General features: G+C 57.1%; 86 protein-coding genes and 5 pseudogenes. 49 read left to right on the top strand and 42 right to left on the bottom strand.

Annotation, left to right across the window (positions count from 1 at the left end):
- Positions 1-38: 38 nt before the first annotated feature.
- On the bottom strand, positions 39-1,829 hold the full coding sequence (locus ACY9XZ_RS13675) for an archaea-specific SMC-related protein (protein ID WP_463457574.1): 1,791 nt from the start codon (positions 1,827-1,829) through the stop codon (positions 39-41).
- The gene (rdfA, locus tag ACY9XZ_RS13670) at positions 1,826-2,473 is read right to left on the bottom strand and encodes a rod-determining factor RdfA (protein ID WP_463457573.1); all 648 of its coding nucleotides are present in this window, start codon (positions 2,471-2,473) and stop codon (positions 1,826-1,828) included. The genes ACY9XZ_RS13675 and rdfA (ACY9XZ_RS13670) overlap by 4 nt, the downstream gene beginning before the upstream one ends.
- A gap of 545 nt (positions 2,474-3,018) precedes the next feature.
- Here rdfA (ACY9XZ_RS13670) and ACY9XZ_RS13665 point away from each other — a divergent pair.
- From ACY9XZ_RS13665 to ACY9XZ_RS13640, 6 genes are all read left to right on the top strand, one after another.
- Positions 3,019-6,183, top strand: coding sequence for a GAF domain-containing protein (locus ACY9XZ_RS13665; RefSeq protein WP_463457572.1), 3,165 nt, complete (start codon positions 3,019-3,021; stop codon positions 6,181-6,183).
- 70 nt (positions 6,184-6,253) lie between these two features.
- The gene (locus ACY9XZ_RS13660; RefSeq protein WP_463457571.1) at positions 6,254-6,517 is read left to right on the top strand and encodes a HalOD1 output domain-containing protein; all 264 of its coding nucleotides are present in this window, start codon (positions 6,254-6,256) and stop codon (positions 6,515-6,517) included.
- Between the two features lie 868 nt (positions 6,518-7,385).
- A complete protein-coding gene (locus ACY9XZ_RS13655) occupies positions 7,386-7,928 on the top strand; it encodes a DUF7344 domain-containing protein (protein WP_463457570.1) in 543 nt (180 codons plus the stop codon).
- Positions 7,929-9,130: 1,202 nt separating this feature from the next.
- Complete coding sequence (locus tag ACY9XZ_RS13650; protein ID WP_463457569.1) at positions 9,131-9,331, top strand: hypothetical protein; 201 nt, start codon at positions 9,131-9,133, stop codon at positions 9,329-9,331.
- A gap of 103 nt (positions 9,332-9,434) precedes the next feature.
- Positions 9,435-10,214, top strand: a complete 780-nt coding sequence (aglF, locus tag ACY9XZ_RS13645) for a UTP--glucose-1-phosphate uridylyltransferase AglF (protein ID WP_463457568.1) — start codon at positions 9,435-9,437, stop codon at positions 10,212-10,214.
- A gap of 732 nt (positions 10,215-10,946) precedes the next feature.
- Positions 10,947-11,756 carry a glycosyltransferase family 2 protein gene (locus ACY9XZ_RS13640; protein WP_463457567.1) on the top strand — a complete coding sequence of 270 codons (810 nt, stop codon included), beginning with the start codon at positions 10,947-10,949 and terminating at the stop codon, positions 11,754-11,756.
- A 106-nt stretch (positions 11,757-11,862) separates the two neighbouring features.
- On the opposite strand, the gene ACY9XZ_RS13635 is transcribed toward ACY9XZ_RS13640, so the two are convergent.
- Positions 11,863-12,036, bottom strand: a complete 174-nt coding sequence (locus ACY9XZ_RS13635; RefSeq protein WP_463457566.1) for a hypothetical protein — start codon at positions 12,034-12,036, stop codon at positions 11,863-11,865.
- Positions 12,037-12,550: 514 nt separating this feature from the next.
- Here ACY9XZ_RS13635 and ACY9XZ_RS13630 point away from each other — a divergent pair.
- From ACY9XZ_RS13630 to ACY9XZ_RS13615, 4 genes are all read left to right on the top strand, one after another.
- Positions 12,551-13,687, top strand: a complete 1,137-nt coding sequence (locus ACY9XZ_RS13630; protein WP_463457565.1) for a Gfo/Idh/MocA family protein — start codon at positions 12,551-12,553, stop codon at positions 13,685-13,687.
- A gap of 239 nt (positions 13,688-13,926) precedes the next feature.
- Positions 13,927-15,432 carry a lipopolysaccharide biosynthesis protein gene (locus ACY9XZ_RS13625; protein WP_463457564.1) on the top strand — a complete coding sequence of 502 codons (1,506 nt, stop codon included), beginning with the start codon at positions 13,927-13,929 and terminating at the stop codon, positions 15,430-15,432.
- 1,282 nt (positions 15,433-16,714) lie between these two features.
- Positions 16,715-18,907, top strand: a complete 2,193-nt coding sequence (locus tag ACY9XZ_RS13620; RefSeq protein ID WP_463457563.1) for a carbohydrate-binding domain-containing protein — start codon at positions 16,715-16,717, stop codon at positions 18,905-18,907.
- A gap of 12 nt (positions 18,908-18,919) precedes the next feature.
- The gene (locus ACY9XZ_RS13615) at positions 18,920-20,179 is read left to right on the top strand and encodes a hypothetical protein (protein ID WP_463457562.1); all 1,260 of its coding nucleotides are present in this window, start codon (positions 18,920-18,922) and stop codon (positions 20,177-20,179) included.
- A gap of 182 nt (positions 20,180-20,361) precedes the next feature.
- Here the strand turns inward: ACY9XZ_RS13615 and ACY9XZ_RS13610 are convergent, their stop codons facing one another.
- The 5 genes from ACY9XZ_RS13610 to ACY9XZ_RS13590 all read right to left on the bottom strand — a co-directional run bounded on the left by ACY9XZ_RS13610 (position 20,362) and on the right by ACY9XZ_RS13590 (position 27,316).
- On the bottom strand, positions 20,362-21,654 hold the full coding sequence (locus tag ACY9XZ_RS13610) for a hypothetical protein (RefSeq protein WP_463457561.1): 1,293 nt from the start codon (positions 21,652-21,654) through the stop codon (positions 20,362-20,364).
- A gap of 69 nt (positions 21,655-21,723) precedes the next feature.
- Positions 21,724-22,896 carry a glycosyltransferase gene (locus ACY9XZ_RS13605; protein WP_463457560.1) on the bottom strand — a complete coding sequence of 391 codons (1,173 nt, stop codon included), beginning with the start codon at positions 22,894-22,896 and terminating at the stop codon, positions 21,724-21,726.
- A gap of 202 nt (positions 22,897-23,098) precedes the next feature.
- Positions 23,099-24,055 (bottom strand): glycosyltransferase family 2 protein, encoded by a 957-nt coding sequence (locus tag ACY9XZ_RS13600; protein ID WP_463457559.1) that lies wholly within the window; start codon positions 24,053-24,055, stop codon positions 23,099-23,101.
- Positions 24,056-24,121: 66 nt separating this feature from the next.
- Positions 24,122-25,912, bottom strand: coding sequence for a hypothetical protein (locus ACY9XZ_RS13595; protein ID WP_463457558.1), 1,791 nt, complete (start codon positions 25,910-25,912; stop codon positions 24,122-24,124).
- Positions 25,913-26,116: 204 nt separating this feature from the next.
- Entirely contained in the window at positions 26,117-27,316 is a 1,200-nt protein-coding gene (locus ACY9XZ_RS13590) for a glycosyltransferase family 4 protein (RefSeq protein WP_463458090.1), read from the bottom strand.
- Positions 27,317-27,691: 375 nt separating this feature from the next.
- On the opposite strand from ACY9XZ_RS13590, the gene ACY9XZ_RS13585 reads away from it, so the two are divergent.
- Entirely contained in the window at positions 27,692-28,861 is a 1,170-nt protein-coding gene (locus ACY9XZ_RS13585) for a glycosyltransferase (RefSeq protein ID WP_463457557.1), read from the top strand.
- 30 nt (positions 28,862-28,891) lie between these two features.
- Here the strand turns inward: ACY9XZ_RS13585 and ACY9XZ_RS13580 are convergent, their stop codons facing one another.
- From ACY9XZ_RS13580 to ACY9XZ_RS13565, 4 genes are all read right to left on the bottom strand, one after another.
- Entirely contained in the window at positions 28,892-29,830 is a 939-nt protein-coding gene (locus ACY9XZ_RS13580) for a DUF1616 domain-containing protein (RefSeq protein ID WP_463457556.1), read from the bottom strand.
- 147 nt (positions 29,831-29,977) lie between these two features.
- Positions 29,978-30,811, bottom strand: a complete 834-nt coding sequence (locus ACY9XZ_RS13575) for a glycosyltransferase family 2 protein (protein WP_463457555.1) — start codon at positions 30,809-30,811, stop codon at positions 29,978-29,980.
- A gap of 379 nt (positions 30,812-31,190) precedes the next feature.
- Positions 31,191-33,044, bottom strand: a complete 1,854-nt coding sequence (locus tag ACY9XZ_RS13570) for a hypothetical protein (protein WP_463457554.1) — start codon at positions 33,042-33,044, stop codon at positions 31,191-31,193.
- A gap of 407 nt (positions 33,045-33,451) precedes the next feature.
- On the bottom strand, positions 33,452-33,733 hold the full coding sequence (locus ACY9XZ_RS13565; protein WP_004515801.1) for a winged helix-turn-helix domain-containing protein: 282 nt from the start codon (positions 33,731-33,733) through the stop codon (positions 33,452-33,454).
- A gap of 795 nt (positions 33,734-34,528) precedes the next feature.
- Between ACY9XZ_RS13565 and ACY9XZ_RS13560 the strand changes: the two genes are divergently transcribed.
- Positions 34,529-35,161 (top strand): DUF7344 domain-containing protein, encoded by a 633-nt coding sequence (locus ACY9XZ_RS13560; RefSeq protein WP_463457553.1) that lies wholly within the window; start codon positions 34,529-34,531, stop codon positions 35,159-35,161.
- Positions 35,162-35,221: 60 nt separating this feature from the next.
- Here ACY9XZ_RS13560 and ACY9XZ_RS13555 read toward each other — a convergent pair whose 3' ends face one another.
- A complete protein-coding gene (locus ACY9XZ_RS13555) occupies positions 35,222-36,367 on the bottom strand; it encodes an alpha-D-ribose 1-methylphosphonate 5-triphosphate diphosphatase (protein WP_463457552.1) in 1,146 nt (381 codons plus the stop codon).
- 754 nt (positions 36,368-37,121) lie between these two features.
- Here ACY9XZ_RS13555 and gfo6 point away from each other — a divergent pair.
- Entirely contained in the window at positions 37,122-38,192 is a 1,071-nt protein-coding gene (gene gfo6 / locus ACY9XZ_RS13550; protein WP_463457551.1) for a D-xylose 1-dehydrogenase Gfo6, read from the top strand.
- A gap of 1,007 nt (positions 38,193-39,199) precedes the next feature.
- On the opposite strand, the gene ACY9XZ_RS13545 is transcribed toward gfo6, so the two are convergent.
- Complete coding sequence (locus ACY9XZ_RS13545; RefSeq protein ID WP_463457550.1) at positions 39,200-39,535, bottom strand: winged helix-turn-helix transcriptional regulator; 336 nt, start codon at positions 39,533-39,535, stop codon at positions 39,200-39,202.
- A gap of 137 nt (positions 39,536-39,672) precedes the next feature.
- Between ACY9XZ_RS13545 and ACY9XZ_RS13540 the strand changes: the two genes are divergently transcribed.
- The 5 genes from ACY9XZ_RS13540 to ACY9XZ_RS13520 all read left to right on the top strand — a co-directional run bounded on the left by ACY9XZ_RS13540 (position 39,673) and on the right by ACY9XZ_RS13520 (position 45,004).
- Complete coding sequence (locus tag ACY9XZ_RS13540) at positions 39,673-40,311, top strand: NAD(P)-dependent oxidoreductase (RefSeq protein ID WP_463457549.1); 639 nt, start codon at positions 39,673-39,675, stop codon at positions 40,309-40,311.
- Between the two features lie 107 nt (positions 40,312-40,418).
- Positions 40,419-41,192, top strand: coding sequence for an AzlC family ABC transporter permease (locus ACY9XZ_RS13535; protein WP_463457548.1), 774 nt, complete (start codon positions 40,419-40,421; stop codon positions 41,190-41,192).
- Positions 41,185-41,499: an AzlD family protein gene (locus ACY9XZ_RS13530; protein WP_463457547.1), complete on the top strand. Its 315-nt coding sequence runs from the start codon at positions 41,185-41,187 to the stop codon at positions 41,497-41,499. Before ACY9XZ_RS13535 ends, ACY9XZ_RS13530 begins: the two co-directional genes overlap by 8 nt.
- 169 nt (positions 41,500-41,668) lie before the next feature.
- Positions 41,669-42,883, top strand: a complete 1,215-nt coding sequence (locus tag ACY9XZ_RS13525; protein WP_463457546.1) for an ABC transporter substrate-binding protein — start codon at positions 41,669-41,671, stop codon at positions 42,881-42,883.
- 876 nt (positions 42,884-43,759) lie between these two features.
- Positions 43,760-45,004: a Cdc6/Cdc18 family protein gene (locus tag ACY9XZ_RS13520; protein ID WP_463457545.1), complete on the top strand. Its 1,245-nt coding sequence runs from the start codon at positions 43,760-43,762 to the stop codon at positions 45,002-45,004.
- Between the two features lie 368 nt (positions 45,005-45,372).
- Here the strand turns inward: ACY9XZ_RS13520 and ACY9XZ_RS13515 are convergent, their stop codons facing one another.
- Positions 45,373-45,735, bottom strand: coding sequence for a HalOD1 output domain-containing protein (locus ACY9XZ_RS13515; RefSeq protein ID WP_463457544.1), 363 nt, complete (start codon positions 45,733-45,735; stop codon positions 45,373-45,375).
- Between the two features lie 505 nt (positions 45,736-46,240).
- Between ACY9XZ_RS13515 and ACY9XZ_RS13510 the strand changes: the two genes are divergently transcribed.
- Complete coding sequence (locus tag ACY9XZ_RS13510) at positions 46,241-46,963, top strand: hypothetical protein (RefSeq protein WP_463457543.1); 723 nt, start codon at positions 46,241-46,243, stop codon at positions 46,961-46,963.
- Positions 46,964-47,201: 238 nt separating this feature from the next.
- Here the strand turns inward: ACY9XZ_RS13510 and ACY9XZ_RS13505 are convergent, their stop codons facing one another.
- Positions 47,202-47,858 carry a lactate utilization protein gene (locus tag ACY9XZ_RS13505; protein ID WP_463457542.1) on the bottom strand — a complete coding sequence of 219 codons (657 nt, stop codon included), beginning with the start codon at positions 47,856-47,858 and terminating at the stop codon, positions 47,202-47,204.
- Between the two features lie 724 nt (positions 47,859-48,582).
- Complete coding sequence (locus ACY9XZ_RS13500; RefSeq protein WP_463457541.1) at positions 48,583-49,566, bottom strand: bile acid:sodium symporter family protein; 984 nt, start codon at positions 49,564-49,566, stop codon at positions 48,583-48,585.
- A 415-nt stretch (positions 49,567-49,981) separates the two neighbouring features.
- Here ACY9XZ_RS13500 and ACY9XZ_RS13495 point away from each other — a divergent pair, with 415 nt between their 5' ends.
- From ACY9XZ_RS13495 to ACY9XZ_RS13465, 7 genes and pseudogenes are all read left to right on the top strand, one after another.
- A complete protein-coding gene (locus tag ACY9XZ_RS13495; protein ID WP_463457540.1) occupies positions 49,982-50,923 on the top strand; it encodes a UbiA family prenyltransferase in 942 nt (313 codons plus the stop codon).
- 29 nt (positions 50,924-50,952) lie between these two features.
- Positions 50,953-52,740, top strand: a complete 1,788-nt coding sequence (locus tag ACY9XZ_RS13490; protein WP_463457539.1) for a histidine kinase N-terminal 7TM domain-containing protein — start codon at positions 50,953-50,955, stop codon at positions 52,738-52,740.
- Positions 52,741-52,780: 40 nt separating this feature from the next.
- A pseudogene (locus ACY9XZ_RS13485) lies at positions 52,781-53,177 on the top strand (DUF2270 domain-containing protein); the annotation flags it as partial.
- 195 nt (positions 53,178-53,372) lie between these two features.
- Complete coding sequence (locus ACY9XZ_RS13480) at positions 53,373-53,810, top strand: hypothetical protein (protein WP_463457538.1); 438 nt, start codon at positions 53,373-53,375, stop codon at positions 53,808-53,810.
- A gap of 394 nt (positions 53,811-54,204) precedes the next feature.
- On the top strand, positions 54,205-55,440 hold the full coding sequence (locus ACY9XZ_RS13475; RefSeq protein ID WP_463457537.1) for a tyrosine-type recombinase/integrase: 1,236 nt from the start codon (positions 54,205-54,207) through the stop codon (positions 55,438-55,440).
- A 109-nt stretch (positions 55,441-55,549) separates the two neighbouring features.
- Positions 55,550-56,395: a ParA family protein gene (locus ACY9XZ_RS13470; protein ID WP_463457536.1), complete on the top strand. Its 846-nt coding sequence runs from the start codon at positions 55,550-55,552 to the stop codon at positions 56,393-56,395.
- The gene (locus tag ACY9XZ_RS13465; RefSeq protein WP_463457535.1) at positions 56,392-56,769 is read left to right on the top strand and encodes a hypothetical protein; all 378 of its coding nucleotides are present in this window, start codon (positions 56,392-56,394) and stop codon (positions 56,767-56,769) included. Before ACY9XZ_RS13470 ends, ACY9XZ_RS13465 begins: the two co-directional genes overlap by 4 nt.
- Positions 56,770-57,247: 478 nt before the next feature.
- On the opposite strand, the gene ACY9XZ_RS13460 is transcribed toward ACY9XZ_RS13465, so the two are convergent.
- Positions 57,248-58,285: an NAD(P)-binding protein gene (locus ACY9XZ_RS13460; protein ID WP_463457534.1), complete on the bottom strand. Its 1,038-nt coding sequence runs from the start codon at positions 58,283-58,285 to the stop codon at positions 57,248-57,250.
- 980 nt (positions 58,286-59,265) lie between these two features.
- Here ACY9XZ_RS13460 and ACY9XZ_RS13455 point away from each other — a divergent pair.
- Positions 59,266-59,523: a PAS domain-containing protein gene (locus tag ACY9XZ_RS13455; protein ID WP_463457533.1), complete on the top strand. Its 258-nt coding sequence runs from the start codon at positions 59,266-59,268 to the stop codon at positions 59,521-59,523.
- 176 nt (positions 59,524-59,699) lie between these two features.
- Here the strand turns inward: ACY9XZ_RS13455 and ACY9XZ_RS13450 are convergent, their stop codons facing one another.
- The 5 genes from ACY9XZ_RS13450 to ACY9XZ_RS13430 form a co-directional block, all read right to left on the bottom strand.
- Positions 59,700-61,328, bottom strand: a complete 1,629-nt coding sequence (locus ACY9XZ_RS13450) for a hydantoinase B/oxoprolinase family protein (RefSeq protein ID WP_463457532.1) — start codon at positions 61,326-61,328, stop codon at positions 59,700-59,702.
- Positions 61,325-63,328, bottom strand: a complete 2,004-nt coding sequence (locus ACY9XZ_RS13445; protein ID WP_463457531.1) for a hydantoinase/oxoprolinase family protein — start codon at positions 63,326-63,328, stop codon at positions 61,325-61,327. The genes ACY9XZ_RS13450 and ACY9XZ_RS13445 overlap by 4 nt, the downstream gene beginning before the upstream one ends.
- Positions 63,329-64,537, bottom strand: a complete 1,209-nt coding sequence (locus ACY9XZ_RS13440; RefSeq protein WP_463457530.1) for an Nramp family divalent metal transporter — start codon at positions 64,535-64,537, stop codon at positions 63,329-63,331.
- Between the two features lie 162 nt (positions 64,538-64,699).
- The gene (locus tag ACY9XZ_RS13435; RefSeq protein ID WP_463457529.1) at positions 64,700-65,245 is read right to left on the bottom strand and encodes a ribbon-helix-helix protein, CopG family; all 546 of its coding nucleotides are present in this window, start codon (positions 65,243-65,245) and stop codon (positions 64,700-64,702) included.
- Positions 65,246-65,350: 105 nt separating this feature from the next.
- The gene (locus ACY9XZ_RS13430; RefSeq protein ID WP_463457528.1) at positions 65,351-66,604 is read right to left on the bottom strand and encodes a Glu/Leu/Phe/Val family dehydrogenase; all 1,254 of its coding nucleotides are present in this window, start codon (positions 66,602-66,604) and stop codon (positions 65,351-65,353) included.
- 682 nt (positions 66,605-67,286) lie between these two features.
- Between ACY9XZ_RS13430 and ACY9XZ_RS13425 the strand changes: the two genes are divergently transcribed.
- The 3 genes from ACY9XZ_RS13425 (at position 67,287) to gdhB (ending at position 71,715) form a co-directional block, all read left to right on the top strand.
- Positions 67,287-70,127 carry a bacterio-opsin activator domain-containing protein gene (locus ACY9XZ_RS13425; RefSeq protein ID WP_463457527.1) on the top strand — a complete coding sequence of 947 codons (2,841 nt, stop codon included), beginning with the start codon at positions 67,287-67,289 and terminating at the stop codon, positions 70,125-70,127.
- A gap of 152 nt (positions 70,128-70,279) precedes the next feature.
- Positions 70,280-70,423 (top strand): rubrerythrin-like domain-containing protein, encoded by a 144-nt coding sequence (locus tag ACY9XZ_RS13420; protein ID WP_463457526.1) that lies wholly within the window; start codon positions 70,280-70,282, stop codon positions 70,421-70,423.
- A gap of 2 nt (positions 70,424-70,425) precedes the next feature.
- On the top strand, positions 70,426-71,715 hold the full coding sequence (gene gdhB / locus ACY9XZ_RS13415) for a glutamate dehydrogenase GdhB (protein ID WP_463457525.1): 1,290 nt from the start codon (positions 70,426-70,428) through the stop codon (positions 71,713-71,715).
- A gap of 75 nt (positions 71,716-71,790) precedes the next feature.
- Here gdhB and ACY9XZ_RS13410 read toward each other — a convergent pair whose 3' ends face one another.
- The gene (locus ACY9XZ_RS13410; protein WP_463457524.1) at positions 71,791-75,690 is read right to left on the bottom strand and encodes a PAS domain S-box protein; all 3,900 of its coding nucleotides are present in this window, start codon (positions 75,688-75,690) and stop codon (positions 71,791-71,793) included.
- A gap of 245 nt (positions 75,691-75,935) precedes the next feature.
- Between ACY9XZ_RS13410 and ACY9XZ_RS13405 the strand changes: the two genes are divergently transcribed.
- Complete coding sequence (locus tag ACY9XZ_RS13405) at positions 75,936-77,045, top strand: guanosine monophosphate reductase (protein ID WP_463457523.1); 1,110 nt, start codon at positions 75,936-75,938, stop codon at positions 77,043-77,045.
- Between the two features lie 45 nt (positions 77,046-77,090).
- Here ACY9XZ_RS13405 and ACY9XZ_RS13400 read toward each other — a convergent pair whose 3' ends face one another.
- The 3 genes from ACY9XZ_RS13400 to fdhF all read right to left on the bottom strand — a co-directional run bounded on the left by ACY9XZ_RS13400 (position 77,091) and on the right by fdhF (position 81,423).
- Entirely contained in the window at positions 77,091-77,453 is a 363-nt protein-coding gene (locus ACY9XZ_RS13400; RefSeq protein ID WP_463457522.1) for an SHOCT domain-containing protein, read from the bottom strand.
- A gap of 232 nt (positions 77,454-77,685) precedes the next feature.
- Positions 77,686-78,792 carry a fibronectin type III domain-containing protein gene (locus tag ACY9XZ_RS13395; protein WP_463457521.1) on the bottom strand — a complete coding sequence of 369 codons (1,107 nt, stop codon included), beginning with the start codon at positions 78,790-78,792 and terminating at the stop codon, positions 77,686-77,688.
- 564 nt (positions 78,793-79,356) lie between these two features.
- Positions 79,357-81,423: a formate dehydrogenase subunit alpha gene (gene fdhF / locus ACY9XZ_RS13390; RefSeq protein WP_463457520.1), complete on the bottom strand. Its 2,067-nt coding sequence runs from the start codon at positions 81,421-81,423 to the stop codon at positions 79,357-79,359.
- Between the two features lie 195 nt (positions 81,424-81,618).
- Between fdhF and ACY9XZ_RS13385 the strand changes: the two genes are divergently transcribed.
- The 3 genes from ACY9XZ_RS13385 to ACY9XZ_RS13375 are packed head-to-tail and all read left to right on the top strand — an operon-like array spanning position 81,619 to position 85,063.
- Positions 81,619-83,532: a NosD domain-containing protein gene (locus ACY9XZ_RS13385; RefSeq protein WP_463457519.1), complete on the top strand. Its 1,914-nt coding sequence runs from the start codon at positions 81,619-81,621 to the stop codon at positions 83,530-83,532.
- Positions 83,529-84,254: an ABC transporter ATP-binding protein gene (locus ACY9XZ_RS13380; protein WP_463457518.1), complete on the top strand. Its 726-nt coding sequence runs from the start codon at positions 83,529-83,531 to the stop codon at positions 84,252-84,254. The genes ACY9XZ_RS13385 and ACY9XZ_RS13380 overlap by 4 nt, the downstream gene beginning before the upstream one ends.
- On the top strand, positions 84,251-85,063 hold the full coding sequence (locus tag ACY9XZ_RS13375) for an ABC transporter permease (RefSeq protein ID WP_463457517.1): 813 nt from the start codon (positions 84,251-84,253) through the stop codon (positions 85,061-85,063). The genes ACY9XZ_RS13380 and ACY9XZ_RS13375 overlap by 4 nt, the downstream gene beginning before the upstream one ends.
- A gap of 381 nt (positions 85,064-85,444) precedes the next feature.
- Here ACY9XZ_RS13375 and ACY9XZ_RS13370 read toward each other — a convergent pair whose 3' ends face one another.
- A complete protein-coding gene (locus ACY9XZ_RS13370) occupies positions 85,445-87,922 on the bottom strand; it encodes an efflux RND transporter permease subunit (protein ID WP_463457516.1) in 2,478 nt (825 codons plus the stop codon).
- Positions 87,922-89,862: a COG1361 S-layer family protein gene (locus ACY9XZ_RS13365; protein WP_463457515.1), complete on the bottom strand. Its 1,941-nt coding sequence runs from the start codon at positions 89,860-89,862 to the stop codon at positions 87,922-87,924. The genes ACY9XZ_RS13370 and ACY9XZ_RS13365 overlap by 1 nt, the downstream gene beginning before the upstream one ends.
- A gap of 364 nt (positions 89,863-90,226) precedes the next feature.
- On the opposite strand from ACY9XZ_RS13365, the gene ACY9XZ_RS13360 reads away from it, so the two are divergent.
- The 4 genes and pseudogenes from ACY9XZ_RS13360 to ACY9XZ_RS13345 form a co-directional block, all read left to right on the top strand.
- Entirely contained in the window at positions 90,227-90,574 is a 348-nt protein-coding gene (locus ACY9XZ_RS13360) for a transcriptional regulator (RefSeq protein ID WP_463457514.1), read from the top strand.
- On the top strand, positions 90,574-90,909 hold the full coding sequence (locus tag ACY9XZ_RS13355; protein WP_463457513.1) for a DUF7521 family protein: 336 nt from the start codon (positions 90,574-90,576) through the stop codon (positions 90,907-90,909). The genes ACY9XZ_RS13360 and ACY9XZ_RS13355 overlap by 1 nt, the downstream gene beginning before the upstream one ends.
- A gap of 158 nt (positions 90,910-91,067) precedes the next feature.
- Complete coding sequence (locus ACY9XZ_RS13350) at positions 91,068-91,247, top strand: hypothetical protein (RefSeq protein ID WP_463457512.1); 180 nt, start codon at positions 91,068-91,070, stop codon at positions 91,245-91,247.
- Positions 91,248-91,835: 588 nt separating this feature from the next.
- Positions 91,836-92,033: pseudogene (locus ACY9XZ_RS13345) on the top strand (hypothetical protein); the annotation flags it as partial.
- A 127-nt stretch (positions 92,034-92,160) separates the two neighbouring features.
- Here ACY9XZ_RS13345 and ACY9XZ_RS13340 read toward each other — a convergent pair.
- A complete protein-coding gene (locus ACY9XZ_RS13340; protein ID WP_463457511.1) occupies positions 92,161-93,012 on the bottom strand; it encodes a DUF6544 family protein in 852 nt (283 codons plus the stop codon).
- Between the two features lie 1,097 nt (positions 93,013-94,109).
- On the opposite strand from ACY9XZ_RS13340, the gene ACY9XZ_RS13335 reads away from it, so the two are divergent.
- From ACY9XZ_RS13335 to ACY9XZ_RS13320, 4 genes are all read left to right on the top strand, one after another.
- Positions 94,110-95,138 carry a Cdc6/Cdc18 family protein gene (locus ACY9XZ_RS13335; protein ID WP_463457510.1) on the top strand — a complete coding sequence of 343 codons (1,029 nt, stop codon included), beginning with the start codon at positions 94,110-94,112 and terminating at the stop codon, positions 95,136-95,138.
- 230 nt (positions 95,139-95,368) lie between these two features.
- Positions 95,369-96,307 (top strand): hypothetical protein, encoded by a 939-nt coding sequence (locus tag ACY9XZ_RS13330; protein WP_463457509.1) that lies wholly within the window; start codon positions 95,369-95,371, stop codon positions 96,305-96,307.
- A 3-nt stretch (positions 96,308-96,310) separates the two neighbouring features.
- Positions 96,311-96,631 carry a hypothetical protein gene (locus ACY9XZ_RS13325; RefSeq protein ID WP_463457508.1) on the top strand — a complete coding sequence of 107 codons (321 nt, stop codon included), beginning with the start codon at positions 96,311-96,313 and terminating at the stop codon, positions 96,629-96,631.
- Positions 96,628-97,275, top strand: coding sequence for a ribonuclease H-like domain-containing protein (locus ACY9XZ_RS13320; RefSeq protein WP_463457507.1), 648 nt, complete (start codon positions 96,628-96,630; stop codon positions 97,273-97,275). The genes ACY9XZ_RS13325 and ACY9XZ_RS13320 overlap by 4 nt, the downstream gene beginning before the upstream one ends.
- Positions 97,276-97,372: 97 nt before the next feature.
- Here ACY9XZ_RS13320 and ACY9XZ_RS13315 read toward each other — a convergent pair whose 3' ends face one another.
- Positions 97,373-97,855: a hypothetical protein gene (locus ACY9XZ_RS13315; protein WP_463457506.1), complete on the bottom strand. Its 483-nt coding sequence runs from the start codon at positions 97,853-97,855 to the stop codon at positions 97,373-97,375.
- 2 nt (positions 97,856-97,857) lie between these two features.
- Entirely contained in the window at positions 97,858-98,448 is a 591-nt protein-coding gene (locus ACY9XZ_RS13310) for a DUF7342 family protein (RefSeq protein WP_463457505.1), read from the bottom strand.
- Between the two features lie 238 nt (positions 98,449-98,686).
- Between ACY9XZ_RS13310 and ACY9XZ_RS13305 the strand changes: the two genes are divergently transcribed.
- Positions 98,687-100,837, top strand: coding sequence for a type B DNA-directed DNA polymerase (locus ACY9XZ_RS13305; protein WP_463457504.1), 2,151 nt, complete (start codon positions 98,687-98,689; stop codon positions 100,835-100,837).
- 276 nt (positions 100,838-101,113) lie between these two features.
- Here the strand turns inward: ACY9XZ_RS13305 and ACY9XZ_RS13300 are convergent, their stop codons facing one another.
- The 5 genes from ACY9XZ_RS13300 to arsD all read right to left on the bottom strand — a co-directional run bounded on the left by ACY9XZ_RS13300 (position 101,114) and on the right by arsD (position 104,783).
- Positions 101,114-101,620 carry an arsenate-mycothiol transferase ArsC gene (locus ACY9XZ_RS13300; protein ID WP_463457503.1) on the bottom strand — a complete coding sequence of 169 codons (507 nt, stop codon included), beginning with the start codon at positions 101,618-101,620 and terminating at the stop codon, positions 101,114-101,116.
- A 360-nt stretch (positions 101,621-101,980) separates the two neighbouring features.
- Positions 101,981-102,169, bottom strand: coding sequence for a halo-CC-star protein HcsS (hcsS, locus tag ACY9XZ_RS13295; RefSeq protein ID WP_463457502.1), 189 nt, complete (start codon positions 102,167-102,169; stop codon positions 101,981-101,983).
- Positions 102,160-102,528, bottom strand: a complete 369-nt coding sequence (hcsL, locus tag ACY9XZ_RS13290; RefSeq protein WP_463457501.1) for a halo-CC-star protein HcsL — start codon at positions 102,526-102,528, stop codon at positions 102,160-102,162. Before hcsL ends, hcsS begins: the two co-directional genes overlap by 10 nt.
- Positions 102,525-104,450, bottom strand: coding sequence for an arsenical pump-driving ATPase (arsA, locus tag ACY9XZ_RS13285; protein WP_463457500.1), 1,926 nt, complete (start codon positions 104,448-104,450; stop codon positions 102,525-102,527). The genes hcsL and arsA overlap by 4 nt, the downstream gene beginning before the upstream one ends.
- A 3-nt stretch (positions 104,451-104,453) precedes the next feature.
- Positions 104,454-104,783 carry an arsenite efflux transporter metallochaperone ArsD gene (arsD, locus tag ACY9XZ_RS13280; RefSeq protein ID WP_463457499.1) on the bottom strand — a complete coding sequence of 110 codons (330 nt, stop codon included), beginning with the start codon at positions 104,781-104,783 and terminating at the stop codon, positions 104,454-104,456.
- Between the two features lie 434 nt (positions 104,784-105,217).
- On the opposite strand from arsD, the gene ACY9XZ_RS13275 reads away from it, so the two are divergent.
- From ACY9XZ_RS13275 to ACY9XZ_RS13265, 3 genes and pseudogenes are all read left to right on the top strand, one after another.
- Complete coding sequence (locus ACY9XZ_RS13275; RefSeq protein ID WP_463457498.1) at positions 105,218-105,607, top strand: ArsR/SmtB family transcription factor; 390 nt, start codon at positions 105,218-105,220, stop codon at positions 105,605-105,607.
- Between the two features lie 80 nt (positions 105,608-105,687).
- The gene (locus tag ACY9XZ_RS13270; protein ID WP_463457497.1) at positions 105,688-106,116 is read left to right on the top strand and encodes a low molecular weight phosphatase family protein; all 429 of its coding nucleotides are present in this window, start codon (positions 105,688-105,690) and stop codon (positions 106,114-106,116) included.
- Between the two features lie 633 nt (positions 106,117-106,749).
- Positions 106,750-108,423: pseudogene (locus tag ACY9XZ_RS13265) on the top strand (transposase).
- 493 nt (positions 108,424-108,916) lie between these two features.
- Here ACY9XZ_RS13265 and ACY9XZ_RS13260 read toward each other — a convergent pair.
- Positions 108,917-109,101 (bottom strand): annotated as a pseudogene (locus ACY9XZ_RS13260) (hypothetical protein); the annotation flags it as partial.
- Between ACY9XZ_RS13260 and ACY9XZ_RS13255 the strand changes: the two are divergent.
- Positions 109,087-109,188, top strand: a pseudogene (locus ACY9XZ_RS13255) (transcriptional regulator TrmB); the annotation flags it as partial. The pseudogenes ACY9XZ_RS13260 and ACY9XZ_RS13255 sit on opposite strands and share 15 nt — an antisense overlap.
- Positions 109,185-109,403 carry a hypothetical protein gene (locus ACY9XZ_RS13250; protein ID WP_463457496.1) on the top strand — a complete coding sequence of 73 codons (219 nt, stop codon included), beginning with the start codon at positions 109,185-109,187 and terminating at the stop codon, positions 109,401-109,403. The pseudogene ACY9XZ_RS13255 and the gene ACY9XZ_RS13250, both read left to right, overlap by 4 nt.
- 128 nt (positions 109,404-109,531) lie before the next feature.
- On the opposite strand, the gene ACY9XZ_RS13245 is transcribed toward ACY9XZ_RS13250, so the two are convergent.
- Together ACY9XZ_RS13245 and rdfA (ACY9XZ_RS13240) are read right to left on the bottom strand one after the other, a co-directional pair.
- Positions 109,532-111,478: an archaea-specific SMC-related protein gene (locus ACY9XZ_RS13245; protein ID WP_463457495.1), complete on the bottom strand. Its 1,947-nt coding sequence runs from the start codon at positions 111,476-111,478 to the stop codon at positions 109,532-109,534.
- A 97-nt stretch (positions 111,479-111,575) separates the two neighbouring features.
- Positions 111,576-112,214 (bottom strand): rod-determining factor RdfA, encoded by a 639-nt coding sequence (gene rdfA, locus ACY9XZ_RS13240; RefSeq protein WP_463457494.1) that lies wholly within the window; start codon positions 112,212-112,214, stop codon positions 111,576-111,578.
- 944 nt (positions 112,215-113,158) lie between these two features.
- Here rdfA (ACY9XZ_RS13240) and ACY9XZ_RS13235 point away from each other — a divergent pair.
- Positions 113,159-113,974, top strand: coding sequence for an IclR family transcriptional regulator (locus tag ACY9XZ_RS13235; RefSeq protein WP_463457493.1), 816 nt, complete (start codon positions 113,159-113,161; stop codon positions 113,972-113,974).
- Positions 113,975-113,987: 13 nt separating this feature from the next.
- Here ACY9XZ_RS13235 and ACY9XZ_RS13230 read toward each other — a convergent pair whose 3' ends face one another.
- Together ACY9XZ_RS13230 and ACY9XZ_RS13225 are read right to left on the bottom strand one after the other, a co-directional pair.
- Positions 113,988-115,052 carry a 2,3-butanediol dehydrogenase gene (locus tag ACY9XZ_RS13230; protein ID WP_463457492.1) on the bottom strand — a complete coding sequence of 355 codons (1,065 nt, stop codon included), beginning with the start codon at positions 115,050-115,052 and terminating at the stop codon, positions 113,988-113,990.
- A gap of 81 nt (positions 115,053-115,133) precedes the next feature.
- Positions 115,134-115,343, bottom strand: a 210-nt coding sequence (locus tag ACY9XZ_RS13225) for a VOC family protein (RefSeq protein ID WP_463457491.1), incomplete at its 5' end; no start/stop codon positions are given.

The raw sequence follows: 115,343 nt of genomic DNA, 5'->3' as shown, positions 1-115,343 counted from the left end.
AGGATACCCATCAGTGGGACTCAGGTCCGGACAAGCGATCAGTCGGCCGAGGCTTGCTTCTCGTTCGCGACGGTCCACTGGGTCGGATCGATCTCGTGCCCGTCGAAGGCGGTGTATTCCGGGTAGGCAGTAAACACCAGGTACTCGGTCCCCTGCTGGAGATACTCGATAAGGGTGTGGAGATTATCATCGTCAAGGCCGCCCAAGCCATCAACGAGCAAGAGTGGCACAGCGTCGCCGACATCGAACGACTGGCGGCCGGCCAGCGCTGCCACGAAGCCGATAAGTTCGAGTTCGCCCTCGCTGAGGGCATCTAAACTCGCTTCCTGGCCGTCCCGGGCGACCACGATATCGAAGTCCGCAGTGAGTCGGGCCGTTTCAAATCCCGTCCCGAATCGGGAGAGGATGTCCTGCATCGCTGTGTCGAACGCGTCCCGTGCCTCGCGCTTGATTCGGTCCTTCCGGTTTCGAAGCTCCGCGAGGTCGTCACGCACGGATTCGAGTTCGGTTTCGAGGTCGTCGACGCGGGCCGCTCTCGTTTCGAGTTCCGTCAGTTCGTCGGCGGTGTCTTCGAGTTCGGCCTCGCGGTACTTGATCTCGCTTTCGACGTCCGAAAGCTCCGCCACGGCCTCATCGACGCGGTCGGAGAGCCGATTCACGTCCGCTTGGGCCGATTCGAGCCTGTTTCTGGCTGCTTCGAGGCTCTGTTGCCGGTCAGCCAGTGTCGCCTCGAGATCAGCGATCTCCTCCTCCAGATCCGCCTTACGACGGCGAGCCTGGCTGATTTCTTCGCGCTGCGTTTCCAGTTCCTCGACGGTATCGTGGTAGGTCTCCTTCTGGGCGCGAAGCGCTGTGAGTTCGCTCCCGAGCGCGTCCAGTTGGTCAGCTAGGCCCTCCCGCGTCGTCTCACTACCACACGTCCAACAGGCGACTGTGTCACCGTCGATATCTCGCTCCACGTCGGTGAGAAGTTCCAGGCGGTTCTCGCTGAGTACCATCTCGGTTGCCGAGTACACGGACTGGAGCACCTCGGCGTCTCGCTCTACTTGTGAGAGGCGCTCCCGTGCCTCCGCGAGTTTGTCCTCGACATCATTGTACTCCGGGATTTCGAGGGCGTCGAGAGCCTCCTGGCGTTCCGAGAGGCGCTGTTCGGTCCGCTCGATACTCTGTTCGAGTCGCTCGACGCGGTTGCTGGCCTGGTTCTGTTCAGTTCTGGCCTGACTGAGTTGCCGGCGGACCGACTCCGAACTGTCGTCGCGTCCAGCCTCACCGTCGATTGTCTCGCGTTTGGCCCGCAGGTCTTCGATCTCGTTTTCCAGACGGGTCACCTTCTCCTGAACGCTTGGAAGCCGCTTTTTCGCTTCACGAGCCTGCGACAGTTCCGTTTCGATCCGTTCGCGCTCCCGCTGTAACGTCTCGATCTGCGAATCGATGTTCTGGAAGTCGAGCGGACGCAACAGCACGTCTTCGAGGTTCTCCCCTGCCCGGACGGCGCGACGGACCGGGTTCCGCTCGTCGAGGCAGGCGAACAGTTCAGCGCGGACAACGTCGTACTCGTCGGTGAGGTACGGCTGTCCGCGGCGGGCCACGGTACCGTTCTCACGGGTGAGCGTCACGTCGTAGACACCGGTCGGCGTTTCGAGGTGCACCGCACCGCTTTCCGCCCCTTCAGTCAGTTCAGTGGAGGTGCCAAGGGCCGTTTTGATCGATTCGATGAAACTCGATTTCCCTTGCCAGTTCGAGCCTCGGACGACGTTCAACCCCGGCTTTAATGTGGCTGATCCGTCCAGGATACCAGCGATCCGTTCGATTTCGATGTTCCAGGTCATGAGTTGCGAGATGACAGCTCTGGGTTCCGGTGTTGCTTGCAGACGTACCCACGTTCGAGGGCCACAGCAAACGGAACGCGAGTAGGGCAGTCAGGGCATCCGAGTTGGATCTGGGCCTCTATCTCCGCGGCGTCACCCCCCTCTATATCGCCTTTCTTTGCGAGCGAGGACAGTGCCGTTTCGGCCTTCCGTTCGACGACTGTTTTGGCCGTTTTGACGCTCTCACGCTCCCAGTTAGTCGTCGCCTGCCGAGGCTCCTTTCGACCGTCCAAACAGTCGTTAAGATGGGTTCGCATCGTTCCCCACGACACCATATCATCGTGGAGGGCCTCACCGGGGATACCCGTAGCTTGCAGCCGCTCGATGAGCTCGTTGCGACGTAGCTCGTCGTCCCCACGCAACGTCTCGTAGTCACTGTCTATACGGGTATCGAGTGATTCACGGCCGTGTTCGGTGTAGACTCGTTTGAGGAGCCGTTTGTTGAACCACGCTGTCACTGAGCGATACCCCATTTCGGCTCGGTCATCCGCACCTGTCCAGCGCGCGAGCAGGCCCTCATCGAGGGAGTCGTAGACTGGGTCCGCCGACGCCAATCCGTACTTGTCGATAACCGCGTCTACTTTACAACCCGAGTCAGCAGCCATTGTTCGGTTGTTTCAGCCTGCTCAGTAATAGTTTTTGACGGGCGATAGACACACCGTCTCCCTATGCCCTGAGTTCGAAACTAATGCACACCCTTAGTATGTATTCACAAGAGCGGCAGGACAGATATATGCATTTTTATGTATAAATTTGAATTGACATCATATTGTTGAGATTAAACAGTATGTTATTGATGTCTTATGTTTAAGTGAGACTATTATACTAGTTGTACACACGGAAATATAGCCACGATTAATCGAAATACGCGTTACGATCGCCGCTATGCGTATATTAATCGTTTCACAGTACTGTTTATTGGATATCATAATCTAAAAAATACAATGTAGCAATATATAGTAGTCTGTATGACTATTCCTGTGGGAAACAGTGTACGCCAATGTGTATTTTGAATGTCGTGAGTTGCTCAGTTCTGCAAAAACAAAATATAGTCCCGCATGAGGTACGGGTATTGCTAACAGACTGAATGCCCCGGCAGCGTTGCAGTCAAGTCAAACGTTTATACGGACTGTCGCGTAAGGGGTGTAGTATGCGGAAGTTGGCCGGTGAGACCGGACCGGCACCGACGGGTAGTGAAACGGCAGCCTCGAGGATCAAGGTATTGTTAGTCGATGACTACGGAGAGTTCCGGCGGACGACCGCGGAACTGCTGGAACATGAGAACGACCGTATCGAGGTCATCGAGGCCGCAAGCGTCGATGATGCGCTCAGTTACTTCGATTCCGAATCTATCGACTGTATCGTCAGTGACTACGAGATGCCTGAAGCCGACGGGATTGAATTCGTTAGGACGGTGCGCCAGTCTAACGGCGACCTCCCCTTCATTTTGTTGACAGGTCAGGGGAGCGAGAAACTCGCCAGCGAAGCAGTTTCGGCCGGCGTCACCGACTACTTCGTGAAAGGTGGCGGGCCGGAACAGTACGCGGTACTCACGAACAGAATCGAAAACGCGGTCGAATCACACCGGTTCCGTCGGGAAACGGCGCGACTATCCCGGATTAATTCGCTGTTCCGGGAGATCAATCGCCAAGTACTGCGGGCATCAACAGCCCAAGAGATCAAAGAGGCTGTCTGTGAGATCCTGACTAGTTCTGACGCCTACCAGTTCGCCTGGATCGGGGAAAGAAACGAGTCGGGGGACGTCGTCCCTACAGCGGGCGGTGGTGGCGCACTCGAATACGTCGAAGCGATGCTGACCCGTCATGGCCGCTCAGTTTTCGATGAGGGGCCGTTCGGCCAAGCAATCGAAACCGGCGAGCGCCAAGTAGCGTCCGACATCCGTACTGAGTCGTCGATCCAACCCTGGCGCGAACTCGCTTCGGAGTACGGGTTCCGGTCGATGATCGTGCTCCCCATTCAGTACACGGGCTCGGTACAGAGCGTCATTTCGATATACGCGGACACGCCCTTCGCGTTTGACGAGGCCGAACAGACCGTATTGACAGAGCTCGCGGAAATCGTCGCCGATGGCCTCCACTCAACCGCGACGCGCGCCGAACTCGAGATGCGGGAAGAAGTTCTGCGAACGGTGACCGAAGTGTTCACCGCTCGGGAAGGAGCGCTACAGGAACAGATAGCGGACCTCATGCAGGTCGGGCGCGACGTGCTGGGAACCGAGTACGCGACGCTCTCACATATTAACGGAAGCGAATACGATTTCGAGGTGCTTCAGACACCGGACGAAACGATTTTTTCAGGCGGGACCATTCCAGTGTCGGAAACCCTTTGCGCACAGACCATCGCGAACGAGGAAACGGTCGTATTGACGGACATTGATGCCGAGAGCAGCGATAGCGATGGGGATCTCATGTGGGATGACGAACTCAATCGATATCTCGGAACGCCACTTACTGTCGGGGGAAGTATCTACGGGACGCTTTGCTTCTACGGGTCCGGGACGAGCGAGACCGGGTTCTCGGATTGGGATGTGACGCTCGTCGACCTGCTAAGCAAGTGGATCGGAAACGAACTCCAGACACAGCGGGCGGAGATGGGTTTTACCCAGCTGTACGAAACGGCGACAGATCTCCTGGGCGTGACTTCAGAGGAAGAGGCCGCCCAGATCGTCGTCTCGCGGACGCGTGATATCATCGGCCTCCCTGAAGTTGTACTGTACACGTTTGACAGCGATACGAACGCCTTTCGCCCGCTCGCGGCTACAGAGACTGAAACGCACGACACCATCCCAGCAGACGGGGATAGCCCTGTGAGTTCGGCCTTCTTCACTGAGGAAACCATCGTTTGCGACGAAACCGCTGCCTCGAAGGCGGGCGAGGACGCGGTGAGCGACGGGAAAGCCGTGTTTGTTCCGCTAGGCGATCACGGAGTGCTCCGGGCTGGCGATACGATCGGCGGCGTGTTCGACACCCAGACCCGTCGGATTACCGAACTCCTCGGGGCGACGATTCGGACGGCATTCGATAGGCTGACCTACGAGACGGAGCTCGAGGACAGACAGCGAGACCTAGAGCAACAGACGGTTCAGCTCGAGCAGATGAACCGACTGACAGAACTGAGTCAGAAAATCCACGAACGAGTTCTCAGGGCAGACAGTCGCTCGGAAATCGAGCAGGCAGTGTGTGACCAGCTAGTCGCGTCCGACATCTGCTCGTTCGCCTGGATCGGCGAGTACGAATCCGACACTGATAGAGTCACGCCACGAACCTGGGCAGGGACCGACCGTGGCTTTCTCGAAGAATCCCGTACGCCAACAAACGAGACACCGCCCCCACCAGCGGTCCAGACGGCCCGAACGAACGAGCAGACGCTGAACAACAACATCGCGGACGGGCTCAGGGGGAAAGGATGGCAACGGCGGCTGCTGGAGCGGGGCTTCCAGTCAGTCGCTAGCATTCCGCTCAGTTACCAGCAGCTGTCCTACGGCATTCTGACTGTGTATGCAAAAACGTCAGACGTTTTCGACCTCCCGACACAGTCAGTGCTCGAAGAAGTGAGCGAAACGGTCGGATACGCCATCAACAGCATCGAGACGAAGCAAGGGCTCGTCGCGGACCGTGCCGTCGAGATCCAACTGGAAGCAACTGAGTCTGATGACATCCTCCATCGGATCGCAGGTGTTGTCGATGCAGAGATTACGTTCGAAGGCATCGTTCCGCAGGGAGATAGCAGCTGCATCGTGTTTTTCAGTACTGACGCACCTGCTGAGGACTTGGAAACATGTCCAGATATCCTCCCGCGTATCCAGCGGTTAGAGTGTTTAACCGACACTGAGGACACAAGTCTGTTCGAAGCGACGGTATCGGGGACACAGCTTGCGCTGACTATCGCCGAACAGGGAGGGGCTCCACAGCGAATCCAGTCCGACGGGGAAACGCTGGAACTCCAGCTTGAGGTCCCACAGACTGTCGATATTCGCCAACTCATAGCGGAATTACGGCGTTCGTGTCCGGACATCGAACTTGTGAGTCGCCACAAACGAGAACGGAGTGTCCAAACTCGTGAGTCGTTCCACGCAGAACTGACAGCACAGCTTACCCCCCGCCAGTTCGAGGTGTTACTCGCGGCCTTCTACAGCGGATTCTATCAATCTCCCCGGGACAAGACCGGACAGGAAATCGCTGATACACTCGATATTTCACAACCCACGTTCAGCCACCATCTTCGGGTAGCGGTCCGGAAGCTACTCCAACAGTTGTTTAGCGACGGTGGAACGACACAGCATCTAGATAGATAGCATACACAATTCGAGATTGCTAGTCTGATAGAGTACATGCTGATACGGGAGTACGTTCATACAAAGAACAATGAGTCTGGAGTGGAACGAGACGGAAACCGTCTTTTGGGCAGACCAGTACGAATCACCAAGCGAAGCGATTGTGACCGCCATCGCAGCCAAAGAGCGCGTAACGGAAACCAATCTCCCGCCGTTGTACGATCAGATCGACCCGGACGCCCTTGATACGCTCGTTGCGGGGCAGTCAAGCGACGATATCCAGATCAGTTTCACATACAGCGGGTATACTGTCCGGATTCGAGACAGCGAGGTTATCGAAATCACGCCGACGTAACCGTACAGCAGCTTCCTACTGATTCTTACGTAAACGGATACCCAGGAGCCACCGGTAGGAGAATATTTTACAGAGGCACTGTGTGATAGCAATACAGAGACGATGGGAGCGGACAGCCGACTCCGGAGAGCGATCATCGAACAGTCAACCGCTCACCCCGCCTAATTGACGATATTTGCCGCTACAAACCGAAAAAATGGAACTGTCTCAACACGGATAATAACCACAGAAGATTCTGTCGTACATCTGCCGTTTGTCCGGTAGCTTCCTCGCAAGTATACGCTATCAGTACGCAGACGCCATAGGCCCGGCACGGATTAGTTCATAAATCCACACAGCGGTGATCACGACTCCGACCGTGTTTGCCGGTCGCTATCACTGTCCCATCAGTTGCCAAGCCAGTGAACTCAATGGTAGGTCAGTACCGCTCAGTCCACGGTATATTATTAATAAGATATTATACAGTTCGTGGCTATCGTAATCAGAGACCGATAGAGTTGTGCTAATATATAGTTCGATACTAACATTAAGAGATTCGGGGTAGAGTCTCAGTACGGCGTAAATCTGTACCGATCAAACGACTGCGTACCGTACTGTGTTTTTATTTGCGGATAGATTCTGTTTTGTTGTGGTTGTGTTGTGTAGTATAACAAATCGTTCCAGAGGTGATAGATTCCCGGATTATATACTGACTGTGGCTAGCTACTGCAAAATGGGTATCTGGTACACCCTACAAGTAGCTATTTCTTACTCAAGAATCAGAGGGTAACGGGGGTGTAACAAAAGGTTACCCCGGGTTTCGTGTATATATGTCGCTCTCGCGGCCTGAACACAAACCAACGCAGCAATCGAGGTCATGAGCGAACCGATGGTAGAGGAAGAATCAGAGCTCTCACGCGACCAAATGTTCGATATCCTCAGCAGTTCTAGGCGTCGGTACACCCTATATTATCTACGCCAACAAAAAGAACCAGTCCAACTGACTGATCTAGCTGAGGAGCTGGCTGCGTGGGAGAACGACACAACCGTCGAAGAGCTCTCCTCGCAGGCGCGAAAGCGAGTGTATGTCTCACTGTACCAGACCCATGCTCCGAAACTTCAGGAGGCAGGGCTGATAACGTACGATGCTGATACGGGTGAGATAGCGCTTCGAGAGGATGCACCGGAAGTCGAGCCATTCATCAGCAATAGCGATAGCGAATCGAAGTGGTACCAGTATTATGGGGCCGTTGCCCTGCTAAACGCACTGTTACTCCTGGGAGCCATCGTCGGCGTTCCACTGCTCAGTGCAGTCAGTCCAATAGTTATTGGATTGGTTGTCATTAGTTCATTTCTCGCTCTTTCTATTGTACATGCAGTCTCCAGGCGGCGAAGTAAAAACGACAGGTCCCTCGATATCGGCGAGCCTTGAGCTATGGGACGATCCGAGCGGAAAATCACCCCCCAAGGGATGAGTTATTCGTTGTCGTCGGCCGCGCCGTCGGGCAGTAACTGATCGGGCGACCGCTTGTACATCGGAGTGCTCGCGAATTCGGAAATCCGTTCCATTTCGCTGTCGGAGATATGTTCCGGCATACACCGCTACGTGTAACTGTTACTTTTTAGTAATTGAGTTCATATTTGAGGTAGTCGGCTTCTTCTAAACGCTTGCTATTTTTTTAGGCTTCGAAGTATATCAATGTTGAGTAGGTCTCTCACAGAATGAGAGGCGATGAGGGCTCATAGGCTATTCTGAAGACAATCGCACCATCCCTTCTCGGCCACAAGTTCTGGTGGGCAGTTGCCTTGTGTCGGATCGTATATCTACAGAGAAAGAATGGGGGAAACCAAAACAAGTGCTTAGTGTCACCGTTGCTAATAATTCGGAGTCGAAGAGAGCCGAAGAGAACGGTGTAACCGAAACCGCTCCGGCTCCTGTCAAAGTGGAGAGAGCGATCCGAGTCGACAGCGACTATACAGGGCACGAGCGTCCCTGAGGGGGGTGGTAAGGATTGGGCCGGTGTTGTGGGTGTCGGGTAACTGCCCTCTCCATCGATATCTTTTGCGCAAGGGTGTATTGTTATAGTCGTGTTATTTCGACATAGCCGAGCCTACCACTCCAACGTACCTGTGGGCGGGATATCATATCTATCACCCAAGTGTTGGGCCGGAGCTTAAGAACGTAATGGAGCCATTTGAGCGAGCATTGTCGGTTTGATTGGTCTAACTGCTATTGATGCAACCGTCGACTCTGTGACTGCGTTCGGTATTCATTTACTCCGGACTACTTCCCGATGCAGTATCGCACTCCGGTACAGTCCCACTTAGGATTGCAGTAATTCCATCCTACTATCAGCGAGTGGTCTGTTTTCGTGACGGTATGTAGTGGATGGCCATAAGACAGATTGGTAAGTAATTGTGTAGTAAATGGTATTCAAATGTGCTCATAGGGACGCAATCTTTAATATAGTAATTACACCTTTCCGAGACATGTTCGATATTAGCGCGGTAAGGAGGGGGGCTAAGGATGATCTTAATCTAGAATTAGACCCAAAAGATAGGAGTCAGGGCACACGGCACACACAAGCGGTTGAGATTGCTGAGACTGGGATGTTTGAACGGAGTGGCAGCTGAATGATGACCTCAGAGGAGTGGAAAGACGTACCAACGGATCCGGACTGGGAATCTGACTTGGGCTATGAGATGGAAGAGCTAACCGTTGTCAAATCCTCGACCGATTCCCAGTTGATATTTTTGCCGGAGCACGAGTCGCAACTCGGTGAAGAAGAGTTCATCGTTATTCATTCGGATTCACTTCGAGATTTACGACGATAGCTGAACAACGTTGTTGGCGGAAACGATAGCTGATTCGGTCAATAATAGTGGGTTCCTGTTAGTAGCGTCATTACAATGTGGTATCTGGGGATGCGTGTGAGTGATGAAAGCAGTAGTTCTCGCGGCCGGGAGAGGAACACGACTTCAGCCACTCACTGATGACCTCCCGAAAGCATTAGTTGAGATAGACGGAGAACCACTTCTGACACATTGTCTTGACGAACTGGTTTCGCTGGATGTGGATGAGTTTGTTATTGTCGTTGGCTACCGGAAGGAACAAATTATCGACTACTACGGTAGCTCGTACGAAGGGATCCCCATAACGTACGTCCACCAGCAGGAACCTGCTGGGCTCGCACACGCACTGTTACAGGCTGAGCCCGAAATCCAGGACGACTTTATATTGATGCTGGGAGATAACGTGTTCCGAGGGAACCTCGATGCAGTCGTGCAACGACACCAAGAACAACGGGTCGATTGTGCGTTTTTGGTTGAGGAGGTTCCGGAGGGGCAAGCGTCTAGATACGGCGTTTGCGAGACGAATAAATACGGTGAGATAATCAGTGTCGTCGAGAAGCCGGATAATCCACCGTCAAACTTGGTACTGACTGGCTTATACACGTTTTCGCCGGCGATATTCGAAGCGTGTAGCCTCGTTCAGCCCTCTGACCGCGGTGAGTACGAACTCAGCGATGCCATCGATTTACTGCTGGACAGCGGGAGAGCAATCGACGCCGTTCGTCTCGACGGATGGCGTATCGACGTTGGGTATCCGGAAGATCGGGATGCTGCAGAGCAGCGCCTCTCAGAAGAAACAGCCACAACGACCACCGACGCGGGGAACCGTCACTCAATAGACCTCTCCACTACAGACGATGACTGATGTACCATCGGAACATCTACCAATTACTCAGCTTTGCACGTTAGCGTCAGTTTTGGAGCGATCGGACAGGTGGGTGATTTCGCTCACGAGGTCATCGACACCAGGTTCATCGCTGTTTGACGAACGTGCGATGCTATTTCAGGTCGAATCGCGAGGGTGGTAGCGACCCATTGTATTTTCCTTCGTATTCTTTCAGAGATGTACCTCTTAGTAGCAGGCCCCTTTGGTAGTGGATGGAAAGCCTGACCGGACTTTTATGCGTCGTTGTTTCCCGACTTAGTGGCTGCCGCTGGGAGCGGGCCCCCCTCGCCATCCCTGAACTCGTGCTAGTAGTAGCATAACAAAGCACGGAGATGCATATTGGTAGGTCATGTGCGCTGCTTGGGCTCGACAGTTCATGATGATTTTCATCGTCTGGCTTTCGGCAACATTGGGAGGGATGATAGCGATCGACCTCTGGAACCCACTGTTGTATTACCTGCTCAGCTACGCTGGCTTTCTGTTTGCAGTCGAACTCAGTAACCCGGACGGTGTCCGACCGCGAAACCACAAACGGCTTCGCTGGGTTTCTATGGGCGGGTTTGTGGTGTTCGTCTACGGAGTCGTCTCATGGGTACAGACAGTTATTTCGACCGTGTCAGCGTAAGCTCAACAAATGAATGCGTTGCTTACTCATGCCAGGAACCCTATACTAATATCTTGAAAGGGATATTACCTCTGTAGAAAAATCACATGGTATCGGTCAGCGTTGTAATCGCGACACTGAAGCCGCAGAGCGAGATTGAAGCGATACAGTGTCTCGAAGATCACGCGTTCGACGACTTCGAGGTTATCGTGTGTGATGAAAGTCCAGTAACTAAAGCGCGAAACGAGGGTATTAGACGAGCCTCGGCCGACAAGCTCGTCTTTCTCGATGACGACTCTCGTCCCCGGTCAGGCTATCTCAAAAAAGCGGAAGAAGTCCTCGAAACAGAGGCGGCATACGCCGGTCGAACCATCCATCCAGTCGACGATGTGTTCGGCCGTCATTTCACCAATCACTACGACTGGGGCGATGATCCTTGTTACGTCAATCACTTCTGGGGATGTAACATGGGCGTCCACAGGAGTGTGTTCGAAACCATTGGTGGGTGGGACGAACAGATGGGGTGGGGTCACGAAGAAAAGGAGCTCGCAAGACGAGTCAAAAGTAGGTTTGACATCCGGTACGATCCTGAACTTGTCGTCGAACATCCGTACGCGTCGTCGATTACGGGATACTGGAAGAAACAGTATAAACTCGAGACCAAGAGTCCGTACTACTGGTCGAAGTGTAACATCTCACGGGCGGATCAACTCAAGAGAGTCTTCTGTGATGCGGTGAATCCATTAAATTACGTCAGAAGAACGCCAGTGGCTACCATTACAGAAGCGGGCAGTACCGTTGCGAAGACTGCCGGGCGTATCCGGGGGATTATTGACAAAACCGATCACAGCGAGGATTTAGATGAGATTCGGGAGATTGAGTCACCCTCCGACTCGCCACCGGAACTATCAGACTAACCCGGATTTCGACCAACGCTGTTCCTGATGTAAACAGACTACCAGCACCCGCCGTCGGTTTCAGAGTGGTTTCGTTGGACTCGGACCGAGTGATGGGCCGCAATAGTTACCCGCCAAAGTCCTGTTCACCGTACCCATCCTCGCCGTACCCGCGATAGAAGATTTCCCGCTCTAATACCACTGCAACGCCAAACGAGAGTACCGTCGCAATGATGGTCAGAACGGTCCGTCGGGTCGCCTGCTCCGAAGTCGACGTTTCGGGCTCTTCGTCTGAAGGCATCAGTACAGTGGGGCTGTCCCTCTCGCTACAGTAGCTTCGCTTCGTCGACGACTGTATCGGTCCATCCTTGTCAAGAATCCAGAGACGGAGGGCGTTTTAGTAGATAGGCCATACTGTCGTGAACGCCGCTGCGAATCCCACCGGTGGCTCTGAGCGGGCTGAGACCGGACAGCTATCTGGCGATACCGATGCATCCGGATTTAAACCCTGGCTGGGCCACAAGTGGACCGGTTCTGGAATTAAAGGCGATTGGTTTACCAGAGAGGAGATGCTTGATTCATTCACCAGTTGCCAATATTACAATTCAACAAAAGTGAGTGGTTAGGAGTTATATAACACACTGACGTGCTCTAAAGCTACAATAGATAGCTGCTGAGATCCTCTCTGCAGAGGAAGGGGAAACCACCATTCGCAATGCCCCACCCGTATTGAAACACGAGCAAGCTTGTGGAGACGATCCGGGAGAATCAGTACGAGGTTACTACTATTGAGGCTACTCCCCCACCATCCATCGATGACTTACACTGTCGCAGTCATTGGGACTGGTGCAGATCCGGACGATCCGGATACTGGCGGGTTCGCGATGGCATACAGGCACGCTGGCGCGTACAGGCGGTTAGAGTCATGTGAACTCACCGCCTGTGCCGATGTCGTGCCGGAAAACGCGAAAGCCTTCGGGGAGCGATGGGATCTCCCGGACGGGAACGTCTACACGGACACCGAGAAGATGCTCGACGCTATCGAACCGGACATTGTCAGTGTTTGTGTTCCCCCTCATATCCACGCGCCTGTCGTTATGACATGTGCTGAAAGCGGTGTAATGGACGCGATCCACTGTGAGAAACCGATGGCGACCAGATGGGAAGATTGTCGGAAAATGGCATCCGCCTGTAAGCGAGCCGGTATCCAGCTCACGTTCAACCATCAGCGCCGGTTCGGAAAGCCGTTCCGAAAAGCCAAGTCGCTGCTTGAAAGCGGGAAAATAGGTTCCTTAGAGCGCATCGAACTCGGGGGAAAGAATCTGTTCGATTATGGTTCACATCTGTTTGACCTCTGTGGCTACTTCACTGACCAAGCGATGTCGAAGTGGGTGATGGCGGGAATCGAATACAGCGAGGAGAACGTACAGTTCGGCGCCCACAACGAAAACCAGGCCATCGCTCAGTGGCGATACACGAACGGTGTGAACGGGCTCGCTTCGACGGGAGACGGTGGAATTGTCGAGTGTCATATGCGGTTGCTCGGTTCAGACGGAATTATCGAAATCGGGGGGGAGGTCCCGTTACGGGTTCGGACCGGTAAAAAGTGGCAGACAGTCGATACAGACGGGGAAGACGTACACGGTCCCAACGAGACGGTTTTAGACGCCGCAAAACAGAAGATCAGCGCTCGGCTACCGGGAACCTCTGTCGAAAACGCTCGGCCTGAGACCTATATCGACCGGGCAATAGCGGACACAGTCGACGCACTTGCGACAGCCCGCGAGCCTGAACTTTCGGCTGACAATGCGCTGCAGGCAACGGAGCTTATATTTGGGTGCTGGGAGTCCGCTCGACGGTGTGGGCGGGTCGATTTCCCGCTGGAAATCGACGACAACCCACTGGAGTCGATGGTCGAAAGCGGACAAGTACTCACGGCTGGCAACCAATAAGGCCCGGTTCATGTCGACCAGTTATAGATTGAGAGGGACTGTCAGACCCCACCCTGATAGTTTGGCTGCCTCACAGGTTACACCGCCCATAACAAACAGATGGTATCCGAAGTATGTAGCAACGGAGAGTCTATGCAGGAAACGCTATATAGAGTATTGAGTTGGAAGACCACGCTGGGGTCCGTTAGTAGGCCTAGTATTATAGCTCGTTACACACGCGCTGGGGAGGACGAACGACGATGCTAGACAAGCTGAAGCGGTTGATAAAGCGCCTGCTCCCGGCCAGTGATAACGTTTTGGAACAGGCTGTGAAGAGTGGCGTTTGGGTCGGCGTGATGAACGTCACAGAACGGGGGTTAGAGCTGCTACTGTTAGTTATTGTGGCCTCGCTGTTATCTCCGCGTGCGTTCGGGTTGATGGGGATCGCACTGTTGACACTCTCGTCGCTCAAGAAGTTCTCCGAGTTGGGGATCAAATCCGCTCTGATACAGGCTGAGGAAGACAACGTAGACGACGAACTCAACACTGCTTGGACAATCGAGACGGCCAGGGGAACGGTCATCGCTACCATCCTATTCCTCGGCGCACCATTTATCGCGTCGTTATTTAACGAACCTGCGGCAACAGATCTGTTTCGGGTTATCGCACTTTCTCCGTTCATAGTTGGGTTACGGAATCCTGCCGTCGTCTATTTCCAGAAAAGTCTCGATTTCCACAAGGAGTTCGTCTACAGGGTCAGTGGTGCGGTTGCGTATTTCGTCGTCACTGTGGGCTTGGCCCTGTATGAGCCGACTGTCTATGCATTGGCAATCGGATATCTCGCCGGTGATGCCGCCCGGTTCCTCGTCTCGTACTTGGCGCACGGGTACCGTCCGTGGCCTTCGTTTAATCTCGACGTCGCCAAAAAGCGCTACAGTTTCGGGAAGTGGGTAACGGCCAACTCGATTCTGTATTTCCTCTACAGTAGAGGGGACGACGCGTTTGTCGGTTGGGCACTCATGGCGAGTGCGCTTGGGTTTTACCAGCTCGCCTACCGGCTTTCGAACGCGCCGGCGACCGAAATCACACAGACCATCTCAAGTGTGACGTTTTCCGCGTACTCGAAAGTGCAGAACGACGTCGAAAAGCTTCGGACCGGATACTTCCAGACGCTTAGGATGACCACGCTGGCTTCGTTTCCGGCAGCAATGGGAATCGCAGCGGTCGCCCCCGCGTTCGTCGAGACGTTTTTCACCCCTGAATGGCGGCCGATGATACCAGTAATGCAGTTACTGGCTATCTACGGTCTGTTGCGCTCGATGGGTGCAACGATGGGCCCAGTCTGGAAGGCGGTCGGGCGACCCGATTATATCGCAAAACTCTCGGCCGTACGTGTGATCCTTATCGCAATTTTCATCTATCCGGCCACGATGATGTATGGAATCGAAGGTACCTCAGCCCTCATTACGGGTATCTACATCTTCCCGATGATGCCTATTGACACCTATCTTATCGCCCGAACTGTCGAAGCGTCTCCGGTTCGGGTCATCAGGGAGGTCTCGTATCCCCTCGCGGCAAGTCTCGGGATGGCAGCTGCCGTGACCTATGTGTATCAGACGGTGACTCTCAACGCGCCGTTATTGGAGTTTATCCTGTTGATTCTCGTGGGTATCGGGGTCTATGTGGCCTTGGCCCTGGCCCTCATGTTTAGTTTCGATTGGGAAGTGAAGCAGAACCTCGAGTCAATATTCGATGCGCTAGCGTGATCAGAATGAGACAGACAATCCAGTTCAGTCGAACCACCGAACAGATGGGGAAAGGGAAATGAAGCGACGAACAGTGCTTGGCAGCATCCTCCCGTTACTACAGGGAGGGCGTTGGTTAGACAGACTGTTGCTCGTCAACCAAGGTAAGATCGTCCGAAAGCGGCTCATCGGTATCATCGAAGACAAAACAACTGAAATCGTCGCTATCGATGGCGACGGGACAGCTGTTTTGTCCAAACACGAGGGAGCGCTCGGGCAATCGCCAGGAGACGTATCACCCGAGACTGCGAATTCGCTACGAGACACCTACGATTCTATACGCTTCCACATTACTGTCAATCATCACGATGATACCATCAGTGTATTCGGTCGGACAGGAACGACAGAATACCGGACATCGAGAACACTTTACAGTGACACATCCGTCGGTGACCACCTCTCGTTTCAAACATCACTGCTGGAACAAGACACGATCATCTCGCTGTCGTGTCTCGCCAGTGAGAAAGAGTCCTTACAACGTCGATGCCAAGTCGGAGTGGAAGACCCCACTGCGGACCAATAGTGGCGTACAACTGGGTTGATACGTTTCCATCCCGTCAGTAGGCTCAGGTAATCGGAATCGAGTGGCCGATACTGTACGGGCATCAAAATACGATGCAAACACTGTTTCACGAGGGTACCGATAACTGGAGCGGGGAGTGCCGAACAGCCTTACCAGGAAACCGAGGCAATTCTCGAAGCAAAGAAGCGCATCCTAACAAACGATTGTTACTCCATTACCTCCAGCCACACACTCCGTTTCTCGGGCTGGTCGGACCGAACCATTTCGACCTGGAGTCAGCTCGACTTCGAGTGATACACGGTTCAAAACGGCGGCCGTTCTGAAATCATTGCTGATAATTCAAATATATCAACCACAAATCACCGGGAATAGGAAACCGCCCGCGACAGGTTGGGAGGCTGGAGAGACGGAAGCTGATTAGTTCCCCGTGATCGTCTCGCCTACGTAACAGAAATCAGTGACTCAGCCTTGGTGATTTCGGATGTGCCGTATCTAATGGCGGTAAAAACAGATTGAACAACACTCTATAATGAGGTCTTAATTTCGGTTATATATAGTAATTCAACCATACTGGTTCGATTCGAATTGCTCTATTGTCATTTTCAATTATAAGTTTCGTCTTTATTGTGGTATGCAAAAAACATAGCCTGAGTAGCAAATTAGCTAAACGAGATCCAACTCGTAACAACGAATAAAATAGTAAATAGGGATTACCGGAGTGTGACCAACAAAGAACAGAATCGCTCGCACGACAGTGATGAGGTGTCGCGAGACGATAGTAGTACGACAGGAACGACCATCGTAGATCGCCGCACCTGTATGAAATTAGCAGGTGTTGCCGCCGCCTCCTTGGCAGGTTGCACCGGTAAAGGTAGTCCTACCGCCGGGGAATCTGCAGCACAATTCGGGTACGGTGGTGAACCTGCAGTTACGACGCAACTCAGCGCGGTCGATGTCTCGAAGGTGGCCGAGGACACCAGCCTGTTGAATTCGGTTAGTAGCCTCAGCATCGATTCCCCGCTCTCGACAACACTGTCTCCAGGTTCGTCTGATCTCTTTTCGTTCAAGCCCGACACCGAGGACGTGACGGTCAAATTCATGCCAGGTTCTGACACGGGAGCCACTGCCCTCGGGATATTCAACCCCGACGGTGAGTTACTGTCCCAAGCGTACGCGAGTTCGAACGCCCCGGTATTTCTCCCTGAATCCCTCTCAGCTAGTGGCACACACTACCTGCAGGTCATGGACGTCAGTCGAACCGGTGGCGATTACTCACTGAACATCTCGACGGACAGCACGACGCAGTCCCAGTCACCGTACGAGGGGACCGTCAAATCGATCCCCGGCCGGATTCAGGCGCAGAATTTCGACATCGGTGGGGAAGGCGAGGCGTACCACGATACGTCCGATGGGAACATCTACGGCTCCGCGAACCGTGATTCCGACGTCGATATCCGAGCCACGGAAGACGAGTCCGGAAAGTACAACATCGGCTACTTCCAGGCCGGCGAGTGGCTGGAGTACACAACCGATGTCTCCCCCGGGACCTACGATATCAGAGTCCGGGTTGCATCAGCGCTCTCGGACGGACAGCTCGAACTGTCACTGGGGGACCGGACCCTCGCAACCATCGATATCCCCAACACCGGCGACTGGACCTCGTGGGAGACAGTCACGGTAGAGGACGTCGAGATCGACTCCGAGCAGCAATCGACGCTCCGGGTCGAGGCATTGGATTCCGGCGTAGAGTTCAACTGGCTCGAATTCGTTAGAGTCGAGGCACAGAAACCGTATAACGGGACTCCCGCGACGATTCCGGGGCGCATCGAGGCCCAGAACTACGACGCGGGCGGTGAAGGGATCTCGTACTCCGATACGACGTCCGGCAACGAATACGATCTCGGCTACCGCGACTCCGACGTCGATATCCGACAGACACAGGATGCCTCCGGGGAGTACAACATCGGCTACTTCGATGACGGCGAGTGGCTCGAGTATACGGCCGATGTCTCGCCGGGTCAGTACGATCTCAAGGTTCGTGTCGCAACGACCCGAGACAATAGACAGCTCCGGTTCTCGCTCGGTGACCGAGAGTTAGGCACCGTCGACGTACCGAACACCGGCGGTTGGTCGACGTGGGAGACGGCCACGTTAGAAGACGTCACAATCGAAGCCGACGGACAGCAGATCCTCCGTGTCGAAGCCCTCGGTTCCGGGATCGACTTCAACTGGGCCGAGTTCTCCGCAGTCAGCACCGGTAACCAGCCGTTCAGCGACGTTCCGACGCTTCCTGGCCGAGTCCAGGCACAGGAGTACGACCTGGGCGGAGAGGGGGTGTCGTACCACGATACCACCGTCGGCAACGAATACGATCTCGGCTACCGCGATTCCGACGTCGATATTCGACAGACAAAGGACGCCGCCGGGGAGTACAACATCGGCTACTTCGAAGACGGCGAGTGGCTCGAATACACCGCAGAAGTGCCGGCCGGAACGTACGACATCGATATCCGCGTCGCGACGACGCGAGACAACAGGCAACTACAGTTCAGCCTCGACGGTGAGCAACTCGGGACGGTGGATGTGCCAAACACCGGCGGCTGGACGACGTGGGAGACGGCGACGCTCCCTGACGTAACGGTCCAAGACGGTGGCGAGCACGTCATCCAAGTGAAAGCAGTTGGCTCCGGTATTGATTTCAACTGGTTCGAATTCCGGGACGTGGAGGAAACGCAGACCGAAACCGCGACGCCGACGGAAACGGCGACGCCAACGGAAACCGCGACGCCTACGGAAACCGCGACGCCGACGGAGACTGAGACGGCAACGGAAACTGAGACAGCGACCGAATCAGCTACTGACGACTTCGGCAGCGAAGGCTACGGTATGGGTGGGTACGGGGGTACCCAGTAACACGACAGAACGATGGCAGAACGATACAACACACCCGCAGAGGGCACACTCGATTGGCACGTACCGCTTAATGAAAACTTCGAGAAGCTCGACAGCCACGTCGAGCTTCGGGACGCTGAATCCAACCTCAGCCAGTACGAACCGAAGACGGGATCGAAATTCCTCGCGACCGACACCGGCACGGTGTACATCGGCGACGGTACCAACTGGAACCGGGTCGGGAGCCTCAGTGCGTCCGACGATTCAGTTTCCGAGGCCGACGACGGGTCGCTCATCGCCCCGCCGGGCGAAGTGCAGTCTGTGATCGACCAGGCGTCCAAATCACACACCTGGGCACAGGGGCCGAGCCGGACGGTGAAGCTGGTTTCCGGAGAGAATTACTTCACGTCGGACACCATCGAACTGAAGCGAAACGTCCGACTCGAATGCAACGGCGCTCGGATCGTTCCGGACGGCGACTTCAACGTCATCGAGATGTATCGCGGCACCCAGCTCGTCGACCCGTTCATCGACACGCGCCCGGTCGGCTGGAGCTCCACGCAGGTCGTCGTCGGTGCGCCGGACGCAGACAAGATCGAACCGGCCAACCGCGCCACTGTCGAGGACGCGTACCTCATGGGTGACAAGGGCGAAGGTATCGGTCTGCAGTTCCGCGGCGGTTCGCGACCGTGCTCGATGCAGGTTGCGAGCGGAAACATCTCCGGGTTCGATATCGCGATCGACTGCTACGCCAGCGGGAGCGACACGTCCGGCCAGGGTGACTGGTCCAACGGGAACCGATTCACCGGCACCATCACCGACTTCCGCATCGGAGTCAACCACCGCTCCGAAGGGGCCGAAGTGTCCGGTAACGTGTTCAACCTCATGGTCCAGCCATCGAGCGACGTAAGCGAGTGGCTCTGGTACATGGAAGACGACCCGCGCTCGGAAAGCCAGCGTGGCGACAACTCCTATGTCAAGGGCAGCAATACGATGGTCGTGTACCCGTGGGACACCGCCCTGTTCAAGGAGAACAACCCGTACCACGAGAGCGGTGACCGCCGCGCCCCGATCTGGTATCTCGGCAAAGGGAAAAACTACGCGAACTCGCTGGTCGATCAGTCCGGCACGCTGGGGAACCAGTTCATCGTCAACAACTCCGATTACCCGGACCGGAACGGTATCTTCACCTATCACGGCGGACGGGTGACCGGGACGAGTCAGTTCTCCCACCCGCCGTCCTACCAGCCAAACAGCGACAGCCGCATGTGGCACGACGGGTCGGTCAACTAAGACGGAGTATTGTCGATTAGTTCCGGATTACGCCGACCTCAGGAGTTTGCTACCACCGGAAAATTCTACAGCAATCCGTGTAACTCGCAGTCACTCGACTGCCGTTTCGCTGTGTCAAGAAACACGGACGTTCCGAGTGAGAACGGTAGCGCAGTGTTCGTAGCGTCGCAGTCCGCGAGTGGTTAGGCGTTTCTCGACCCGGAATGCCAGTCCCGGCTGTCGTTCTGCTGATATGCCGGCTCTGTTTCGAACTCCGACGTTCCTGAAACGAAGCTGCCATGAGCCGTGAAGATACCGTTCCGGTCGGGGTTATCCGAGTTGTTCACCAGGTACTGATTTCCGCGGATTCCACTGAAATCAAACAACGAGTTCCCGTACCGTTTCCCACGGCCGAGAAACCAGAACGGTGCGCCACGATCATCGTCGGAATAATACTCATTGTTGGCCTCGTAGGCAGTGACGTCCCACGGGTGTGCGATGACGGTGTTCCCGTTCATGACATAGTTGTTATCACCGCGGGAGTCCCGCGGATCCCGGTCCATTTTCCAGAGCCATTCACTCACGCTACCGGTCTGTGCTTGAACCCTGACTGAGTTCCCGCTCACTTCCGCTCCCTCCGAACGCATGCTGATACCGATACGGAAGTCCTGTAATCGTCCCCAGAACTGGTTCCCGTTGGACCAGTCGCCCTGGCCGCCCGTATTGTCTCCCGCGGCGTAGAAGTCAAGCGCCCGGTCGAATCCGTTGAGCGTCCCGCTCGCGACCTGCATCGAGCACGGGGAAGAGCCGCCCCGGAACTGAATTCCGATACCGCTTGCGGGTTCGCTGAAGAGATACGCGTTTTTGACCCAGCCACGGTTTCTGGTATCTAACTTGTTGACGTCCTCCGGACCCAGTACGATCTGTATCGAACTCCACTGCATCCCCCGCGTGTCGACGAACGGGTCGACGAGCTGCGTATCCCGATCGAGTTCGAAGACGTTGAAGTCGCCAGTCGGAACTACTTTCGCCCCATTGCATTCGAGTCGCACGCCGCGGTGGAGCCGTATCGTATCATCAATCTCGTATTGAGTCCCGGAAACCAGCTTCACCGTCTGAGTGGGGCGTTCTCCGAACTCCGAGCCGGTGGTAGCAGCGTCGATAACCGGCTGGAGCTGCCCGGGCTTTGCGATCAGCGTTCCATCAGTTGTCCGTGTGGCTGTTTGTCCTGACTCACCGAGAGAGACGACCGACGCACTGCCCGCGACACTTCCGAACTCCTGCCACTGCTCACCGTCGCCGATGAAGATACGGCGGGAATCTGTCGCGAGGAATCGTGCCCCGGCTTTCGGTTCGTAATCCTCCAAATTCTCGGCGGCGTCCTTGATTTCGACATCTGTATCGATACGCGCGAAGTTCTCGTTGAGCGGAATGTGCCAATCCTGTGCCCCACGATCCGGACGCTGGTACTTGTGGTTCGCGGTGTCCTCGGCCATGTACAGTACTTCCAATCGGCCTAGTAAAATATGCTGTCGCTACTGCCTCAGCATAAGACTGCCCGGGAGTTATCCGGTGTATTCGCCGCCGTAATCAGTCGCTTCTTTGGCGCCCGCCGACACCCGGCTGTACACAGACTCGAATCCGTCTACCATAGCAGCAACCGTGAATCGCTCTGCGGCCCGAGCGATCGCTGTGGCACCTAAGTCCGCTGCGAAATCGGGATGGTTCGCCAGTCGGATCGTTGCCCAGGCTATCTGCTGTGAGGAACAGACATCGACGAACAGGCCGGAGTGATAGTTCTCAAGGAGATCACTATTGCCGTCGACCGGCGTTGCGACGATGGGGAGCCCGGCCGCCATCGCTTCGATAACCGCTCCAGGAAGCCCTTCAAAGTGTGACGGGAAGACGAAGATATCCATGGCATTGAGCAGCGCCGGGATATCGTCCCGAGTCCCGAGTAGATGGACCGAATCCGTACATCCCATGTTTTCGATACGCTGTTCAAGTTCCCGGCGGTCCGGGCCATCGCCGGCGAATACCAAGTGCGCATCGGGGAGTTCGTCCTCAATCGTAGCCCACGCCTCGAGTAAGTCGAAGTGGCCCTTCCGTTCGAGGAGGCGACCGACCGTCCCGACGACAGTCGCATCAGTGGGAATGTCAAGTTCCTCGTGTAGCGCGGCCGGGGTCGCACAGCGGTAGCTATCGATGTTTCGGCCGTTGTACACCACTGCAACGTCGTCAGGCTTTGCCCCCCGCTCGACGGCGAACTCTCGCCCAGCCGTCGAGTTCGAAACTACCGCGTCCGACAGGGGAAGCGTCACTGTATCTATGAGGCGACGAACGGGCGGCTCCGAGTCCGGAACGGAGCGAATACCAGTGATAACCTTCGCTGAGCAGAAGAGGCTCGCGATTCGGACGATAACGTTGCCATAGAAGAGAAAGGACTGGATGATATCCGGATCTTCGCGCCAGGCAGCGATACAGAACCGAAGCGGCGCGAGGAGGTACGCCACCGGTGTCTCGACGCCCGCAATCGTACCGTTTTCGAACTGGCCAGCATCAGTCAGACACCGTACCGTCACTGCCGAGTCAAGTTCCGATTCAAGGGGGTTTGTCGAGAAGATCGTCCAGATGGTCACGTCATATTCGTCGTGATCGAGACCGTTCACCAGATCGATAAGCGTTCGCTCAGCGCCCCCAATGACCAGTGCACCGATGAAGTACCAGAGTGTCGTCACGGGGACACCACCAATCGCAGTATCGAACAGTCGGGCCACGACACATGTGCGAGTTGGGTTCTGGGGCACCCGGTGGTCATCGATCCGATACTGTCCATGCGGTCGGATACCCGCGTCTCGAATTGCATTGTGAGTCGACTCCTACTGTTTCGGGTGTGTTTCGTCATCAGCGATGGGAACCACATCCGGGCGAGCGCGTCGGTCATTCGGTTATCGTCCCGTTTGAGAGCCCGTGCATCGTCCGGACGAGATATCTCGCGGGTTCATAGCTCAGTCGGCCACCGAGTGCGACGAGAGCGTACACCACTCGGTCAGAGTCAAAGGGATAGTAGTACACGGACTTCAGTAGTTGTTTTCTCGCGTCCCCGTAGAACCGATTCCGCAGAGCGTCCTGACCGAGAATAAACAATAGTGACGCCAGGAACATCCGTTCGTATTTGCGACCGTAGCTTCTGGCGAGTTCGCGGTGTTTTTCGATCAGCAATGGAAAAGAAACGTCCCGTTTTTCGGTGTAGTTGTTGCTGATCCGCTCTTCGTCCTCGGGGCAATGTCGTCGCGTCAGTAACTCCCGGATGACCCGAAACTCCGTGTGCTGAGAGAGCCGAATCAGCCACTCTCGGTCTTGCCAGCTCGGGAACCGCTCGTCCGGCAACCCCGCTGCCGAAATGATGTCTTGCCGGACCATCAGCGTGGAGAACTCACCGAATGATTTCCCGACGAGCAGATCCTCCGCAACGGTACCTTCGCAGGTGAAAATCACCTCACGGGTGTAGGAGCCGTAGTCGTACTCACAGCCAGTGTAGACGACACCGACACCGTCGTCGGTCCGCTGGAACACGTCGACCTGTTTGCTGATCTTTTCAGGTCGCCAGTCGTCATCGTCGTCGAGCAGGGCTATATACTTCCCCTCGGCCTCACGAATCCCCGTGTTTCGAGCCTCGTTTGCGCCGCGGTTTTCCTCGTGGCGAATACAGACGAGATCGAGCCCATCCAGGGATTCCCGGGACAGCGTGTCGTTTGCAGGTTGTGGTGAGTGATCGTCAACGACGATAAGTTCGATATTCGGATACGTTTGTTCTGCCACGCTCCGTGTGGCTCGTCTGAGCTTGTCCGGCCGCTTATACGTCGGTATAACGACACTTACCAGCGGTTGTGGCATGTAGTTGTCCTCGGGATAATCGATACCGGAGTAAAGTTAGTGCCTCACTATGCACTGGCAGTCCGGTCAGGTATCCGGCGAAACCGACCAGCCACTGAACCCACCGTTGGTGTACACCTTGTTCGCAGTCGGATCGTTGTGGAACCGCGCGAGGCTGTCTTCACCGTATCTGAAGAGATACTCCTGTTGTTGGTCCGTAAAATAGGACGCGGTGTGTTGCTCTGTGTCATGTGTTTTCGTCATGACGTAGCTTCGGCCGAATGTATCCGCCGCCGTGACATTCGCACTGAAATAGCCGAGGTTCCGCGGGATGTTGTTGTTGATATTGATGTCCGCCGGATAGTACCTGGGGCTATTTCTGCCGAGGACAAACGCCTGCATCTTGTGAGACGTGTCCATTGCGTGTATCGGGACACCCTGGTCATAGTGGGTTGCCATGTGTCGAGTTCCGTCGTATTCGGCATACGTCATGTGGTTGTTCGGTTCGTACGCCGCCCCCGCGGCCAGAACTGCACTCGTCACCATCAGAATCGCCAGTACGACAGTCACACCGGATCGTTGCTCGCTTGCACTATGTACGAGGGCGAGTGCAACGACGACAGCGGCGAACAGCAGCGAGTACCGGTTCGCTCGGATGATCCCCTTGACGATGAGGTTGCCCAGCAGGAACGTCCCTGCAACGGCGAGCCCGGCGGTGAAATGGGTAGTTCCGAGTCCCCAGTCGTATCGTGGACCGCGCCACAGGAACCAGTAGAGAGTCAACAGGGTGAACACGCCTGCAATGGTGAAGTAGATCGCAGTCGATCCGTACAATGTCATGAATTTTTCGAGGAGCTGGCCCGTCGAAAACTCTACAGATCCCGCTTGCTGTAACTCTCTCGCCGCCGGTGTCGCATCGTCCTGTGAATTGATCACCTGTGCGATCGCCTGTCGCGTCTGGCCGAATTTCGTTAGCCACGCGAACAGCAATGGCAGGAACGCAATCCCCAATCTCGGACTGAGCGTCCGGACATGCGTCAGCGAGAGCCGACCGAACACGCCGGAATACACCGCAGTCAACAGTAAGAGGCCGACCATGAACAAGGTCGTCATAGGGTGCGAATAGATGACGAACACGCCGATGAGCAGGAACAAGACGAAATACTCGTTGTCGTTGCTCCGCCGGTATAGTTCCGCAAGCGTCAGCAGTACCGGGATGACCATAAACGAATTCATGGCCGGGTGGTTCGAGAGGTGGAAGGTCGTGTAAATAAGAGGTGTCCCCGCGGCGAGTCCCGCCGCCAGACTTCCGGATTGCCCGGAAATCGTCCTGACGAGGACCCCGATACCGACAACCTGTATCGTCGTAAACAGCAGCGCTGTTAAGTACGGGATAGCATCGAGTGGAACGCCGAGCATCGTCATCTGGGCCATCAATACGTGTTCCCCCGGGTACCAGATTCCCGGAAGTGACCCAGTCGCCAGTATTCCTTTTATGTCGCCGAAATGTCGCAACGCGTCGGCTGTTCCCTGTCCGTAGAACCGGTAGCCGCGTGCTTTCGGCAGGAAAAAATACAGTGCGTAGTTAGCGACGACGAGACCGAGACCGTGTCGCCAGTACCCCGACCCCGTTACTGCCGCAGCGATCAAAGTCAGCATCCCGCCCCCCAGCACGATGTAGAACAGGTACCAGAACGGCTGTGGTAATGCGTCGACGAGAGACGTTTCGTATCCTGTCACCGGCTGTATCGCGAGGAAGACACCGCTTTCGAGGACGAGAACCCCCGCCAGGATGATTACGAGATACTCCTGTAAATCGCGGTTTGCAAACTGATAGGTGTCGAATACCCCCCTGTCGATGTCAGTCTCGAAGCCCATGTGTTGCTCTTATGAATGTTGGTCACTATCGGTCCGCCGTTGACCCAGTCCTGGACCACTCTTACACAGTCACACTGTTAAGTAATCAGAAACTAACGACCCGACCGGGTGAACTACACGACCGTTCGGCCGGAAGAAACCGGGTGGCTACCCGGTCAGTCCGGGACGGTCTCCTGGCATCGGCCCCCGTTAGTGTCCACACGGTTATTGTATATCTATCTCGTCCTGTGTCACTGGGATCTGTGGACTCGATGGACCCTCGCGGTCCGTCGTCGCCGGTTCGCTACTGTCGGCGACCTGTCCGAGTACGTTCGTCGTCTCCCGAACAGTGTCTTCCCAGTCGTAGCGCGTTGTTACGATTCGGCGGCCGTGTCGCCCTAGATCGGAGAGCAGTTGTTTATTTTCGACTAAGTCGGCAACTGCGGCGGCAAGTCCCCTGATATCTCCGACTTCAACGGTCGCGCCGGTTTGATCGACGATCTTGGCGGTCTGTTCGAGATCGCTGGAGACGACCGGTGTCTCACACGACAGCGCCTCCAGGACGGTTCGCGGAAAACCCTCAGTACGGCTGGGCAGAACAAACAAGTCGGCCGCTCTGAAAACAGCCGGCATCTCGCTGTACGGGACACGGCCGAGAAAAGTAACAGCATCGTTCAGTCCCTCCTCGGCGACAGTGTCTTCCAGTTTGTCACGCATCGGCCCGTCGCCACAGAAGAAGAGCCGAACATCCGGACACCGGTCCTGTATTTCCGCAACCGCCGCCAGTAGATCCTGTGGGCGTTTGCCGTCCACAAGGCGACCAACAAAGACGATTGCGGGACCGTCGGCCGCGTCGATTTTATCATGTTTTGTCCCGATCGGGGAAAATCGCTCAGTATCGACGCCGTTGTTTACTACCGCAATATCCGCATTGACACCCAGTTCTCGCAGTTTAGCCTGTTCAACATCCGTGTAGCAGAACGTTACGTCAGCGGAATCGTATGTCCATTTTCCCACTGTTCGCAGGTGTGCGCGCGAGAACCACAACGGCCCGCGCTGGGAATTCAGTCCGTGACACGTCACCGCAAGTGGAATCCCTTTCAATCGACAGTAGGTCACAGCCACATTCGTCGAAAAAAACAGGTGCGAGTGGGCGTGAACGACGTCGTAGTTTTCATTGTTTCGGAGAATTCCGATCGTGTCCGTAAAGAGTTGATTGCCCAGAATCTCGGCCTTCGGCGGTTGTCGGATGAGCGTGTATCCGTCACGTTCGATAGTCTCCTGCTCGTCCACGCTGTCTGAAGCAGTTAGAACAGTCACATCGTGTCCGTGTGCTGCCTGGTCGCGGCTAAGGGCATGTATGTGATACGGTGCGCCACCGACTGTTTCAGGGAAGATATCCTGAGCCACCCGAAGAATACGCATTTGTTCACCCCGGTCTTGTGGAGAGGTAGGTTTAGTTAATAGTCTGATTTTACAGTAGCGACTTCCTATACCGTCGATTATCATTCTTTATTTGACAGCCAAAACCCACACCCACGGACTCAGCAATGCGTGATAGGAACAGTCACTAGCGGACGTATCAGATGACCCTATGTTTTAGTGCAGTACCGGAATGGCCAGAGTGACATGGTGATAAAGCGCATGAGTAATTGACTGCGGTAGATGACAAGAATCTCATCACCAGCTTCCTCGTATGATTTAGAGCAAAAAACCATTTCGAAGGAAAATCTCGAATTTGTATCCCGACCCACCGTAGGGACAGTATAAACAAACACCCCCACCGTCTGTGTCCGAGTAATGGTAAATACTGGGCCGATAGCGTTCTATATACCGTCACTGACCGTTGGAGGAGCGGAGCGTGTCACGGTTTCCGTTGCGAACGGTCTCGCCGAACGCGGCTACGAGGTGGATCTGGTCGTATCATTCAATGATGGGGCGTTCCGAGACGAGGTCGATGAGCAGGTAACTATCGTCGATCTCAACACACCAAAAATACCGGTGCTCGGGATTGGGGCCAGTGTCCCCTGCCTCTCGAAATATCTCTCCGCACGGTCACCGGCCATCTTGTTCTCACAGATGACCTACGCCAACGATATCTATCTAGTTTCACAACTGGTAGCGAGATCCGATACGGTCTCAATCGGAACCATACACAACACTCTCGGCATGCAGGAAGAGCCAAAAGAGAAACTCGTACAGGCGCTCCAGCGACGACTGGCGGGACAGGCCGATCAGTTCGTCGCTGTCTCCGAAGGCGTCGCTGAGAGCGTCGTGGAGTATGTCGGCGTTGACCGGGAGAAAGTCTCCGTGTTGCACAACCCCATTCCGGTCCATGATGTCCAGCAACAGGCCCGTCAGTCGGTTGACCACCGCTGGCTCGATTCCCCGGAACACGAGGTTGTCTTGGGAGTCGGACGGCTCGAACGGGCAAAGAACTTCAGTTCGTTCCTTCGAGCTTTCGCAAAGCTCCATGCGAATCGGCCGCAGACGAGAGCGATAGTCGTCGGGAAAGGCTCGGAACGCGCGGAACTCGAAGCGCTCGCGGCTGAGTTAGGTATCGAAACCGTTGTCTCGTTCCCCGGATTCGTCGATAACCCATATGGATACATGGGCGGTGCGTCCGTGCTCGCGATGTCGTCGATCCACGAGGGGCTACCGACAGTCCTCATCGAGGCACTCGCCTGTGGGTGCCAGGTCGTTTCCACGGACTGTCCGAGCGGTCCTGCGGAAATACTTCATAACGGCGAATATGGTCACCTCACACCAGTTGGGGACGATTCAGCACTCGCAGATGCTATCGAAGCCACACTGGAGTCACCGCTCCCCCCAGACAAACTCGTCGAACGGGCACACGATTTCGCCCCCGATGCCGTGATAGACGAGTACGAAACGTTCGTTCACCAGTACGTAGAGCCCTCGACCAGGGGATCAGTTGAACCGAATGCCGAGTCACCAGTCGCCTTTTAAGCCGGTGAAGTACCGATTGGGGTGCGTTTTTCACCCGTTCTGGGTTACATCGACCCAGATGTGGGTCTCCCGATAGGCGTTGTCGACAGTCGGCTGCTCTGGAACTCCATCCCGGTACAGCAGATACGTTAATCGGAGTCGTTCACCTTCGAGTACTGGGGTAACAGTGTGACGCTCCTGCCACGTTTCACCGGGAGAAATCGTCTCGCTGTACGTATCGAGACGCGCGTTTTCGATCGGATCGCCCGTCGGTGCTGTTCTGGTGAGTTGGACGACGACAACGTAATTCGTCTGTTGTTGCTCACGGTTTGTGACAGTGAAGTAGAGCTCACTGGCTTCACCAAGCACCATCTCCGCCGGATACCCGTCCGCTTGCAACGTCCCGTCGTTCTCGGTCAAGAGTCCGAACTCGGTGTACGTTTCCCCGCGTTGGGGCTGTGCGGCGACGAAAGTCACACTGATCAGGGCGACCAGGACGGCCGCCGCAACGACGACTGAGCCGAGTTGGACGCCGCCATCGGTCGACTGTGTCCTGCTGTTTGAGCCCGTGTTGAACTGCACTGCTGATTTGGTTGCCTCCGGACCCGACACGATTCGGCGGTACAGCGCAATGAGTGTCGACAAAAGCGTCACCGCAGCGAGCACTGAAACGACCGGGACGGGTCGGATCGGCCAACTGGTGAAATCCAAATTCACCCCGACAATGACCGCTAAACAGATGCTCGCGACCACGGCGTACAGTATCCGCTCGAGACCGATGAGTCGATGCTGCTGATACGTGGATTCCCGATCAGGAAACAACGCAGCAATCAGCGCATAGCCAGGAACGAATAGGAGGAACGGGATTGCCACGGCCGCAAGCAACAGTCCATCGACTGGCGAAACAGTAGCGGCAAGTGTAATAGCTGTAATGACGCTAACGGCAACGAGATCTGATAGCTCCGTCAACGTACCTGACCACCTACCCATGAAGGCTCTTCAAGACGCCGTCAGCATAAGTAGCAACACCATAACGGTAGTACTCACTGCGAGTCCGCCGGTCATAGAAGGCGTCCTCAGATTGTTTACAGACCAAGCGGAGCCCACCAACAGAACACAGGACGTAGGGGGTGAAGATCAGTCACGTCGGAGGTGTTTCCGCTTGAGCCGCCAGAAAAATCCGCTAAGTAGCAGCATAGAAAGCTTCGGGATGAACGAACCGTATCTGATTCCGCTCGATTCATCGCCGTATAGCGCCTCCATCGGGACGTCCTGAACAGTCATCCCATTCGCGTCTAAGTGAATTAGCATATCGTTCAGGAACCCGTAGTCGTCAAACAGGTCGTTCAGCGAGAGCTGTTCAAGCGCCGTCGCAGAGATTGCAGTATACCCGTTTTGTGGATCGCGTATTTTCCAGTGTCCGCTCGCGATTTTTGTCAACACCGTGAGAAGGACATTTCCGAACAACCGCCAGTTAGACATCTGAGCACAGTGGCGCCGCGATATCAGACGGTTGCCTTTCGCGTAATCCGCCTCACCATCGACGACTGGGTCGAGTATCCTCTCGAGGATACTCGGATCCATCTGGCCGTCTCCATCAAGTACTGCAACTGCGTCCATACCACTCATCAGTGCCAGCTCGTACCCTGTTTGTACAGCGGCCCCGCGACCACCATTGGTCTGATGACGCACCGGGACGATCCGTTTGTCGAGAAAGGTTTGGCTTTCGGAAACCGTTGTCCCGGCCCCGTCAGCAACCATCATTTGTTCTGCGGAATCTCCGGTTACACCTGCCTGTTGTACCTCAGTGTCGACGTATTCCTTGATCTCTGTCCAAGTGTCATCTGTCGAACAGTCGTCGATAACGAACACCTGGTCGACGAACTCCGGAAGTGAGTCGATGACGGTGCCGATGAACCCCTCTTCGTTGTACGCCGGAATGACGACACCAACGGTCGAGCCTTTGTACACGCTATGCCCCCCCTGTGTGTGAGCAGTGCTGTTTCGTTTCCATGAGATGTACAGCCCGGTTGCATTGCTGGGGGGAGTCCGCAACAGCACAAACAGAGTTACCGAACACGCAACTACTCATCTCGGGTCGGCTTCCGTGCCAGACCCACGCGCCAATAGCAACTTCCGGTTCAGTGATAGTCATGGTAGGTCGTAGGGCCGTGTACCGGCCACCAATAGGGCCCTCTCTGTCGCCATGTTGGGCAAATCGATCTATTGTTATTCCTTACTTTCCGTGATTAGCGGTCGTATACAGTGAACTGTCGAATCAATAAATATCTCGTTAGACTGCATCCGAAAGGCATCGACGTACGGCGATTACTCCCGGTATCGACAGGCGCTATTCGAATTGGTCCTGATACGTCGCCCTGATGTCCGCTTGGCGACTTTCGGTGAGGTTCTCATACGATTTCCCGTGCGTATCGCGGGCAAGTTCGTCCCAAGACTCGATCCGATCACCGGACTCAGTCTCGAACTGTGCATCGAAGTCGCCTTCAACCTTCTGCTGGACTCCGATATCGAGACCAGTGAAATCGAATTTCTCACCGGGTTGTACATCGGCACCGTACTCTTCACGAGCGATCTCCTCACGGGTCCGCACTTCTGCGGCTGCAAGGCCGTCCGCGAACGGTTGGCGTTCGTGGATCTCTTCGACCTGGCGCTTCGTTTCGCCGCTCACCTCATTGTAGTAGAGCCCGTACTTGTCCTGAGTGATTTCATCGAGCGAAGCGCGCTCACCGTCAGAGACACTGGTGCTCTCGCCGGAGCTGCTGGAGCCGCTACCGTCGTCTTTGGCCCAAGACGGCTTGACCGACATGGCGGTCGACGCGCGCGCGTCTTCAGAGTAGATACCATAGACGTACGTCTGCAGGCTCAGTGGTTCGACAGGATAATCTGTCGAATCGGTCACCGTATATTCAACTTCGAACCGAACGCGGGTCGACTCCCCGGGCGCAAGCGTCACGTTCCTGTTTAGTCCATAGGCTTCCGGTCGGTCATCGTCGTCGCTGTCGATTCGATGCTGGATCGTTTGGGTTCCAGTGATTTCACCGGTGTTCGTTACGTTTGCAGCGAACACAGCCGCATCACCGACGTACAGGACGTTCGGTCCGACTATATCCGAAACCTCGAAACGACTGTCCTGTACCGTCATCGAGACGGTTTCTGTGTCGGCAGCAGTACCAAGCGAGTAGTTGTGTGTGCCGCGGCTCAAATTCGTCGTATTCACCCCGATAGACACCGTTGTCGTTTCGTTGGCAGCGAGTGAAACGGAACGGGAATAGGTGGTGTTCTGGGAATCACTATGGAGCGTGACATTGTCAGTGCCGTCCACGTCGCCAGCGTTCATGACGACCGCAGAGACGTTCGCGGTGTCCCCGGTGGTGACGTTGGCGGGAGCGCTCACGTTCTGGACCTGGAACGTTGCGGGTTGCTGAACATGTAGCGTTCCGGTCGTTGTTGTGTTTTCGGTGGTGACCTGGTATTGGTATCGACCGGGTTCCAGATCGGCAGTACGGACTGTGGCAGTGCTTGTCTGACTCTGGCCGCCCGATAGCGAGAATACACTCTCGTTCAGGGTTTCAGTATCAGAATACTGGCCGTTCTGGTCCCTATCGACGGCGATTCGAACGGTCTGAACTCCCCGATACTCGCCTTCATTGGTAAGGTTCGCACGGATAGAAGTGTTCGTGCCGCGAACGATCGTATCCTTCTCAGTTGTATCGGTGAGTGCAAACGTTGGAGGAGTGAGTACAGCTACACTCCCAGTGGTCTCCGGGGACGACGATTCACCAATAGCTACAGCATACGTGTATTCCCCAGAGCTGATCTGCTCGGGCTCGGCAGCTAGGGTCACATTCGTCGTTTCAGTCGGCGAAACCTCGACTTGTTTTGTCGCTACTGTTTGGGGAGACTGTCCCGTCCCGTCCTCGTTCAATCGTAGCGCTACTTGTTGCGTTGTTGTACTTGCTCCCTCGTTTGTGATTCGGAGTTGGACTCGCAAGGGTTCATCCGGCCGAATATCGGTTGGAGTGCTCACAGCGTGTATCTCCAGTTCGGCCTCATCCACGGTGGTGTCTGACTCCGTCGGCACATCAGCGAACCCACCGACACCAAGCCCAACCGTAGCGCCTCCAAGGATTAACAGCCCGGCGACACACCCGATCAGTAATTTTCCGTAGCCTATGGACAACATGCGTACGCAGGTAGGTTACAGGTCACTATTGTTACGGCCGCTATACCCGCTGTTAAACACTCTCTGCCGTCAATGTCGCTGTGTGCGTTCCCACATTCGATGTTTCGGAACGAGTAGTGGTCGTTTACTACCAGAGCGGCCCTCAAAGAGTAAGTCACAAGCGATGGTCATGGTGAATCTAAACCGCTGGAATCCGACGTCATCTAATAGTATCGGTTAGCTGAGTTTGTGAACACAAAATCCCCCAAATCGCAGCCCAAGCTTGGATCTATATGTCAGAACAGTGTATGGGAGAGAGACCATTTGCAGTTGCCAATGTACCCATCGACTTAAGAAAGGAAGAGAGGCGGTCCTAAGTCGACGCGCCTCGCAGCAAGCCGTTTTCAACCCGGTATCGGGCGTGACAGTTACGCCATATTCTTCCGTTCGATTGTCTCCCAAATATCGACACCCTTCTCGGTGATGTCGTACACACGGCCTTTCTTCCGGTCTTCCGAAACGAGTAGGTCAACGAGCTCCGATTCACGAAGTTCCTGCAGCGCGCGTGAAACGTGGGCGATGCTCATTTCCCTGTCATCTGCGATTAGCGACGGTGTCGCAGGCCCTTCTGACAATCGGCGGAGAGTCTCGACTCGATACCGTGAACTGATAACGTAGCTCACCTCGTCCCATTGATCAAAGTCTGCCATCGTATCTATTCGTATGCACGAGTGTACCAGCTACCTTCATTGGACACAGTCTCGTGTACAGAGATATTCCATGTGCCTGTGGTTAATTGTTTCGCTCGTGTCGCTTGGTCTCGCTTCGTAGTCATACACGACTCCGGTTGATTACCCTGCTTCCTGAGTATGTGGTGAGTAATATCGTTCGTCCATCGAAGTAGTACTACCAAGCGTTTCAGCTACTGGTTCGGTCACGGACCGAGAACCGACCATCAGCATAGGCCGTGTCCCTCCCGAAGTTTCGATTCCTGACGACTACCTAGAGGGTACTTTCATCCAGTGCGTCTGTATAAACGGGATCGTGGCCGGGTAGCGGGTAATTTTTTAACCGTTGCTCATAGGATTACGTTACTTGTCCAATGGGCAGTGATAGGGAGTGTACGTGAGGATTTATATTATCATTTTTGGGGTGGTTTAATTGTGTGAATCCGGGATATTGGCACGCCTCAAGGATCGTAGCCGGAAAACTACAGATTTGTCAATACACATTTACGCCGACGCGAGTGTTTCCAGTACGAATCGCCAGAGATTGATTCGAAGAGCGCTGTTACTCTCAGAATACCGAAGCAACTACTGACTACTGCCGGCGGTAATCACGGAAAAATTATCTAATATATTACATAACAAAGTATTAAGTGCCAAGGTGATGTTGATTTGAAATGCTGACTGACAGCGTACTGCTCCGTCGATGCAGCCGGGGGGCTGTGTGAGCGCGATTCCAGACGGATAAACGATGTCGCAGCACACAGGAAGTGGGTAAATATGGGAGTCAAAGACACCGCACAAACGAAAGCAGAACCGGCCAATGAACTGAGCGACGAATCCGTACCAGCGCCAAAAGGGAAAGAGAACAGTGCTGACCAGGTAGCGTCACAGGAGCAGGATGAGTCCAGTGCATCCCTCGACGTTATTTTTGAAATATTGAAAAATAGCCGCCGCAGAGAAGTCCTCCATTTTCTTCGAGAACGAGACGAACAGGTCTCTCTTGGTGATCTCGCGGAACACGTCGCGGCCATCGAGAACGATACCACGACTGATGCGTTGACCTCCAGTGAGCGCAAGCGCGTGTACGTAGGGCTGTATCAGTGTCACCTCCCGAAGATGGACGACATCGGGGTGGTCGATTTCAACCAGGACCGTGGGCATATCACCCTTACCGAGAAGGCCGATGACTTCGAAAAGTATCTCGACCGCTCCGAGGAGGAACAGGATCGACAGTGGTACCAGTACTATGGAGCCGTATCTGTCCTGGGTGCGATGGTCCTTGCTGCCTCTGTCGCCCTCTCGCTTTCCGGGAGCATGGTCTTAGGCCTGTTCTCCCTGGTGGTAGGTGTTGCAGGTGCATGTTCCGTGTACCACTGGTCAGTCGAGCGGGAAGACCAGGACAGCGAGTAGTCCGGGAGAAACGGTTTCGCTCCGCGCCTAATTTTTACGTAGTTCGCCTCACGAATATAGCTATGCAGAGCGGTACACTTCGTCACCCGCAATATATGTTCGTTCTACTGATGGAACCGGTTCAGGATCAACGATGACAAGATCAGCCCTGGCACCCCGCTCTAATCGGCCACGATCAAACAGGCCAGCAACAGCGGCTGGGTTGGTGGATACACGCGCTACCCGGTCTTTGAGCGGTTCATCACTCTCGATAAAGACAGAGCTGAGCAGTGATTGCGGACGGAAGTCACTACAGAGGATATCGACAACGCCGTCTTTGATTGCCTGAGTCGCATCAGGCCCGTCCCACAGGCTCCCCCCGCGAACCACGTTCGGGGCACCCATCGCAACGGTCATGTTTAATTCGGTTGCGCGCTGAGCAACACGGTGAGAAAGCGGATATTCGCAGATGTCGACCCCCAGGGCGGCGGCGTTGTCCACACCCGAAACGGTTTCATCATCGTAGGAGGCGACGGGAATGTTTCTATCATTCGCTAATCTCGCTATCTTTCGCGCGCGCGATCTGGTTTCGTCCTTGGAGGGAGCATTCCGACGCGTGTGGAGCGTCTGTAGGCTCGTACCTGAAATCTCACTGCTATGCTCGTAGCGTTGTGCGAGTGAACTTTCGCCAGCGAACTGGCCCGTTCCTGGAACATGTGAAACGAGGGAGACGAGATCGCCGCCCGATTGAATCTCCTCCGAGACGGCTTCGACCGCCGCCTCGTTCGTTAGTTCACATCGCATGTGAAGTCTGTTGTCGACTCTGGCACCGACTTCGCGGTTGAAACACCGGATATGCTCGGCAAGGTGGCGGGCTAATTCGATACTCCGGTTGTCATCCGGGACGTCTTCGAACGCAATAGCATGGTACTTCGTCGTAATTCCCGCGCTGACATTGGCAATATCACACCGGTCCAGAGCGACTGCTGTATCGACGCGATCCCCAGCTCTCGGAAAGAGGTGTCGCTCGATGTCATCGCCATGGAGATCAACCAATCCGGGAAGGACATACTTCCCCGCCGCATCGACATCCGGGGAATCATGATATCCCGGTTCCACTGAGACTATTTTTCCATCGGAAAACACTACTGTTCCGTCCTCTATTTCCGTAGTGGGCGTAACGATAGTTCCTCCCGAGATCACCGTTCGATTTATATTGTTGCTCATCTGCTGTGACTCCCGGTAAAATTACCAGTATGTATCGGTCGGTGTCCCGAAAAATGAGTATAAGCTTACTACGATTGTTCCACAATTAGATATAGAGACCATATTTATATGAATCTAGCTGCCATGGCCGGTACTCCACTACATAAAGAGAGGGAATCGGATCCGCTAATCGTCGGTATGAGTCAAACAAGATTGATCTAAAGTCCTTAGCGATTATTCCAGGGCTTGGAATCGATCTGAGCCCTAAAACAGAGGATTTGGCTCCCAATGTAGTATCTCAGACCACTTGTGTAGCTGTCAAGCAGCCATAGTTTCTATGTAATAATCATATAATAGGATCATAGAGAAGTGATTTACGAGTGATTCTGGTGAATTCATATCTGTTATGATACACCTACTTGTATAATACTGTATTAATTACCTCAACAGGATGTATGAGTGGAAATTCCCCCTACATCTTTTCGTAGTCAGAACAGTATAATAACACCGGAGCTATAACAAATAGACGGTTGGATAGAAAGACGGTTAGAACGAATTATAGCAAGTAGAGCCGCAACTGAGTTCTAACAAGTCCCACTGTCACAAGCAGGTCAAATTCCAAAAGGCCGACACTTAGCGACCTCAATTGCCGCCATAGAGAGTTGGTCTATTTAGTACGCGGTCGTAGCAAATGTCTACGTGCCGCTACTGACGACATGGTATTTGTGTGTCCAGAATCCGAAGGTTTTAGCGCCAGTGTTCGAAACAAGATCGTATGAAAGAATGGGTTGACGCTTACGACGAGCGTGACTGGCAAACGACCACAGATGGAACCGTTCGGTACGCACTGTTGGGCCTGGGCTGGTGGACGATCGATCTGGCGCTCCCCGCGATTCGGGACTCTGATTTGGGTGAGGTCACAACGTTTGTCAGTAGTTCCTCGGAAAAAGCCGAGCGACTCGCCGATGAACACGGTGTCGATCACGGGATTAGTTACGATGAGTTCCACGATGGAGATGCGGCCGACGCGTACGATGCCATCTACATCGGGACACCGAACGCCTTCCACCTGGAATACGCCGAGACGGCCGCGGAACTAGATAAAGCCATTCTGTGCGAGAAGCCAATGGAGTCAACAGTCGAACGGGCTCGAGAGATGGTGGAAGTCTGCGAGGATGCCGACGTTCCGTTGATGATTGCCTACCGGATGCAGACCGACCCGGCCGTCCGGCGCGCCAAGGAACTCATCGAAGACGGATTTATCGGCGAACCTGTCTCCGTATACGGCAATAACAGCCAGCCGTTGCTTGAAATGAATCCGAACACGGACCAATGGCGTCTCGATCCGGATCTGTCGGGCTATGGCACCTCCGTGATGGATCTGGGAATCTACTCTATCAACACGACTCGGTTCCTCCTCGACCGGGAACCACGGGCCGTGCAGTCACAGATGAGCTCCCATGGGGCCGCATTCGAAGACGTGCCTGACGAACGCTCCGGGGCGCTGCTTGTACTGGAAGACGGTGTCAAGATGGTCACGACTGATAGCCAGAACGCTCACGATGATACGCAGCTGAAAATCACGGGGACGGACGGACAGATCGAACTCCGTCCAGCGTTCCACGGTAAAGCGAAACTCCACCTGTCCCGAAACGAGACCACAGTGACTGTCGAACACGAGAGTTTTGACGCGGAGGACGAGATGCGGGAGGAATTCGACTACTTCGCCGACCGCGTCTTGACTGATGCTGAGATCGTCCCGGACGGCCGCCACGGTCTCCAAGACATGCGGATCATCCGAGCCATTCACGAAGCCGCCGAAAGCGGCGACGTCATCGAGTTATAGCTGAATCGTTCGGTTTATGTGAGCCCGTTGCCGCCACATTGTTCGAAAACGCGTTCCTGGCGGGTACTGGCTGTCGTGTTATCCCGGTCAAGACGGAGGACAGTGCTACCGTATTTCGGTGTTCAAAATCGGTGAACAATACCTACCCAAAGCTTAGTTTTATCTCCACTAAGTCTGGAAAGCAGTGATTAGTCGCAGTGAATACGGAAGCTCTGGTAGCCGTTGAAATCCAATGGAAACCCGATTGTACGATTGCGTTCCGGCCGGTGTGTGAATCGTTTCAACTGTTACTACGGCGTCAGTCTCTGTTAGGTAGCCTGTTGTGAGTCCTCCAGGAGTCTCATTAACAGGGTGAGTCGGAAGATCGGGAATGAGTTTCTCGGATGACCGACACGGCCTCGTTCACCCATACGGAATTACTATTCTGATTCGATAGTCAGATTCACCTGGGTAGACTGTGGTGAAGGTTTTCAGTACATCACACCGAGTATCGTTGAAGAAGGCTGAGATCTGAGACAGTCGGTCGAGAATAATAACATCTGTACTGATGTTATGTAAAGAGCAATGGAAAGCCTTACAGTTCGTACACAGCCGTTGGCGACGGAGTTTTGTATTTGATACAGGCAGTATATATTTAGCTGTTATAGGTTCGGATACAGGTGTGTTATTGTCGATTGACTATTTTCTGGTGGTTTTAATTCTATTAAGTCGATCAGTTATTAGAGGAATAGCCATATCCGTATTAATAATCCTTTGAGTGTGAATATATGTGATTCTTCTGGAGAAATACGGTATATTGTGTACCCAGATTTCTGTCTGTTGTCTGTACGAATGCTACTTTTGGCTAATGATACTGTAAATCACGGCGGTTTGCTACGGATAATTGGTTCGGTAAACGGTATTGACAGGCAGATCAGGGGAAGTTCCATCACAGGGAGGAACGATGCAACCGTCACAGCAGCAATGGCTTGGGTGGTCACTCGACGGGGCAATGGAGATCGCGATAGTCAATTGCCGTCAGAGATCCACTTCTCCCCCCACTCGTGGATTTCATCGAACGCCGAGAGTAGTTCTTCGCCTTTCGGTGTCAGTGAGTAATGAACCGCAACTGGGCTTCCCTCAGCGACGCGGCGTTCGACGTATTCGTTTTCCTCCAGGTCATCAAGCACGCGGGACAGCGTTTGCGAGTTTGCGTTCGTCGCACGCTTGAGTTCGTTAAATCGAAGTTCACCCTCCCTGAGCACATGAATCACCGTCATGCGCCAGCGGGATCCGATCTCTTCAAGCGTCTTGATTACCGGGCAGTGACCGTATTTTGATTCGAGGGTATCATTCGATGACATCGATGTTACTTGGTCAAGGCTACGTTCGCTGAATTATATTAAGATCATGTTCCAATACCAGGTTGGATGATATGACCGTGATTTCGGTTCCGCATCTCGGTATCGTGTAACAACTATCAGCGACTGTGCTCAATACAATGGACGTACTACTACTCGGTGCGAGCGGACGAATCGGACAGCGAACTGCGACAGAGCTCCTGGATCGCGGCCACGCCGTCACAGGGGTGTCCCGCAGTGGGAAAGTCGAAGGGATCGACGATGACGGTTTCGTTGCCGTATCGGGAGATGCGACCGACCCCGCGGATGTCGCGAAGTGTGCGACAGGGCACGACGCCGTGGTGTCGGCGCTCGGTCCGAGCGGTGATGAGTCGGCGGAAGTTCTCACAGAGATGATTTCGGCCGTCATCGACGGTCTCCGCCGTGCTGATGTCGACCGGCTCGTCTGGACCGGGGGTGCCGGCGGACTCAGGGTTGGTCCGGAGACGCTGCTGATCGAAACGGACGACTTCCCCGCCGAGTGGAAACCGGTTGCCAGCGCAGCCATCGATGCATATGACATCCTCAGCGAAGCCGATGACCTGTCGTGGACCTACGTCGCACCGGCTGCACTGATCGAACCCGGGGAACGTACCGGTGAGTACCGGACTGCCGATCGGCAACTTGTGACTGACGAGGACGGTGACAGCTACATCTCGATGGAGGATTTCGCCATCGCTCTCGTCGACGAACTCGAAGACAGCAACGCCGTCCATACCTATCTCGGAACCGGGTACTGACGGCGTCCGTTTCCAACACCGTTTAGTCCGACACTCGTCTCGAATCAAATGACGGCACCGGAACCACGGAGTCACGGTGCCGCCGTATTTGGAGTGTCAGTACCGAAATGCCCACCACAGACGAGTCGCCCGAAACGGAACAGTCAATCGATAGTGCCCCCGATGAGACGGAGAACCCGAGAGCCGACATCCCTCCGGGCGCGGTGACGTTCGACTGGGCCGGAATGCGTGCCGGCTTCGTGACCTGTCTCCCGGTCGCTCTCGGTGTCGCCGGCTATGGGATCGCTTTCGGCGTTCTCGCCGACCAGGCCGGTCTGAGTATCGCGGAGGTAGCGTTGATGAGCGCGACTGTCTTGGCCGGCGCCTCCCAGATCATCGCCGTCGAGTTATGGGCTGACCCCGTTCCGTTCGCGACGGTTGTACTCGCGGTTTTTGCGGTAAATCTGCGATACTCGCTGATGGGCGCAGCCCTCCGACCGTGGTTCAAGCATCTGTCGGCAACACGGACGTACGGCAGCCTGTTTTTCATGGCCGATGAGAACTGGGCGCTGACGATGCGCGACCTCACATCCGGGAGCCGGCGGGGCGCGTTCCTGCTCGGGAGCGGCCTCGCTATCTGGGTGTTCTGGGTCGTCTCATCTGTCATCGGCGTCGCCGTCAGTGGCGTAATAGACGATCCCGCCGTGTTCGGGCTAGATTTCGTTCTCGTGGCGACCTTCGTCGCACTCGCGGTCGAACTGTGGGACGGAGCGACAACAGCCGTCCCGTGGGCAGTCGCACTGGTGACCGCGCTGCTCACCGCACAGATACTGGCCGGCCAGTGGCACGTCATCGCCGGTGGGGTCGCCGCCGCCGGCGCTGAGGTGATCAGACGTGACTGACCCACTCTCGCTTGATCCGACAGTCGTCGCGATCATCGCCGCGATGGGTGCAGCGACTTATCTAACGAAGGCCGGCGGACTGTGGCTGTTAACACGTATTGGAGTCAGCGAGCGTATCGAGGCGGCCTTGGAGGTACTCCCCGGCGCGATTGTCGTTGCCCTTCTCGGCCCGGAGCTGGCCGCCGGCGGGCCGCCGGAGTGGCTCGCCGGCAGCGTCGTCGCGGTCGTCGCCTGGCGGACGGAGAATATATTCTTGGCCCTGATCACCGGTGTCGGGGCTGTCGTCGCGTTCCGTGCTGTGCTGTAAGCAACGAAACGGGATAGTTTGGAATCCTGTTAGGAGCGGTGCTTTCAACGGGCTCTATGCCTGGGACGGTGAACAGGGCAGATCCGCGGGAACGTCCAATAGTAGACCCGGCCAGTACCGGTCCGGTTGATCCGAAAGCAATATACATCGTATTAGGCCTACCTAAAGCATGGACGAAACAGGAGATACAGGAGGTTTCACTCGACGGGAGTACCTTGGTGGCAGTGGTGCGCTGCTCGGCACGTCAATCGTTGCCGGGTGTTCTAGCAACAGTGGTGAACCATCCAGTACAGAGACATCGAGTGCCGACGGAACAGGCACGTCGACGCCGACAGGCGACGGCTCCTACACTGCCTCGCTTTCACCAGTCGGTGAGATCGAGTTCAGTTCAGTGCCGGAGAACGTCTTTACCATGTACAATCAGTATGCGGATATGTTGGTGGCACTCAACCACGGTGATGCGGTCAACTCGATGTTCGTGCCGGATATGGCCGGGCCCTCGATGACCCACTACTACGAACGGCTTTCTGGCGTCTCCTTTGATTGGGAAGGCCTTCCGAACCCCTACGATAATTTCAGCAAGGAGTTCTTCTACAGTCTAGACAGCGACGTTCATTTCCTCGATCCCGCCTGGGCGCTTACCCAGGAGAACTGGGACATGAGCGATATCGAGGAAATTACCGACAACGTCGGTCCCTTTTTTGGAAACTTCTATAGTGGGACACACAGTGAGCCACAGGAACCCTACAGCGAGAACTACAGATATTACACTCTCTGGGAGCTTTTCGGTCGTGTTGCCACGGTGTTTCAGGAGCGAGAGCGCTACGAGCAACTCAAAACTGTTCACGAGGAACTCATCGACACCATCCAGACGAACCTGCCACCCGAAGAGGAGCGACCGACCGCCGTTCGGGTTACACTGGGAGACGGTCAGTTTTGGACTTACCACCTGAACCGACCGGGGTTCTGGCTCGCCGACACCCGTCCGCTTGCCGCTAACGATGCTTTCGGCGATGAAACCTGGGATGGACTCTGGGGTTCGGTGGGCTACGAAACGATGCTGGAAGCCGACCCTGACGTAATCCTTCACCTCTGGGGAATGACACCGCGCTACGACATGGGGAACGTCCGCGAGACGCTCGCGTCCCACAGTGTTGGGCAAGAGCTCTCGGCGGTCGAAAACGACCGCGTGTACGCGCACGGAATGCGATATCACGGCCCGATTATGAATCTGTTCCAGATAGAGATGACTGCAAAACAGTTGTACCCGGATATCTTCGGCGAGTGGCCGACCTACGAAAACGGGGACCACTATCCAGAGATCCCATCGGAGGAACAGCTTTTCGACCGCAACCGCGTTGCTGGGATAATTACGGAAGGGTAACAGCTTCCGGACGTTTTGCCTTATTTCGTACTGTTGTGCGAATGCTTGTTGGTCAGGCAGCGGGTCAGTAGTCGGTCGATCCGGTCGATCTAAACAAAGAGAACACAATGTAGTGATTTTAAGTACTGAGTCGTGAGAACGGTTCGGTTCGATGAGTCGACTGTAGAAGCGTGGAACACCACCGTGTCTGCAGTAACACCACATCAGAGAGTTTCTACCCCTCGTTTACTGCGGACATTGTGGCGTCTGACAGAAGGGTTTGTCAGGTATTTCGAGAGGGGACACCACGATGTCCGCTGTTCTAAGCGGGTGTGAGAATTGGTAAGTCGATTACGGCGGACACAGTGGTGTTATATTGATCCGGCCACACCACAATGTCCGCTGTTCTGGAGTTGTAGATGAAGAACAGCGGACATCACGGTGTGTACTGAGACATCAAAGACCCGCAGATTCGATTATAGAAGGATTGTGCGGAGAGAATTAAGTGTAGAGGAAGAGCAAACACTCCCACCCCACTTTGTCCGCTGTTCCTCGCAAAGAGTCAGGAGGGGGTGGAGCCGGCGGCAATATTTGAGCACAAGAGCAGCCCGTCCGATCTCGATATAGTACTAGGTATGGTACTAGATAGTGGTGTAGGGTGCCCCTCTACAGGTATCAAACTGCATTACGGTCTAGCTCTGAGGGAACTATTATAAACTTTTCCTTCGTGTATAGTTCCTTATTTCGACCCCCTCCCACGGTATTCTAGTTACTCCGGACATAGTGGGGTGGGAGGGTCCCCCCTTTCTTTTATAAGCAAAAGAACAGCGGACACTCCGGACACTCCGGACAGGGGTGGTTTTATATACGTTCCTTCCAAAACGTCTGGTAACGACTATGGGGATGTTTGAACGCGACACCGAGATCTACTTGGACCGGGACGCTCTCCGCGAGGATTATCAACCCGAGAATCTCGTCGGACGTGACACTGAACTAAACCGGTACCGAGCCGCTCTTCAGCCTGTTATCAACGGCGAACAACCCAACAATATCTTTTTATACGGTAAAACTGGGGTCGGGAAAACTGCCGGCACGCGGTATCTAATCGACCATCTCGAGGAAGATGCAGCGAAATACGAGGATATCGATCTCACAGTGAAGATGTTAAACTGTGATGGCCTCTCCAGTAGTTATCAGATCGCCACTCGGCTCGTCAACGAATTCAGGGACGAGACGAGCCAGATCAGTACGACGGGGTACCCTCGTGCGACGGTGTACGATATGCTCTGGACGGAACTCGACGCCTGTGGTGGGACCATCTATATCGTTCTCGACGAGGTCGATCACATCGAAGACGATAGTATTCTTTACCAACTCCCGCGCGCGCGAGCGAACGACAACCTCAGTTCGGCAAAGATCGGTATCATCGGCATCTCGAACGATTTCTCGTTTCGCGATGATCTCTCCCCGAAAGTCAAGAGCTCACTCTGTGAGGAGGAAATCCAGTTCCCTGCGTACGATGCGAAAGAACTGATCCAGATCCTGCAACAGCGCGCCGATGTAGCGTTCCACGACGGCGTACTCGAAGACGGCGTCATCGAGCTGTGTGCCGCATACGGAGCGAAAGACGCCGGCGACGCACGGCAGTCACTCGATCTCCTCATGAAAACGGGTGACCTGGCGCGCGACAAAGACACGGACACGATCTCGGAAACACTCGTTCGAGAAGCCCGGGACGTTCTGGAACGAGGGCGGATTCAGGAAGGCATTTCGGGACTTACCCAACATGGTCACTTAGTCGTGTACGCAATGGTTACACTCGATCAGGAGGGGAAGACACCGGCCCGGACACGAGATATCAGGCCCCGATATACGAACTTCGCTGAGAAGGCAGGGATCGATCCGCTTGTTCCCCGCCGGATGCGTGACCATCTCGGTGAGCTCTCGATGTTGGGTATAATTTCTGCCATCGAACGGAACGAGGGACGTCGCGGGGGCACCTACCGTGAGTACTCCCTCGAGATGGACCCGGAGATGATTCTCGCAGCGCTAGAGAAGACCGTCGACGATGTCGGCATCCACAAATCTGTCACCAACCTCGTCGACAGCGAGGCGACGCTCTCGGACTTCCAGTCTACATAGGAACCGCGGACATGGTGGTGTCGAAACCGACTGAAGCGTAATGGTTTTCAGGATATAGAACAGCGGACATAGTGGTGTGGCCACTGATGCTTGAGATCTTTCCGATGTATTTCGATATCGGGAGGAACTCCGGACATGGTGGTGTCAAACCAGGTATCTTGACTTTTGATCTCCTAACCTCTATTGTAGAATTCCGCAATATTGTCCACTATTCCCGAACGAACTCCAGTTACCACCGCTGAACAGTGGTTCCGGGGAGTCAGTGTCGGTCTGCCGCTCGGACAACCGAACCCATGGGACTGGTGCATCTGTGAAGAGCATAAATAACGAGTTTCTCGGGGCGAACGAACCGGTCGGGGTCTCTGCGATTAGCTCTTTCTCGCACTATCGCTGTCAGAGTTCGCAACCCGGATCACTCCATCAGCACGAACTGTGATGATAAAGCTACGGTATCGAAAGGTGATTTTCCGAGTCGCTGGTCCGGTTGACTGATCCGGCTGTGTTCCGAACAGCAACGTTTCAATCGCACCGATTTCGACGTAGTCGTGCAACGGTGACTCACGATACGTTTCCCTATCTTGTCCCGTCTGGTCGGCGATAGCTTGGACAATGACACCTGCAAGTCCATCGTCGCTGGTCGGGTCGTACTGAACTTCGTCTACCGTCTCACTCGTTTTAGCGAATAGGTCTTCACCTCCACCAGTCTCATCACTTTTGCTGTTCTCGGCCATCTATCTAGCAAATAATTAGATCGTACATATAATACGTGTATGAATATTCGGGCTCAATAACTACCTTGTAGACTAATGCTGATAAATTAGTGACACATACCAAATAGCTATACCGTATAGCTATATTTTATAGTAACACCAACTCGGTGGCTGAAATGGTAGTACGGTTTCATCACAATCGATCCACAGATCTTCGACAGCAGTGGGTGCCGATCTGTTGGCAGCCTACTCTCTGTATTCTCGGTTCTCTAATAGTCCGTGCTGTTGTTGCCTGTTGGATCTCTCGTCGAATACCTCAACCCGAGCTTGCTGGTGAACTCCTATATGGCCTCACTTTCAGCATTCGCCGCCACAAACCTCTCTATTCTCCGTCCCGATTCAGTTTCAGTGGTGATTTCCTTCACTACTAATTCGACGAGCCCGCTCTGGATCAATGTGGAAATCACATGATAACAATACTCATGAAACACCCTGGAATGAGTACTTGTAGAAAGGACCCGTCTCTATGAAACAATTACCCAGACGGCAACTACTCGGAACCCTCTGTTCGGGACTTGTCGTACTTGCCGGATGCAGCAGCGACCCAAACAGCGAATCAGATGAAACAGACAGTGGCGGCGGTGCCGAAACGACACCGAAACCAGTTACGGCCACCAATACGGACCAACCAGCGGACGGCGGAAACGAGGACGGGAACGGATCGAACCGGTTCGGCCAGGTGGCACAGTTTCCCGATTCGTATGCGATGACCGCAACCAGGCAGTCCGAGGGGCGGACCATCGAGATGACCGGCCGCTTCTACCAGGGGGATATGTATTGGTCGTTCGACCAGCAAGGACAACAGATGGAGATGTATCATATCGGCAACAGCACGTACACCGTCGCCGGGGGGCAGTGTCTTCGAGGGACGATGCAACAGGGGATGGACCGTGACGATGTTGACCCCGGCAGGTTTTCCGATCAGCCTCGAAAAAACCCCGATATCACGCCGGTCGGCCGGGATACCATCGATGGCGAGGAGGTGCTCGTGTATGAGTTCTCACAGAACGGCTCTCAAGAACCAGTTACGTACTACATCCTCGCGGATTCCGGATATCCGCGGCGAATCGAAGCCGAATCCATGCGGTGGGATTTCCATTCGTGGGGGTCGGTCGATCCGATTCAGAAACCCGATAGGGACTGCCAGTCGATGCCTGGCGGGGGCATGACGGCTGACGGGGGTAGTTAGCAATCCAATCGAAAACCCGTTTGTGGGAGCTAAATCATAGAAAATCAAGCTTTACGCGATCCGAATTACGGGATTTGGAGAACTGAACGGACTGCCGGCTGTGGCATTTCTTCGATCAGACTGCTAAGCCAAGCATGGCTTACTCTCCTCCCGAGGCCGGCTCCAAAGGAAACAAGCATTTCGACAGCATGTGATCGGAATCTTTGCGTTCTGTCCGTTCCGGGGACGACCGGCGCTGTTAGTAGCCCAGGTGCTCGCGGATGAGAACGACGGTCGTGCGGTCGTCTTCGAGTTCCTGGCGGAGGATGAGCTGTTTGGCGATCGCGGAGTCGACGCCGTAGGCCTCTTTCGCCCGCTCGTTTTCGAGGGGGTACGCGACGGTCTCTAGTCGGTCCAGCGCGTCCTCAAGTGTCGGGACGATCTTGTTTACGCCACTGACGATCACGACGTTACTGGCGGCGAACGGATACGCACCGATTCGGCTCCCCGAGCGATCCGCCGCGACGAGTTCGCCGGTCTGGGATATGCCGTTGATGCCACCGAGGAAGTAGTCGGCAGTCTGTGACTCTCGGCGGGCGGCCTGTCGCTGCGCGTCGTCGTCGATACTCCAGATCTCGTCGGGGAGGCTCTCCCACTCGTGGTCCCCGTCACTCAGGTACTCGGCGAACCCGATCTCTTCCAGCGTCGTCGAGTGGCCGTTCATCACGGACGCCTCTGCGGGGATGAGCGACTGAAGCTCTGCGAGCGCATCGTCAGCAGAGTCAACGACGATGACATCGAACCCGTTTTGCTCCAGATTCTCGACAGTCTTCTCAATGGTCTCTTCCGAGGCCAGTTCGTCAAGCGATTCGTTAATATCTGCGTCGTCTTCGTAATCAGATTTCTGTTGAGACATATTGTGTCGCGGAAGGTGTATCGCATCAGTAGGAAGGAGTAGCTAGTGCAAAAGTGCTCGCGGACACCGGTGTCAGGTAGTTACATCGGTGATACTCCACTCTCTGGACAGGGTGTGACATGCAGGCGGACACTCCGTGAACGCCGCCGACGTCTCGTTTTTCCCACTCCCGCCGTACACGTTTTCACCTCTTTTCACAGATAGCACGCGGATCTGATTGTTGACTGTGATATCAGATGCTGAGAACCGGGGGATAGCATATATCGCTCTCCACCCAGCATGTTACGCTATCAATGCAAATGATACGTAACGAGACTACAGACACTCATGGGACCCCCTCGAAAATGGTACTGTTCTGTCCGGACTGTGATTTCGAGAGCGGTATGATCGGGGGAGATTGGGGCGTTTCGAGCACCGGGCATACGACTATCTATCACTGTCCACGATGCCAGCACTCGTTCAGCGTCTCCAATCGCCGGTGATGCCTGGCCAGCGACTGACCATTGCATACCGATTCGATCTCTCACAGCGCGAACAGCGTACACACCGTGGTACGTCGTAATCACAGACGATTGCCGGTGTGGACGAGGTAATCACCGAACTGCTTGACACTGCTGTCTTCGGGTCCGAGGCTGCGGTCTCAGCGACCGGTATGCTCGACTGATTATTCCGAACGGACCGGTCACCCAAATCAATGGCAACGCACCGGGTCTACCCCGACTAATCAGTCGTCACCTGGAACGGCGGTCGCTGATTGCTGCGTGTCGTCTTGCCAGCTAAAGAAGCTTGCCAGCGCCGGCCCGGTGATGTTGTGCCAGACGCTGAACAACGCTGGAATGAGGGCGGCTGCAGGTTCGAACAGCGTCGTCGCCAACGCGACCGCCAGTCCGCTGTTTTGCAGGCCCACCTCGAACGCACAGGTCCGGACGCGATCTCTCGACATCCCAGCTGCTCGACCGACACCGTATCCCGAGCCGAGGCCGATAGCGTTGTGGGCGACGACCGCCACGAGCACAAGCAGCCCAGCCGTGAGGATGTTGTCCACGTTCGCACCAACGACACCAGCGACGATGGCGACGATGGCGGCGACACTGACAACCGGGAACACGTCGGTTCCAATTTCTGCGGCCTTGGGCGAATAGCGATCCAGCAAATACCGGATCGTGAAACCGAGCAACACCGGAATGATGACGATCTGAACGATACTCTGGAACATCTCCGCAAAGGTGACGTTGATCTGCTCACCGAGGGTAAACACTACCCAGGCCGGCATTACAATCGGCGCTGCAAGGGTCGTAAGTGTCGTAATCGCGACGGACAGTGCCACGTCACCGCGACCGAGATACGTCATCACGTTCGATGCGGTCCCACCGGGAGCGGCACCGACCAGAATGAGACCGATACCGACGGCATCTGGCAGATCGAGCAGGACGTACAGCCCGTACGCAGCGGCAGGCATCACCAGCCACTGTGTGACAGCACCGATACCGATATCGACCGGTTGTTCGATCAACCGGCGAAAATCCGCCGGCTGGAGCGTCAACCCCATCCCGAGCATGATTATACCGAGCAGCGGCGACACGTAATCCAGAACCGGGACGAACGGATCCGGCCTGACGAGAGCGAGTCCTGCCAGAATGATAACCCAGACGACGAAGTATTTGCTCGCAGCCCGACTCACCGCCCGAAGTATCGATACCGAACTCATATATCTGGATTATGAAGGATGTAGAAAAAGCTTACCTTAGATTGCCGAACCTCTGAATTACGAACTCACAATGGGGGAGGGCTGTTGGTTTCTCGCAGAGTTAGTTTGCTGTCGGTGCTTGGAATGATAGAGACATTTGACGAATGTATTTGATATATATCAGGTCGTTTTATCGCTGACTTACAAAATCCCTCTGTTGCTCGCCCTCCATCTGTAGAGTCGTCCGACAATCTAACCGCAATTCGTTTCCTGGGTCGCTCGCTCAAACAAATACATCCACGATTACGGGAATAATTCAAATTCATGACTACACGCTGATCCACGTTGAGAACCAAATGATTTTATTTTAACTCCCGAAATAATTTATTATAGGATAGGATTTTACTGTATAGTTCGCTGATATTCTACCGCAGCCATGCCGACTGATGCACAAAACCCGGGCAAGCAGCCCGGCATAGAGTCCGTGAGGAACCGTTCCCTAATCACAAAACTATCTACACTGACGAGATCAGTCAGGAATCTATTTCTCTACAGTTCCGTGTACCTCGCAGTTATCGCGATGGCGGAAGTCGTCCTCGTGAGTGAACTGCTGGACCTCCCATTGACTTCCGCTCCGATTGTGGCGGGGTTGCTAACCTTCGCAGTGTATGGCAACGACCGGTTGGCGGACCTGGAAACTGATGCGAAGACGGCCCCCGCACGGACCGCCTTCGTGCGACGGTATCAGGACGCGTTCTACGTGTTGGGGGCTATCGCATACGGCCTCGCCGTGGCCCTGTCCGTCCTGGGCGGTCCGCTCAGTTTTGGCCTTTCGCTGTTACCCGGTGTGTTCTGGATTCTCTACGCCTGTGACTGGATCCCCAGTCTCCCGAGCGGGACCCGGCGGCTGAAAGACGTCTTCCTTCTCAATTCGACCCTCGTCGCTGTGGCCTGGGCGCTCATAATTGTGTACTTGCCGTTGACGTACGCCGGTGCCCCCGCCACCCCAACTGTCGGTGTCATCTTCCTGTTTTTCGTGTTGGCGACGTTCGTCAACACGGAAATCCCGAACGTGCGGGACAAAGAGGGTGACAGCGAGATCGGTGTCCGGACCCTTCCAGTCGTGGTCGGTGTCCGCTGGACTAAGTATATCCTCTACCTAATCATAGGTCTGACAGCGGCTCTGCTCAGTGCTGCGTTTCTCGCAAACGTAATCCATCTCACGGAGATGATCGTCCTCTTGGCTAGTCTGTTCTCCTTAAGCGGCGTCATCTTCTGTCTCAATCGAATCGAAAACGACGGGGCACTCGCTGTCGCGGCGGAGTGTACGCGATTGCCAGCGTTTGTTATTATGATCCTCCCGCTGCTCGGTCAATAGGGTTATCATATAAATTACCTTTATTTGTAATGCAACCTTCTACCACTGGAATTCCGAACTCTGAGAGCGTTTCTGTCAGCCTGCGATACTTTCGAAGGCAAATAGGTTATAACGATGGCGGCCGATTAATCTTCAACATAGTTGTGTTCTCACTGACGCTGATGAAGCTGGTGTTGGTCGCTACGATTGCGGTCGGCGTTACGGGTGGCCTCCTCGCCTGGAAAGAGCGTCCCGAACCCGGCGCTGACCCGCTTATTCTGCTCCTGGCAGGCCAGTGCTGGTGGTCGGCGACGTTGATCTTCCGGATCGATGCAACGACGCTTAGTGCGAAGGTTTTCTGGGTCGACGTCTCCTGGATCGGTGTTGCAATCATCCCGATAGCGTGGCTGCTTTTTTCGCTCGAATACGCCGGCTATACCGAATACACAGCCCGCAAGCACATTCTGCTCTATTCGATCGTCCCAGCAATTACCGTCTTTCTGGGCCTCACAAGTCACTCCCATCAGTTACTGTACACAAACTCCGTCATCGTTCAGGAACACGGGATCCAGACGTTGAACAGAACACCGGGTGTCTGGTTCTGGATTATCGCTGGGTATACGTATCTGCTGGGCCTTCTCGGCGCACTGCCGCTGTTGAAACTCGTCACGAGCCAAGTTGACCCGTTCCGCGGCCAGAGCTTAGCACTCCTTCTCGGCCTCCTGGCACCCTGGGTGACGAATATTCTCTTTTTGATGGGTTCACTCCCATCTGCCGGTGTCGATCCGACACCGATTGCCTTCGCGGTGTCCGGGCTCGCGTATCTGGGGGCACTCACCAGGTTCCAGCTCTTCGGTGCGAACCCGACACCGATCCGCCATGCTCGCAATTCGTTGTTTCAGCAAATGCAGCAGGGGGCCCTCGTGTTGGATACGCACGATCACATCGTCGATATGAATGACCAAGCTACCACCGCCCTACAGACGACAGCAAGCGAAGCGCTTGGCCGACCACTTGACCAGATAAGTCCGGACCTCTCGGCGCTCGGTAGCACAGTCCAGGCCGGGCAAACGATTTACCGCCCTCCGGGGGTAGCCCGATCCTACGATGTCTCTGAAAGTCTCGTCACAGATATCCATGATCGGACTATCGGCCGGGTGATTACACTCCACGATGTGAGTAACCTTCTCAGAGACCAGCAACGACTGGAGGTTCTCCACCGCGTTTTCCGGCATAACATCCGAACGAACGTACAAGTCATCCTCGGCAACGCTGCGTATCTAGCCACGCACAACAGCGAGTCGAAGGCTGCAACCCTGCAAGAACACGCCGTCGAAATCAACGAACTCGGCGAGAAAGTCCGTTCCGTTATCGATATCTTCGAACAAAGCCGAGAGGAACGTGACACTCTCAGTCTGCACTCCATCCTCGAGGAGTGTGTGGATACGACTAGCGAAGCGTATCCGGAGGTCAGGTTCAACTATACGCCCGGACAGGATGATTTCGCGGTGGATTGCCTGTTCGATGTCGTCTGTCTGAACATCATTCAAAACGCCGCTCAACACAACACTTCTCCCGACCCTGTGGTGTCAATCGACGTCGAACAGGACGGTGACTACGTGCAAGTCACTGTACAGGACAACGGGCCCGGTATCGATTCCAACGAGCTCGCTCTCGTCGAACACGGCTCGGAAACGCCGTTGAGGCACGGGAGCGGATTCGGGCTTGCGCTGGTCGTGTGGGGCACTGATATCGCGGGTGGGACCGTTGATATCGAGGCGAGTGAGACGCTCGGAACGACTGTCACACTCCGAATCCCTGTTCTCTCGTCGGAGTAGGCCACCGAAACAAAGCACAGGTCAGTGGCCTAATTCAGACATGGACGTCGACGCAACCGATTCCAAACAGCGGGAAGTTGGCGAGGATCTCCTAGCGGATATATGTCTGCGGCCGGCCATGGCACATCTGTACCGTGGCGAGATCTACCGCACGAAGTTCTGGGGCGGTCGATAAGACGACCAACTGGCTGGTACTGGTCATCCCTGCGATTCTCACGTAGGCGTTTTCGCGGCCGGACATTCCTCACTACATCGTTTTGATCGGAACAGCCACGCTGGCGGTGTTCCTGTTTGTCGAGATCAAGTGATATCGTGGTTACGATATATGGCGGAGTCGAGTCAGAACACTGCAGGGAACCGTCTACGCCTACGGATTAGATCCTGATTCGGTCGTCGCTGAGCCAGATTGGCGTGAATCACTGAGTGCAGACTACCGATACAGCCCCCCCCCTGAGTCTCCCCTGCCATCGGTGTACTATTGGGGAACCGGTACTGTCTAAACACAACTAACTGGGAACTACGGTTAGTAGCACAAACCAATCAGGCTGGTACATGACGATTCAACCTTTGAGGATCCTGTCTCGGAGCGAGCAGCAGTATATTGATCGGACGCTGGTGGAGGTGGATCGCCGTTGACAACCTTCGCACGCAATATCAGTTCCTGGGTAATCGTTGTCTTCGTGGTGGCCACTAGCGGGACAGTCGGGACAACCGTTGCATTCCAGGACTCGGCCCAGGACATACAGACAGAGAACGAGGAACTCCGTGCTGAAAACGAGGAATTGCGCGAACAACTGAACGAGACGCAAGAAGAGAAACGGGCCGCACAATCCCGCGCCGAAGACCTCGATGAACGGTTAGAAACCCGGAACGAGGACGTTGACACGCTGGTGGCGGAACTGGAGAAGAAGGACAAGTTGCTCAATGCGAGTCGAGCCCGGCTCGCGGAGTCACAGGAGAGCCCAGCTGGCATGTCCAGATCCGAAATGGAAAAACGGCTTGATTACCTCTGTGCACAGCGGGAGAACAGGGAGCGATTCGGCTGCCAACAGTTCGGGCCTGGGGAATAACGACTGAAGGGGCCCGGAACATCGGAGTTAGTCCCCTTCTGGCTGGAGGTTTCATCGAGAAGCGAAGGAGCGGCTCGCGGCGGTGCTGAACCAGACGGTCCTGTCAGAGGCACTGTTTAGCGAAGTACGGGTCTGTTACGAATCTCATCTCCCGATGACGGTTACTATCCGATTGGTAGCAGCTCAGATTTGGTATAGCGATATACGATTTATTTGCTGAGGTAATACAGATGGCCATATTTGTCTTGTTGTGGGTTTCTGCATGAGAAAACAATACAAGACAAACTATTAGTAGTGCGATGGATATACGCTGAATACGAAAATTCGGTGATTCAGATGATCTACCCAGAACCGTTCGGCGGTTACTGCAGTTCAGAGAGCCAAATCCGATCCAATGACTGAAACCCGATACGCGACGATGGACGTGGCGGACTGCGAGTCTTTTTATTTTGAGACAGTCGTACCGACGATGGAAAACGACGGCCTGGATTCGGCCGCTGAAACCCCCACGTACACCTGGCTAAATAGCCGGTTCCCGGGATTCGTCAAGCATCTCCAGCGGCGGCTCGATCTGTCACCGGGGCAGTTCTACGACGAGATCGGGGTCCCAAAAGCGGAGAATACGACGGAGTCATTCGATTTTCTCTCTGCGAACACACAGCGGGCGATTGAGGACTACCTCGAGGAGCTCGAAACCCGTCGTGGACGTGCGGAGGCGACAATCGACACACGGCGGTCGATCCTGCGGCGCTACACGAAAATATATACTAATATCCACGATACAAAAGATCTGCTGGCACCGCTGGAGAATCCCGACGAACGCGCCGCGGAGATGGATCGGGTTGCAGCGACGTTTGACGCCTTAGACGGACTGGATGAGGCACTAACGACGCTTGCGTCACGACGAAAGTACGTCCAGGACACGCGGCAGTTCTACAAGCACTTGGTGATGTTCGGAGATGCAGCGTACAATCCGCTAGCTGACCTCGAAATCAGGTTTGGATGGGATCGAACTCCGTCTTGGGACAACAAAGCACTCGATAGAAGCGGAGTTCAGCGTCTGTATGCAGCGGCGGCTGAGCAGCGAGACCGATTCATCGTGGTCGCATGCTGTGGCTGGGGCCTTCGGCCGAGTGAAGTTGCGTCCCTGCATATCCGGCAGCTCAATCTTGACCCGGACGATGACTCCCAACCGTACATAGAATTCGGTGACGGCGAGCGCAAAAACGGTCCCGGAACCGTGGCGTTGCTGGCCGGTCTAGAGACAGTACAACGACGCATCGACATGCTTGCCGGTCCGGAGTGGAACGGTTATCTCCTCCCCTCTCCCGCTGCGTCCGCCGGACATTTGACTGCCGAAACGGTTCGTCGTCGGTTCAAATCAGTGGCCGAATCCGCTGGCGTCACCGTCGAGGGTGACATGCCAACGCCGAAAACAGGCCGTCGGTTCTGGTATACGACGTACGGCGCTGCTGTCAGGCGAGTGGCGGAGCGGTTTGAAGACGTTGCAGCCGAGCAGGGCTCGGCGTCCGCACAGGTCGTACTTGACAACTATCTCTCCGAATCGGAGGCCCGGTCCCACCGACGGGCCGAGATGCGCGATACGCTTGCGGGGTTGTTCTCCGAGTAGCCGGCGGCTTTAGCCGGATAGGTGTTTATACGTGGCTTGTAGTATAGCTATTTAGTATAGCTATACCGTCTGACTAATCTTTATATCTGTGTGGTGTATCCGATACAGTATGCTGACCTACACCGTGTACAGCGAGGCCGGCGGTGTCGGCAAGACAACGATGGCGGCGAACCTCGCTGTCGCCGATGCCCGTGCTGGTCACGACGTACTGGCAATCGACATGGACCCACAGGAGGGGAGTCTCTCGTTCCTGTTTGACGTTGCGGACCACCGAACGGATTCAGAGGCCGATAGCCTGGTCCGGCACCTCGTCGAGCGGCCACGCGGGCCGTTTGCCGATCTCATTGAGACCTCGGAAGGTGTCGATGTCCTCCCCGCCCACAATTCCCTGGAAGTCCTTTCGAAGCACTTGCGGCGTCGCGAGGAGGAAGCGGCGGACTTCGGTGAGAACTGGAACCCGAACGTTCAGCTCCTTCGTGTGCTGAAGGACGCGGGCGTTCCATCCGAGTATGACACTGTCATCATCGACCCCCCGGCAACTGCGGACGTGAAACTGTACAATGCACTGCATGCGACGCGAAATCTCGTTATTCCGTTCGAACCGAGCGGGAAGGGGCAACAGTCCGTCGAGGGGCTAGCGGACCTGGTTACCGGACTTGAAGACACGCTGGATATCAATGTGGGCGTGTTGGCTGCGGTACCGAACCGATTCAAGGGCACGAACGATCAAGAGGAGATGCTCAAACGCCTCCAGGCGGAGTCGTACGACATACCGGTAGTCTTCCGGGAGCGTACGTCCCTGCTCGAAGGGTGTTGGCGCAAACAGTGTTCGGCGTTCAAATACATCGAAGAACACCGGAACCGGGAACGTGACTACGAACTCGAAACCCTGGAGCAGTTCGAAGAACTGGCTGCGCATCTCCACCAGACCCGTGAACAGGAGGCGACAGCATGAAATCCGGCTCCGGTGATGATCCGTTTGCGGAGACGGACTCGGAGCCAGAACCGGATGACCAGCAGGACGGTGTGATGGATGTTGAAACCGAACCCACTGACGCAGAACCAACGGCCCAGCCCGACATCCCGTACAAATTTCGTCGTGACTCAGTCAAACAGGACCGCAAGCAGCGACCGATTTTCATTCGGCCCGAGGTTGAGGAGCGGGAGTCCACGTTTCTCCGTAATCTCGAAGACGAAGTCGGTGAGGATGTGTACAAGACCGACGCACTAGAGGCCGCTCTCGTCGTTGCTATGGACAATCCGGACCTCGTTGCCGAAAAGCTCCGTGAGTGGGGGTACGACTGGGAACAGTCGACTGCTTCGCGCTGAGATCTTTCCGCCTCTTTGGCGGTGAGAGGGGAATCAACTGGAGTTGTTCTCTGGAATCTGTGATTGATTTGTGTGGTATTTATAGCCCTATGCCGGTATACGCTCGAAAAATCTGGAGTCAATAGCTGTGTCAAGTGACTATCTCAGCTTGTTGGACCTACTGGCTATTCGGTATAGCTATACCTGTTAGCTAGATTATCCGATGAACCAGTATAGCTACAAAGTATAGCTAAAGTTCTTGACTATACAGTATGGTTAGAAGATATAGCTGGAAAACTTGTCCACTCTATATAACTGATGAAACGGGATATCGCGGATAGATATCATTCCGAACAGCTCAACTACTCAGCAGCTCTCGGTCGACATCTAGCATCGTGCCACCTTTCGGGCGGCAATAACCAACAACAGGTTGGAACCTGCATCACGACCACAGAACTCAAAAATCGCTTCCGGTCGCAAATATACAAGATCGGAGATGCTATATAAAGGCTCGAACAGCGCTTAGAATATCCGCAGGCTGCTGGGGCTCGAAGCTCTCTTGATACTCAAGATCTCCCTTCGATAGACGAGCGATCCCCTCCAACCCGATGCTGTGATGGACGGGGGAGATCGCACCGGTGACAGCCTTTGTCCAGAAGTTCTGGCACAACAACCGCCGCTTATACGATTCCCCCTGCACGAATGATCTCACAGCGGCCCGCCCGGACTGTGCTGCATGTACCATCCCGAAGCCAGTCAGACGGTTCGCTACTCCGATGGCATCACCCGCGATATGTACCGTGCAGTCGTTTAATTCGTACGAGCAGTGTGAGATACTCCGCAGGCCGTTCGAGACATCGGTTCCGCTGTAAAGCGCCTCACGTTCCGGAGGCTCGATATCGACTTCCGCAAGCACCGCTTGCATATCTGTGTATAGTTGCACAGGAGATTTGTCTTCCCGACACCCGAGTCCGACAGTCGCTTCCTCCCGTGACTGTGGCACGATCCAGAGGAAGTAATCCTCGTATGCGAGTGCCCTCGGTTCCGGGTAGAGGTGGGAGAAGTCGGCCTCGATCCTTCCGCTCAGCGTCGGACACGCCACGTCGTACGACAGGGACGTGAATCGACTTGAGATCGGGAACTGCCCGGTCGCATCAATCAACAGATCGGATTCCGTGGATAGCCGCCGAAACGCCGCTTCGTCGACTTCCGCGTCCTCTACGATCTCTGTTTGCTTGAGCGCCCTGGCCCAGTGCTTCTCTAACTCCCCTCTGTTCAGTATCACTCCATCAGGGAGGTTCACCGCGGTCTTCCCGTCAGATCCGACAAATATCCCGGTATCAGCTTCTCTAACGTATCCCGGGACGTGTCGATCTAGTGGCAACTGTGAATAGTCCCAGACCATTTCGCCCCACGCGCCTCTCCGATCTCCACTGTATGTACCCTTATCATAGAGTTGCACGTCTGCAGTGACTTCTTCGGCCAGTTGTGCCGCTGCTAATCCAGCGAATCCCCCACCGACGATAGAAATCCTCATACCGTCATCTTCGATGGTAACTATTTCAAATATACTTATTTGCTCGCACGCATACAGCGATGTCCAGTGGGGGGCAACCGTATTGTGCAGCTGAACCCGATGCTGGCTTGAAACCTGGTGAACAGTACTGTCTGAATACAGCGGGGACTCCAAAGATGATAGCAGCTGATAAGCGCTGTCACAGATGACAGATGGGGAATTCGATGTTCTGGATGAAAAGCCCACTTGACGATCCACGCCCACCTGGACCTGTAGCTGGTACCCGCTGGTCAGCGTCGTTCCCGTTCTGTCCGACAGGCCCTCGCACAGCCTCCGCGAAATTAAGAATCGGGCGGCACGGCGGTGACCGGAACATGGCTATGAATCGGGCCAGTCGAGCGGCGGTTGGCTGGCGAGACGAAATTGTACGCTGTCGAGATGTTCGCGTTTTCGAAAGCATCTTCGTTCGTTTCCAGCGCATCAATCTGGATGGCTATGGCCTCGTCGGGGCTGTATTACCCGTTCGACGTCGGAAGGCTAGTCAACGGGGACTGATATATATATAAATTGATATGATGACAGTCGGGCGTGCATCAGTCACAGGCGTTGTATCAGCAGGAATTGTACGGCGGTCGGCCACAAAACCTGGTATCGACGGGCGTTTGTGCGGCCGCCTGCTAGAACTGTCGACTGCGAACATGGCGGCACTCAGGGACGCACTTATCGAAATTATGGTGGTCGATGAAGCCGGGTTTCGTCGTAAGTTTCCGGGGCTCGTCGAAACACATCAGCTAGGGAGTGTCGATCCGGAATCCGTCGACAGGTCGCCGACGGCCCGTCTTCGAGACCTCGATGGGTTTGAGCCAGGCTCCGTGACTGCGTTTGAGCGAGAGCGTATCGCCAGGATGGCCTGCCTCGGGACGGCACCGCTGGGTTTGACTCTCACCGGGCCTGCGTACCAGGATAACCCGCTCCGATATGCGACACGGACGTTCAGAGAGATGACGGGTTACTCGCTTCCAGCACTCCGTGGCGAGAACCTCCGACTCCTGCAGGGGCCGGCGACGGACCCCGAGGCGGTCGCGACACTGCGGGAGGGGATCGATATCTGGGAACGCCGAACCGTCGAACTCTGGAACTACCGGGCGGACGGCACACGCTTTAGAAACCGGGTGACGATAGTGCCACTCACCGGCTCCGACGGCTCAATCGCGAACTGGCTCGGGGTGCAGGAAGCTATCGGCACGCCGGATAGCTGATCCGCAGTGAAACCTTCTGGGCAGCACCGCAAACTGCACTGCCCGATCGACGTTTCACAGCCTTCGATATTCGCGAGATAGCCGGCCACGGGAGGGGCTGGCTCCGTGTGTGGACCCCATTGTCGGGATATTCTACGTCCGTATGGCTATCCGGAACCAGACCGGACAAGGACTGGTCACCGGTCGGCTACCTTACCGTCGCGTCGGTCACGCTCCCGTGCTTCCGGGTCCCGCTCCGCTGGGTCGCCGTGCCCGCCCCCACCCGGTGTTCGAACGGAGACGGTCGTCCCGGCCTCGACGTCAACGGACGCCTTCGCCGGAACCGGCTCGCCGTCGATCAGATTCTCGCCTGTCGCGCCGTCTTCGCCGCCATCGATTCCTGCGGGGGCCGTCCGCCGCCGCTCAGTCAGCAGTGATACGGTGGCGTCGGTCTCGATGGTGACGGTCCGTTCGAGACCCAGTCCGCCGCGGTATCTGCCGTCGCCGCCGCTTGACGGGCGCAGCGCGTACCGTTCGACCCGGAGCGGATACTCGGCCTCCATCGCCTCGACGGGTGTGTTGAGCGTGTTCGTCATGCCGACCTGGACGCCGTCCATCCCGTCTTTCCCGGGACGGGCTCCGAACCCGCCGCCGATCGTTTCGTAGTATGTGAACTCCCCGGTTCGATCGCCGATAATGAGGTTGTTCATCGTTCCCTGTCCACCGGCAGGAACCTCGCCGGGGGCCGCTTCGGCGAGCGCCGCCAGCGTGACGTCCATGACGCGCTGGCTCGTCTCGACGTTGCCACCGACGACCGCGGCTGGCGCGTCCGGATTGAGTACCGATCCCTCGGGTGCGGACACTGAGACCGGTTCGTAACAGCCGTGGTTCGGCGGAATCTCGGGATCGGTGATCGCTCGGACGACGAAGTAGACCGCGCTCTTCGCGACTGAGAGCGGCGCGTTCAGGTTGCCCGCCACCTGGTCGGCGGTTCCAGCGAAGTCGACAGCTATCGAAGTACCATCGATGGTGACGGCCACTTCGATCGGGATGTCGGCATCGGTCACGCCGTCGCCTTCGAGGACATCCTGCGCGCGATACGTGCCGTCCGGAAGCGCGTCGAGTTCAGCCTCGACCCGCTCTCGGGAGTAGTCGATGACGGCATCGAACGCCTCAAGCAGGGTCGGCCCGTGCTCCGCCAGTAGTTCACCGATACGCTCCTCAGCCCGCTCGTTCGCGGCGCGCTGGGCTCGGAGGTCCGCCTCACGCTCGTCCGGCGTCCGGACGTTGGCACGGATGAGGTCGTGGACCGCCTCGTTTGGCTCGCCGCCGTCGACGAGGCGAACCGCGGGCAGTCGAAGCCCCTCCTCGTAAATCTCCTGTGCGCCCGGTGGCATACTCCCCGGCGAACTCCCGCCCACGTCGGCGTGATGGGCGCGCGAGACGGCGTACCCGACTATCTCGTCATTGGGTGCGATCGTCGAGACAAGCGTGATGTCCGGGAGGTGTGTCCCACCGGCGAACGGATCGTTGACGATGAACACGTCGCCCGGCTTTGGATCCTTCCGGAGGACGATATCCACCGCGTCGGGCATCGCGCCGAGGTGGACCGGGATGTGTTCGGCCTGTGCGACCATCCGACCGGACGCGTCGAAAAGCGCCGTCGAACAGTCCTGTCGCTCCTTGATGTTCGGGGAGTACGCCCCGCGGATGAGCACGTGGCCCATCTCGGTTGCCACGCTCTCCAGCTGGTTCCTGAGGATCTCCAGCGTTACGGGGTCGATGGCCTCCCGATTCCCATTCGGTGTCGTAGCTTCGTCGCTCATGTGTCGCTCACCTCCGCTGTCAGTGTGCCGTCATCGCGTATCCGCACGTTCCAGGCCGGTGGGATGACGATTGTGCTCTCATCGCCCTCGATAATCGCGGGGCCGTCGATCTCGTCCTGTGGTGGCAGCAGCGCCCGCTCGTAGACCGGCGTTTCACGGACATCACCGGCGAACACCGCCTCGCGGGACCCCTTGTGTGGGTCGCCATCGGCAGCGTACTCGACCGACGGTGCCGTCCGGTCGACGGTCGTCGTCACGCGACAGTTCACCAGTTCGACAGACTCCTCGGCCCGATACCCGTACGCGGACTCGTGGGCTGTTGCGAACCGCTCGCGGGCCTCCGCGGTGTCGAACGGGCGGTCGATATCCACAGTGAGTTCGAAACTCTGGCCAGCGTACCGGAGGTCGGCGGCGTATCGTACTGTCGCCGCCTCGCGGTCGCTGACCTCAGCCAGCAGTTCGTCGGCCATGTCCTCGTAGACTGCGTCGACGTCGTCGGCGTCGATCCTGTCGAGCGAGCGCTGATACGTCCGTACCGCGTCGCGCTTCTCGTCGGCTGCGAGCAGGCCGTAGGCCGACAGCACACCCGAGGCACGCGGAATCACAACCCGGTCGATATCGAGACTGTCCGCGATTGCTGCCGCGTGCATCGGCCCGGCACCTCCGAACGCGGCGAGACCGAACGTCCGCGGGTCGTACCCGCGCTCGACGGTCACAGACCGGATGGCCCTGGTCATGTTCGCGTTCGCAACGCGATAAACGCCGCGAGCGGCTTCCAGCGGACCGTCTAAGCCTGCGTCCTCTGCAAGGCTTGCGAGCGCGTCGTAGGCGGCGTCCGCATCGAGCGACAGTTCGCCACCCAGACTCGTGCTCTCTCCGATATATCCTAATACAAGGTTCGCGTCGGTGACGGTCGGCGCAGTTCCGCCTTTCCCATAGCAGGCGGGACCGGGGGTAGCCCCGGCGGAGCGCGGTCCGATCCGGAGCGCGCCCCCGGCGTCGACCCAGGCGATGGACCCGCCGCCCGCGCCGACTGTTTCGACGTCGACCATCGGCGTCTTGATCGGCCGCTCGTTGATGACGCCCGCCGTCGTCCGCTCGGCTTCCCCGTCGCGGACGAGGCTCACGTCGCTAGAGGTCCCGCCCATATCGAACGTGACCAGCCCGTCATGTTCGTCGGAGTCGTCGGCTGCCATCGAACCGGCCCCGACGACGCCGGCAGCAGGCCCCGAAAGGACGGTCGTCACAGCGTTCCGCCTGACGGTATCGGCGTCGGTGATCCCGCCGTTTGCCTGCATGATTCGGGGCTGTGGGACCCCGAGTTCCCGCGACCGGTCGGTCAGATGGCTGACGTAGTGGTCAATCGCCGGCCGCACGTACGCGTCGACGACGGTCGTCGACGTTCGTTCGTACTCGCGGAATTCGGCGAGGACTTCGTGTGAGGCTGAAACGGGCACGTCGAGTTCGTCCCGCAGGATATCGGCGACGTGCTGTTCGTTTTCAGGGTGCGCGTACGCGTGCAACAGCGAGACAGCGACGGACTCCACGTCCCGCTCGCGTAGCTGCTCGGCGATTGCCCGGACTTCGTCCTCGTCGACGGGCTGTTCGACACCGTCGGTAGTCGCCCGTTCGGACAGTTCGAAGCGCCGGCGTCTAGGAACCAGCGGTGTCGGCTTTTCCGCGGACAGATCGTATAGCGACGGGCGGTCCTGGCGGCCGATTTCCAGCACGTCTCGGAACCCCTCGGTCGTGACGAGCGCGGTCTTTGCGCCGTTTTCTTCGAGGAGCGCGTTGACCGAGACGGTCATCGCGTGGGAGAACTCGCTGACGGTCTCCGGGTCGATGTCGGCCTCCGCGCAGGCCTTCTCGATCCCGGCGATGACGCCCTCGCTCTGGTCTTCGGTGCTCGGGACTTTCGCAGTCACGAGCGTGCCATCGAGCGACAGCGTCACGTCGGTGAAGGTACCACCGACGTCGACGCCGATTCTCCGGTCTCCCATCTACAGCACCCCCGCGACGCTGAGAAGCGTCCGAACCCCGAGCCACACGACGATGAGCGTCACGATAGCGCCCAGCGCGTTCGCTATCGACCCGTTCGTGTACTCGCCCAGGAGGTCCCGCTGGTTCATCGCGTATATCAGGAATATCGCCACGATTGGCAATAAAATCCCGTTGACCACCTGCGCGAACACGATGATCTGGACGGGACTGCCACCCAGCAACACCGAGAGAACTCCGACGCCGAGGATGGTTCCCCAGACGGCACGGAACTGTGTGCTCTGCATGTCTGAATCCCAGCCTAGTGCGCCTGTGGTCGCCCACGCGCCCGCGAGCGGTGCCGTCGTCGCGCTCGTGAACCCGGCGGCGAAGATGCCGATGCTGAAGAACAGTTCGGCGTACGGACCCGCGATGGGTCGCAGCTGTTCGGCCATCCGGCCGATATCGCTGATCTGCGTTCCCGGCTCGAACGCTGCAGCCGCGGTCACCATGATCGTGATCGTGATCACGCCGCCGACGACGATTGACAGCACCGTGTCGATCCGTGAGTGGCCGATATCCTCCGGCCCGCTCCACCGCTCCTGGACGTTACTCGCGTGCAGGAACAGATTGTACCCGACGATGGTTGTTCCGATGAGGCCGGTGATGAGGTACAGCGATCCCGAGGGGATACCGGGGACGAACCCCATCGCAATCGCACCGGGATCGGGACCGATGAGGATCGCCGACGCCACGAACGAGAACGCCATGACGAGGACGAGGCCGACAAGCGCCCGCTCGATCAGTTTGTAACGCCCGGTGTAGAGCAGTATTCCGGCGACGAGTCCCATTACGACGCCCCACACCGTCGAGTCGATACCCGTGATCGTCGCGAGCCCCGCGGCACCACCGAGGATATTCCCGGCCTCGTAGGCAGCGGTCCCGACGCCGATGGCCCCGACAACGAGGAATATACTCACGTACTCGACGATCTGATTGTCGAACCGCTCCCGGAGTGCTTCGCCGAGCCCCTCACCCGAGACGAGGCCAAGCCGCGCGCTCATCTCCTGGAGAACGATCGTTGCAACAATCGAGAAAACCATCGTCCACAGGAGCGCATAGCCGAACTCCGCGCCGGTAACGCTCGCAGTCGTGACCGTGCCTGGGCCGATGAACGCGGCCGCGACCATCGCTCCCGGGCCGACGGCCCTGAGTCGTTTTGTAATACTCATGATTGTTAGTTTTGATAGCCACTGTCACGGATCCGCCTGGCAAGGAAAAACATTGTTAAGAGCCGTGTGTAGCCGACACATCGGTCGTATGAACGCTGTGTCACCCACACTGACTGTATGAATCAGTAAGAAGGGCTCACTTCTGGATCTGGCCGGGAGTATTCACGGTTCCCGTTCTCTCAAGAGCACTTTCGAAACACTCTCCTCGATCTCGATCTCGAACGGGAGGTCGGCGATGCTACCGCGAATGAACCGAATCATCAACCACCGCACCGACTCGGACGGGAACACCACGTGGAAACTCCCTTTCTCGTCCCGGCGGACAGTCAGGAAGCCACACAGCGAGAGCCATTCGAGCACGTCTTCGAGCGAATGGAACCGTTCGGCATACTCCTGAGCGTGGTACTGTGCCACCTGATCGATCATTTCGAGAGCCGCCTCGTCCCGGTCCGCCGGATCGGTAAACTGACTCAAGAGTGCATGCAGCAAGTCGACATCCAGCAGCACGTGTTCCCCCGTCGAGAGCATCTCGTAGTAGGTCTGGAGGTGGTCGCTGTCGCTCGCGTGCGCTGAGTCGAAGTTCGCTGCGTAGAACGCGATTGCCTCGCGGATCAGCTGGCTCTGACTCTCCCCGGTCCGGTCGGTCAGCCCTTCTAACGTGCCCTTGGTCTCCTCATCGAGAGAGACGGTGACGCGGTCGGTCGGCATAGTGTCTCTCGTCGCTGGATGGCCTTAATATCGCGACGTTTGGTGACAGCTTGCGCTCGACCCCGTCGGCGAGAACAGTGCATCCGGCCGCGGTCTGGGACCTGGTTACGGCCAGGTACCGCTCTGCTGGCCGGCGTTCATGACCCGTTGGAGTGCGACGACGTATGCGGCGGTTCGAAGCGATGGGAGTGCCTGCTCTTCGTAGGCCTCGACGAGGTTCTCGAACTGGTCGACGATAATCGAATCCAGCTCCTCGTTGACGCGCTCTTCGGACCAGTAGAAGCGCTGCCTGTTCTGGACCCACTCGAAGTACGACACGATGACCCCGCCCGCGTTCGCGAGGATATCGGGAATGACCAGCGTCTCGCGGTCACTGAGAACGTCGTCCGCAGCGGGAGTGATCGGGCCGTTTGCGGCCTCGGAGACGACATCAGCGGAGATGTCATGTGCCAGCGACTCGTCAATGGCGTTTTCGAGCGCGGCCGGGATCAGCAGGTCGACATCGAGCGTGAGCAGTTCCTCGTTCGTGAGCTCCCCCTCGGCCTCCGGATAGCCGACGACGCTCCCGGTTTCGCGTTTGTAGTCCTTGACTGCGACGGGGTCGAACGACGTTTCGCTGTAGATAGCGCCACTGGAATCGGAGACGGCGACGACGTTGGCACCCATCTCGTAGATGAGCTTCGCCGCGATCCAGCCGGCGTTCCCGTAGCCCTGGACCGCGACTGTCGCGCCTTCGAGGTCCTTGTCGAGATACTCGAAGGCTTCACGCGCCGCGACGACCGTCGAACGCCCGGTCGCTTCGACGCGGCCCTCGCTGCCACCGCTTGCGAGGTCCTTCCCGGTGATCACACCGGGTTCGGTCGTGTTTTCGAGTGTCTCGTAGGTGTCTTTGATCCAGTTCATCTCCCGCTGGCCCGTGTTGACATCGGGTGCGGGCACGTCGCGGTCGGCCCCTATCAGCGGCGTCAGTTCCTTCGCGAACGAGCGCGTGACTCGTTCGAGTTCGCTCTCCGAATAGTCGCTCGGGTCGATGACGATCCCGCCTTTTCCGCCGCCGAGCGGGATATCGCTCGTCGCCGTTTTGTAGACCATCCACCCGGAGAGCGCCTTGACCTCGTCGCGGTCCACTTGCGGGTGATAGCGGATCCCGCCCTTGTACGGGCCACGGTCGCCGTTGAACTGTGACCGGTACGCACGGAACACCTCGACCGAGCCGTCGTCCATCTCGACGGACAGGTTCGTTTCCAGTATCCGCTCGGGGGTCTTCAGTCGTTCCAGTTGCCCCTCTGAGACGTCTATGTATTCGGCCGCAGCGTCGATCTGCGTCCGCAGGCTCTGGTACGGATTTACATCAGACATGTATCGACCAGATTCATCGAGATACCAAAAGCTATCCATTTCTACCAGAAATATTACTACATCAAGATACACAGTAGTGACTAATAAATGGCTTGCAACGGCATCTGATAGCGTATATTTTATCCTATCTTCACATTTTTATCAAAGTTTCTTACTACTAGACTTCCCGAACAGTCTGTCACTTGTACAGCGGTGTCCGTATCGAGTGCCACGGCGTCTGCAACCTGTTCCGTTCCACTCACTGGGACGTCGACCCTGTCGACGTCCGGGATCAGACAGTCACGACGCTCGGCGCGTTCGAGCAGGATGTCTTCGCTGGGGAAGTGCCAGACCCGTGTCACGGATCGGAACACTGGCACTGACGTCGGCTCTTCTACGTGCCTGATAGCTCGCTTCTCCGTCAAGCGACGTTGAACGTCCATCATAGCTGAGCTGAATCGGTGGGAACCGTCGTTTCACGACTGCCTGAACGATGGCACTCGACCGGAACGAGCGGGGGAATGAGCAAATACTAAATTGTTTAGCAACAAAGCCCTCCAGACACCAGGTGTTTATTATTGAACCCTCCAGCCAAAACGCGGCAACTGAAGCACCCCTTTCCCGACAAGTGGCGACAACCGGAACCAGCAGCCACGCGCAGCGCCACCGCGTTCAGTGATAGCGTCGCCTCCGGGAGGCGCAGATGAGCACCAGCGAAACGCCCCTCGATACGGCCCGGGTTCTCGCTGTCGGCTCGACGACCTGGATGGAGCCGTTCTCGGACGCTCTCGAAGCGAGCACCGGGGCCGACGTTCACACCGTTGAGACGGCACCGGAAGCTCTGGATACCGTTCAACAGGGCTCGGTCGACTGTGTCGTCACGGGCGAGACGCTCGACGAGGGAAGTGGCGTTGCGCTGGTCCGACAGCTCCGGGACTCGGCGCCGGACCTCCCGGTTGTCCTCGGAGCCACGGACGGAAGCGAGGCCCTCGCGAGCGAGGCAATCGAGGCCGGCGTCTCCGATTACGTCCCACTTACAGGGGCTGACGGCCCCCGGATAGACGAGTTGGTTGATCGAACCGGGAACGCGCTCCGATCCGCCCGACAAACGATCACGCAGCGCGAACGGGCACGGCAGTTCGACGCCGTCTTTCACGACACGCAGACGGCCACGTGGGTCCTCGACCCGGACGGCTCTCTCGCCCGCGTGAACCAGACCGGTCAGGCGATGATTGACGAGGACGTGGACGCGGTCATCGGCGACCCCTTCTGGACGCTGCCGTGGTGGGCACACTCCGAGGGGACCGAACGTGACATCCGCCAGCTCGTGGCGGCCGCACGCGACGGGCAGTTCGGCAACGCGGTCGTTCACCGTCCGGACACGGCCACGGACCGCGTTATCGAGCTTTCGGTTCGGCCGGTCGAGAACGACTTCGGCGACGTCACCTCAATCGTCATTGAGGGGATAGACATCACGGAGCAGGTCACCCTCGACCGTGACCTCCGCCAATCCGAGGAGCTCCACCGGGTCACGCTCAGCAACATGACCGACACCGTCCTCATGACGAACGAGAACGGGGAGTACACCTACGTCTGCCCGAACGTACACTTCATCTTCGGCTACACCGACGACGAGATTCTCGAACAGGAGACGATAGATACGCTCCTCGGCGAGGACCTGTTCGACCGGACGGAACTCGCAGAGAAGGGCGTTCTCAAGAACATCGAGTGTACCGTCACCGACAAGGCAGGCCACGAGCACACGCTGCTGGTCAACGTCCGCGAAGTCGCGATTCAGGGCGGGACACTGCTGTACAGCTGCCGGGACATCACGAAACGGAAACAGCGCGAGGAGGCGCTGGCGACGCTACAGGAGACCGCACGGAAGTTCCTCTACACGGAGACCAATCAGGAGATCGCCCAGCACATCGTCGATGACGTGCTCAGTGTGTTCGACGTCTCCGCGAGTGCCATCTACCTGCACGACGTCGAGACGAACGAACTCCAGCCCGTCGCACAGTCACAGGCGATGACCGAACACCACGGGCCGTTGCCGGCCGTTCGCACGAACGACGACACGCTTCCGAGCTACAGCTTCGTCAACGACGAGACACTCGTGTTCGACGACGTCCACACGTCGGACCGACTGGAAAACCGGGCCACTGACCTCCGGAGCGTCATGTTCATTCCGCTCGGCAACCACGGCGTGTTCGTCACCGGCTCGACGGCTGTCGGGGTGTTCGACGACGTAACACAGGAACTCACCGACCTGCTCGCGGCGACCGCCGAAGCTGCCCTCGACCGGGTCGTCCGGGAGTCACAGCTCCGGGAGCAGGACCGCGAACTCCAGCGGCAAAACGAGCAGCTGACCGCTCTGAATCACATCAACAACACGATTCGGGAGATAGACCAGACGATCGTCAGCGCCGAAACACAGGAAGAGATCACCCACACCGTCTGCGAACGGCTGACTGATACGGACCGATTCAAGTTCGCGTGGATCGGGAGCGTCGATCCGGGCGGGAATACCGTCAAACCGCGTGCATGGGCCGGCAGCGAACAGGGGTATCTCGACAATCAGTCGATCGCCGTCGCGGCCTCCGAGACTGAGCCCGCCGGCCAGACGGCTGCGACCGGTGAACTGACGATGATCCCCAACGTCGCTGCCGATCTCCGGAACGCGCCGTGGCGCTCGGACGCGCTCACGCGTGACTTCCTCTCAGTGCTGAGTATTCCGCTGGTGTACAACGACCTCAGACACGGGGTCCTCACCATCTACGCGGACACGAAAGACGCGTTCGACGAGACGACGCGCACGGTGTTGCGCGAACTCGGCGAGACGATCGCCTCGGCGCTCAGCGCTATCGAACGGAAACACGCGTTGCTCACGACGTCGGTGACCCGCGTCGAGTTCGTCATCGACGACGAGCGGTTCCTCCTGTCACGACTCGCCCGGTCGGCTGGGTGTACCCTTTCCTACGAGGGCGGCATCCAGCACGCCCCGGCCGGTGACAGCGTGTTCGTCACCGTCAAAGGCGCTGACGTGGGCACGGTCGCCGCGACCGCGGCGGACATGACGACGATAGACGACGTCACACAGATCAGTGCGGACGGCACTGACAGCGGTGTCCTGCGGCTGGAACTGTCACAGCCGTTCCTCGCGCTGGAACTGGCCGACCACGGGGCTATCTTCCGGGAAGCCACCGCTGACGCGGACGGGACGACGCTCGTCGTCGACGTACCCCAGAGCGTCGAGGTCCGAAACATCGCGCAGCTGGTCCACAGTACCTTCTCCGGCGTCGAACTCAAGCGCAAGGAAACGCTCGAACGGGGCATCGAGCACGACCGCAGTTCGGAGTTCCTCACGGATCTCACGGAGCGGCAGTTCGAGGTGATCCAGACCGCATACTACAGCGGCTACTTCGAGTCACCGCGCACCAAGTCCGGTGAAGACATTGCTGCGATGCTCGAGATCTCTCCGCCCGCGTTCTACCAGCACGTGCGGACCGTCCAGCGGAAACTGTTCACAGCACTGTTCGACTAGCGGAGCGTATCGAGCCGGGAGTCGTGAAACCGGTTTAATAATAAACCACTGTTTTTCGCACTACTTCTTTGATTAACCTCTTAATATTCCCCTAATGTCCTTCTATTCCTTAATCGAGACCGGCGGTCTGTAACCGCCACTCGTGAATATCCATGAGAGATGTAGAGCAAGACCACGACGAGAAGACACCGTACGAGTGCTTTGCGTGTGGCAAAGTCATCGCAGCAGAGAGCCAACCGGAGAACTGTCGGGACTGCGGCGGTGAGATGCGCAACCGACTGACACCGCTCGAATAGCGATGGGACCGAAACTGAGCCCCGCTCCTTCGGGAGAGCCGTCGGCGTCCGAACCGGAATCAGCGCTCGAAACGGCCCGCCTGCAACTCCACCGGGCCGCGAACTATCTCGATATCGACCCGAACATCGTCGAACGACTCAGGCATCCGCAAAACGTCCACGAAGTCACTGTCCCGATCGAGCGGGACGACGGCACAGTCGACGTGTTCACCGGGTACCGAGCCCAGCACGATAGCGTCAGGGGGCCGTACAAGGGCGGGCTCCGGTACCACCCTGACGTGACGAGGGACGAGTGCGTCGGACTTGGGATCTGGATGACCTGGAAATGCGCGGTGATGGACCTGCCCTTCGGGGGTGCCAAAGGCGGTATCGCCGTCAACCCGAAAACGCTGAGCGAGGACGAAAAGGAACGGCTCACCCGCCGGTTCGCACAGGAACTCCGGGACGTTATCGGCCCGAACCGGGACATCCCTGCCCCGGACATGGGCACTGACCCACAGACGATGGCCTGGCTGATGGACGCCTACTCCATGCAGGAGGGCGAGACGACCCCGGGCGTCGTCACCGGCAAGCCGCCGATTGTCGGCGGGAGCGAGGGGCGTGAAGACGCGCCCGGCCGGAGCGTCGCGATCATCTCACAACTGGTCTGTGAGTACTACGACCAACCGCTATCCGAGACCACGGTCGCCGTTCAGGGCTACGGCAGTGTCGGCGCGAACGCAGCACGGTTACTGGACGAGCAGGGCGCGACCGTCGTCGCGGTCAGCGACGTAAACGGAGCGATGTACGACCCCGCCGGAATCGATACGGCGACAGTGCCGTCTCACGACGAGGAACCCGAAGCGGTCACCGAGTACGCCGACACCGTGATTTCGAACGACGAACTGTTGACGCTGGATGTCGACGTCCTCATCCCGGCCGCACTCGGGAACGTCATCACTGAGGCCAACGCGGACGAGATCGCCGCGGAGTTCGTCGTCGAAGGGGCAAACGGCCCGACCACGTCCGCTGCTGACTCGATCCTCGCCGAGCGAGATGTCGAGGTGATTCCGGACATTCTGGCGAACGCCGGGGGCGTCACGGTGAGCTACTTCGAGTGGCTCCAGGACATCAACCGTCGGTCGTGGCCACTCGAGCGAGTGAACGACGAACTCGACGAGGAGATGCGGGCGGCCTGGGACGCAGTCCGCTCGGAGTTCGAAAACCGCGACTGTACGTGGCGCGATGCGGCGTACATCGTCGCACTGTCCCGCATCGCTGAGGCTCACGAAGCACGTGGGCTCTGGCCGTAACACTGGTTCTGCCGGGTCCAGCACGGACTCCACAACTGTCACTGTCAGTGCCGAGAAACCGCTACTAGGTGACGCTCAGTAACGAAACTCGAACCGTGCCCCGCCGGCAGCCCCCTCTGTCACACGGACGGTCCAGCCGTGCGCCTTGGCGATGTCGGCCACGATCGAGAGTCCGAAGCCAGTGCCTCCTTCGGTCGACGTAACGCCGTGTTCAAACACGTTCTCACGCTCTGCCGGTGGAATCCCGCCACCGTCGTCCGCAACGTAGAACCCGTCACCGTCCTCCAGTTGCCCGACGGTCACCGTGACGTCTTTCCCACCGTGTTCGATCGCGTTCCTGAAGAGGTTCTCGAACAGCTGTGTCAACCGGCTGGCGTCACCGGCTACTGTCGGGACTGTATCGGCAACCGTCAGCGTTGCTTCGGCGGTGTCGACGTATCCCCACGCCTCCGTTGTTATGGTCGGGAGGTCGATTTGCTTCGTCTCCGTGACCGTGCTCTCGCCACACGCCAGCGTGAGGAGATCGTCGATCAACCGCTCCATGCGGTCATGTGCCGCCTCGATACGGTCCAGGTGACTGAGATCGCCCGTCTCCTCGACGATGTCCAGAAAACCGATGGCGATGGACAGCGGGTTCCGGAGGTCGTGGGCGACGACGCTGGCAAACTCGTCGAGTCGCTCGTTCTGTCGCTGTAGTTCCGTTTCCCGGCTCGCGCGCGCGAACGCCGCCTCGACGGTCGCGCCCAGTATCTGGAACAGGTCCACGTCCGCCTCAGAGAAGGTTCGTTCCTGCGGTGCGCCGACACCCATGAGTCCAAACTCGCCCAGGGGCACGAACAGGCCGCTCTTGAGTTCCGTGTCGGCCTCATCGAGTGATGTTACGGACTGGATGTCGTCGTACCGACGCAGCTCCGACGCCTCGAACGCCTCCCACGCAAGCGTCTCGCCGGCTTCCAAACGCGGTAGCTCACCGAGTAGTTCCCTCGTGGCTGCACTCGCTGACAGTGGGACGAGTTCGTCGGCCTGGTCGGCGTACTCCCAGATTCCGGTGAGCTCGAATCCGAGAATATCGCCAGCAGCCTCGACGGCGATGTCCCCGATCTCGTCGCTCGACTGCGCAGCACTGAGCTGCTGTGCAGTCTCTTGCAGTGAACGGAGTTTCGCCTCCAACTGCTTTTGTTCGGTGATATCTTCCAGCACGGCCAGTATGCTCGTTATCTCACCGTCCGGAGCAGTGATCGGGGCGACCGACAGGAGCAGATCCAGCTCCTCGCCGTCTTTCCGTTCCCGCCGTACCTCCTTGCCGCGAATCGGCTCGCCGCTCAGTGCGCGTTCCCGGTGAGACGCGAACTCAGATTGTCGGTCGTCCGGGACCATCGGGTTGGACTCGCCAAGTACCTCGTCTCGCGACCAGCCGAACATGTTTTCAGCCCCGTCGTTCCAGCGGACGACGGTCCCGTCAGTGTCGATTTCCATGACGGTGAGCGGCGTGGCTTCGATGAGTGATTCCAGTCGCTGGTTCGTCGTCTCGAGTTCGCGTTCCCGCTTGACCTGTTCGGTTACGTTGCGGGCAATACCGACGATCCGGACGATCTCGTCGCCGAGGATGACCGGCGCGAGGCTCGTGTCCCAGAACCGTGCGTCATCAGCGATGTCCAACTCCTCTCGATACGAGATCGGTGCCCGCTGGTCGACACAGCGGGTGTAGTTCGCCGCGAGTTCCGTACCGCGGTCGTCACCGAAGACCTCCCGTGGCGTCTGGCCCCGCACTTCCTCGGTTGTGAGCCCAGTCTGCGACTCATACCCGGGGCTGAGTCGAGCAAACTCGAACGATGGCTCGTTACCGGCCGTCTCGACGTCGAGCATGAATATGGCGTCCCCGGAGGTGTTGAGCAGTGCCTCGTACTCCTGGGCAAGCTCTCGATGAGCTCGCTCCTCGGTTTTTCGCTCCGTGATATCCTGAAACACGCCCCGCAGCACGGGCTCGCCGTCCTGCGTATCGTCGACGCGCTCGCCCCACGCCCGCACATCGCGCACATCTCCGTCAGGTCGAACGATTCGGAGATCGAGATCGTACGGTTCTCCGTCCGCAATCGCTCGGTCGACCGCCTCTGCGATGGTCTCTCTGTCGTCGGGATGGTAGAACTCGACCGCATCATCGAGAACCGGGTCGTACTCGTCCTCGACACCGTGAATCCGACGGACTCCGTCAGACCAGTCGAGGATGCCTGTCGACGGGAAGTACTCCCAGACACCGATCTCTGCGATGTCTTGCACTCGCTCGAACAGGAACTCCTGACGCTGGAGGGCCGCCCGGTCTTGCCCCCGCGAGATCTCGGCGCTCACGAGCTCAGAGAGCAACTCGACAAACGTTCGCTCAAGCGCTCCGAAGGGAGCGACTCGCGTTGTGGGACTGGAAAAATTGACCGTCCCGTAACGGACCCCGTCGACATCGAGCGGGACGCCGATATACGACTCCAGCTCGAACTCACGATACGCGGGATGAGTTGTTCTCCCATCGGCAACAGCATCCGCGAACGAACAGACCGAATCTGTTCCCACGACTTCCTCGCAGTACGTCGATTCCAACTCAAACTGATCACCGGACTCGATATCAGCGTCCGGTGCGTGTACTGACGTGACGGTGTAATCGTCGCCCTGAACGCGTGAGACGATTCCGATATCGAGACCGAGCGTCCGACACCCCAGTTCAAGCAGCTCCTGGAGTCGGGTCTCGGCCGAGACATCACTCCTTGCCATAATGGTCTGGAGTTCCCGGAGCGCGTCGCGCTCCCGTTCCAACTGTCGCTTGGCCTCGGTTTGCGCTGTGATGTCTCGGGCAACGACCAGCACCTGCCGATTCTTTTGGCTACGGAACGGCGTAATGCGGACGTCAAACGTCCGTTTATCGCCGTCGGCCGTGATATCGAGTTGCAGGTCCGCGTCGTACAATCCGGTAACGCCCCCGTCGCTCTCTATCTCGTCGAACGTTGAGTCGACCGCCTCTGTAAAGCGTTCTTTATCGGCTCCGCTTATGCGGTCTCCCACGACCGCTTCCAGCCGTCGTCCGGTGAGCTGAGCCGCCCCTTTCCCGGAAATCAGCCGATTCGAAGCCGCGTTCGCGAATTCAATTGTCCCCTCACCATTGAGGACGAACACGACGTCGTGGATGTTTTCGAGGATCTTCTCACTGCGTTCTAGCTCCAGTTCCCGCTCCCGTTCGCCCGTTGTTTCGCGTGAAAAGACGGTGAGGCCGTCGTCGTCCGGGAAGGCCCGCACTTCGACCCAGTACTCGAACGGCTCTCCCAGGCGCTGTTCGAACGACACCGGCTCGCCGGTCTCCATCGCGGTTCGGTATTCGTCTTCGAGCTTCGTTCCAACTATCGATGGGAACTCTTCCCAGAGCTTGGCACCGACGATAGCGTCGGTATCCCGGCCCACACGCTCGGCCATTCTCTGGTTCATGTACTCGATTTGCCACTCGCCGTCGACGGCGTATATCGCGTCCGTTGCGCGTTCGAGCGTCCGCTGGAAGCGGTCGGACATCCGCTCGGCGACTGCCTGTTTGCGAGCGGCCGTAACGAGCGTCTGGATACGGCGTGCGAGCAACTCGAAGTTGTTCTGGTCCGCGCGAATCGGGATGTAATCAGAGACGCCCGCCTGCGTCGCTTCGCTGGCAATCTGTTCGCTCCCCCGTCCCGTGAACAGGATCGTCGGCAACTCGTCCCGTTCTGATCGAAGCCGCTCTAGAAGATCGATACCCGTGCTGTCCGGCAGTGAGTAGGACGTGACGACACAATCGATAGCAGACGTTTCCAGCCGTTCTAGCGCGGCTTCTGCAGTCGCGACGGTCGTGACCTCGAAATCGAGAGCACTGGTCCGCAGTTTCGCCCGCGCCAATTCAGCAAAATCGGCATCATCGTTCACATATAGAACATGCATGCTCCGAGCAATGTCTCCCTCTGCATGATTCATTATCACTCCTACACGGCGTTGTATTATGAATCGTTTGTGCTCATTCTTGTTCGTGATACTGCACCGCAGTCGTCGGCTTTCGTTCGGCTGCTGATAACCCAGTCCTCGTCGGAAGTGAAGTGGCCCTTACAGCGTATTACCACGCCTCGCGTTCCAGCCACGACAACGAGCTGTGTCCGCGGGGACCAACAGGGAATCTGTAATTCGAGATACTTTTGTGGCAGGGGGGACTCCATTAGCGGGGTATGAACGAGTTACGCACTGGACTGAGTTACGGTGATGTTCTGCTCGTCCCGAACCGGTCACCGGTCGACAGTCGGAGCGACATCGATCTCTCGACACCCCTCACGCCGACCGTCGAACTGGACACGCCGCTCGTCTCGGCTGCGATGGACACCGTCACGGAGGCGGGCCTGGCAATCGAGCTTGCGCGCTCGGGCGGCTTCGGGGTGTTACACCGGTTCCTGACGCCCGAGGAACAGGCCGACCAGGTCGAGCAGGTGAAAGCAGCGGACGAACAGGTGGGTGCAGCGGTCGGTATCAACGAGGATTACGTCGCCCGGAGTGCCGCCGTGATCGCCGCCGGTGTCGATGCCATCGTCGTTGACGTGGCCCACGGGCACCTCGAACGGGCGCTAGAGGCCGTCGAAACCCTCGCAGACGAATTCCCCGACACCGACCTCATCGCCGGCAACGTCGCCACGCCCGCAGGCGTCGAAGACCTCGCTGCTGCCGGGGCCGACTGTGTCAAAGTCGGCATCGGGCCCGGGTCCCACTGCACCACCCGGAAGGTCGCTGGTGCCGGCGTCCCCCAGCTGACCGCCGTCGACGACTGTGCCACAGCCGCCGAAGATCTGGACGTCACGATCTGCGCTGACGGTGGGATTCGCACGTCCGGTGACGCGGTGAAGGCCCTCATGGCCGGGGCGGATACCGTGATGCTCGGGAGCCTCTTTGCCGGCACGGAGGAGGCTCCCGGTGCGGTCGTCGAAGTCGACGGCACGCGGTACAAGCGGTCACGGGGGATGGCGACCACCGCCGCGGGCGAGGACCGCGATGACAAACAGAACAACGTCAGCGCCGACGAAGGCGTCGAGGCACTGACTCCGTACAAGGGTCCGGTCGCTGCCGTGGCCGAGGAGTTCTGTGCGGGTATCCGGTCCGGGCTCTCCTACTGCGGCGGGCACACCATCTCCGGAGCACGCGACAAAGCGGAGTTCATTCGTGTCGCCCAGAGTGCGAAAGAACGTGAGGGGTTCCACACCGACCACGACTGGGAAGGCGTCAACGTGGAGAGTGAAGTGACACAGGTCAGCGACGCTAATACCGAGGCACCTGTCGACAGCGACGACTGAAGGAGGTATCGACCATTCGAGTGCGTGTCCGGAAGAGACAGTGAATTACTTCGCGTCCCGTCCGAGTGTCGCCCGTCGCTGTTCGTATTCCTCATCCGTCAGCTCTCCGCGGGCGTAGGCGAGCCGGAGTTCTTCGAGCGCCTGATCCGAGTCACTCTCACTGCCGACCACGGTTCTGTAAACGAGGTAGCCGCCGCCAACCAGAGCGGCAAGGAGCAGCAACTGCATTACGATTCCGACGACGAACATCCAGCTCGGCATCGTTCCGCCGCCCCACATTCCGCCGCCCATCATCGATCCAAATCCCATCATCCCGAAGCCCATGAAGGCCAACGGAAAGATGACGATGACACCGATGATTACGAGGAGAATCGTGACCAGCCGTGTGTCGTCCGTATTTTGAACCATGTGTGTTCACTCCATTCGGCCGCCTCTAGCATCACATACGTGATCATAGTTCAATGCCATTTCGCCTTCGAATCATATGGAATAGGACGCCCAGATTTTGCATCGATAACTCAGGGCGGCTCTAAAGTATGCTATCTAGCTCTGCTGAATTTTTCATTGCTGAAAGTTTGGTACGGCCGTGCTGAATACCACGCGCCTATTCAGGAACCAGCGATATCGCTGCTGGAGCGCGTCATTCGCTGACCGTCTGCGTTGCGTTAACAGTGTTTCCGTCAGTGTCGGTCACGGTAAGCGCTACGTCGAACGTCTTGCCGTCGACCTGCTTGATTTTGAAACCGTCTGTGCTGGAGGCAGTAGAACCGCTAATGTCGGTTTTTGCGGAATCAACGAGTGAGCCCGATGCGTCAACTACCTCCACGGTTACAGTAGCGAGATTACCGTCGACGTCCGAGACGACCCAATCGGCGGTGATCTCACAATGCGGATTCGGTGACCCGGCTTCCGTTACCGAGTACGAGTCGATAGAGGGCGCGGTATTACTGCTGCTTGTCGTGAACGAGACGGCGTTGCCGGTATCAATATCGCCATCGGATGCTTGGACAGCTGCCCTGGACTCGTACTCTGTGGACCCGGACAAACTGGCGACCTCAACGCTGAATGATCCCGGTGATGAAAGCGTTTGCTTCGTCGTCGCGGTCCACGAACTGGTACCGACCTGCCGCCACTCGAAGTAGCAGTCCGCCGACGATGCACGACCGAGATCATCCAACGTTCCATTGAGAGTCGCCTTGGAGGCAGTGACATTAGTTGGTGACTCCGACGTGATACCCGGCAGATCATCCGTCGTTGTGAACGTGACAGTAGCGCCCCGGTCAGTATCGCCATCGCTGGCCTCAGCGACCGCCCTGTACTCGTAGTCTATGCCGTCCTTGAGGCCGATGACATCAGTGCTGAAGGCACCTGTCGAGGAGAGCGTTTGCTTCGTCGTTGCGGTCCACGAACTGGTACCGACCTGCCGCCACTCGAAGTAGCAATCCGCCGAACTCGCACCGTCGAGGTCGTCCAGCGAGCCACTTAATTTCGCTGACGTGCTCGCGACATTCGCGGCATCCTTTGTGGAAACCGCGAGAGCGCTTATTCCTCCAAACGGCACCTCCCCAAAGCCACCTTCACCATAGCCACTGGTCTCTGCATGAACACCTTCACTCGCGGTGCCCCCTATGCCGACCACCCCGAGGCTTGTCCCAACGATTTTCAAACAAGTTCTGCGAAGGATGAGCGAACTTTCTTGCTCTTCTGAATGAGTATCATCATCTGTGATATTTTCCTTCTTGTCCATACAACCCCGCTGGATTGTGATTGTATAAGCGAACTCCTTAATTATCATATACAATAACCACGGGCCGTACTCTGCAAAGACGGGATCGTGTATCAGGAGCCGCGAGGTCGCGTTCTAGTGTCGATATCTAGCGCGGGTTGAACCCGCTAATGAGTAATATAAGATCTATTTCTAGGAGGAGTGTCCGAGAGGCCTGTTCATGTCGAATGCCAACTCTGTATTCGGGGAGGCGACTGCGCTAATTTCCGATGGCTTCGACAGAGCCTGGTATCCTAACAGTAGCTGTAGAGGACGACTCCTCAGATTCCTCTGGGAGTGCACAGAGTCTATCGAATGGAACGAAAGATACTCTGCCTGTGTGCATTCCTGGCGCAGTATACGTCTTTTTGACGGCTAAAAATACGGTCCCAGCGGAACAATACCTGTCACATCTCGCCGACGGCTCAGGTACCGGGGCCGCCCTGTAGGAACACAGCATTATCAATTAAGTACCGTTTCACGCCACGTTCGCATCACAGTACAACCCGCATGACGCGACGTTGCCATCCAAACATGGGGCAGCGATTAGTCCTGACCGGAGGCCGCTGCCTTCCGCACCTGCACTGCCGAATGCTTGTACTCGGGAATCTCGGCGACCGGGTCGAGCGCATCGCCGGTCAGGGCGTTTGCGAGCGGGTCCAGATAGTGGAACGTGCAGAACACCACTCCGGGACGAATGGCCGCTGTCACGGCCGCCGACACCGTCACGCTGCCGCGGTCGTTCTCGACGACGACCGGATCGCCGTCCTCGATACCGCGAGCGGCGGCATCGTCAGGATGTATTTCGAGGACGTCCTCCCCGCGCATTCGCATCAGCGTTTCCGACCGACGAGTGAGCGCCCCGCTGTTGAAGTGCTGGATGACCCGTCCCGTGGTGAGCACGAGTTGGTCTTCGGAGACGGCATCGGCCGGCGGCGTCGGCGAGACTGGAAGCAGCGGAGCGGTTTGCTCGCCGGAAGCGAACGTCTCCGTGTGGAGTACGTCGGTTCCGGAATCGGCGTCGGCCGGGAACGGCCATCGCTGATAGCTATCCCCGATACCCTCGTAACTCATGCCGGCGTACAGCGGACTGACCCGCGTTAGCTCTTCGAACACCTGTTCTGGTCCGTCGTAGTCGAACGCGTCCGACTGGTCGACGAGTCGCTGACCGAGGGCAGTGAGAATATCGAGATCCCGGCGGGCGTTCCCGGGCAGATCGGCGTTCGGTCGCATCCGCATCACTCGCCGGTCCGTGTTGGTCACCGTCCCCGCTTTCTCCGCCCAACTGCTCCCCGGAAGCACGACGTCGGCGTGGGCAGTCGTCGCTGTCTCGAAGAGGTCGATGACGACACAGAAATCGAGCTCGTCGAAGCCAGCCCTGACAGCACTGGCGTTCGGCTCCGTGACAGCCGGATTTTCGCCGAACACGACCGCCGCCTTGACGGCGTCACCGAACTGGTGTGTCGCAGTCGTCTCAGTCAGGCCGGGTTCGCTCGGCGGCTCGACGCCCCATTCGTCGGCGACACGCTGTCGGGCTTCCGGGTCGGTGACGGGTTCGTATCCGGGGAGCACGTTGGGCAGCGCGCCGACGTCGCCGGCACCCTGGACGTTGTTCTGGCCGCGCAGCGGGTTCACGCCGGTGCCCGGGCGACCGACGTTGCCGGTCAGCAGCGCGAGGTTCAACAGCGCGTGCACGTTGTCGGTCCCGGACGTGTGCTGGCTCATCCCCATTCCGGTCACAATCGCCGCCCTGTCGGCCTCGGCGTAGGCTCGGGCGGCCTCCCGGACAGCTTCTGGGGCAACACCGGCGACGTCGGCACCCGATTCGACATCGGCGTCGTCGAGATGCTCCTGCAGATCGGTGTACCCGGTCGTTCGCTCCTCGATGAACGACTCGTCGACGAGTCCCTCGTCGAGGACGACCTTCGCCATCGAATTGAGGAGCTGGATGTCGTATCCGGGGCGGACGTCGAGGTGGATGTCGGCGGCGTCGGTCGTGTCCGTCTCGCGCGGGTCGATATGGATGAGCGTGGCCCCGTTTCGAATCGCCGGCAGAAAGTACGACCGGAAGATGACGGGATGCTGTTCGGCCGGGTTCGCCCCAGTGACGAGCAGACAGTCGGTTTCGGCCAGATCATCGAGCGTGTTCGTCATCGCTCCGGCACCCAGACGCTTGCTCATCGCGGCGACCGTCGACGAATGACAGAGGCGGGCGCAGTTGTCGACGTTGTTGGTGCCAAGCATCCGTGCGAGCTTCTGGAAAACGTAGTTCTCCTCGTTCGTGCAGTTCGAAGAGGCGAAGAACTCGACGGCGTCCGGCCCGTACTGGTCGATGATTTCCGAGAGTTCAGCAGCAACGCGACTCAGGGCAGTTTCCCAGGGCGCAGTGACAAAGCGCCCGCCCTCACGGACGAGCGGCTCCGTCAGTCGGTCCCCGTGTGTCACCACGTCGAATGCGGCCACGCCCTTCGGACAGACCTCTCCGCTCGTGTTCACTGGCCCCGCCGTACCGGTCGCTTTGCCGTTGCCCGCGTACGCTATCGTACACCCGACGCCACAGTACGGGCAGACGGTCTGCTCGGCCCGGGGGTTCCGGTCCTGGTTGTCACTCATTTCCGTTCCGAACGAACGGAACGCAGATACAAGTAGCCAGTCGGTAAAACGTAGGCGTGTTTATATGTGTGGCCCCTAGCAGCGTTTTCGGACCGTTCTTGCGGACCAGTGTGGCTGGACCCGTTCCCGGATACCCCAGCAGTTTCGAGAGGTGCACCAAACACTGTAATGGGACCTCGCTCGTAGTGCCGGTAGATGCGACCAGCCCCGACGACCGTGCAAGTCTTCGCCCTACTCGCGGTAGTCCTCTGCTCACTGGTTTTCGCCGCGTCGTTCGCTGTCGATATCAGCAGCGCCCGTCCCGAACCGGTGTCGTTCGACTCTACCGTCCAACGTGGGATCACGATGGCTGACGAACAGATCGCCCGAAACCAGAGCATTAGCGTCCCGAAAGTAGAGGTCTTTTACTCACAGTACCGCTACGTCGTCGGCTACGTCGGCCTCGACCAAGCTGTGACAGCGCTCACGGAACCGGGGCACGAGCAGCAGTTCGGCTATCCACTGGTGGTGTACGTATCCGACTACAGTGACAGGCCGGTCAGGTGTGGCGACGACGGCTATCTCCGGACCGCCGCACCGCCGGATTGGGTCGAAGCAAACCAGGCTCACTACGTCGTCGATGGATCCGCGAGGGTCCCGTCAGGGAAGGCGGTCGTACCGTTCGCCGACCGTGACGACGCCGCGGCGTTCGCGGAGACCTGCGGCGGAGAGATTATCGACTGGGAGACACTCAAAACCCGGTCGTTTGACCTCGAGCAGGTGGCAGCGGTCCGGAACCAGGTCGGACCGCGCCGAAGTGATGCGGACGTCACCGTGCAGGCGGCACGAGAGCGTCGGGACCGACCTGTGTCGGTCGAGGTCGGAACCGACGCCCCGACGATCCAGGCAGCCGTCGACGCGGCTCCGCCGAACACGACAGTCGCCGTCCCGGCCGGCACCTACGACGAGCGGGTGACGATAGACAAGCCACTTACTCTCAGCGGTCCCGGGGCGACGCTTGATGGCGGCGGGAACGGAACTGTCGTGACAGTGACCGCCGACCGGGTCGGTGTCACCGGGTTCGACATCGTCGGCGTCGGCAACGCGACGGTCGGCGACCCGACGAACGCAAGCGATAGCGCCTGGGACGCAACCGTGACGACCGCCTACGGCAACAGTGACGCCGCCGTTACCGGGCGCAACGCGTCCGGACTGTACGTTGCGAACCTCAGCGTCGAGACGCCCGCCAGCGGCGTCGTTCTGCGGCGGACGCCCGGCGCAGTCGTCGAGAACGTCACGGTCAACGGGACGGCAGACTGGCAAGACGGGTTCATGGGCGTCATCGGGATGCACGGGCCGATAGTCGTGCAGGACTCGGTGTTCAACGGCGGTCGTGACGGCGTGTACCTCCACCGGGCCGACGGGACCGCCGTCCGGAACAACACGTTCAGGGACAACCGTTTCGGCGTCCACCTGATGTACACCTCGCGGTCGCTCGTCGCCGACAACGTCGCTCGGGAACAGGAGTACGCCGGCGTCGTCGTCATGACCAACCCCGTGGCCAACGCCATCGTCGGCAACGACGTGCGCCGCTCCGGCAGCGGCGTCATGTTAGCCGGGTCCCGGAGCTATATTGCGCACAACGTGGTAGTCGACACCAGGCAGGCGATGTCGACGAACGCCGACCGGTCCCTCTACGAGCACAACGTCATCTACGGGAACGACATCGGCGTGCGTGCGTCGACGGTCGTCCCGTCGAACATCGTCACCGAGAACGATTTCATCGCGAACGACCGCCACGCCGTCTCGGGACCGGGGCCGCTACGCGTGTACACTCACGACGGCAGGGGGAACTACTGGAGCGGCGCGTACGACCTCACCGGCGGGTCTGGCCCGGTGTTGGCCCAGTCCTACTCGCCAACCGATTCCGTCGACCGTCGCCTTGACCAGACCAATGCCGCGATTGTCCTGCGGTCTGCACCGAGTGTCCGTGGCCTCCGAGCGCTCCGCGGAACCACGCCCGGCTTTCGCCGGGGCAGCATTGTCGACAGGGCTCCGCTGGCAGAGCCTGCCAACCCAGAGACGGTCGGGCGCCTTCGCAACGAGACCTCGATGGAGGCGGCATCATGACTGGCGAGACGTATCTCGCGGCGGACGAAGTCACGAAGAGGTACGGCGACGTGACAGCCGTCTCGGAGGTATCACTCGACGTGCCGTCCGACGCCGTGACCGGGTTCATCGGCCCGAACGGGTCCGGGAAAACGACGCTCCTGCGCCTGCTTCTGGGCGTCGAACAACCAACCAGCGGGACTATCTCGTACAGCGGTCCCGATGCCGAGCGGCAACTGGGCTACCTGCCCCAGCGGCCGACCTTCCGGCCGGGCTTTAGCGTCCGGGAGACCGCCGCGTTCTACGCGGACCTCGTCGACGACGACCCGGACCGCCTTCTGGAACGTGTCGGCCTCGAAGAAGTGGCCGGCCGTCCCGTATCCGGGCTCTCCGGGGGGATGACGCGCCTCCTGGGAATCGCACAGGCACTGGCCGGTGATCCACCGATCGTGATGCTCGACGAACCGGCGAGCGGCCTCGACCCGGCGATGAGCCGGTTGATATTCGACATCATCGAGTCGATTGCCGACGCCGGTCGCGCCGTGGTTCTCTGCTCGCACGAACTGCCGTTAGTCGAGGCGACGGCCGACCGGCTGGCAGTGCTTGAATCCGGCCGCCTCGTGCGGACCGGATCGGTCGATGAACTCCGGGAACAGACCGGCGGGCCGCTCCACGAGACGTTCACGGCGCTTCTGGAACAGGACAGAGCCGCCATCGCCGCGCCAGAGGGAGAGCAGGCATGACGGACGGCAACCGGTTCTGGACGGTCTTCGTGCGAGAGGTCCGGAGCGCAGTCAGGACGCGCACCTACCTCGCGCTCGGGCTGGTCACGGGGATCGTCCTGTTCGGTCTCGCCCATGCCGGGGGCGGCCCCGCCGGCGGCTACGTTCCCACCGTCGTCGATACGCTCGTCGCCGTCGAAGTACTCGTGCCGACGCTCGCCTTCGCAGTCGGCTATCGCGCGATAGCCGACCCCGCCGTCCGGGGTGAACTCGATATCCTCGACACCTACCCGCTCTCGACGTGGTCGTACGTCGGCGGGGTGTACGCGGGCCGTGCCCTCCTGTTGCTCACCATTGTCGTCGTCCCCATGCTGGCCCTGGGAATCAACGTGGCGACGACCGCAGGACCGGAGACAGCGGTGTTCGCGAGCCATCGGGGCGTCGACTCGCCGTTCCTCTTCATCCGGTTCATCGCGCTGACAGTCCTCTATGCGCTCTCGTCGCTGACCATCGCGTTCCTGTTGTCGGCGCTTGCCGGCAGCCGGGGACGCGCACTCGTGCTCGCACTCGCTGGGCTGCTCGTCCTCACTGTCGGAAGCGATCTGGCGGTGTTCGCAACGCTGGACGCCGGCGTCACGACGCGCACACTCGGCGGCGCGCTCGCCATGACCCCGGCGGGGGCGTATCGCGGGCTCGTCTTCGATCAGGTGTTGTACGTCGCTGTTCCGGGGCGGTCGGCGTTCGTCCCGACGTGGGTCGCCGCCCTCTCGCTCCTGTTCTGGTGGCTTCTCACGTTCGTGGGGGCGATGCTCGCGACGGATGCGGCCTGAGATTGTCGGCTTACGTCTATACCAGGTTAGATCCACACACACACTGGCCAGCCGTTTCTGTGCTTCCCACTGAAACAATCCAGACCACCGCTCAGATACGTCCCATCGTCGCCACAACCTCCCGCCACTGACAGCCTCGAAGCGCTAGAAGCGAAGCACCTCAAAACGACACTGCAACGAGCTACCCTCCGGTTTCAGATACGTCGCCGCGGAAATCGGAATCCTGTCGAACAGGTTTTTCGAGGGATAAAACGCCGAGCCTCAGTGTTTTCGATCCGCGCCGGCCACATTAAGCCGGAAACAATCAAAAATTGAGGGTGGAGTTCCGCTCGCTGGCACAATTTCACGAACTAAATACTACCGTCGAAAACACACATCGTCCTATTGTGTCGCCGGTCGGAGCCGCGCCAATGGATCGAGATCCCACTGGTGGATGCGTTCCCAGAGCAGCACTGCTGGCGGGAGTGCGATTACCGCCGCGAGGAATGAATAGGTGACACTCAGGCCAATCAGGACCCCGAAGTTGCCGAGAATCGGGGTAATGGCTAGTGCGAGCGCACCAGTCCCCAGCGCGGTTGTCAGCATACTGCCGAACAGTGCGCCACCAGTTCCTGTCAGCGTGACCATCATTGCTTCATGTGCACCGGTCCTCGCGTCGTACTCATCGATGAACCGGTGGGTCGTATGCACCGAATAGGCGATTCCAACCCCGACCGAAATAGAGAGAATCGTTGCTGTCAGTGCATTCAGCGTGATGTTCATGTATCGCATCGTCCCGAGCAAGAATGCAATTGCCACCAGTATCGGGAAGATGTTGACCACTCCGAGCAGTGGCTTCCGTTCCAAGATGCCGTAGATAATTACGAGGAACACAGCAGTCAGTGCGACTGCCATGACGAGTCCTTGAATTGCCGACTGGAAGATGCGATCCATCACCGCTGCAAGGACGACGACGCTTCCTGTGGCCGTCGCATCGAACCGGAGCCTGTCTGCTAGTTCAGCCCCGCCAGCGGTTACTTCCGTCTGTGAGACATCGGGGTCAGTCCGATATTCGATTTGAGCGGATCGATAATCCTCGGTGAGATACTGTTCGGCCCGTTCACTCGCCGAAGACGCGAACAGTTCGTCGTAAATCTGTTCGAGATTCTGATCGGGAATGCCGTTGTCGTTCTGATCGTTTCGGTCGACTAAGGCGGCGAATTCTTCGTTTTCGTTCGCGTGCGATTTGATGACGGTGATGATGCTCTGTGCCTCTGCCTGCCCGCCGGGGCCAACGGCGAGTGACTCTGGCGGATTGTCGTTCGGAGCAGCGAGGGCTTCGAGAGCATGATCCTGCTTGAGGTTCCCCTCGACATATACTGTTACAGTACTACCCTGACTGCTCCCGAATTTGTCGTCGAGCAAGCTGATCGTTGATGTGATGGTATACTCACCTGGACTAAACGGCTCAGGCAACTCTGTGAGGTAGGCCGGAATCTCCTCGGGCGGAAGGAAGTCCTCGTTCTCGAAGGAGGTGCCGACGCCCGACCCATACGCGCCCATGGCGCCGCCTGACAGGAGTAAGCCGACGACGATCACCGTCGGAGCGTGCTGGCTCACCTGTGCCGGAAACGCCAGTACCCGTCCGAGGGCTGAGTCCTCCGACGCAATCGGGGTGGAATTGAATTCCGGGATGCCGAGACGCGTGCGCACGTCATCGCTGACCAACTTGGCCGCGGGTAAGAACACCCCGAAGAGGAGGAACGTGAAGAGGATCCCAACTGCTGATGCGATTCCCAGGTTCCGAATCGGTGCAAGGGTCGAGATAACGTTCGCCCCGAAGCCGAACACTGCGGTTACGGTCACAATAATGAACGCGACGATGAGCTGGGTGTTCGCCTCTCGCATCGCTTCGACCGCTGTGAACCCGCGCTCTGTCTCTTCTCGATAGCGATTGATGATGTGGATACCGAAGTCGACGCCAACAGCAAGCAGTAACACCGGGACTGAGATCATCTGCTGGCTGAATGGAATCCGGGCGTACCCGAGGAATCCGAACGTCCAGATAATCGTCATCACGAGCGCGACCAGCCCCAGCAGTACGTCGATGGGGTCACGGTATGCGACCACCAGGAAGAACAGTAACAGTAGTATCACCACTGGCATCACAACCAGAAGCGAATCGGACATAGACTGCTGTATCTCTGCTTCGGTAGTCCCCGATCCGAACGCACGAACGTCGCCGGGTCTATCGTCGGCAATCGCCTGCATGTCCGTCTGGACAGCGGTCAGATCGTCGAAACTCGCGGGGAAGTCGTGTGAAACTGTCGTGATTGATGCAGACGCCGAGACGCTAGTTGGATTGAAATCATTCGATAGCGATCCGGTAAGCCGGGGCTCATCTTTGAGCTCTCGAACAGACTGTCTGATTTCAGACGGGGTCGCACGCTCGAGCGTTCGCCGGTAGTCTTCCGGCGTTGACGCTGACGGGTTCAGCTGCTGCGCAATAGTTGGAGCCGGACCACTGGCTGAGTCCATCCGAAGGTCCTTACGGTCCGCAACGCGTTCGAGAAGGTGTGCGTCACGGACAAGTGCTTCTTTGGTCAGAACATTGCTGTCCGTCCGAATGAGTTGGGTCGTGTCCTCCGTGTCTGTCTGAAACGGACCTTCAAAATTCTGGGTGACTTGGTCTTCGGCCTTCTGTTCCGGTAGTCCGTCCGTGAACGCGTCAAGTCCGCCGGCGCTGACTTGTATAGACCCTAATCCGCCAACGAAGACACCGGTAACAAGCAGAAATACGACGATAACCGCTCGTGGTCGGTCCACGATTGTCGTGTTGAGGAGTTCGGTCGCCGTTTCAACCTTCTCCGCCAGTGACATCAGTTACGCCTCCAGTAGACGACTGCGACACCACCGACAATAACGACTCCCAGCCCTAGGATGAGCGCGACCGGCGATATACCGCCGCTCTGTGGAGTCGCATCGAGTGGCTTCCGGAACGTATCCGACAGATGAGTATTACCATCACTGTCCGTATACCGGAAGTCGAATGAAATCGGATACGTGCTGCCTGCTGTCGCGGCGGCCGCCGCTGACACCTCGAAGTTCAATGTCGTGGACTCACCGGGCTCTAAGGACTCGATGTAGCTGGTGTCCGGTCCACTGGTACTGAGCGGGTCGTCGGCAAACAGCCGTGTCTCGATGTCGGTAACTGTCTCGTCGAGGTTGTTCGTCACTTCGACCGAGACGACCCGTGAGTTGCCCACGGTAATCGTTCGTTCTTCGAGCGCGAGGCCGAACTCGTCCTCGCTGGCGGCGACGTCGGACTGGACCGACAGCGCGTCACTCGTCTGCTGATCGCCATTGTCGTCCTCGTAGCCCACAGTGAAGTCGAACTGGCGTGACCCCGCACGGGCACTATCAGAGACGTCGACGCCAAAATCCACAGTCGTCGACTCGCCGGGTTCGAGATTGCCGACAGCGTACTGGGTCTCCTGCGGAGAGAGATTGGAGTGGTCGCTCTCCCAGTTGACCACGGCGTTCTCGACGGTCCGGGGGCCGTCGTTGACGAATGTGGCTTCGAGCGTGCCGTCTTCGCCCGCCCGGAGCGTCCCGGATACGTCCGACGTTGAGAACTCCTGTTTCGGCGTGGTCTCTATGCCCAGCGAGAGGGAGTCGTCAGTACCCGTGTCGCCCTCGGGGTCGTCGTACTGGACCGATGCCGACAGCGCGTACGAGCGGACCTCGGCGTTCGAACCCGATGTCGCGTCGACGGTCACGGTTCGGACCTCTCCAGGGCTCCACTCTCCGACGAACTGCGAGGCCGAACTGGCTTCGCCGAAGGTGATGTCGCTGCTCTGTGAGGTGATCGTCACCGACGCGTCGTCGACGGTGACCGGTCCGTCGTTGCGAAGCGTCAGTTCGTACTCCCCGGTGTTGCCGACAGCCACCGTACTGGAGGTGTTGACGACCGCAAACGACTGTTCAGGCGTGGGTGCGATGCCGACCGTATTGTCGACAGAATCCTTTCGGACGCCCTCAGAATCGTCAAACGCCACGGAAAAGCCGAAGTTGTACGGCTCGGACTCAGCGTCGCTACCCGCGCCGACCCGGTACTGGAAGGTGCGGTTCTCTCCGGACGCCCACGTATCGACGAAGCGGGAACTCTGCTCGCCACCGCCGACAGTGAACTCGCTGTTCTGGCTCGTCAGCGTCGCCGCGGCGTTGGTTGCGGCCGTCTCACCCGTGTTCTGGACGGTAAGTTCGACACCACCCGTCGAACCGACACGCGCGTTGGAATCGATATCGACGATGTCGAAGGTTGCGTCGTCGCTAACCCGGACTGTGACGTATTCAATTCGGGAGTCGCTTTCGTAGTCACGGGAACCCGTCCCCTCGGAGATGTAGCTGTAGTGGTCGTACTCCAGTTTGACTGGGACGCGATAGGAGCCGGGGTCAGCGTCATCGTCAACGCTGATGTCGAACGACACTGTCTGCGATGAGCCCGTGGCGAGATCCCCGGTAAGCTGCTTCGAGGTTGATACCGATATGGGGGCGTCGCCGTCGCTAACACCGACCGTCAGACCACGGGCGGTAGTCACCTCGCTGTTCAGACTCGGGTTCGTACTGGAACTGGAATCGAGGTCACCGTTGTTCGAGAGTACGACATCGAGTGTCGCCTCTTCGCCCGGTGAAACAGTGTTGTCCGCCAGTGCAACCTCGATGGCGGGGCTTCCGGTCACGGCGGCGACGGCAGTTCCCGACGCAACCGACAACACGGCAGCAGCGAAGAGGACACTCGCAATACGGCTACGCTCCATTGCGTATCCTCCCTGACAGGCTTGATAGATGTGGGTGGGATAGCATCCTGTAGAAAACGGGTGAGTGTATTATCTGCTGACTGTGACTGCGGAGTGTGTGTCGAAACGATTCTCGTCTCACGAGAGAACAGATGGTGAACGGATAATTAAACAGGAATCCAAATTTTCCACGCCAGAAAAACTGCGTTTCTGTCGGGCGTAGTATCTGGATTCAATCGTAGAGCACATGCACTAGCTCGACGCGTGGCTTGGAACTGACAGCTGCTGTGGAGGACGCTATTGAGCATATGCAAATAGGGTGAGTACATTTTCAGAGTCAGAAAAACAGCAACCATACCAAGCATGCCTGCGAGAACGACTACGTGTGAGTGAGGATACCCGGTCGAGCGAGATTTACGCTCTCCTCGACGATGAATACGCTCGTGCTATCCTCACGTCAACGGACACGACTGCGAAATCCGCGAAAGAACTCAGCGAGGAGTGTAATGCATCGCTGCCGACGATCTACCGCCGCACTGAGCGCCTGATCGACTGCGGACTCCTCGAAGAGCAGACCAAACTCGAAGACGAGGGGCACCACCACAGTGTCTACAAGGCACGGCTCAAGCGGCTCACAATCGAACTGGATGATAATGAACTCAAGATCGACGTCGAAGAACGACCGGCCGAAAAGATGGCGGACCGTTTCACCAACATGTGGGGGGAACTCTAATGCACCCGCTTCAGGTTGACCCCTCATTAATTCCGCCTCACTATCTTATCCTTCTAGCCGTTACGTTACTCGCTGTTGCGATGGGGCTATTTATCGTCTATCAAGCCTACAAAGGGTACCGTAGAAATGAAAGACGGCAGATGCTGTTTCTCGCGGCTGGACTTGCACTCATTACGGTCGCTTCTCCAATAATATCGCTTATAATTTCGGCTGCCGCGTTACGTCTCAGACTAGATCTGATCGTGTTTACGTTCTACTCACCACTAGTGAGTAATCTCATCAAGATCATCGGTATCGGATGCATTATCTACTCACTTTCGTTACGTTCTAGGTAAGTGCGCTTGCGAAGTGTTTCTTCAGACTCTACGTGAAAATGGCTGCTAAATCCGTCGCATCGTCGTCACGACTTCCCGCCTGGTGACCCGCCACTGACAGCCGGTCCAGGTTGCCTCGATGCGCTCGAAGCCGTTCGCGTCGGCCATAGTGCCCGTTCATGCCTCAACACCTCGAACAGGCCCTCGCCGAGCTGGACCTCATTACCCGCGACGAACTCGCCGCCTGTACCAATGTGTATACGCTGACCGACGCTGGACGACGTCTGCTCCAGCGCCAAGCAGAAACATTCGCCAGCCTCTATGAACAGCCCCAACCCATCGTTGGAGGTGGCCAGTGAGTATTCATTATCATCACAACAATATCAAACATGTTTTATATTCCCATGATCGAGTAAAACCCGGGCGACCGTGGGCACAGAACGAGTCGCCCGGTTGTTGTCAGAGGCACGGACGGGTTCTGGGTCCAGTCCAGTTGGTGGCTCAGATGGGCTGTCCGAGCGAGTCGGGCAGTGACCCGAACCCGTTTAGAAAAAATGCACGTTCAACAATTAGTTCTTATGTCACCAGATGAGATGATTTTAGCCACCTGCGGACCCGGTTTGCTGTATTTTCACCGGTAGAATATAACAGCAACAGAATCCCGACTCCACCCAGCCGCCGTCAAAACGTACAGCTCCGCTGTCCAAAGCAGCAGAAAGATGGTGGGCAGCCATGGAATGGGGGGAGTGGCGTGTCCACCATCGGAAGTCGTCATTCACGACGACAGGTTCTGGACCCGGGCCAATCGATGAATCCGGGGTGGATTAAGGGGAGATGGAGCGGGGACCAGAACCCACCCGACTGGTCTGTGATTAGTAAACAAAATATCTGCGATATCCGTTCACCGTATATCGGTTCTCTGCCCAGCGGCCACTCGCGGAGAACCCATGCTCACCACCGGGAGGTGGCTCGATGACGCCCAGCCGACCGTCGCCGAGATCGTCGCCATCACGACCACCGACAGCGACCCCTACTTGTTCGTCTGCACCACCGACGACGAACTCGCCGCGGGCGTCTTGCTCGCGGATCTTGCGACCGAGACCCTCCACCGACTCCGAGCGTTCGAGCCGGACACAGCCACGCACTGAGAGCTGGCCATCGCTATCGGGCGCGCTGATGGCCCGCGCCGACACCACAGCCACGATCTAGCAGTCCTACTGAGTCGGACCGGGAGCATCAGCGACGTCTGAACTCTATCGCCGACGATAGGTTTTATTCCCCGTAGCTGATTTCGGTGAGCCGTCCCCGCCACGCTTCCATCTCCCCATCGGGCAAATGCCAGATTACCTCGCCAGCCGTCGGGACTCGCATTCCGTTCTGGGTCTCGTAGTCGCGCCAACGTCCGGTCCAGGGTGTCGGTTCATATCCGCCGTCCACACGTCGCCGGCGCTGTTCGGCGTGGACCTTCGACACCTCGTCGTCCTCGGTAAAATGGAACGTAAGTGTGGCGCTGGTGTCACCGTACTCGAGCGTCGCTTTCGCCGTACTCTCGTCGACAGGGCTCCACTCGACACCCTCGCTGGGCAAAAGTGCCGTCGGGTACCAGACCGCTTCAGCGAGATAGCGAAGCAACTCACCACGATTCAACTCCGGGTTCGCGTCGGCACCACCGAGCGGGATCAATCCCAACGCCGAGACTCTCGCACTTCCGTCCCCGCCGCAGTATCGGTCGCCAACCTGAATCTCGATCAGTGGCCAGAGTCCAACAGTGGCATTCCAGAAAAATCCAGGCGGGTCGGTCGTGACGTACTGGGTTGCGGTAAACGGCTTCCACGCCGATTCTGCACCTCCTGGTCGTAGCTCTCCGTCCTGTTCGAGGGCCACGGTTTCGACGTACTGCTGTCCCTCGTCGAGGACGTTGACAAAGTAGTCTCGCACTGGCTCCGGAAGCCCCTCAAAATCATCCGCGGTCACCGTCCGATTGCGTTCAGTCGTGGCCAACCGCCGAAGTTCGTTCCTGTGTTGTGCGGCTCGCCGCCGCTGGCGGAGTCGTCCCGCGCTGACAGCAGTCACTGTAGCCACAGTAACGCCGACAGCGATGCGGAGGGCGCGTGCGAGGCGCATACACGAAAGTCTATGTCCCGGCTCAAAAGGTTGACTCACACCGAACTGCGCGGCGACATCGGAAACGCTTCTATGGCGCTGACATGGGACTCCGATGGCAATTGCTGACTCCGCCCTCTGTATCCAGCAGGCCGCTTCTGACAATATCTCGGTAGTTCGCTGAATTGGTGTAAGATAGAGGGCGCATATACAGCACGCAAATGGTGATGCCCTCATCATCCTGACACGCAGCAGGGGGTCCTGGGAGATGGGCTTTCGTTTCCGCTGACTCGGTGCTTGAAAGGGCACGGATGAGGGGCCACCGGAGTCGCGGGGGTCGTCTGTGGTAAGATCGGAAATGGCTGCGAGCGCCCCGGTGTACCTTCTGGTCCGGTGACAAGAAAGACAGCCGTTTTTGCGGCCGCACCGAAGGACGAATATGGTCCTCGCCGAACTGACACACCTCATCGGGGATCATACACTGGCCTTTCTGTCCAAACCAGTCGTAGCGGTTGTTGGGGACGACGTCGTACAGGGAATCGCCGAGGTCGCTCGGCATAGATACATCCGATTCGGCCGCGCTCTCAGTATCAGGCGAGCGATCGACTCGGATGAGTACCAAACCGCTACGTCCGGCATAGAAGGACTTCAGACCATATTTGAAGATACATTCGAGCATCTCGCTGCAGAACATGAGACAAAGGAGGCTCAGGAGTTTGCCTCCGAAGTTTGCTCAGAGGTACTTACTGAGTATCTACCGCAACTCCGCCACCAACTCTATAGTCATGCGCAGCACGAACCATAGCGGAAACAGGTTGTTTGGCCAGCAACCTTCCCCATTACCACAGATAGCCTCGTTCCGGCAAAGGAGGTCTCAAGTGTGGGTTCTGAACCATGTAGTTGGTCGTGATTATCAGTGTAATCAGGACAACGCTTCAAGCTCGACTTTTGGGCGTCCTGCAGCTTTTCCGGAAATTCCGGAAACAACGGTTTGCCGGAAACGAAACCGCCTGACTATGGTGGAATCGATGAAACAGAGGAACTGTAGCTACTCAGTTTCCGGAAATTACCCAGCCACCATTATATACCGTGCTGGACAACCACTCTACTGATCATCTATGATTCGCGATGCTCGTGTGCTTCGGGCGGGGTTCATTCCGAAGGAAATCGAACATCGCGACGCCGAAGTGAACCACCTCTCCAGCGTTCTGGAACCAATCACGAACGGGGAACCCGCCGATACCGCCATCGTCACAGGCCCCAGCGGCGCCGGGAAGACGTGCATTTCGAAGTTCGTCACCGAACGGCTTCGCGAGGAGGTCCTGGACATTGAGACCACTTACGTCAACTGCTGGCGCAACTACACCCGATTCCGGACGCTGTATCAGATCCTCGACGATCTCGGCCAAACCATCGATATCCACCGACAGTCGACGCCCCACGACGAGCTTGTCGACCGTCTCCAGCAGTACGACGGGGCGCGAACGGTGATCATCCTCGACGAGGTCGATCAACTGGAGGATCCGGGCATCCTCTACGACCTGCACAGTTTGGAGCAGTTCGCGCTAGTCTGTATCGCCAATACAGAGGAAGCGCTGTTCAGCCGCGTCGACGACCGCCTCGTGAGCCGCCTGCGATCCAGCGAACACGTCCGGATGGACAAGTACCACGACGAACAGCTCTACGATATCCTCAATACCCGTGCGAAATGGGGTCTCGACGAGGACGTCATCACTGATGACCAACTCTATCGTATCGCCGATGCGGCCGCCGGCGACGCCCGGCTTGCGATAGGGATTCTCCGCACCGCCGCTAGCGAGGCTGACAGAGAGGATCACGAAACGATAACAGACGAAATGCTGCTGGACGCTGCGGATGATGCGCGGGCACAAATCAGGCAGACGAGCCTCGATTCGCTCACACCTGACCAGCAAACCGTCTACGAGATCGTTCGAGAGGATGGTCCGATCGGACCAGGAACCATCTACGAACGCTATCGCGACGCCGTCGATGACCCGCGAACGAAACGGACGGTTCGGACGTACCTCTCGAAGATGGTCCAGTACAACCTCCTTGAGGCCGATGGAACGAGCCGAGACCGTCAGTATTCCGTCGTCACCGAGCCAGTCAGTTCGCCGGCCAATTGAGTCACAGGTGGCGATGGACCACCGAATTTGAACTGGTACTCAATACTCAGTCCAGTTCGACCTGCTTTATTGGGTAGATTGTAGTGACCGATTCCGGAGAGTTTCGCGGAAGCGGACCCGAAACTCAAAATTCCGGACACAACAGCCTGTTCCAGATTGTTCCGACCGTTTTCCTGAAACGCGGAAGGGACACGCCGCAGGTTATCGGCTCCGTGGACCTCTATGCACGTATGGCAGACGACTCACCCTCGAATCGTTCGGAAGTTGCACAACCAACGCGAGGAGCTGACCGGAATCGATCCATTTCCAGCCACCCTGCCCAAGCAAGCGACGACATCCTTCTTCCCTCCCTCGACGACGGCATCACGCTGTTGGACATCGACGGCAGCCGCGGCGTGCCTATCCTGCAGTCGCTCGTGCTCGATCATCTCCTCATGCACGACGGTCCTGCCTTCTGGGTCGACGCCAACGGACACGCAACAACAACCGCACTCTCACGGATTGCCCCCAGCCAGCGGTTACTCGACCGGATCCAGGTTGCACGTGGTTTCACCGCTTACCAGCACTACGGCGCCATCTGTGATCTCCCCGGGGCAGTGAACAAGTGTATTCAGCAGTCGACGACCGTGGACAGTTCGCGAGGCCGACAGTTCAGCGGTCGCGATGAGGACACATCGCCGCACACCCCCTCACTCGTCGTCGCTCCAGCCATCGATGCACAGTATCGTACCGACGACACGCTCGGGGAGGCACACGCCGAGACACTCCAGGCCAGAGCACTCGCCAGGTTGGCCACATACGCTGACGGATACAACATCCCAGTGCTGGTGACCCGAAGCGAGCGGGATGAATTTACAGCGCCGGTCGCGATGGCCGCAGACCACCATCTGGAGTGCGAGCAAACCCGGATGGGGCCACGAATCCTCGGTAAGGACTTCGAGACGCTCCTCTACCCCGTCGACGACGGTACGTACTACCAGACGACGTTCGCGTACTGGCGGCAACTGCTCGCGGCTCGTGCCACACAGATCGGTATCGAACCGACGATGCCGGCACCGTCACCGCCGGATACCATCGAGAGAGATAGCACCGCTGACGGCGAGACGGTATCGGCCACTTCGGACCCCTTGCTCGACGCGTGGACCGCTGCCGGCGCTGGAGGGCAATAACCGATGGGGCGTACGAACCCGACGTATCGGGACGCACTCCGGGCTATCGAAGAGCGCTGGGCGGACTTCCGGCGGGCACTACGCCGTCGCGACAAACCGCACTTCGACCAGCTGTTCGAGTATGCCCGCGAACACGCCGACGCGAGCGGGTTGTTGAACCATCAGAACCCGCTTCTCCCCGCGCTAGTCAGCATCGACCTCGAACAGGAAGCCCGTCTCGATGACCACCAAGAGCGCCTGGCAGAGCTTGAACAACGGATTTCGGACGCGGAGCCCGACCGACAGCAGTCGGCAGGAGAAGATACCACTGGAGGGATGGAATGACGGAATTGACGACGATTGCCTTCGATATCGAGACGACGGGGTTTGGGCCCGACGATGAACTCACAGTCGTCGGGTTTGATTCGGTGGTTTCGTCTCACGTGTTTCTCAATACCGGCGGAACAACTCCGCCGGCAGCACTCACAGATCGAATAAACGACACGCTCCAGACACCAATCCAGCTCTCCGGCTACAACAACGAACAGGAACTCCTGGCTGAAATGGCGACGTTCGTTACATCGACGCTCTCTCAAAATGACGCAAAGCTCGTCGCGTACAACGGCGAGCGATGGAACGGCGGATTTGACTTGCCGTTTCTCCGAACCCGGCTCTGCTCGCACGGCCTCGAGTGGCCCTTTGGGACGCTGCCGTACGTCGACGTGATGGATGTCTTCGAGAAGCGCTTCAACACCAGTGAGGATACACTGGATGGTGTCTATGGTGAACTGATCGGTTCAGGATTGAACGACCTCGATCCATTTGACGATAGTGGGGAGGCAGTCACAGCCTGGGAGGAAGGTGCGTATGAACGCCTTCTCACGCACAACGTTGCCGATATCCGACGAACGCGGGCGCTAATGCAACTCGCAGAGCGATATTGCTCGAAATCGGATTTCTCGATGAAATCGCTCGACCCGATTGCCTGAAGTGCCCGGTCAATCCTTCGGCACTCAGTCTGCTCCGCCTGTAGGGGATCTCGCCGCTTAACGACAACTTCGTGAAAGCGAACGCCAGTATTGTGTCCTACGGTGGATTTTGGCCCGCATTGAGTGGGGCATACGAGTCTGTATGGTAGGCGACTCGCCAGAGTTTGAGGACGGCACGGGTAACCAACGCTCCGGGGGATTGTGTGATACAAGACGCTTCGACCTCGTCTGGAGCTGAACTCGCCTCGGGCGGTGGATGATAATGTTCTAACCCGGGGACATGAACATAGTCCTCTCCGTGAGGGTGCTTTCCCCAGCGAAAATTCACCTTGTCCGTGTCTGTGTAGTGGAACTTGTAGTCATTCCGCGTCGTCCATTGAATCTCGATTTTGGCCTCGTCAGCATCACACAGTCCATCGTCAAGCGCAACTTCGAGGGCTGATGGATTAAGATAGTCATCAAGTTCGGGTGTCGCAAGCGGTTCCATCTCCTCGATAATACCACGAATCGTCAGCAGCGCTGGACGGTCCGTGGCCCCACGAAGCGTGTGGGTTTCCGCTCGATCAGACGAATCCGACATCGTCAGGCAGGGACGCTATCGTCGGTTGAACGACGGTCGTCGTCGACGAATTGCTCGGCATTGCCGATCGAAAGAGCAGCGTTCGCGAACGCGAGGTTCCGACGGAGTGTTTTCCACTCACGAAGCGTCTCTGGATCGATCTCATGCTGTTGGGAGCCGGACTCAGCGAGTACCTGATTCGTCTGATCAACGGCCAACGCTTCGGGAGAGTCGACACCGAACTCAGACTGATACTCGGTGAGCTGCTCACGCATTTCCTGAATTCGCGTGACGAGTTCGTCGGTCGAGACCTGATCGAGGATGTCGGCAGCTTGCTCAACGACGAGCGATTCAGCCGAGCGGCAATAGAGTGTGCCACCGTGTTCCCCGGTAGTTGTCTCGACGAATCCCTCATCAGCGAGTGTGTTCAGGTGCTTTCGGGCGGTTTTCGGCGCCGTCCGTGCATCGTCAGCAACTGATTCTGCTGAAACAGCACTGTACGTGTGCGCAATGACGTGGCGAATGCGCTCGTACGGTGTTGTTTCAGACTCCCAGTCCTCTCCGACCGCTTCGCCGATGTCTGCAAACTCCTCTGGTGGGTCTCGGTCGTTCATATAGGGACTCAAGCTTTAGAGGAGTATAGTACTTTGGAAGCATACTATATTATTGCCTCAAGGAAGGCTACTTTTTACAACAGAGGCCAGCGTATACGATTCCCTGAAATTGTCCCGGAAGCAGGAGGCACCGTCAAAAATAGAAGAATATCGGTAACAGCGGTCTCAAAGCCGTTTCTCTGAAATCCGGAAGCCACACGGCATGGATTTTCACCGACCCAAATGTGTATGGATACAGATGCCGTTCACTATCGACTTCTTGGACGACGGGCGAGTCCTCGAGTGGGACGCCACCGCCGACGGCGCCGTCGCAACCGAACACGCCGACTACACGCCACGATTCTACGTCGCTGCTCGCGAGCCTGATACTGACATCGATCTCACGGCACTCCGGTCGGTCTACGATCAGCACCCCGACGTCGTCGCGACTGAGATAGTGACGCGGCGCCCCGGTTTCCGTCGCGACGAGGAGTCGGTCCTCGCCGTCGACGTCGATCACATCGACCGTATCACCTCGCTCGCACGGCAGGCACGCCAGCTGGACACGTACCCGGTCGGGGACCTCGCCTGTTTCAACGTGGATTTCTCGCGCGAGTTTCGGTACTGCCTCGAGGAAGACGTCGATCCAACGCCGGCAAGTGAGCTGTCAACGCTTCGACTCAGCGTCCCGGTGACCGAAACGGGCGCCGACACCTACGCCGAGTTGTCCGTCGCCGGCGACACCGTCACCGGCTCGCCGACGGATATCCTGACCGCCATCCAAGCAGCGCTCGAAGAGCGCGATCCGGATATCCTGGTCTGCTCGACGAGCGAGATCATCCCGACGCTGTACGAGATGGCCGCAGCCGCCGGCGTCAACGGATTCACGCTGAGCCGGGTGCCCGACGTCGACTACCAGCAACTCGCGAGCCGGTCGACATACTCGAGCTACGGCCGCATCGGCCACTCGCCGGCGCGGTACAACGTGCCCGGACGGGCGATCATCGACGAGAGTAACACGTTCTTTTACGGGGAGACGAACCTCGACGGCGTCCTCGATCTCGTCTCGCGGTCGAAGAAACCCGTCCAGGAGCTGGCGTGGGCGTCGATCGGGAACGTGCTGACCGCGATTCAGATCTGTGAGGCCCACGATCGCGGCGTGCTCGTCCCGTGGAACTCCTGGCGCCACGAGTTCTACAAGCCAATGGGGACGCTCCACGACGCCGACCGCGGCGGCTTCATTTTCGCTCCCGAGGTCGGCGTCCACGAGGACGTCCACGAACTCGACTTTTCGAGTCTGTATCCGAACATCATCTGCACCCGGAACGTCTCGCCGGACGTCATCCGGTGTGACTGCCACAGCGACCGCGACGACGTCCCCGGTCTCGGGTACTCGATCTGCGACGACCGGGGCTACCTCGTCGACGTGCTGCAGCCGATCATCGACGCACGCGACGAGATCAAGGCGGCCATCCGTCACGAACAGCAGCGGGACGATCCCGACGAGGAACGACTGGCGAAGCTCGAGGGGCGGTCCGGTGCGCTGAAGTGGATTCTCGTCGCTTGCTTCGGGTATCAGGGGTTCAGCAACGCGAAGTTCGGGCGGATCGAGTGCCACGAGGCAATCAACGCCTACGCTCGCGAGGTTCTGCTGACAGCGAAACACCGGTTGGAAGCCGGTGGCTGGCGCGTCGTCCACGGCATCATCGACTCCATCTGGGTGACGCCCGATCCCGATGTCGACGACGATGACCGCGAGGACCTCGAGGCACTCGCGACAGAGATCACGGAGGCCGTCGAGATTCAGCTCGAACACGAAGCACACTACGACTGGGTCGCGTTCGTCCCGCAGCGCGAGAGCGACGCTGGCGCGTTGACGAAATACTTCGGGAAAGAAGCTAGCAGTAAGAAGTTCAAGATCAGAGGCATCGAAGCGCGGCAGCGCTCGACGCCACCATTTATCGAGAAGATTCAGCAGGAGTGCCTGGAACGATTCGATGCCACTCGGTCGCCTGACGCGGTAATCGATCGTCTTCAGGATGCCGTCACGCGCCTCCATGCTGGAACAGTTCCAGTCGAACACCTCGTCGAACGGAATCGCGTCTCCAAGCCACTGGAGGGGTATACGCAGAACACCCGGAACGTGGCGGCGCTGAAGCGGGCTCGCGACCAGGACCTCGACGTCCATCCCGGACAGGATATCGAGTACGTGGTTGTCGACAACGAGAAGAACTCACGAGAGCGGGTCGCCCTCGCCCACGAGGAGATCGAGACCTACGACGCCTCGTACTACGAGACGCAACTCGTCCGAGCTGTCGAGAGCATACTGTCACCTCTTGACTGGGATCGGAGCGCCATCCGACGAGAGCTCAACAGAACACGTGTAGTCAGTATCACGGACTGGATCTGACGAACCTCTTCCCCCTTTTTCGAGTTGTAAACTTGTGACACCGGGGAGGGTTGAACAGCAAGAGAGCTGCAAAACAGCCGATTGGCGGATGTACGTGATAGCGTGGCTGAGTGGATAGTATTCTAACTTGTAACTGGGTATTCCAGTAGTTGAGACTCGGGCTCTCAATGCATACGGACTAATCTTTCCGCGGTTTCGTTCAGAGAGATGTTGGCAGGATCGGCGACTCAGTCGATTTGTGAAGTAATCGATGTGAGTTCGACCAGCTAAACTGAGTCAGAGTGATAAGGAATCTCGAATCGCCGTGATGACCCCGCCCGATGAGTCTGCACTGGCCCGCCTCTCGTCGGCGAGTCGTTCGAGTTCGTTGAACAATGTCTCTACTCGACGTTCAATTTCGTCCCGGACCTCACGGACTGTTTCCATATCTTGTCCGTCCGGGTTCACCAGATCCCACTCATGGGACTCAACGCCATACTGTGCGGGGTTGAATTCTGAGATTGAGCACCCCATCGTGACCAAATAATCAGTGTTCTTGAGGTCATCAAGACCGGCGACGTACTTGGGAGTCTTGTCTGCGATGTCAACCCCGACCTCTGCTATGGCTTCCACCACCTCTTCGTGGACCGTGTCGGCGGGGTCCGTTCCACCGGAGTGGATCTCAAGGATGTCTTCCAATCCGCGTTCAGCGCGCTCACGCTCTGCGAAGGCGGCTGCCATTTGACTTCGTCCCGCGTTGTGAACACAGACGAAGTCAAGTCGAATCTTGTCTATTGATGCCATACCACATACTAGTTGGGTCCAGACAAGAGGTCTGCTATGTCACGTATATAGTCATACATATTCTCGCGGAACAAACACTCAGTGTGAATTGCTACTTCACGACCGTCTCGGAGGAACGGAGCAGTGACTGAGTGGAGAATGTCTCTGTTGTACTGAGCGGATTGAAGGAGCAAAGAACGAGTATATGAACTATCTATGACGTTTTCTATTATTCAACAGTACTCCCCTTCTATCTCTACTAGAACCGTATTTTGGGTATTATCAGAATCAACGTCGTAATGGACAATTCGTTTTCTGAGACTGTCGTAGCGGACATCAAGCGTGTCCACTTGGGGACCAATTGTACATCGTCGGCGACTTTTAACAGCAGTCTCCAGTGTCACAGGCGTCGTCGTACTGAATCCCCGTCTTCTCGCTGATAGCCTCGTTGCACTGTATCAGTACTGTCTCGAACTCGAAGTCATCCACATCGGACTGCATCGCTGCGAGTTCCTCGCCGAGCGCTTCGGCCGCGTCTAACACGTCTTCATCAGTGGTGCTCAACAGCACCCACCCCCAGTTGACTGGGCGAACTGCCGACCGATCTGCTTGCTTATCACGTCGTTGGTGTCTTGGAGAAGTTCGACAAGTGCTTCCTGTGCTTTCCGATGGCGCTGAATCGTGTCGGTATCGTCCATCTCCGATTTGAGATCCTGGAGATCGCTCATGAGTGATTGGTCGAATCCACCTTGTTGCATCTGTCGTTGTTTTTGCTGGAAGTCCTGCAACAATGCCGATGCCTCCGAGTCCTCTTCAAGGGCTTCGCTGGCCTCAACGAACTCTTGATAGGTCTCTGAGCTGGTGAGTGTCTGCATGAATGTCCGGAGTTGCTCTTCAACGGCGGCCTCGGAGGATTGCCCTTCGCTCATGAAATGGTCACCTCCTGTTCTCGCTTCGTCAGGTCCGAGAGACCGGTAATCTCGTCACCGAACGCGCGCAGTTCGTCCAGCCCGACTGGTTCGTCCCGGCGCAGCGGCGCGAGCATCATCGGTGTCTCGAAGCGGTCTTTGATTTCGCCGAGGTATTTTTCCTGCTGAGCCCGCCGGTTCGCGAAGAAAGCGTTGTCGCCGTACTCCTCAGGCAGCAGGTAGTTCGCCACGACGAAGGCCGTCTCGATTCCGACCTGGTCTTTGAGGCCCTCGGCCGCGCGGTAGGCCTCCATCATCGGTGTGTATTCGGGGTACATGACGAACGCGAAGGAGCTCTGCTTGGGGTCCTGCATCGTCTCAATGACCTCATCGTACTGGTCGCCCTTCGCCGGAGCGGCCCCCTTAGTCAGCGAGCCGAGGTCCATGAAGCCCTTCCAATCGGACGGGAGTTCCAGCAGGCGGAGAGTGTGGCCTGTCGGGGCAGTGTCGAAGACGACAATATCGTAGCCGTCTTCCTGGAAGTAGCTGACGAACTTCTCAAGTGCAGCCATCTCCTCGGCGCACGGCGATTCCAACTCTTCCTCGACATTGGCGATGGCGGCCTCGACATCCAGTTCGGTGTCCTCCTTGTCCGCGTACATCTCCTTGACGTGGTCCAGTACCTGCTCGCGGTACTCTTCGAGGGCCTGCTCCTGGTCAATGCGGGCCGCGTCGAGATTCGTCTGACTGACCGACGTCGGCTCGTGGCCAACCGGCTCGCCGAAGATATCTTCGAGATGAGCGGCCGGGTCGGTCGTGACGACGAGCGTCTCGTAGCCGGCCTCCGCGAGCTTCGTCGCCGATGTCGCGGCGACAGTGCTCTTGCCGACGCCACCCTTCCCGGTGAAGAACAGGTAGCGGGTTTCCTCGCCGGGCGTCAACTGGTTGGCGACTGACTCGGGATCGGCCAGCGTCTCGACGTCGACTGACTGGTCGGTGTCAACGTCCGTAGCAGAACCGATGTCGACAGTCGCTTCCTCGCCGTCGTAGATGACGCCACCAACGTCCGAGAGCAGGTTTAGTCCGGCGATCTCACCGGGCTGGAGTGGGTAGGTTGCTGTGGCGTCGGCGTCGAACTCGGTTTTCGCCCGTTCGATGACTGCCTGTTCGTCCTTGCGTTTCCCCTCGAAGAAGGGGTCGTCACAGACCGAGTCGGGAAGGTAGCCGTTGACCACGAGCAGCTGTGAGTTGATACCCAGTTCGCTCAAGTCCGAAGCGCTACGCTCGATTTCGTCGAGCGAGGAGTCCTCGGGCTTGCCAACGAACGCGAAGGTCGTCTGCTCGTCGTCCTGCAGTGTGTCGATGGCCTGCTCGTACTGGGCCTTCTTGTCCTCCATCGAGGCGGCGGGGCCGATACAGGTTGAGCCGCCCTTCTCCAGTTCGGCGTTCCAGTCGGAGGGCAGTTCCATCAATCGGATGGTGTGGCCGGTCGGCGCAGTGTCGAAGACGACCACATCGTACTCCGGGCTATTCATGAAGTCGACGAAGTTGTCGAAGGCCGCGATCTCATCGACACATGGGCTGTTGAGTTGCTCCTCGACAGTTTTGATCTGTTCGTCGTCGAGCAGTTTCCGCATCGGTTCGATGGTCTCCTGGCGGTACTCCTCGGCGGCTTGATCCGGGTCAATCTCGATGGCCGAGAGGTTGTCGATATCGTTGATTTCGGTCACCTCGTGACCGATCTCCTGCTGGAAAATGTCCGAGAGGTTCGGCGCGGGGTCGGTTGTCACCAGCAGCGTCTCATGGTCGTTGTCCGCTAGCCACGTCGCCGTGGCACAGCTGACGGTGCTCTTGCCGACGCCGCCCTTCCCGCTGAAGAAAACGAATTCGGTATCCTCACCGCTCGGTTCGACGATTTCCCTGGCTCCAGTGTGTGTACTCATCGGTTACGCTTCCTGTGGGGGACTCTGCGCGTCGCTCAATTCGTTCGCGAGTTCGTCGTAGGAGAGATACTCCGATTTGGCGACGATGTCGCCGTCGACAACGGTAATCGGCAGTATCGATGGACCGTTCTCCTGAACCATATCGTAGATGCGCTGGGTGTTCAGAAACTGGTCGATGTTGTGTTGCATATTTGCCCGCGTCACCTCGACATCGTACTCCTCTTCGAGTTGATCAAGGGCGGCACTGACCTCGACGAGTTCGTCGTTGGGGTCCGGTCCACAGACGCCGGTGGAACAACACATCGCTTCTTCATACAGGGTGAGTTCAGTCATAGTTTTTGGGAGTCGTTCAATTGAATTGGTGATACACTTGAGTCAGCTTCAATCGTATCGGAACTATTCTGTCGGATTCAATTGAACGTTAGTTCATATATACTTCAAGCCTTCGGTCAGCCTACGGTTACGTCTGGTGCCCGCAATTCGTCATCAGGGCCTTCCTTACTCGACAGCATGGACCGGGCGGCCTGACGATCTAAGTGCACTTTCTGTCCTGTTTTTTCGTACTATTCAGTCAGTTCGAGCGATTTCTATACCGTACTACTGGTCTCTCTCGGCCTCATCTCCACGCCAATGAAACCGATTAGGTGTTACTGTCCTCTGAAATACTGATTTGAATGAGCAAATACTAAAATAGCGCCGTTGTGATGTCACTATTTCCCAACCCCTACTCCACAACACTTACTTTACTATCTCCTCAATATATGGGTATGTCATCAACAGAGCGTTTACAGCGCTATCTCTCCGATGAATGCGGTCGCTGCGGTGATGCGGAAGTGGCCCAGCGCCTCGCCGAACTCGAAGAACTGGACGCGGCGGCGGGCGGCCCCAATCTTGAATCGGACGTAAGTGTGTTGTCCGCGCTCGCCAATGAAACGAGGTACAAAATTGTCCGGATTTTGCACATCGCTGACGGAGAGCTCTGTGTCTGTGAGTTCTCACCGCTGCTGGATGTCAGTGACAGCGCGATCAGTCACGCACTCTCCCAACTCACCGATGCCGGACTTCTCACTCGCCGGAAAGACGGGAAGTGGCGGAAATACCGAACGACAGCACGGGCAAACGCGCTGCTGGTCGCACTCGACGGGTCTCGAAAATGAACGGTCTACAACTAAGAGCTGTAGCTACCACGTTAGTTCACAGACGAGAGTTTATCACCGACACGCCGAAATGAGTGCCTATGTCTGATAACTCGACAACGAAATTTGGCTTTGTCTGTGTACAGAACGCCGGCCGGAGTCAGATGTCGGCAGCCTTCGCCGAGCAGGAACGTGAGCAGCGGGGTCTCGAAGACAGCGTTGAGATACTTACCGGTGGGACACGGCCTGCTAATCACGTGCACGAAGAAGTTGTCACGGCCATGCGCGAACTCGATATCGACCTCTCAGACCGGACACCTCGGAAAGTCTCGACAGCCGAACTGGAGTCATGCGACGTGGTCGCAACGATGGGCTGTTCGACCTTGGAACTCGACGCCGAAACCGTTGATGTCCGCGATTGGGCACTGGACGACCCTGATGGGCAAGATATGGAGCGTGTCCGTGAGATCCGAGATGATATAGCTCACCGTGTCAAAGACCTCTTCGACGAGTTCTCCCCCAGAAACTAATATAGTCAACGTACTTTCGGTGTGGTGAGCGGGCCGTACTTACTTGTGGAAATTCTGGAACCTCGACAAACCCTCATTAGCGTCACACATAGGGTGTCATGAAACAGTTCGCAAGATAGTTTGTTCCGCACTTTTGAGGGAGAACTACCCGGTCAGTACGTCTGCTTACTGAGCGGATGGAATATTCAACCGATCGATTAATCGAAGGAAGAAATCTCGGTGAAAACTATGTGTGTTTATTGGTGTCGTGGGATGATATTAGGATAATGAGAAAGAGTAACACGCCAGCAGTAGCGGTCCGAAACGACCTCCCTTCTGCCAACGAAGACGTGGCGAAACTCCGTCTTAAGTTATCTCACCGCAGTCTTGGAGCGTTAGAAGAGGCAGGGTTAGTGAGAGTGGATAGGGAAGAACAGACTGTAAAAAAAAAGGACCAAATTTCAACGATGAGGGAACAAGAATTAGCCTGTATTGAGCGAGCAGAAGGGGTGAAAGATTGGGTATGGGAACTGTTGTATGACGCCCTCTCACACAGTTTAGGACCGTATAGATACCAAGTCTATGTGACACAGAACAACTCTTGTGCTGGCAAGTTAGACGGATTCTTGGGCCTGTCGTGGCCAGCATCTCCTAGTGGTTACGAGTTGTGACTCTCAACGCAGTGTCTTTCGACGGATCGCACAACAGTCATACAGTGAGTGGCCAGCATATGAGTCGACACCACTGTACGACCGGAGTTCACTTGGCGGCCTCAAAGAAGACATCCGGACCGTTGCCTCCACATGGTTCGACCATGAGACCCACCACTCCGTCGACGAGTTCGTCGTACACTACCCAGTAGCATACTTTCAGTTTCGACCACACGACCGGTATTCGGGACCCACCCAGTACGAAATGGCGCAACTGTTTCGCGTCTTCTTGTTCAAAGAACTTCACGGTTGGACACACGAAACGGCACTCCTCACGTACCTCAGCCACCACCCAGAACTCTGTGAGCAGTTAGGCTTGACGACGGTCCCAAACCAGTCGACACTGTGGCGCAGCTGGCACGAACGGTTCACTACAGAACTTCGTGAGACAATTGAGGCAGTTGCGCGGACGATTCTGATCAAAGCCCAAAATGCGGATGTTGCTGTTCCGCGCGAGCCAGAACGGAACTTTCCATCACAAGATGCTGAAGAAGAACCAGACACTGGTGACCAAGCCCTCCTCAACGAAGCGGCATCGATTAATGACCACATCAGCCGCATCGTCTTCCCAGCGTTTTCACTGAATCGTGACGACGGCTGTGAGATCCATGAGAACGCGTATTGGGACTTATAAACGCATCTCGGACTGCGAGAGCGGTTGGCTGCTAACGAAGGGGCTCGCAGTTTCGTCTATGAGTCGACCAGGGATAGGACGCCGTTGGGGCACGTCCATCGCGATCAGATTCGTGATCTCTCGGTTGAACAGGTTCGAGAGATGTACCGCCGAGCCGTGAATCGATTACTGGGTGAAGTCGCAGAGACAGAGGAGTTCTTTCGAGCTGGGATTGTCGCTATCGATATTACGGAAGCCGACCCGTTCACAGGCGATAGAACCGGGCATGAAGATGAGATTATTGGGACAAAAGAAAAGACCGATGAGTACGCCTACCAGTGGGCGACAGTCCAGCTGGTCGGCAACGCTGTCCCAATCGTATTGGATGCACGGCCTGTACGAAAAGGCGAATCACGGAAAGAGATAGTTGAGGATCTGCTGGATTCAGCCCAAGACGCCGTTCACGTCGATAACGTACTGATGGATCGGGAGTTCGACAGCCAGCACATTCTGGAGATGCTCAGCCAACGAGGGCTTTCGTATGTGGTACCGAAACGAATGCAGACCAGCGAGAAAGCCCAGGCCAAACGCCTGCTCCAGCGGGATCAAGACCGATACGAGACTGATAGGAAACTGCATCTCGGGAAGAACGAGTGGCACGAGACGACGCTGATCTACCGACGCAAAGACGATTCTGAGCATGATGATTACCGGCAGTACTCGGTGTTCATGTCGAATCATGGGGGTAGTTTCCTCACCGAGTACGGCTATCGCTGGGAGATCGAGAGCGGATACAAATCGATCAAGCGGTTCATGGCTGCGACGACGTCGAAAGATTTCGGGCTGCGATTCTTCTATTTCGCGTTTGCGTGCCTGCTGTACTCAATTTGGCGAGCTGTCGACCTGCTGGTTCAGGTCGAATTGACTGGTGAGTACGAGCATTCGCCGATTGTGACGGCCGATAATACGCTGACGCTGTTGAAGAAGGAAACTGGAATCGGGTAGAGAGGAGACTCAATCTGGGATAGCACGGTGTTTGAGTGGCTACACTACAGAAAGCAATCGGAGTTCGGTGATATAGTCAGTAGTACATCAATAACGGGTGATTGAGAGCTAATCTGAAGCTGTCTTCGGTCACTTAATCGTCCAAATACATGCATTACAGCCCCGCTAAATCCGCTGTAGTCTCAACTTCCCGGTATTAGAGACAAAGCAAACATATCGTCTAGCTCAGCCAGACGATTGATCTCTCGAGATGTAGATAACGACTGCATCTCGTTCGTGGTTCCCAGTTCAGGTATTATCACGTCTTACCCCCCTCTACGCCAACTTCTGTTAACTCCACGATCCCAACACGGCGTCTGACGTGGTTGTTCCCCACGACTTACAACTCGAAAAGGGAGGGTGTCCTACGATTTCTTTGTCGCCGGTACCATCGATGATGCGGAGACGGTGGGGAAACGACGGAAACATGGGGTGGGTGTCTCTTCTTCGAGTCTTACTCGTCCGGGTTGACTGGGTCTTTTACTTGGAGGTCACTTTATCGCCCTCCCGCCACTGCCAGTAGTAGTAGCGATCGTCGTTGATCTCCTTGCACGTAATCGTTGCCTTGGCAGGGATGTTGTCCGGGAGATCGTCTGGTCGCTCCCCTACTGGTTCCTCGTCAGCCGACTCCCCGAGACGCACGGCGAGGTCGACGACGACCGGCACCCGGAGTGGGATGAGTTCCAGAAGCTGGCGGCTGATTACGAGGTGGACATCCCCCAATGAGGCCAATATGTGGACGCGAATATATCGAGGACGAGATCCAGCGGATCGGGGAGGGGCTATCTGAACCGCTCACCGACTATCTGATCGGTGGCGGCGCGCCGTCGCTGCGCGCCCTCAAGGAGGCGACGAAAGATATCGACCTGGTAGTCGCCAACGGTGACGCGTACGACCATCTGTGGCCAGTCCTGATGGACCTGGGGTATGCGGAGGTGTAATCGCTGGATGCCGACTATCGGGCGATAGGCGCGATCAGCTGCGTCGAGAACAAGAATAGATACTGCCTTGCCATCCTCAATCAAAAGTGCGAACAAGCCCGGCCTATTAATATCTATTTCGGGGGCGTTTAGCCCTCAATTTCCGTCACTCGAGTGTAGTCGTCGTCCAACGCGTTCGCATCTTCGGGAAGGAGCGCGACGAGGAGGTATTGACTGTAACTCTGGAAGTACTCTGTGAGCCTGGCGATCCGCTCCGCGTCAATCGCCTCCAGTGAGTCCAGCAGCATGAACGGAACTGTCTCGTAGACAGCGTGGGTCAGATATCCGGCCAGAGCAAAGATGAGGCCGGTAACTTCGCGCTCACTCTCACTGAGATGGTCGACAGTGTCTTCGTAGGCCACGCCGTCGGGTGTGTTTCGCACAACGTGTAACTCAAAGATCGATTTTGAGACCTTTCGGCGACCGTCTCGAACCTCGGTTTCGCGCTGTTCAAGCCATATCCGGTCGATGTTATCGTATCCGAGTCGATCAAGAATCGCATCCATGTGCCGATTGAATTCCTCGACGGCATCTTGCTCGATACGCTCGATTTTCGTCCGGAGGTCAGCTATCTCCTTTTTGTTCTCTTCAATCTCGGCTCTGATCTGGTCCTCGTCATCGATTCGCTGTTCAATATCCGCTATCTCTTCTTCTATCCGTTCGCGCTCGTTCTCTAACTGACCTAGATTGTACTCCAGCTGGTTCGCCTGCTTATGGAGTGATAGAACTTCGTTTCGTTCTTCGTTTTCCTGCTCATCGATTTCGGCCTCGATGGCTTCGATGGCATCGGTGAGCTCGTCTCTGCGCTGTTGTAACTCCGTGATACGGTCTTTGCTCTCGTCGATATTCCGCTCGGCCCGTTGAAGTTGCATATCGAGCTTTTCACGGCGCCGTTTCTGTTGTTCCAGTTCCTGTTTTTGTTCTCTGAATGACTCGATGTCCGACTCGATGTCCTGTACCTCTTGGAACTTCCGCTGCCGAACAGCCTGAAGCTGGTCAACGGTCGCGTTGATCTGCTCGCGTTCGACCGTGCTCCCACACGTCCAGCATTGGATCGTCTCGTCCGGAAGGAGCTGGTCTGTAACCGAATCATCGTTGACCCCATCGAGTTCGACTGTCGAGAGGACGCCGTCCTCCTCCAGCATATCCTCGTTGAACTGGATGATGCTCTGGAGCTCACTGAGTTCGGCTTTGACCTCCTGCTTGCGTGTCCGGAGTTGGTCAAGCTCCGCTTCGATGCCGCCGAGTTCGCCGGCTGGGACGTCGGACAGCTCCGATAGTTCCGCCTCCACGTCGTGGTACTCAGACTTCAGTTCGGACAGACTGTCCTGTTCAGTCTCTAGATCGTAACGGACATCCTCGAGCTCGCCCCGCTTCTGTTGTAACTTATTGAGTTTCTCCTCGAGTTCGTCTTTCTCCTGCTGACGCTGCTGTACGTCGGTGTCTTTCTCTCTGAGTTCCGATTCCAGTGCTTCCAGCTCAGCCCGCTTCTCGTCGATTTCCTCTTGGAGACTCACACGCTTTTGTTCCAGCGACGGGAGCTGCCCTTTCAACGAATCAATCTCCTCCAGTTCTTGCTCCAGGTCGTCCTGTTGTCGTTTGAGGCGATCGAGTTCGTCTTGAATCTCGTCAGTATCGATTGGCCGCATGATGATCTCTCGGAGATCATCGTTCTGGGCGATGGCCTGTCTCGCCTCATTGTTCTCCAACAGGAACGCGAAGAGATCTGCGACAGTCGCGTCCTCTAAATACGGTTCGCCACTCGTGACGACTGCCGTTCCATCTCGCTTGAGAGTCCGCGTATACGTTTCGCCGTCGATGGTCAGTTCGACGTACCCCTCGTCGGCGTCGCCTTTGATCGCGGCATCGTCACTCCCGACTACGGCCATCACTGCGCTCAAGAGGGACGTTCGATTAGTGGCGTTGTTACCGACTAAGAGCGTCACCCCTGGTTCGAACGCCACAGTTGCACGTTCGATTCCCCCGATGTTTTCAACTGCGATTTCGGCTTTTTGGCCCGTCTGTTCGGTGCTCATACTGCGCTATTCCTCCCCGCTATTATAAGATCTATCGAACTACTGTCGTCTCTGCCCACACTGTCGAGTGAGCGAGTAATCGGCGCCATGTTCAGGCTCATTCGGTTCCAAGTTGACTGCAGTCACACTTCTTGTCACTAAGAAAAGAAATGACATCCTTTTGTGCTCCACAGTTCTCACAGATGACGCGGACGTCAACGATGACCTGAAACTCGTCCAGCGACACAGCACCCGAATCTTTCAACGCAGCGATTTTTGTCTCGACCACGTTCGAGACACGACTTTGCAGGCGCTGTATCATCTCTGTTGTTGATGTTACGGGATCGGTATCGTTATCGTAAGTTGCGTTCCGATACTTCGTGAGATAGGTCCGTATCGATTGGTACGACACGAAATCGTCTTGAAGTTGATCGACATCAATCCCTTCCCGCTCAAGTTGACGTCGCACTCGTGTCTGATTCGCTCGACTCACAGATTCGTCCGTCAACAGCCGGTACGTGTTCTCTACTTCCCCATCTAGCGTTTGCATATCGGTTCGTTCGAGTTCCTGTTTCAGGAGCTGTCGATTGAAGAAATCCGCGAGCGAACGAAGGCTTCGGCGCCGGTCCGGGTCATCAGTCGTCCATAATTCTTCCAGTTGCGGACCGATTCCCTGTAATCCGTACTGGTCAATGAGGCGTGCGACTTTGCTCGAGCGCCCTCTCGAAGAATTCTGCCCGTCGTTTGCGGAGGTCATATGTTCGAGAGGGCGCTGAGACAAAAATGTCTTTCTTCTCTCCCAAATATATACTATATCTTATAAGTATTAGAAACAGTAGGAATTAGATAATATAGCTAAAACCCGAGCTGGATGGAAAGATAATTAGGTAGGATTTTGATCACGGGATGAAGACGACAATCTCGTAATATATGGATAAAAGCTGGTGGAAAAGTATTATATTGGGTATCAAAGAGAAAAATTAAATACAATATCTAAGTAGGACTGTCGAAGAAGCTGCCCCCTTCTGCCCCCTCCCTCTGTTATTAAAAATATAGAGAATACTTTGATATGCTATAAAAAATCTACTGGTGCCTATGGCGGACGACATCTGGGATGCGCTATGGTTCATTCGAACATAGGACGAGAGGGCGTGACTCTAATAACCATAACAACGTTACTATTGTTACGGAAAACTTGGCTACTACATAGGACCGATATTCCCATCATTCAGGATGGCGTCAACCATATTGACTTTTACTAATAGATTCTTTCTCTCTGTGACAGTACACCAGGGGTTTGGTCACATATCCCGAGATAATCTTGATGAACACTTCGCAGCGCCCGAGATTATTAGGCCCAAATGCAATAATAGCTACTTCTTGTAGATATTCATTCATTATACTAATCGTAAAACCACCAACGTTGCAAGCACTGGTGACATTCCTCTGTATCTCTCCGTTGGTGACCCACGTCCGCTGGTGCGGGACGCCGTGGTTCGGTCTGAGGTCATGCGTGGATCTGTTTCTTACGTCCCTTCGGTACAATACGACCCATTCAGTTCCCTGGCATGAATTCACATATCTCTCTGCAGGTGTCGGAATCCGTGTACTTCCGCTGAGGATCGATTTCTTCTGGTAAACAGAATTCTATATTATTTATAATGGGTTAATTATATACCGAAACCGTTCATAGAGAGTGTTATGACCCAGAACCCAAACGCTCAGGACCGTTCTGAGGGCGGGCCGCGAGTGAAGGCGGTCGATACCTCCGTCGAGATCATCGACACGATACAGAGCCTTGGTGGGGGAAAGGTCACTGAGATCGTCGAGGAAACTGACTTATCGAAGGGGGCGGTGTACAAGCACCTCTCGACGCTCAGGGCTCACGACCTCGTGGTGAAAGACGGGAGTCAGTACAATCTGGGCTTCCGGTTTCTCGATTATGGCGGTTGGCTCCGGTCTCACTACGTGGCTTCTGAAATAATCAAACCGCAAGTACGAGAGATCGCCGAGGAAACTAACGAGGTCGCGATGTTCGCTATTCAGGAAAACAGCCGTATAATCACGCTGTTCCGAGAAAACGGGAATCAAGGCGTGTCGACGCGGACACGCCTCGGTCGTCGGCTCTATCCGCACCAAACTGCCGGCGGGAAAGCAATTCTTTCACAGCTCCCCGAGGAGAAGGTTCGGTCTGTGCTGGAGACGACGGGCCTCCCGAAAGCGACCGAGAACACGATTACCGAGGAGAGCGAACTCCATGAGGAGCTGGACACGATCCGAGATCGCGGCTACTCGTTCAACATGGAGGAGAGCACCAAGGGGCTGGTCGCCGTTGCGGTCCCGCTCGTTCCTGACGACACTGTTATCGGGGCGTGCTCGGTTGCCGGTCCACGGCACCGAATGGATGAGAGTCGCTTGGAGGACGATATCGTCGGGTTGTTGCTGAGTGCGGTCAACGAACTCGAACTGAACATCACCCACTCTCAGGAATCCGTTGGTATGCTGCGGTCACCGTAACAGACCGTCGGTCTCAGGGTTCGACGAGAATCTTCACTTCTTCACTGCCCTCATCCAACAGCGCTTCGAAGCCGGAGTCCACAATGTCGTTGAGAGCGATTCGGGAGGTGACCAGCGGCTCGGGATTGAAGACACCGGTCGCAAAGTTCCGAAGCGTCGTCCCGAACTCGCGGGCCGAGAGTGGGCCGCCCTCATATGCGGCCGTGCCTACGACTGCTTGCTCTGGCATCACGATATCGTTCGGATTGATCTCGACTCCATCTTCGAAGAGGCTCACAATGGTCGTTGTGCCACCGGATTTCGTCGTCTGGAGCGCCTGATTGACCGTCTGCTCGACACCGGCGACCTCGAACACGGTGTCGACGCCGCCGTTTGTCTCGCGGGTGATGTACTCCACGGGGTCCGTTTCGAGGGGATCGATTACCTCGTCTGCACCACACTCCGCTGCGAGTGCCCGCCTCATCCCTTGCGGTTCAGAGACGTACACCGGGCCCGCACCGGCGGCCAGTGCAGACTGCAGGACGGTCAGCCCAATCGGTCCGCTCCCGTAGACCGCTACGGAATCTCCGGCACCCAGACCCGACTGTGCGACGGCGTGAACGCCCACTGTGAAGGGTTCGACGAGTGCAGCGAACTCCGAGGGTACGTCTTCGGGGACGGGGACGACCTTCTCGGCGGACACGACAAGGTTCTCCGCGAATCCGCCGCCACCGCCAGAGAGACCAACGAACCCGCCAGAGCTGCAGAGCCGGTAGTGCCCTTCGTCGCAGTATTGGCAGTCGCCACACCAGACGATGGGGTTCATGACGACCCGGGTCCCGACGTCAATATCAACGTTCTTCCCGGCTTCACTTACCTCTCCGGCGAGCTCGTGCCCCAGCGTCACCGGTAACTCCTCACCGGTGACCGGATGTGGCTCGTCCGGAATCGTAATCGGGCCACCGACGTACTCTCCGAGGTCCGACCCGCAAATCCCACAGGCCGTCACGGAGATACGGACATCATCCGGGCCGACGCTGGCTGGTTCGATGTCTTCGATACGGACGTCTTTCTGACCGTAATAGCGAGCGGCTCGCATGCTGCCCATCGGTTGTGAGGCACACACAATAAACGTTGAGGGGGCAGAAGCCGGTAGCCCTGAAAACCAGTGCGTACTACGTCAGTTAGTTTCGAGCGGTGGGAGTATTTCGGCAATGCGTTCGACGTCGACTTCGAGCCAGTCGGGAGCTTTGAGTTCCTCGCCGTAGTTTTCGGGGTCCTGGTCGATGTCGAAGCCGGGGCCGTCGGTGGCGTACTCGAAGACGGCGCCGCCGGGTTCGGTGATGTACCGCGAGTGGAAGTAGTCCCGATCCTTCGTCGAGGTGGTGAT

Source organism: Haloarcula sp. HT12 (genome assembly GCF_055271655.1).
This window is presented reverse-complemented; position numbering and strand designations above follow the sequence as displayed.

What these genes read in the sequence shown, in the direction of transcription:
- ACY9XZ_RS13675 (WP_463457574.1), bottom strand. Translation starts at nt 1,829, where the DNA reads ATGACCTGGAACATCGAAATCGAACGGATCGCTGGTATCCTGGACGGA.
- rdfA (WP_463457573.1), bottom strand. Translation starts at nt 2,473, where the DNA reads ATGGCTGCTGACTCGGGTTGTAAAGTAGACGCGGTTATCGACAAGTAC.
- ACY9XZ_RS13665 (WP_463457572.1), top strand. Translation starts at nt 3,019, where the DNA reads ATGCGGAAGTTGGCCGGTGAGACCGGACCGGCACCGACGGGTAGTGAA.
- ACY9XZ_RS13660 (WP_463457571.1), top strand. Translation starts at nt 6,254, where the DNA reads ATGAGTCTGGAGTGGAACGAGACGGAAACCGTCTTTTGGGCAGACCAG.
- ACY9XZ_RS13655 (WP_463457570.1), top strand. Translation starts at nt 7,386, where the DNA reads ATGGTAGAGGAAGAATCAGAGCTCTCACGCGACCAAATGTTCGATATC.
- ACY9XZ_RS13650 (WP_463457569.1), top strand. Translation starts at nt 9,131, where the DNA reads ATGATGACCTCAGAGGAGTGGAAAGACGTACCAACGGATCCGGACTGG.
- aglF (WP_463457568.1), top strand. Translation starts at nt 9,435, where the DNA reads ATGAAAGCAGTAGTTCTCGCGGCCGGGAGAGGAACACGACTTCAGCCA.
- ACY9XZ_RS13640 (WP_463457567.1), top strand. Translation starts at nt 10,947, where the DNA reads ATGGTATCGGTCAGCGTTGTAATCGCGACACTGAAGCCGCAGAGCGAG.
- ACY9XZ_RS13635 (WP_463457566.1), bottom strand. Translation starts at nt 12,036, where the DNA reads ATGCCTTCAGACGAAGAGCCCGAAACGTCGACTTCGGAGCAGGCGACC.
- ACY9XZ_RS13630 (WP_463457565.1), top strand. Translation starts at nt 12,551, where the DNA reads ATGACTTACACTGTCGCAGTCATTGGGACTGGTGCAGATCCGGACGAT.
- ACY9XZ_RS13625 (WP_463457564.1), top strand. Translation starts at nt 13,927, where the DNA reads ATGCTAGACAAGCTGAAGCGGTTGATAAAGCGCCTGCTCCCGGCCAGT.
- ACY9XZ_RS13615 (WP_463457562.1), top strand. Translation starts at nt 18,920, where the DNA reads ATGGCAGAACGATACAACACACCCGCAGAGGGCACACTCGATTGGCAC.
- ACY9XZ_RS13610 (WP_463457561.1), bottom strand. Translation starts at nt 21,654, where the DNA reads ATGGCCGAGGACACCGCGAACCACAAGTACCAGCGTCCGGATCGTGGG.
- ACY9XZ_RS13600 (WP_463457559.1), bottom strand. Translation starts at nt 24,055, where the DNA reads ATGCCACAACCGCTGGTAAGTGTCGTTATACCGACGTATAAGCGGCCG.
- ACY9XZ_RS13595 (WP_463457558.1), bottom strand. Translation starts at nt 25,912, where the DNA reads ATGGGCTTCGAGACTGACATCGACAGGGGGGTATTCGACACCTATCAG.
- ACY9XZ_RS13590 (WP_463458090.1), bottom strand. Translation starts at nt 27,316, where the DNA reads ATGCGTATTCTTCGGGTGGCTCAGGATATCTTCCCTGAAACAGTCGGT.
- ACY9XZ_RS13585 (WP_463457557.1), top strand. Translation starts at nt 27,692, where the DNA reads ATGGTAAATACTGGGCCGATAGCGTTCTATATACCGTCACTGACCGTT.
- ACY9XZ_RS13580 (WP_463457556.1), bottom strand. Translation starts at nt 29,830, where the DNA reads ATGGGTAGGTGGTCAGGTACGTTGACGGAGCTATCAGATCTCGTTGCC.
- ACY9XZ_RS13570 (WP_463457554.1), bottom strand. Translation starts at nt 33,044, where the DNA reads ATGTTGTCCATAGGCTACGGAAAATTACTGATCGGGTGTGTCGCCGGG.
- ACY9XZ_RS13565 (WP_004515801.1), bottom strand. Translation starts at nt 33,733, where the DNA reads ATGGCAGACTTTGATCAATGGGACGAGGTGAGCTACGTTATCAGTTCA.
- ACY9XZ_RS13560 (WP_463457553.1), top strand. Translation starts at nt 34,529, where the DNA reads ATGGGAGTCAAAGACACCGCACAAACGAAAGCAGAACCGGCCAATGAA.
- ACY9XZ_RS13555 (WP_463457552.1), bottom strand. Translation starts at nt 36,367, where the DNA reads ATGAGCAACAATATAAATCGAACGGTGATCTCGGGAGGAACTATCGTT.
- gfo6 (WP_463457551.1), top strand. Translation starts at nt 37,122, where the DNA reads ATGAAAGAATGGGTTGACGCTTACGACGAGCGTGACTGGCAAACGACC.
- ACY9XZ_RS13545 (WP_463457550.1), bottom strand. Translation starts at nt 39,535, where the DNA reads ATGTCATCGAATGATACCCTCGAATCAAAATACGGTCACTGCCCGGTA.
- ACY9XZ_RS13540 (WP_463457549.1), top strand. Translation starts at nt 39,673, where the DNA reads ATGGACGTACTACTACTCGGTGCGAGCGGACGAATCGGACAGCGAACT.
- ACY9XZ_RS13535 (WP_463457548.1), top strand. Translation starts at nt 40,419, where the DNA reads ATGCCCACCACAGACGAGTCGCCCGAAACGGAACAGTCAATCGATAGT.
- ACY9XZ_RS13525 (WP_463457546.1), top strand. Translation starts at nt 41,669, where the DNA reads ATGGACGAAACAGGAGATACAGGAGGTTTCACTCGACGGGAGTACCTT.
- ACY9XZ_RS13520 (WP_463457545.1), top strand. Translation starts at nt 43,760, where the DNA reads ATGGGGATGTTTGAACGCGACACCGAGATCTACTTGGACCGGGACGCT.
- ACY9XZ_RS13515 (WP_463457544.1), bottom strand. Translation starts at nt 45,735, where the DNA reads ATGGCCGAGAACAGCAAAAGTGATGAGACTGGTGGAGGTGAAGACCTA.
- ACY9XZ_RS13510 (WP_463457543.1), top strand. Translation starts at nt 46,241, where the DNA reads ATGAAACAATTACCCAGACGGCAACTACTCGGAACCCTCTGTTCGGGA.
- ACY9XZ_RS13505 (WP_463457542.1), bottom strand. Translation starts at nt 47,858, where the DNA reads ATGTCTCAACAGAAATCTGATTACGAAGACGACGCAGATATTAACGAA.
- ACY9XZ_RS13500 (WP_463457541.1), bottom strand. Translation starts at nt 49,566, where the DNA reads ATGAGTTCGGTATCGATACTTCGGGCGGTGAGTCGGGCTGCGAGCAAA.
- ACY9XZ_RS13495 (WP_463457540.1), top strand. Translation starts at nt 49,982, where the DNA reads ATGCCGACTGATGCACAAAACCCGGGCAAGCAGCCCGGCATAGAGTCC.
- ACY9XZ_RS13490 (WP_463457539.1), top strand. Translation starts at nt 50,953, where the DNA reads ATGCAACCTTCTACCACTGGAATTCCGAACTCTGAGAGCGTTTCTGTC.
- ACY9XZ_RS13475 (WP_463457537.1), top strand. Translation starts at nt 54,205, where the DNA reads ATGACTGAAACCCGATACGCGACGATGGACGTGGCGGACTGCGAGTCT.
- ACY9XZ_RS13470 (WP_463457536.1), top strand. Translation starts at nt 55,550, where the DNA reads ATGCTGACCTACACCGTGTACAGCGAGGCCGGCGGTGTCGGCAAGACA.
- ACY9XZ_RS13465 (WP_463457535.1), top strand. Translation starts at nt 56,392, where the DNA reads ATGAAATCCGGCTCCGGTGATGATCCGTTTGCGGAGACGGACTCGGAG.
- ACY9XZ_RS13460 (WP_463457534.1), bottom strand. Translation starts at nt 58,285, where the DNA reads ATGAGGATTTCTATCGTCGGTGGGGGATTCGCTGGATTAGCAGCGGCA.
- ACY9XZ_RS13455 (WP_463457533.1), top strand. Translation starts at nt 59,266, where the DNA reads ATGACGGGTTACTCGCTTCCAGCACTCCGTGGCGAGAACCTCCGACTC.
- ACY9XZ_RS13450 (WP_463457532.1), bottom strand. Translation starts at nt 61,328, where the DNA reads ATGAGCGACGAAGCTACGACACCGAATGGGAATCGGGAGGCCATCGAC.
- ACY9XZ_RS13445 (WP_463457531.1), bottom strand. Translation starts at nt 63,328, where the DNA reads ATGGGAGACCGGAGAATCGGCGTCGACGTCGGTGGTACCTTCACCGAC.
- ACY9XZ_RS13440 (WP_463457530.1), bottom strand. Translation starts at nt 64,537, where the DNA reads ATGAGTATTACAAAACGACTCAGGGCCGTCGGCCCGGGAGCGATGGTC.
- ACY9XZ_RS13435 (WP_463457529.1), bottom strand. Translation starts at nt 65,245, where the DNA reads ATGCCGACCGACCGCGTCACCGTCTCTCTCGATGAGGAGACCAAGGGC.
- ACY9XZ_RS13430 (WP_463457528.1), bottom strand. Translation starts at nt 66,604, where the DNA reads ATGTCTGATGTAAATCCGTACCAGAGCCTGCGGACGCAGATCGACGCT.
- ACY9XZ_RS13425 (WP_463457527.1), top strand. Translation starts at nt 67,287, where the DNA reads ATGAGCACCAGCGAAACGCCCCTCGATACGGCCCGGGTTCTCGCTGTC.
- ACY9XZ_RS13420 (WP_463457526.1), top strand. Translation starts at nt 70,280, where the DNA reads ATGAGAGATGTAGAGCAAGACCACGACGAGAAGACACCGTACGAGTGC.
- gdhB (WP_463457525.1), top strand. Translation starts at nt 70,426, where the DNA reads ATGGGACCGAAACTGAGCCCCGCTCCTTCGGGAGAGCCGTCGGCGTCC.
- ACY9XZ_RS13410 (WP_463457524.1), bottom strand. Translation starts at nt 75,690, where the DNA reads ATGAATCATGCAGAGGGAGACATTGCTCGGAGCATGCATGTTCTATAT.
- ACY9XZ_RS13405 (WP_463457523.1), top strand. Translation starts at nt 75,936, where the DNA reads ATGAACGAGTTACGCACTGGACTGAGTTACGGTGATGTTCTGCTCGTC.
- ACY9XZ_RS13400 (WP_463457522.1), bottom strand. Translation starts at nt 77,453, where the DNA reads ATGGTTCAAAATACGGACGACACACGGCTGGTCACGATTCTCCTCGTA.
- ACY9XZ_RS13395 (WP_463457521.1), bottom strand. Translation starts at nt 78,792, where the DNA reads ATGGACAAGAAGGAAAATATCACAGATGATGATACTCATTCAGAAGAG.
- fdhF (WP_463457520.1), bottom strand. Translation starts at nt 81,423, where the DNA reads ATGAGTGACAACCAGGACCGGAACCCCCGGGCCGAGCAGACCGTCTGC.
- ACY9XZ_RS13385 (WP_463457519.1), top strand. Translation starts at nt 81,619, where the DNA reads ATGCGACCAGCCCCGACGACCGTGCAAGTCTTCGCCCTACTCGCGGTA.
- ACY9XZ_RS13380 (WP_463457518.1), top strand. Translation starts at nt 83,529, where the DNA reads ATGACTGGCGAGACGTATCTCGCGGCGGACGAAGTCACGAAGAGGTAC.
- ACY9XZ_RS13375 (WP_463457517.1), top strand. Translation starts at nt 84,251, where the DNA reads ATGACGGACGGCAACCGGTTCTGGACGGTCTTCGTGCGAGAGGTCCGG.
- ACY9XZ_RS13370 (WP_463457516.1), bottom strand. Translation starts at nt 87,922, where the DNA reads ATGTCACTGGCGGAGAAGGTTGAAACGGCGACCGAACTCCTCAACACG.
- ACY9XZ_RS13365 (WP_463457515.1), bottom strand. Translation starts at nt 89,862, where the DNA reads ATGGAGCGTAGCCGTATTGCGAGTGTCCTCTTCGCTGCTGCCGTGTTG.
- ACY9XZ_RS13355 (WP_463457513.1), top strand. Translation starts at nt 90,574, where the DNA reads ATGCACCCGCTTCAGGTTGACCCCTCATTAATTCCGCCTCACTATCTT.
- ACY9XZ_RS13350 (WP_463457512.1), top strand. Translation starts at nt 91,068, where the DNA reads ATGCCTCAACACCTCGAACAGGCCCTCGCCGAGCTGGACCTCATTACC.
- ACY9XZ_RS13340 (WP_463457511.1), bottom strand. Translation starts at nt 93,012, where the DNA reads ATGCGCCTCGCACGCGCCCTCCGCATCGCTGTCGGCGTTACTGTGGCT.
- ACY9XZ_RS13335 (WP_463457510.1), top strand. Translation starts at nt 94,110, where the DNA reads ATGATTCGCGATGCTCGTGTGCTTCGGGCGGGGTTCATTCCGAAGGAA.
- ACY9XZ_RS13330 (WP_463457509.1), top strand. Translation starts at nt 95,369, where the DNA reads ATGGCAGACGACTCACCCTCGAATCGTTCGGAAGTTGCACAACCAACG.
- ACY9XZ_RS13325 (WP_463457508.1), top strand. Translation starts at nt 96,311, where the DNA reads ATGGGGCGTACGAACCCGACGTATCGGGACGCACTCCGGGCTATCGAA.
- ACY9XZ_RS13320 (WP_463457507.1), top strand. Translation starts at nt 96,628, where the DNA reads ATGACGGAATTGACGACGATTGCCTTCGATATCGAGACGACGGGGTTT.
- ACY9XZ_RS13315 (WP_463457506.1), bottom strand. Translation starts at nt 97,855, where the DNA reads ATGTCGGATTCGTCTGATCGAGCGGAAACCCACACGCTTCGTGGGGCC.
- ACY9XZ_RS13310 (WP_463457505.1), bottom strand. Translation starts at nt 98,448, where the DNA reads ATGAACGACCGAGACCCACCAGAGGAGTTTGCAGACATCGGCGAAGCG.
- ACY9XZ_RS13305 (WP_463457504.1), top strand. Translation starts at nt 98,687, where the DNA reads ATGCCGTTCACTATCGACTTCTTGGACGACGGGCGAGTCCTCGAGTGG.
- ACY9XZ_RS13300 (WP_463457503.1), bottom strand. Translation starts at nt 101,620, where the DNA reads ATGGCATCAATAGACAAGATTCGACTTGACTTCGTCTGTGTTCACAAC.
- hcsL (WP_463457501.1), bottom strand. Translation starts at nt 102,528, where the DNA reads ATGAGCGAAGGGCAATCCTCCGAGGCCGCCGTTGAAGAGCAACTCCGG.
- arsA (WP_463457500.1), bottom strand. Translation starts at nt 104,450, where the DNA reads ATGAGTACACACACTGGAGCCAGGGAAATCGTCGAACCGAGCGGTGAG.
- arsD (WP_463457499.1), bottom strand. Translation starts at nt 104,783, where the DNA reads ATGACTGAACTCACCCTGTATGAAGAAGCGATGTGTTGTTCCACCGGC.
- ACY9XZ_RS13275 (WP_463457498.1), top strand. Translation starts at nt 105,218, where the DNA reads ATGTCATCAACAGAGCGTTTACAGCGCTATCTCTCCGATGAATGCGGT.
- ACY9XZ_RS13270 (WP_463457497.1), top strand. Translation starts at nt 105,688, where the DNA reads ATGTCTGATAACTCGACAACGAAATTTGGCTTTGTCTGTGTACAGAAC.
- ACY9XZ_RS13250 (WP_463457496.1), top strand. Translation starts at nt 109,185, where the DNA reads ATGAGGCCAATATGTGGACGCGAATATATCGAGGACGAGATCCAGCGG.
- ACY9XZ_RS13245 (WP_463457495.1), bottom strand. Translation starts at nt 111,478, where the DNA reads ATGAGCACCGAACAGACGGGCCAAAAAGCCGAAATCGCAGTTGAAAAC.
- rdfA (WP_463457494.1), bottom strand. Translation starts at nt 112,214, where the DNA reads ATGACCTCCGCAAACGACGGGCAGAATTCTTCGAGAGGGCGCTCGAGC.
- ACY9XZ_RS13235 (WP_463457493.1), top strand. Translation starts at nt 113,159, where the DNA reads ATGACCCAGAACCCAAACGCTCAGGACCGTTCTGAGGGCGGGCCGCGA.
- ACY9XZ_RS13230 (WP_463457492.1), bottom strand. Translation starts at nt 115,052, where the DNA reads ATGCGAGCCGCTCGCTATTACGGTCAGAAAGACGTCCGTATCGAAGAC.